The organism is Nitratireductor pacificus pht-3B, assembly GCF_000300335.1.
Classification (GTDB): domain Bacteria; phylum Pseudomonadota; class Alphaproteobacteria; order Rhizobiales; family Rhizobiaceae; genus Nitratireductor; species Nitratireductor pacificus.
The window spans coordinates 1-105643 of the sequence record NZ_AMRM01000019.1 but is presented as its reverse complement, the minus strand read 5'-3'; the positions used below and the strand labels follow the sequence as shown (position 1 = coordinate 105643).

The window sequence follows — 105643 nt, the reverse complement described above, 5'->3', positions numbered from 1 at the left end:
CCCCCCCCGGCCGGCAGCCGGCCGCTTGCCTCGCCCTCGGTGCGCGCCCGCGCCCGCGAGGAAGGCATCGATCTGAGGCGTGTCGCCGGCAGCGGCCCCGGCGGGCGGATCAGCCATGACGATCTCGAGAACTGGACGGATGCCGGCGACAGCGGCCCGTCGGGCGGGAGCCGCCGTGCCAATACCGGGATCGAGGAGGTGCGCGTCATCGGCATGCGCCGCAAGATCGCCGAGAAGATGGCGCAGGCAAAACGCCATATCCCGCACATCACCATCGTCGAGGAGGTGGAGATGGACGCGCTGGAGGATTTGCGCGCGGCCCTCAACCGCAAGCAGGCGGATGGCAGGCCGAAGCTGACGCTTCTGCCGTTCCTGATGCGCGCCATCGTCGAGGCCGTGCGCGAGCAGCCCGAGATGAACGCGATCTATGACGATGAGGCCGGGGTCATCCACCGCCATGGCGGGGTGCATGTGGGCATCGCCACCCAGACACCGCAGGGGCTGACCGTGCCGGTGGTGCGCCATGCGGAGGCGAGCGGCCTCTGGGACAATGCGGCCGAGGTGGCGCGGCTTGCCGATGCGGCGCGCGACGGCTCCATCAAGCTGGAGGAACTCGGTGGCGGGACGATCACGATCACCTCGCTGGGTCCGCTCGGCGCCATCGCGACCACGCCCATCATCAACTATCCGCAGGTGGCCATCGTCGGTGTCAACAAGATGCAGATCCGCCCCGCCTGGGACGGCCAGCAGTTCCGTCCGCGCCGGATGATGAACATTTCCTGCAGCTTCGATCACCGGGTGATCGACGGCTGGGATGCGGCCGTGTTCGTTCAGAAACTGAAAGCGCTCATGGAAACGCCGGCGCTGCTGTTCGTCGAGGGATAGATGTCCGACATCAAGTGCAAGCTTCTGATCATCGGCGCCGGGCCGGGCGGCTATGTCTGCGCCATCAGGGCCGGGCAACTGGGGGTCGACACGGTGATCGTCGATGCGGGCAAGCCGGGCGGCACGTGCCTGAATGTCGGGTGCATCCCGTCGAAGGCCATGATCCACGCCGCCGACGAGTTCCACAAGATCGCTCATGCTTCCGACGGGCCGCTCGGCATCTCTGCTGGCAAGCCGACCATCGACCTTGCCAAAACCGTGTCCTGGAAGGACGGCATCGTCAAACGCCTGAATGCCGGCGTGGCGGGGTTGATGAAAAAGGCCAAGGTGCGCTTCGTCAGCGGCCGGGCGCGTTTTCGCGACGGCAAATCCGTTACGGTTACGGATGGCGATGAGACATTCGTCGTCGAGGCCGAGCATATCGTCATCGCGACCGGCTCGGTGCCGGTGGAACTGCCTTTCCTGCCCTTCGGGGGAGCGATCCTTTCGTCTAGCGAAGCGCTCGCCCTGACGGACCTCCCCGAAAGCCTCGCCGTCGTGGGTGGCGGATATATCGGCCTGGAACTCGGAACCGTGTTCGCCAAGCTCGGCAGTAGGGTGACGGTGGTGGAGGCGGAAGAGCGCATCCTCCCCTCCTACGACAAGGCGCTGACCCGGCCCGTTGCGAAACGGCTGGAGGAACTGGGCGTCACCGTCCTGACCGGCGCGCGGGCGCAGGGCTGGAAGGGCGGAACCCTCACGACCGACCAGGGTGATGTGGAGGCCGAAAAGGTGCTGGTCACGGTCGGCCGGCGCCCGCTCACGCAGGGCTTCGGCATCGAGGAGCTTGCGCTGACGCTCGATGGCGCGTTCATCAAGACGGATGCGCTCTGCCGCACGTCAATGCGCGGTGTCTACGCCATCGGCGACGTGACCGGTGAACCCATGCTGGCGCATCGCGCCATGGCGCAGGGCGAGCTGGTCGCGGCCCATGTCGCAGGCCACAAGGTGGAGTGGGACAAGCGCGCCATACCCGCCGTCTGCTTCACCGATCCGGAGGTCGTGACCTGCGGCGCCCTGCCCGGCGAGATCGAGGGGACGAAGGCGACCGAGTTTCCGTTGCAGGCCAACAGCCGGGCGCTCACCACGGAGCGCGAGGACGGCTTCATCCGCGTGGTGTGGCGCGAGCGCGATCATGCCGTTCTGGGCGTTCAGGCCGTCGGAATGAGCGTCTCGGAACTCTCGGCGGCCTTCTCGCTGGCCATCGAAATGGGTGCTCGTCTCGAAGACATCGGCGCGACCATCCATGCGCATCCGACCCAGTCGGAGGGTTTCCAGGAAGCCTGCCTACGGGCGCTGGGCCACGCGCTGCACATATAACTGACTGCTCTAGATACAAGAACGCCGCGCATACATTCGGGTGCGCGGCGCTTTTCTTGTCGTCTTCCCTGCTACCCGCCGAAATCATCCAGCATGATGTCCTCGCGGTCCACGCCGAGGTCCAGCAGCATGTTGATGACCGACTGGTTCATGATGGGCGGACCGCACATGTAGTACTCGCAGTCCTCGGGCGCGGGGTGGCTCTTGAGATATTCCTCATAGAGCACGTTGTGGATGAAACCCGTATAGCCCTTCCAGTCGTCCTCCGGCAGGGCATCCGAAAGCGCCACATGCCATTCGAAGTTCGGGAATTCGGCGGCCAGTTCGTCGAAATCCTCGACGAAGAACATCTCGCGCTTCGAGCGGGCACCGTACCAGAACGTGATCTTGCGATCCTTGTTCTTCAGCCGCTTGAGCTGGTCGAAGATGTGGCTGCGCATGGGCGCCATGCCGGCGCCGCCGCCGATGAAGACCATTTCCTTCTCGGTCTCGCGGGCGAAGAACTCGCCGAACGGACCCGAGATGGTCACCTTGTCGCCAGGCTTCAGGTTGAAGATGTAGGACGACATCTTGCCCGGCGGCACGCCTTCAGTGCGGGGCGGCGGCGTGGCCACGCGGACGTTGAGCATGATGATGCCCTTTTCCTCGGGATAGTTCGCCATGGAATAGGCGCGCTCCACGGGTTCGTCCACGACGGATTCGAACTGCCACAGATTGAACTTGTCCCAGTCCTCGCGATACTCCTCGGCGACGTCGAAATCGCCGTAGCGGACATGGTGCTTCGGCGCCTCGATCTGGATGTAGCCGCCGGCGCGGAAATCCACGTTCTCGCCTTCGGGCAGTTCCAGAACCAGCGCCTTGATGAAGGTGGCGACATTGTCGTTGGAGCGCACGGTGCACTCCCACTTCTTGACGCCGAACACCTCTTCGGGGACTTCCACATGCATGTCCTGCTTCACCGCCACCTGGCAGGACAGACGGTCGCCGCAGGCGGCCTCGCGCTTGGTGATGTGCGATTCCTCGGTGGGCAGGATCGAGCCGCCGCCTTCGAGCACCCGGACCCGGCACTGGGCGCAGGTGCCGCCGCCGCCGCAGGCGGACGGGACGAAGAGTTTCTCGGCGGCCAGTGTCTGGAGAAGCTTGCCGCCGGCCGGGACCGAAACGGTCCTTTCGCCATTGATCGTGATGTTGACGTTGCCCGTGGAGACGAGCCGCGAGCGCGCGGCCATGATCAGGGCCACGAGCGCGAGCACGATGATGGTGAAGAGGAAAACGCCGAGGCTGAAGGTCTGCATCCTGGCTGTCCCTCAGAGTTTGACGCCGGAGAAGGACATGAAGGCCATCGCCATCAGTCCTGCGCTGATGAAGGTGATCCCGAGGCCCTGAAGCCCGTCGGGAATGTCGGAATATTTGAGCTTCTCTCGCACGCCGGCCATGGCGGTGATCGCCAGCGCCCAGCCCAGGCCGGAGGAGATGCCGTAGACGGTGGATTCGGCGAGGTCGTAGTCTCGTTCCACCATGAACAGCGATCCGCCGAGGATGGCGCAGTTCACCGTGATCAGCGGCAGGAAGACGCCCAGCGCGTTGTAGAGCGGCGGGAAATACTTATCGAGAATCATCTCGAGGATCTGAACCATGGCGGCGATGACGCCGATATAGGAGATCAGCCCGAGGAAGGTGAGGTCCACATCCGGGAACCCCGCCCAGGCAAGCGCTCCCGGCGACAGGAGATGGGTGAGGATCAGATTGTTGGCGGGCACGGTGATGGTCTGCACCAGCGTGACCGAGATGCCGAGGCCGATGGCCGTGGCGATCTTCTTCGACACGGCCAGGAACGTGCACATGCCGAGGAAGAAGGCGAGGGCCATATTCTCAACGAAGATGGCCTTAACGGCGAGCGAAAGAAGCGCTTCCATCAATGGGCCTCCACCGCCCGAATGCGGTACTCGCGGGCCTCGACCTGTCCCGGTTTCCAGGTGCGGAAGGCCCAGATCAGGAGGCCGATCACGAAGAAGGCCGAAGGCGGCAGCAGAAGCAGGCCGTTGGGGACGTACCAGCCGCCATTGTTGACCGTTTCGAGAATGGTGAAGCCGAACAAGCTGCCCGATCCGAACAGCTCGCGGATGAAGCCGACCAGCATCAGGATCAGGCCGTAGCCAAGGCCGTTGCCGACGCCGTCGATGAAGCTCTCGAATGGCGGGTTCTTCATGGCGAACGCTTCCGCCCGGCCCATCACGATGCAGTTGGTGATGATCAGGCCGACGAAGACGGAGAGCGTCTTGGATATCTCGTAGGCATAGGCCTTCAGCACCTGGTCGACCACGATCACCAGGCTGGCGATGATGATCATCTGGACGATGATGCGGATCGAGCCGGGGATCTGGCTGCGGATGACGGAGATGAACATCGACGAGAAGCCGGTCACGAGCGTGACCGCGATGGCCATCACGAACGCCACCTGGAGCGATGAGGTGACGGCCAGCGCCGAACAGATGCCGAGCACCTGAAGCGTGATCGGATTGTTGTCGACCATGGGGTCGACAAGCATGTTCCGGTAGGTCTGAGCCATCACAATTCTCCAGCTCTCACACGTTCCAGAAAGGGTTCGAAGCCGCGCTCGCTCATCCAGAAGCGGACGAGGTTGTCGACGCCGCGCGAGGTCAGCGTCGCGCCGGACAGCGCATCCACAAAATGGTCCCGGCCGGCGGGGGGCGGCGTCTTGGCGACGGTGATGGCGAGATTGCCTTCGCCGTCACGCAGCTTCTTGTCGCGCCACAGGGCCTTCCAGCGGGGGTTGTCCACCTCGGCGCCGAGGCCGGGCGTCTCGGCATGCTCGTAGAACTGCAGACCGTAGATGGTGTTGCCGTCTTCCTCCACGGCGATGAACCCGTAGAGCGTCGACCAGAGCCCGTAGCCGTAGACGGGCAGGATCACCTTGTCGAGCGCCCCGGATTCGTCGCGCAGCAGGTAGACGGTGACGTACTCCGCCTGGCGGCGAATGCCGGCGGGATCGTCATCCAGCGGAGCGGAAAGCGTCATGTCTTCCGCGGCGGCCCGGTCGTCGAACTGGTAGGGATCGAACCGGTCCGTGAACGCGCCGGTGGCCAGTTCCAGGACGTGCGGCTCGAAGGACCGGAAGACCTCCGCGACATCGACCCCGTCTTCGTAGAGGCCCGCGACCTGAACGATGTTGACCTGCTTGTCGAGTGCCGCGTTCTTCTCCTGAAGGGGGCGCAGCGAGACGGCGGCGGCGGAAACGACCATGGACGCCACGAGGCAAAGCAGCAGCGCCACCGTGACGGTCTTGGCGGTGTTGTCCGCCGGCGTGTCGAGAAAGCGGCGGATCGGCCCCTTGCGGATGGTTTCCGCCCTGCTCGGCGCTTCCTCGCGCACGGGCGGGTTCATCTCGGGGGTGAAGTCCGGCCCCTGGTTCTGTTCCTGGCCCTGTTCCTGCTTGTCGATGTCAGGCATTACGGCGCGCCCTCCGTCGGATGTTCGCCTGCACGACGAAGTAGTCGATCAGCGGTGCGAAGACATTGCCGAAGAGGATGGCGAGCATCATTCCTTCGGGAAATGCCGGGTTGAGGACACGGATCATCACGACCATGAAACCGATCAGCGCGCCATAGATGTAGCGGCCGAGATTGGTGTGCGATCCGGAGACGGGCTCGGTCACCATGAAGACCAGGCCGAAGGCGTAGCCGCCGATGACCAGGTGCCAGTACCAGGGCGTCGCGAATGCGGGATTGGTGTCCGAACCGATCATGTTCAGGAGCCAGGAGAAGCCGATCATTCCGGCGAGGCAACCGACCACCATGCGGTAATTGGCGATGCGCGTGGTCAGAAGGAAGGCCAGTCCGATGAGGCAGGCGACGGTGGAGGTTTCGCCCATGCTGCCCTGAATCGTGCCAATGAAGGCGTCCCACCAGGTGATGCCGTAGGAGGGCAGGGCGGCAACGCCTTCCGATGCGGTCACCGATAGCGCGGTGGCGCCGGAGAAGCCGTCGACGGGGGTCCAGATCGTGTCGCCGGACATCTGGGCGGGATAGGCGAAGTACAGGAATGCGCGGCCCACCAGCGCGGGATTGAGGAAGTTCTTGCCTGTGCCGCCGAAGACCTCCTTGCCGATGACCACGCCGAACGAGATGCCGAGCGCGACCTGCCATAGCGGCGTCGAGGCGGGCAGGATCAGTGTGTAGAGCATCGAGGTGACGAGGAAGCCCTCGTTCACCTCATGCCGGCGCACGGTGGCGAACAGCACTTCCCACGCGCCGCCGGCGGCCAGTGTCACGAGATAGATGGGCAGGAAGTAGAGCAGCCCGTGGAACATGTTGGCCAGCGGGTTGTCGGGGTTGAACCCGACCCCGAGGAATTCGACGATCGCCGCACGCCAGCCTTCGGCGCCATGCTGCTGGATCGCCATGTTTGTCTGCAGGCCGGTGTTGTACAGCCCGAACAGAATGCAGGGCACCGTCGCGATCACGACATAGGTCATGATCCGCTTCATATCGACATAGGACCGCGCATGCGGCGCCGCGGTGGTCACGGTCTTCGGTGTGAACAGAAAGCTCTCGACCATCTCGTAGATCGGGAAAAACCGTTCGTACTTGCCGCCCTTGACGAAGTCGGGCTCGATCCTGTCGAAGAAACTGCGCAGACCCATGCCTCAGCCCTCCCTTTCAATCTTGCTGAGGCAATCGCGCAAGGCCATGCCGTATTCGTATTTCGCCGGGCAGGAGAAACCCACGAGGCCCAGATCCTCCTCGTCGAGTTCCAGGGCTCCGAGCGCCTGGGCCTGATCCGTGTCCATGACCAGCAGGGCGCGCAGGAGCTGCGTCGGCAGGAAATCCTGCGGCATCAGCTGCTCGAAGGTGCCGATCGGGACCATCGCCCGCCGGCCGCCATTGAGATTTGTCGTCAGCGCATAGAGCTTCTTTGAGAACGCCGAGCCGAGCACCGGCTGGAAGGCGTATTTCGACGGCATCGGACGAATCCAGCCGAGGGGGATCTGCTTGCGGTCCTCCTCGATCAGCGTGCACTGGCGCGCATAGCGCCCGAGATAGGCGCTCGGGCCTTCGCCGGCACGGCCGCTGAGGATCGAGCCCGAGATCATGCGCACCGGCAGATCGGACAGCAGGTCGTCTCGCGCAAGGTCGGTCATGGAGGCGCCCGCGATGGTCCGGATGAGGCGCGGCCTGGCGCACAGCGGGCCGGTGAGGGCGATGACCCTCGAGGCGTCGTATGTTCCCGTCCGCAGCAGCCGTCCGATGGCGATGACGTCGTGGTAGCCGATCGTCCAGACGACCTTTGCGGCCGTTGGCGGCTCCAGGAAATGCATGTGCGTTCCCGCGAGGCCGGCGGGATGGGGGCCGGAGAACCGTGCCACCGTCACGCCGGGCGTTTCCGCTCCCGGAAGGTCCGCTCCGGCCGCGTGGCACAGATAGGTCGTTCCCTCGCTGAGCGGCGCGATCGCGGCCAGACCCGCGCTGAAGGCATCGGCCTCGCCAGCGATGATCACGGCCGGATCGGCAGCCAGCGGTTCGGTGTCCATGGCAGTGACATAGATCGCCGCAGGCCGTGTCTTCGGGTCCGGTATCTTCGAGAAGGGCCGGGTGCGGAACGATGTCCACAAGCCGGATGCGCAAAGGCGCTCAACCAGGCCTTCCAGGGTCGACGGATCGCCCACCTTCGAGAAGTCCAGCGGCAGCGCGGCCTTTTCGTCGACGTCGATCTCCACGCTGATCAGCCTGCGCCGCGCGCCGCGGTTGATCGCGCGCACGCGGCCGGCGGCCGGCGCGGTCATCAAAACGTCCGGCATGTCCTTGTCGAACAGGATCGGCGATCCGGCCGCAACCACGTCGCCTTCCTGCACGGCCAGTCGCGGCTTCAGGTCGACATAGTCCTCGCCCAGGACCGCAACGGTTGCAACAGCAGGGGCATCGCTGATGCCCTGATCGGGTGCGCCGTGCACTGGTAAGTCCAGACCTTTTTTCAGCGCGAACTGCAGCATGTCAGTGTCTACCCACCTTGATTTTTGCGCCCTTATGCTACGCTTGGGCGCAAGACGAAACCGCTTTTTGGTTCATCCAGAAAGAATATCGTTGAATCGAGCGCGGATGTCCCTCAAAAGGCCCCGGACGGGTGGTACACCGATTGCGGATTGATCAGGAGATGTTGGCCGTGCCCAAGAACAAGTTTGCGTTTTCACGCCGCGGTTTCATGCTTCTGCCGCTGGGGCTGATGGCCTGCAAACCCGGCCCGGCCGCGATCGAGATCTCCGGCGCGACCATGGGGACCACCTACAATGTGACGGCGGTGGACCAGGCTGGGAAGCTCGGCACGTCGGATCTGCGCCAGATGGTCGAGGCCGCGCTGGCCGAGGTCAATTCACAGATGTCGAACTGGGATTCGACCTCTGAGATTTCCCGCTTCAATGCCCGCAGGACAACCGATGCGGTGTCCGTGTCGCCGGAACTCGCCTATGTCATGAACGCCGCGCGCGACGTGCATGCCGCGAGCGGCGGTCAGTTCGACGTCACCGTTGGAACGCTGATCGACCTGTGGGGCTTCGGCGCGGGCAAGGGCGGCGAGCACATGCCGAGCGCAGCGGCGATCGAGACCGCCCTGGCCAGCGCGGGCCAGGAGAAGACGCTGCAGATCGGCGCGGAAACGCTGCGCAAGACCCGGCCTGCCGCGGAAGTCTATCTTTCCGCCATCGGCAAGGGATACGGCGTCGACCGGGTGGCGCGCGCGCTCCAGTCCGCCGGTCTCAAGGATTTCATGATCGAGATCGGCGGCGATCTCTACACGGCGGGCGTCAACGGCGACGGGATGCGCTGGCGGATCGGCATCGAGACGCCGGACGCCCTCGACCGCGGACTGCAGGCCGTGGTCGGCGTCTCCGATCTCGGGATGGCCACTTCGGGCGACTACCGCAACTATTTCGAAAAGGATGGTGCGCGCTATTCGCACATCATCGACCCCGGGACCGGCCGCCCGATCACCCATAACACGGCTTCCGCGACCGTATTGACGGGCAACGCCATGCTGGCCGATGCCTGGGCGACGGCGATGCTCATCATGGGCCGGGAGAAGGGCATGCAGGTCGCCGAGGCGCAAAATCTCGCCGTATTGTTCGTCGAGCGTGCCGAAGGGTCGCAGACCGGGTTCGTGACGACGAAGAATGCACGGTTCACCGAACTCATGGCCTAGTTTGCAGGGCCTGGTTTGCGGTGCGTCCCTCCGGACGCCTGACGGACGGTCTGAGTTACTGACGGAGCATACCCGCTATGTCAACGTTTCTGCTTGCATTCGGCCTTCTGCTGGTCGTCATGCTCGGTATGGCGATCGGCGTGATCCTCAAGGGCAGGACCATCAAGGGGAGCTGCGGCGGCCTCAACGCGATTCCCGGCGCCGATCACTGCCTGGTGTGCAAGAAGGAGATCGATCCCAATTCTCCGCTGCGCGACCGCCTGCAGTGCCCGCGGGCACGCAACATGCTCGAGCAGGGGATGAGCTGAAGGTTCACAAAGCGGCGTGGAAGCCGAACGTCGGCGCCCGGCGCTTCCTGCACAACCGAATGCGCCGGACACAGCCGCGCTCCAGGTGGTCCATCTGACCGCAGAGTTTTCTAAAGAGCTGCCGATAGCGGGATGAAGCTCACGGCAAGCAGGGCGCCGGCCGCCATCAGCCCGTATACCCACAGTTTCCAGGTGGGGCCGTCCGCCTTCCAGACGCGGCGGTACTGATAGCCCATCACGCATCCCAGCACGAAAAGGAGCGTCGCTGTCGTCGAATCGAATGCAAGTCCGGCCAAGAAAACGATGGCTCCTTCATGAACTCATACTATTCTAGATCGCGATGCGTCCTTTCGGGCGTACAAAGGACGATCTGAATCATTGACTGAGCATCGGGATAACCGAAAACAGGATTTCCCTTTTCGGTCCGATGCTCTGGGACGTTTCGCATATCAGCGAAATGGAATGCAAGGAGGAGTGACGCACATGCCCAGTTCGTATCAGCCGCCGCTGAGCAGGGACGAGAAGCGCGAAACGACGCATAGCCAGACTCCTGTGACCAACGTCGCCACGGAACGGGCGACGGTCCGGAACATCCTCGACCGCAAGGGGCGTGAGGTGATCTCCATCCGCCCGCAGGAAACGCTGTACAAGGCCGTCGAGATCCTGCGCGACAAGGGCATTGGCGCACTGATCGCCACGGATGCGAATGGCGGGCTGGTGGGCGTTCTCTCGGAGCGCGACATCGTGCGCAAGCTCGCCGATACGCCGGGCCACACCCTGCCGCAGCGCGTCGAGGACATCATGACGCGGCAGGTGGAAACCTGTACGCCCGATGAGCCACTGGTCTCAGTCCTGCGCCGCATGACGGAAGGGCGTTTCCGGCACATGCCCGTTGTCGATGAAACGGGCCTCTCGGGCATCGTCACGATAGGCGATGTCGTGCACTACCGGCTCAACGAACTCGAATACGAGGCGCTTCAGCTCAAGCAGCTGATCGTCGGGTAGAGCCGGGATCGGCCGGTCCGGAGCGCGGGAACCATCGTTCCCGCGCCGGCTTCCTCCGTTCCCCCTGAAACCGCAAAGACCTGTCGTACTGGTGCGATCGCACGGCTTCACTGCCTGTCGCGATAGAAGTGGTGCAGCGGACCATGCCCTTTTCCGACACTGAGCTCACGGCTCGAGACGAGGGCACCGTGCAGATAGGTCTTGGCTGAACGAACGCTCTCCTCGACGCTGCCCGCCGGCAGAAGCGCCGCTATGGCGGCGGAAAGCGTGCAGCCCGTTCCGTGGAGATTGCGCGTGTTCACGCGCGCCGCCGCCAGTTCGGTCGTGCCCGTCGCGCCGTGCAGGATGTCGATGCTCTGCGGCGATTCCGGCAGATGGCCGCCCTTTAGCACGACCCATTGCGGACCGAGCGTGTGCAGATCGACGACGCGACGACGCATCTCCTCCAGGCTCCAGCGGTTCTCCGCCTTCAGCAGCACGGCCGCCTCGGGCAGGTTCGGCGTGATGACCGTGGATCGCGGCACCAGCAGATCGCGAATGGCCGCGACCGCATCCGGCTTCAGGAGATGGTCTCCGCTCTTGGCGACCATGACCGGATCGAGCACGACATTGGCGGCGCGATGGCGGTCGAGGCGTTCGGCTATGACTTCCGCGATCGCCGCATTCGCCACCATGCCGATCTTGACCGCGTCGACGCGCACGTCCTCGAAGACGGCGTCGATCTGGTCGCCGACGAAGGCGGGATCGAGCGCCACGAAGGAACGCACGCCTTGCGTGTTCTGGGCGACGACGGCTGTGATGGCCGCCATCGCATAGGTGCCCAGGGCCGAGAACGTCTTGATGTCCGCGTGAATGCCGGCGCCGCCCGTCGGGTCGGTTCCGGCTATGCTCAGGACGTTGTGAATCATGATGCCGCGCCTCCGGGGGCGTCCAGCCCCATCTGCCAGAAATCCGCCTCGAGCCGGCTGGCCATCGCGAACGTCCGGGCCAGTTCCTGAAAGCGGATTTCGGTCATTCCCCTGGCCGCGAGCTGGTCGAGCTGCCTGCGCGCGCCGGTGGCGACACCCTGATAGGCTTCCCCCGCATATTCGCCGATCCATTCGCGATAGGGGTGGTCGCCGAGGGCATCGACGCCGTCAGGCGCCAGCCGGCTGCCGATCTCCGCATAGCCGATCACGCAGGGCGCCAGTGCGACCTGCAGGTCGAGCAGGTCTCCCGCGGCGCCGCAATCGAGAACGAAGCGCGTGTAGGCGACGGTCGCCTGATGTTCCGGCGTGGCTTCGAGGGCATCGCGCGAGATGCCCCACCGCCCGCACAGTTCCACATGCAACTCGGTTTCCTGGAGAATGCCGGCCAGCCCATCCTGCGCAGCGCGGATATCGGCGACGGTGCGGCTCTTGTACGCCGCCAGCGCCCAGGCGCGCGCAAACTGAATCAGGAACAGATAGTCCTGCACCAGATAGGCGCGGAAGGCCGGCTGCGGCAGCGTGCCGTCGCCCAGTTGCCGGACGAAGGCATGATCCACGTAGCTTTCCCAGTCGGAAGCGGCGGCGTGCCTGAGGCGATCGAAGATGTCCACGGGCCTACTCCCCGATCTCGAACGCGGAATCGAAGAAATCGCGTTCCAGCGTCACGGTTCGCAGGAAGAAATCCGTGCATGTCTTTTCCTCGGACGGCCCGACCCGGTCCAGTTCCTCGCGCAGGAAGGCAACGAAATCGCGGAAGAACGGATTGTCGTGCAGCGTGATCCATTCCGCATGGACGAAGTTCCCGGGGAGCGGCTGCGGCGCCCGGGCGGCCCAGTCGAGGTAGAGCCATTCGACCACGTTGAGGACGGCGAGCACGGCCGGGTAGGAGCGCGTTTCCGCGGCTTGGCGCATGATCGCCTTGAAGCCTTCGGTCGGCTTCGTGTCGGAGATCGCCGCCCTGGCTTCCTCCGTGACGCCCAGCGCATCGAAGGCGCGCAGGAAGTATGTGTTCTCCTCGCCGGAGACCATTCCCGCGAACCGGCCGAAGCGCAGCCGGGCCTCGAAGGTGTCGGCCGTCGCGATCGCGGCGCCGAGCAGGGTCAGGAAACTGTCGAGAAAACGATGGTCCTGGACCAGATAGGCGGCCATGACCCTGTCGGAAACGCTGCCTTCGTGAAGCTCGCGGACGAAGCGGTGTCCGACGGCGGCGCTCCACGTCGGCTCGCTGGCGTTCTTCAGTGTTTCGGTGAAACGTTCGGTCATGACGCTGCCCTTTCGTGGCTGGCTGCGAGACCGATGTCTTCTGTCATGGTACGGCCTCGCAAAGAGGCCGGCAAAAGGCAGGTTTCCGTTCCCATCCCTTCGCCGGCATGATCCGGATCAGGTTCGAAGGGTCACCGCGCGCGAAGTGCCAGCGGTATCTCAGCCCCTTGTCGGGACTCCCCTTGGTGCTGTCTTCAATAAACGCACCGGCCCGCCTTGTCACCAGAGCCAAGGCGTTCGGGTGCGGAAAGATCCAGGTCCGCTGCCCTACCGTCCCTCCGGTCACGCGGATCGGAAGGCAGGCGGAAGCTCCCCGCACGCTTCGGGACCGGCGCCCGGACTGTACGCATGCGGCTATCGGGCACTCGGCGCGGTGAGCGGATCCGGGGCGCCGGGAAGTCGTTTTCCTGACGAGATGCCGTCACGCTTGCCGGGCATCACCCGCCGGACTATCTATGATCCATGAGCGCATCCGACGAAACCCTCGCCAAGAAGATCGAAACCGCGCTGACCGGACGCATCGTGTCGGGTCGCCTGCAACCCGGAGCGCGCCTGCGGCAGGACCGCATTGCCGAGGAGTTCGGCGCGAGCCACGTGCCCGTCCGGGAGGCGTTCCGCCGGCTTGAGGCCAGGGGGCTGGCGTTCAGCGAGCCTCACAAGGGCGTCCGGGTGACGTCCTTCGACGTGGCGGAGCTTCGCGAGGTGGCCGAGATGCGGGCATCGCTGGAGGCGCTTGCGCTTAGGCATGCCGCGCCGCATGTCACCGCCACACTTCTCAGGGAGGCCGAGCGTGCCACCGAACGGGCCGAAAAAGCCCGGGACGTGGGCGAATGGGAAGAAGCGAACCGCGCCTTTCACCGGATGCTGCTCGAGCCGTGCGGCATGCCGCGCCTGCTGGCCGCCATAGACGATCTTCACCTTGCCAGCGCGCGGTTTCTCTTCGCGGCGTGGCGCTCCGACTGGGAGGCGCGCACGGACCATGACCATCGCGCCATCCTTGCCGCTCTACGGCGCGGGCAGGTGGATGCCGCGTGCGACGTGCTTGCCCGGCATGTGGGGTGGATGGGCCGTCGCGGCGGCGCGCGCCAGAGCGTCGAGATCGAGGTCGCGGAAAAGCTTCTCGATTGATTATCTATAATCTCTATTGCGTTGAATGATCTAGCCTTGCTGTTATAGATTAAATCCAACAGCAGGAGATTTTCCGATGCAAGAACTGGCGACCACCCATCGCTTTCCATCCAGCCTGGTCAGGAATTGCGGCCTCGTCGTCGGGGCCGCGGCCCTGATCGCCGCCAGCGCCAAGGTCCAGATTCCGTTCTGGCCCGTTCCCATGACGCTGCATACATTGGCGGTCCTGACGCTGTCGGTTGCGCTGGGGTCGCGGCTCGGCCTGGCAGCGATGGCGGCCTATCTCGGCGCAGGCCTTGCGGGCATGCCGGTCTTTGCCGGTTCGCCGGAGCGCGGCATCGGAATGGCCTACGCGCTCGGACCGACCGGCGGCTATCTGGCGGGCTATCTGGTGGCGAGCTGGCTGACCGGCTTCCTGGCCGCGGGCGGGGGAGCGCTGCGGATCGCGGCGGCGATGCTGGCGGGCCTGGCCGTCGTCTACGCAGCGGGGCTTGCATGGCTTGCGGGGTTCGTTCCGGCGGAGGCGCTGATCGCCACCGGCATGGCCCCCTTCGTGCCGGGCGATCTCCTCAAGATCGGGCTCGGCGTCGCCATGATCTGCGGCTGGCGCAGCCTGCGGAGCGGGGCCGCCCGATGATCCGCACCGACTGGACCGTTCAGGAGGCGCGCGCCATCCACGCGCTTCCCTTTCCCGACATCATCCACCGCGCGCAGGAGGTCCACCGCCGCAACTTCGACCCGACCGTCATCGAGACGGCGAGCCTGCTCTCCATCAAGACCGGTGGCTGCCCGGAGGATTGCGGCTACTGTTCGCAAAGCGTTCATCACGACACGGGGGTGAAGGCGACCAAGCTGATGGAGCTCGACGAGGTCCTGCAGGCGGCGCGGCGGGCCAAGGCGGCCGGCGCCCAGCGGTTCTGCATGGGGGCGGCCTGGCGAAGCCCGAAGGACCGCGACATGGACAAGCTCTGCGCCATGGTGAAGGGCGTCCGGGAAATGGGGCTGGAAACCTGCATGACGCTCGGCATGCTTTCCCCGGAACAGGTCGGCCGCCTCAAGGCGGCCGGTCTTGACTTCTACAACCACAACATCGACACGTCGCCCGAATACTACCGGGAAATCGCCACCACGCGGACGATGGATGATCGTCTCGAAACCGTCGAGCGCGTGCGCCAGGGCGGGATCAGGGTCTGCTGCGGCGGCATCCTCGGAATGGGCGAGGAGGTCGAAGACCGGATCTCCATGCTGGTGACGCTGGCGACGCTGCCCAGCCATCCCGACAGTGTGCCCATCAACATGTGGAACGAGATCGGCAACACGCCGGTCCAGAAGCGGGCGAAGCCCATCGACCCGTTCGCGCTCGCGAGGACGGTGGCGCTGGCGCGGATCCTGATGCCGCAAAGCGTCGTGCGCCTGTCGGCCGGCCGGACCGGCATGAGCGAGGAGCTTCAGGCGCTCTGCTTCCTTGCGGGAGCGAACTCCATATTCGTCGGAGACGTGCTGCTGACCACGGGCAATCCGGCCGCATGGCAGGATCAGTCCCTGGTCGAGCGACTGGGCATGCGCTTTGCGCCGGCGCGGGAGCAGGGGATGTCCCAGGCGGCCGAGTGACGAGGTGATCCTGGGCAGTACTGCCGCCTGGAACCGATGTGGCCCATCTTGGCTGCATCGAAGGGGCAGGGCACCCGGGGCGCCGAATCGACCTCGCGCCAGCGTCCCCGAGAGCGCTTGCGTTCTTCCGACGATCGATGATGAAGGGCGCGCAAGCAGAAAGCGCCCCGAAGGGCGCCTGCTGTGCATTCGACTTTTCAGTAAAACTGGAGCGGGCGATGAGATTCGAACTCACGACCCCAACCTTGGCAAGGTTGTGCTCTACCCCTGAGCTACGCCCGCTCGCGATGTCGTTTCCGACGGCGCGCTTATAGTCTCAACTCGGCGGCAATTGCAACAGGAAATCGCCTGCGGCAAAAATGCTTTTTCGGCAGAGGGTCTCGGCTGTGGGAAACGCCGCATTCGCGCCCTGCGGGATTGCCGTGGGACGCGACTGGCGCGTACAGCCTGTCGCGACCGGACAGAAGAAGGCTGAACGACCGTGCCCAAGTCACCGGAAGAACTGCTCGACCACCTCAAGGCCCTCGGCATCGAGACGGCAACCCATCGCCATGAGCCGCTGTTCACAGTTGCCGATTCGCAGTCCCTGCGCGGTGCGATCGATGGCGGGCACACCAAGAATCTTTTCCTGAAGGACAAGAAGGACAGGTTTTTCCTGGTGACCGTCGAGGAGGATGCCGTGGTCGACCTGAAGTCGATCCATCACAAGATCGGCGCCTCCGGCCGCGTGTCCTTCGGCAAGCCGGACAAGCTGATGGAACTGCTCGGCGTGGCTCCGGGCTCGGTCACCGCGTTCGGCGTGATCAACGATGTTGGCGGTCAGGTAACGGTGGTGCTCGACGCCGCTTTGCTGGAGAATGAGACGATCAACGCGCACCCGCTGACCAATGCGGCGACGACATCGATCCGGCGGGACGACCTGCTGCGTTTCCTGGAGAGTACGCGGCATGAGCCGCTCGTCTTGAAAGTCACCGAGTGATCGCCACATTGTGGGCAAATTATGCGAGGCTCGACGCCGCCCTTGAGGTGGTGAGCCCGGGATCGAAGAAGGGGCACAGATGACCAACCGCGACAATCCGTACGACAAGTCCGAGGCCTATGGCGGCGGCTCCCAGTACACGGCTAATGTCGAGTTCTCTGCGCCCGGCGCTGCCGCTTCGGCGGCGACACCGGCCTTCACGCTCGCGGACGCGCCGCCCGCTCCGGCCGGCGACCTCATCAAGGACACGACGACCGCGGCGTTCGCGAAGGATGTGATCGAGGAATCGCGTCGCCAGCCGGTTCTGGTCGATTTCTGGGCGCCCTGGTGCGGCCCCTGCAAGCAGCTGACGCCGATCATCGAAAAGGCGGTCCGCGAGGCGGGCGGCAAGGTGAAGCTCGTCAAGATGAACATCGACGAGCACCCGGCCATCGCCGGGCAGCTCGGCGTCCAGTCAATCCCCGCCGTGTTCGCGTTCAAGGACGGGCAGCCGGTGGACGGCTTCATGGGCGCGCTGCCCGAAAGCCAGGTCAAGGAGTTCATCGCCCGGCTCGGCGGCAAGGCCGGCCCTGGAGCCGAGATCGAGGAGGCGCTCGCCGCCGCCGCCGAAGCGCGGGAGGCCGGCGACCAGCAGCGGGCTGCGCAGATCTATTCAGCGGTCCTGCAGCGCGTGCCGGACAATGTCGAAGCGCTGGCCGGTTTCGCCGACCTGATGTTCGAGGCGGGCCAGGTGGAGCAGGCGAGCGCTTTGCTCGAGCAGGTGCCGCCCGAGAAGACCGATGCGGCTCCCGTGGCCGCCCTCCGGGCGAAGATGGCACTTGCTGAGCAGGTGGCCGGCCTCGGCGACAGTGCGGCTCTCGAAGGCCGTCTTGCGGCAGATCCGGCCGATCACCAGGCCCGGTTCGACCTGGCACTGTTGCAGAATGCGAAGGGCGACCGTGGCGCGGCGGCGGAAAGCCTGCTGTCGATCGTGCGCGCCGACCGCACGTGGCAGGAGGATGGCGCGCGCGCGCAGCTGTTGAAGTTCTTCGAGGCCTGGGGACCGGCCGATCCCGCCACGCTTGCGGCGCGGCGGCGCCTGTCTTCGCTGCTGTTCTCCTGAGGCAGGGCCGATTATTTGCCTATTCGCGGGGCTGCTCCGGATAACGGGAACATCCCGGGAGAAGTTGGGTGAAGGCAGGCAATCAATCCTATCGGCACGCGGGCGACATCGACAGCGTGATTCCGGTCCTTCCGATGGCGGCTACCCTGCTGCTCCCCGGCGGTCGGCTGTCCCTGACCGTCCTCGAGCCGCGCTATCTGGCGATGACCGACTACGTGCTCTCCGGCCGTCGCCTCATCGGCATGGTGCAGCCGCGGCTCGACGGCGGCAGGCGTGGCGACGGCGAGCCGGAGTTGTGCCAGGTGGGCTGCGTCGGCCGGCTCGCCTCGGTCTCTGAAACCGGAGACGGGCGATACCTGATCACGCTGAACGGCATCTGCAGGTTCAGGCTGGCCGAGGAGCTGACTGTCTCCACGCCGTTCCGGCAGTGCCGCGTCACCCCTTTCGAGCGGGATCTCCACGACGACGTGGACGAGGAGCGGGCCGACAGGCCGGCCCTGCTCAGGGCGTTTCGCGCCTATCACGAGGCCAACAACCTCGAAGCCGACTGGGACAGCGTCAACCAGACGGCGACGGCCAGCCTGGTCAACCGGCTTTCGATGATGGTGCCCTACGGGGCCGCCGAGAAGCAGGCCTTGCTGGAAGCGCCCGACCTTAAGACGCGGGCGGAAACGCTCATCGCTATCACCGAAATCACACTGGCGGCGCGGCGGCGGCTGTCATCGCTTTTGTTTTCCTGAGATGGGCAGAATATTGCCTATTCGCGGGGCTGCTCCAGATAACGGGAAGATACCGGGAGAAGTTGAGTGAAGGCAGGCAATCAATCCTATCGGCACGCGGACGACATCGACAGCGTGATACCGGTCTTTCCGCTGGCGGCCGCGTTGCTGCTTCCCGGCGGCAGGCTGCCCCTGAACATATTCGAGCCGCGCTATCTGGCGATGACGGATTATGCGCTTTCCGGCCACCGCCTGATCGGTATGGTGCAGCCGCGGCTCGACGGGGCGCGGCGCGGCGATGGCGAGCCGGAGCTGTGCCAGGTGGGTTGCGTCGGCCGGCTCGCCTCGGTCTCGGAAACCGGAGACGGGCGATATTTGATCACGCTGAACGGCATCTGCCGGTTCAGACTGGCGGAGGAACTGGCCGTCTCCACGCCGTTTCGTCAGTGCCGCATTACGCCGTTCGAGAGCGACCTGCACAGCGACACGGATGAGGAACGGATCGACAGGGCGGCGCTGCTCAAGGCGTTTCGCGCCTATCTGGACGCCAACAATCTGGAAGCCGACTGGGACAGCGTCAACCAGGCGGAGACCGCTAGCCTCGTCAACGCGCTGTCGATGATGGTGCCCTACGGCGCGGCCGAGAAGCAGGCCTTGCTGGAAGCCCCCGATCTGAAGACGCGGGCGGAAACGCTCATCGCCATTACCGAAATCACACTGGCGCAGGGCGACAACAACGCCGGCCTGCATCTGCAATAGGCGAGGGAGAGGCATGACGGACGGCCAACGAATAGACCGGAAGCTCCTCGAGCTGCTTGTCTGCCCGCTCACCAAGGGACCCCTGCGCTGGAACGGGGAGACCAGCGAGTTGATCTCGGCCAAGGCGCAGCTCGCCTATCCGGTGCGCGACGGAATCCCGATCATGCTGCCTTCGGAGGCGCGCGCCCTCGATGAAGCGCGCACCGGGCCGCGCTAGAGTATTTTGCAGTCAGGTGGGATCACCTGATGTCCGCATAAACGCTCCAGGGCGTGCCTATTCGCGGAAGCTCTCCCGCGCGGCGGCGGCCTGCCGTCCTCCCGCGCCGCGCAGGGTCGGCAGGGCCAGCATCAGCAGGACGAAGGCGCCGGTCGCCAGCTTCAGATCGGGCGGGGGCATGCCCGCCGCAAGGCACAGGGACACGAGCTGGTAGTAGACGATGGCGCCGGCGAAGGGCGCCAGAAGCTGTCGCCAGACCGTTTTCTTGCCGACGATGGCCTCGCCGATCATCAGCGCCGCCAGCCCGTTGATCAGGATGCCGAGCCCCATATTGACGTCGGCGAAGCCCTGCGACTGGACCATCAGGGCGCCGGAGAGCGCCGAGAATCCGCCGGCCAGCCCCACGCCGCCGATGGTCGCCGCCCAGACATTGATGCCCTGCGCCTCGGCCATCGCCGGATTGGCGCCGACCGCGCGCACGGCGGTCCCCTTCTCCGTGGTGAAGAAGAAGTTCAGCAGGAGGAAGACCAGCAGCGAGATCGCGCCGACGACGACGATCTTGGCGACGGGAAAGCCGGGCTGGGCGAAGGGCACCCAGTCGAAGATCGTCGTCGAGCCGAACACCGAGAGATTGGAGCGCCCCATGATGCGCAGGTTGACGCTGTAGAGCATGGTCATCACCAGGATGCCGGCCAGCAGCGTGTGGATGCGGAACCGCAGATGAATGAACGCCGTGCAGCAGCCGGCGATGAAGCCGAAGAGCAGCGCCAGCCCGATGGAGGTGACCGGCGACAGGCCGGCGGCCAGCGCCACGCCGCAGACGCAGCCGCCGAGCGGGAAGGCACCCTCACTGGTGAGGTCGGGAAAGCTCAGCATGCGGAAGGGGATCATGATGCCGGCGACGACGAAGCCGAGGATCAGGCTTTGCGCCAGCGTCACCGGGATGAGAGCGATGAAACTCGTCAGGGTTGTTTGCAGGAAATCCATGGGTCAGCTCGCCAGCAGCATGCGGTCGGTCTTCGTCGCGAAATGGCCGATCAGGTCGGAGACGGTGATGTCGGCCTTCTCGTCGCCGCCGATCTCCAGATGGACATGCCCGGAATCCAGCATCACCACCCGATGGCCGTAGTCGACGGCGTGCTGCATGTTGTGCGTCACCATCAGCGTGGTCAGCTTGAGCGCCTCGACGGCGCGCACCGTGGCGCTCATGACGATGTCCGCCGTGCGCGGATCGAGGGCCGCCGTGTGCTCGTCGAGCAAAAGCAGGTCCGGCGAGCCGCCGACCGCCATGATCAGCGACAGCGACTGCCGCTGGCCCCCCGACAGGAGCTCGACGCGCGTGTCGAGCCGGTCCTCCAGGCCGAGGCCGAGGATAGACAGGCGCTCGCGATAGGTCGAAAGGCGCTTCGCATTGAGGCCGGGGCGCAGGGTGCGCCGCCTGCTGCGCAGATCCGCCAGCAACATGTTCTCCGCGACCGTCATGCTGGCGGCGGTGCCCAGCATGGGGTCCTGGAAGACACGCGCGATGCGTGCCGCGCGCTTGTGGACGGGCATCGCGGTGATGTCGTCGCCATTGATGACGATGCTGCCCGAATCGAGCGCCAGCGAGCCCGAGACGGCATTGAGCATGCTGCTCTTGCCCGCCCCGTTCGAGCCGATGACGACGGCGAACTCGCCGGTCGCCAGTGTCAGGTCGAGGCCGTTGAGGGCAACCTTCTCGTCAGGCTGTCCACGGTAGAATGTCTTTCGCGCGGCACGGATTTCCAGCACCGGCACCTCCCTTGAATGGAACACGGCGCCCCGTCAGGGGCGCCGCGACCGTTCTTCCAACTGTTCAATCGACGACGCAGTCGCAGTTTGCGAACTCTTCCGGGATTTCGAGGCCGAAGGCGGCCATGGCCTTCTTCGAAATGCGCGGCGCGTGGTCTTCATAGGCGGGGTTGATCGGCGCGATCGTCTTCGGATCTGCGCCCTTGAGGATCTCCAGCGCGATCTTGCCGGCATTGACGCCGACCTGCTGGTAGTTGACCGCGAAGCTGGCCGGCACGACGCCGTCGGACACCGCGCCGTCATCGGAATTGATGATCGGGATGCCGGCCTGGCGGGCAGCGGCGGAAACCGCAGCGATCGCCGGCTGTAGCAGGTTCGAGGCGGGCGTGTAGATCACATCGGCCTTGCCGGCCAGCGACGCGATGCGCTGCTGGATGTCGTTGACGTTGTCGACGCCGACCTCGACCACCTCGAAGCCCGCGGCGGGCGCGGCTTCCTTGACCTTGTCGAGGATCGCCACGTCGTTCGCCTCGCCTGGATTGTAGGGCTGGCCGAAACGCTTGGCGTCCGGAACGAGCTTCTTGGCGAATTCCATCACGGCGGCCACGTCCTGCAGGTCGGTCGCGCCGGTCATGCCTTCGTCACCGGCCTCCCAGCCGGGAACGAGCTTGGCGGCGACCGGATCGGTGACGGCCGAGAAGACGATGGGGATGCCGGATCCGGCCAGCGCCTTCTTGGCGATCTGCGAAACCGGGGTGGTGACGGTGTACATCAGCTTCGGATTTTCGGCCTGCAGCTTGGCGATCATCTGCGGCACCAGCGAGGCGTCGAAATTGGTATGGCTTACCGAATAAACGACATCCTTGCCTTCCACATAGCCGCCGTCGGTCAGGGCCTGCTTGAAGCCCTCGATCGCCGTGTTCAGCTGCGGGTGCTCGCCGAAATTGGCGATGCCGATGCGGATCGGCTCGGCCATCGCCGATCCCAGGCCAAGGGCCAGAGCACCGGCAACGGCAATGCCGCACAGCGATAAGCTTGTCTTTCCAGTCATCTCATTCCTCCCAGGGGCTGGGCATGACACGCGGCTGGACGAGGGCCGGCCGCGCCTCCCATTCTACAATAACGATCGAAGGTTTGCGGGTAGCCCGTTCCTCCGCCGGATGGATGTTGCACACGGCAGCGTCTGCATCCTCCCCACCCAGTGCAGAGGGCATCATATCGCCGGGGTGCAGACTGTCAAATACTATATATAATTGTTGAATGGCGCAGAAATTATATATAATCATGCGTGGAGGAGGAGCGTTGCTTGCTGCATACCGCTATTGACGAAGAAGAGCCGCGCACCAAGACCGAGGCGGCCTATCTGAAGCTCAGGAAGGATATCCTGGCGACGCGGCTGATGCCCGGAGCGCCGTTGCGCATCGGGGCCCTGCGCGAAACCTACGGCCTCGGCTGGACACCGCTGCGCGAGGCGCTTTCGCGGCTCGAGGCCGAACGCCTCGTCACGGCGGTCAGCAATCGCGGCTTTGCCGTTGCGCCTGTCTCGCGTGGTGAACTGGAGGATCTGTCGAAAGCGCGCCTGGCGGTCGAGACGACCTTGCTCGAGGAGGCGATCCGCACGGGCGGCGGCGCCTGGGAAGAAGCCGTGGTGACCGCGCACTATCGCCTGTCGCGTTGCACCAATCCCGGCAGAACGCTTTCCGAGGCCGCCCTGCTCGACTGGGTTCAGAAGCACCAGGAGTTCCACGAGGCGCTGCTTTCGGCGGCGGATTCGGAGTGGCTGAAGCATTTCTATGCGCAGATCTGGGGGCAGCTCTGCCGGCATCACATCTTCCTGACGGTGCGGCCGACCCTGCGCGCCGCGGCTGGGCACGAGACCGGCCATGAAGCGGCGCTTGCCGCATTGCACGACGCGATGTCGCTTGACCAGCACACCCGCCTGATGGAGCTATCGCTCGACCGGGACCTGGAGGGAGCGATGGCGCTGATGAAGCAACATGTCGGGCTGACCGTCGATGTCTACACGCTGGCCGATGCGCCGGGCATGGAGGACGGTGGGGAGGACGGCGGGGCGGCCGCGTGACCGGCCGGATCGCGCGCTGCGGCGCTGCGGCATTCGCGGCATGCGCCCTGGCCGCTTCAGGCGGCCCGGCATGGGCGCACGCGTCCGACCGCGGGCATGTGCTTCTCCTGCCGACCCACTATTATCTCTTCGGTGGCATGCTTGCCGTCGCGCTCAGTTTCCTGATCCTCGTGTTCCTGCCCGGCGAAGGTCTGGGCAGGCTGGCGGGGCGCCGGATTCGACTGGTCCGGCTGCCCTTCGACGGCAGGGCAGGGGTGAGCTTCCTGTCCTTCCTCTGTCTTGCGGGCCTGGTGCTTGCCGGCTTGCTGGGCAGCCGCGATCCGCTGTCGAACCCGCTGCCGCTGGTGATCTGGACCCTGATGTGGGTCGGCCTGACGCTCGCGCAGGGCGTGCTGGGCAATCTCTGGGCATGGCTCAATCCCTGGTATGGCATCTGGCGGCTCCTTCTGCGCGCCGGCCTTCCCGAAAGCGGCTGGCTGCGCCTACCCGAGGGGCTGGGAATGGGGCCGGCCGTCGTCCTCCTCTTCGCCTTCGCGTGGTTCGAGCTGGTTTATCCCGCTCCCGACGATCCGGCGCGGCTGGCATTGGCAGTCGCCGCCTACTGGCTGTTCAGCATGATCGGCATGGCGCTGTTCGGCTACCCTGCGTGGAGCCGCCGGGTCGAGTTCCTGTCGGTGTTCTTCGGCATGGTCGCCCGCCTCTCGCCGTTCGAAGCGGTGCGCCGGGGGCAGGGAAGCGTGGTGCTCTACGCCGGCCTGCCGGGGCACAAGCTGCGCGGCAGCGCGGCTCTTCCGGTGTCGGGCGTCGCGTTCCTTCTGCTCGCGCTGAGCTCCGTCTCGTTCGACGGTTTCATGCGCACGTTCTTCTGGCTAGACCTGATCGGGGTGAACCCGCTGGAGTTCCCCGGCCGTTCGGCGCTGGTCGGGGCCAACACGGCAGGACTGTTCGGCATGTTCCTGCTCCTGTGCGGGGCGTTCCTCGGCTGCGTCCGGCTCGGCGAAGTCCTGGCCGGCGGCACGCCGGTGCGCAATGCTCCGGGGATGCTGGTCTGGTCGATCGTCCCGATCGCGCTCGCCTATCACTTCTCGCACTATCTGGTGGTCTTCCTCATCAACGGCCAGTATGCGCTCGCGGCACTCTCGGACCCGCTGGTGCGCGGCTGGGACCTCTTCGGCACGGCGGGTCTGTACGTTCAGGCCGGCGTCGCCCTCGGCGCCCAATCGGCCTGGATCATCTGGAACGCGCAGGCATTCGCCATCATCGGGGCGCATGTGCTGGCCGTCATCATCGCGCATCTGATCGCCCACCATCTGTTCGGCTCCGCCCGGAGGGCGAGCCTCAGCCAGGTGCCGCTGGCGATCCTGATGATCGCCTATACGGTTTTCGGCCTGTGGCTCCTTTCCGCGCCAACGGCAGGTTAGAAAGCGCCTGAAAAGAGAAACCAAATTCCGCGTAGTTGCCGATTTTTGTAACTCTTTGTTTCTTCGTGTTTTTGTTCGGGTTTGGTGATTTCGCTCGTGGGCAAAATACTCTAAAAGACAGGCGCGTTTCCCTTGGGGCATGTCCTGTTGCCAAGGGGTTGGATTGGTGATTTAGTTTGTACACAAGTGATTTTTCCAACGCTGGAAAAAGTCTCCAACCGTTGGAATTGCTCGGTCAAACGATCACAACAATGGGGAACCGGCATGAGTGAAAATCGCAAGCTTCAGATGAATTCAGCCAGCGGCGTCAGCCGCCGCACGACGCTCAAGGGGCTTGGCGCCGCCGCCGGGCTGATCGCCGCGCCGGGCTTCGTCCGCTACGGCCAGGCCCAGTCCTCCGAGCCGATCAGGATCGGCTTCCAGTGCCACCGCACCGGCATCGGCGCGGCCTACGGCCGCTGGTACGAACGCACGACCACGGCCGCCGCGAAGCGGATCAACGACGCCGGCGGCATCAACGGGCGGCCGCTCGAGATCGTCATCGAGGATGACGGCACCGATCCGAAGCGCGGCGCGGAAGTGGTCGAGAAGTTCGCCAACCAGCACAAGGTAGACCTCGTCTACGGGACCCTGTTCAGCCATGTGGTCGTCGGCTCGGCGCCCGCGGCGGGCGAACTGAAGATCCCCTACTACGTGGTCAGCGAGGGCTATCACGTCGCCTCGGGCAAGTTGAACCGCTACTGCGTTCAGCCGGGCATCACCGACGTGAAGGCGCAGGCGCGCTCGATGGCGCCGTGGATCGCCGACAATCTCGGCAAGAAGGTCACGCTGGTCTATCCCGACTACGCTTTCGGTCACGATCACCGGGATTTCTTCACGCCGGCGATCGAGGCGCAGGGTGGCCAGGTTGTCGCGAAGGTGCCGATCCCGCCGACCGAAACCTCCTTTACCCGCTACTTCCCGCAGATCCCCTCCGAGACCGAGGTCATCTACCACGTGATGGTCGGGCCGGCGGTGCTCACCTTCGTCAAGGAGATGGGCGAGTTCTTCGGCAATTCCGGACCAAAGCTGTTCGGCTTCATCGACTCGCTCGAGGCGGTCGACATCAAGAGCCCGGGCCTGGAGTTCCTCGAGGGCAGCCATTTCTGGGAGGGCATGCCGCGCTATGCGCAGCCCGACCAGGCGGATTACGTCACCGCCTATCGCGAGGCCGTCGGCATCGATGAAAACGGCGCCAGCACGCAGGACGCCAAGGACGTGTCGACCGCGGCCCACATGTTCGGCTGCTGGGAGACGCTCAACATCATCAAGGCCGCGATGGAAGCCTGCGACTACAAGGGCACGGACGACCGCGCCGCGATGATCGAGGCCACCGAGGCGATGACCGACATGGAGGCCGGCGCCGATCATCCGCAGGGCAAGAAGCGCTTCAACGGCAAGACCCATCAGGTCTTCGGCGAGCAGAGCATCAGCCAGGTGGTCGACGGCAAGCTGAAGGTCGTGCACCGGACCTCCATTGAGGACGGCGCCTACGAGCCGGAGGCCGACTATACGGCGATGTCGTTCTGATTCGTCGGCTCTATCGCCCCTCAGCCTTACCCTCTCCCCGCCAGCGGGGAGAGGGGCCATCAACGTCGCGGCCATCCTCCTTGTCCCCGTTCACGGGGAGAAGGATGCGAAGCACGCAGGCGGATGAGGGGCGGGCGCCGACAGATGATCAGGAAAAATCGTGGCATCCCTTCCGCCCCGTTCATGAAAGCGCATCCCTGAATGGCCTTCGGTCCCTATTTCCTCCTCGCCTCGCTTGAAGGGCTGGTGACGGCGGCCGTCCTGTCGCTGATGGCGCTCGGCCTGTCGCTCGTCTTCGGCGTCATGCGGGTGGTGAACGTCGCCCATGGCGAGTTCTACATGCTGGGCGCGGTACTCGCCTGGTGGTTCTCCACGCTGGTCGGCGGACACCCCGCCGTCGGCTTCCTTCTGGCGCTGGTGCTCAGCCCGCTGGTGGTGGCAGCCATCGCCTTCGTCGCCGAACGACTGGTGCTGAGCCGGCTCAAATACGAGCCGGAAGCGACCATCGTCGCGACGATCGGCCTGCTCTACATCGTCCAGCAACTGGCGCTCACCTTCTACGGGCCGGAGGCGCGGCCGGTGGAGGCGCCGTTCAACTATCGCATCAGCCTGCCTTGGTTCGGCTATTCCGCCTACAAGCTCGCGGTGATCGGCTTCTCGATCCTCATGATGATCGCCACCTGGTTCGTGCTGACGCGGACGAAGATCGGCCTCGTCATGCGCGCCACCCAGTTCGACCGCGAGACGGCACAGGCCTTCGGCATCCCGGTCGGGCGCGTCTATGCCGGCGTCTTCGCGCTGGGGGCGGGGCTGGCGGCGGTGGCTGCCGTGCTGATCGTGCCGATCCAGCAGGCGCACTACCTGATGGGGCACGATCCGCTGCTCCTGTCCTTCATCGTCGTCATCATCGGGGGCCTCGGCTCGCTGCGCGGCACGGTCGTCGCCGCCGTGCTGATCGGCCTGTCGGACGGCATCATCTCCATGTTCTTCTCGCCGACGCTCGCCAAGATGCTGGCGACGCTGGCGGTCGCCATGGTGCTGGTCTTCCGCCCGCAGGGCCTGTTCGGGACGGTGGCGCGATGAGCGGATTTCATGTTGCTACCCCCCTCTGCCCTGCCGGGCATCTCCCCCTCAAGGGGGGAGAATGTCTCGTCATCGAACTCTCGCAAGCACGTTCCGGGGTGGGCGCCTTCGGACATGACAGCCAATCTCCCCCCTTGAGGGGGAGATGCCCGGCAGGGCAGAGGGGGGTGTGACGCGCGCCATGGCCAATCGCATCAAACTCACACCTTCCGCAAAGAGCCTGGCGCTGCATGCCGGCGTCGTCCTCCTTCTCCTGGCGCTCAACTTCCTGCTGCCGGAGTACCATCGCGGCGTGTTCGCCCGCGTGCTGGTGCTCGCCGTGTTCGCGATGGGCTACAACCTCGCCTTCGGCTATACGGGGCTGCTCAGCCTCGGCCACGCCATGTTCTTCGCCGCCGGGCTCTACGGCGCGGGGCTGACCGTCTATCATCTGGAATGGAGCGTCTGGCCGGCATTCGCCGCAGGGTTAGCAGCGGGCACTGGACTGGCGCTGGTCGTCGGCTTCCTGGCGCTCAGGACCACGGGCGTCGCCTTCATGATCGTCACGCTGATGTTCGCGCAGGTCTTCTATCTGACGACGCTGTACTTCACGACCTATACGCGCGGCGAGGAGGGGCTGGTGCTGCCGCAGTCGAGCCGCGTTCTTGCCTTTCCGGGCGGCGCGCTCAACCTCTCCGATCCGTCGACGCGCTACCTGGTGGCGCTGACGCTGTTCACGCTCGTCCTGACGGTGATCCTGTTCCTGGTCCGTGCGCCGTTCGGGCGCTCTCTGGTCGCCATCCGGGAGAACGACGAGCGGATGCGCATGCTGGGTTACAATGTGTTCGCCAACAAGCTCGCTTCGGTGGTTCTGTCGGGCCTCTTCTGCGCCGCGTCGGGGGCTGCCTATGCGGTGCTGTTCGGCTATGTCGGCTCTGGCTTCGCGGCGATCCAGTACTCGATCCTGCCGCTGTTATGGGTGCTGGTCGGAGGGGCTGCCACCACGCTGGGGCCGCTGATCGGTACGCTGTTCATGTTCTACGTCATCGACACCGCGTCGAGCTACACGACGGCGCATCTCCTGGTGGTCGGTCTCGTCCTGATCGGCGTCATCCTGTTCTTTCCCAAGGGCATCGCCGGCACGGTGCGCGGAAGGTGGTTGCCATGGCTGCCGTGACCCCGCTGCTGGTGACCCGGGATCTCTGCCGCACCTTCGGGGGACTCAGGGCCGTCGACCAGGTGAGTTTCTCGCTGCCCGAGGGCGAGACGCACGCCATCATCGGACCCAACGGGGCGGGCAAGACGACCTTCGTGAGCCTGATCTGCGGCCGCGTCGCGCCCAGTTCGGGCAGCGTCGTCTTCGCCGGCGACGAGATCTCGCGCATGCCTGCCCACCGCAGGGTGCGCGCGGGCATCGCCTATACGTTCCAGATCACCAGCGTCTTCGCCAACCTGACGGCGTTCGACAATGTGGCGCTGGCCGTCCAGCGGCGGCTGATCGACGATCGCGCGCGCGGCCTTTCGGCCCGGGCGCTGACGGAGCAGGGCATGGATGCGCTGACCAGGGTCGGGCTGGCCGAGCATGCCGGCAAGGTCGCCGGCAATCTCTCCTACGGTCACCAGAGGCTGCTCGAGGTGGCGATGGGGCTGGCGCTGAAGCCGCGCCTTCTGATCCTCGACGAACCGACGCAGGGGCTTTCGGACGGCGAGATCGACAACTTCATCGCGCTCGTTCGGCAGATCGGCGCGGAGGCGACGGTGCTCCTGATCGAGCACAACATGGATGTGGTGATGGCGCTCGCCGAGCGCATCACGGTGATGGAGCAGGGCCGCATTCTCGCGCAGGGCACGCCGGACGAAATCCGTGCCGACAACGCCGTCCAGCAGGCCTATCTGGGAGGGTGAGATGACGGCAGCGCTGAAAATGGAAGGCGTCGACAGCTCCTACGGCCATGTGCAGGTGCTGCGCGGCTTCGATCTGGAACTGCAGGCCGGCGAGGTGCTCTGCCTGCTCGGCCGCAACGGGGCGGGCAAGACCACAGCGCTGAAGACCATCATGGGCCTGGTGCCGGCGACGGCCGGCCGCATCCTTCTCGGGGACACGGATCTGGCGAAGCTCGCCCCGCACGAGGTGCCGCGGGCGGGCGTCGCCTATGTGCCGCAGGGCCGCCGGCTGTTCTCCGAACTCACGGTCGGCGAGAACATCGAGATCGGCCTAATGACGCGCGGCAAGGGAGCGGCGACGCGCGACGGCGTGCTCGAGCTGTTCCCTGTCCTGCGCGAAAGGCTGAAGCAACGCTCCGGAACGCTTTCGGGCGGCGAGCAGCAGATGCTCGCCATGGCGCGGGCGCTCTGCCTGGAGCCGGATGTGCTTCTGCTGGACGAGCCGACGGAAGGGCTGATGCCGTCGATGATCGCCCGCATCCGCGAGACGGTGGCGGCGTTGCGGACGCGCGGCGTGTCGACCATCCTGGTCGAGCAGCGCGTCGATGCGGTCCTGCCCGTCGCCGACCGTGTCGCCTTCATCGAGAACGGGCGCAACCGCGAAACCGTGGATGTCGAGCGCCTGCGCGCCGATCCGGGCATGGTGCACCGCTATGTGGGTGTGGGGTGAGCGGGGCCTGGCGCCTGCTTGCCCGCCGGTCCACTCAAACCAGCGCCACCCCGGCGTCCTTCATCATCGCCGTCATCGCTGCGAGCGAGCCGCCAAGGTCGATCGCCCGGCTGCCTTCCAGAACCACACTCGCCTCAAAGCCCAGCCGGCGGGCGTCGAGCGCTGAATAGGCGACGCAGAAGTCCGTCGCCAGCCCGGCCAGCGTCACCTTCGAAACGCCCCGCTCACGCAGATAGCCGCCGAGCCCTGTCGGCGTCTCGTGGTCGTTCTCGAAAAAGGCCGAGTAGCTGTCGATTGCCTGGCGGAAGCCCTTGCGGATGACAAGCTCGGCACTCGTCCATTCAAGGCCGGGATGGAAGTCCGCCCCTTTCGTCCCCTGGACGCAATGGTCCGGCCACAGCGTCTGCTCGCCATAGGGCATCGTCACCGCCTGGAACGGCGCCTTTCCGGGGTGCGAGGACGCGAAGCTCGAATGGCCGGCCGGATGCCAGTCCTGCGTCAGCACAACGTGCTCGAAGCGTCGGATCAGCCCGTTCACCACCGGCACCACCCGGTCGCCATCGGCGACGGCCAGCGCCCCGCCCGGGCAAAAATCATTCTGCACATCGATGACGATCAGCGCCTCGTCCGCCATGTTCGTTCCCTCGCTTTCCCAAAGATCGGCGCGACGTTGGACCGAATGTTCCCCTTTGACAAGCGGGCCAACCGGCGTATCATTTGTATACGAATGAAATAACGTGCCGCCGCAAACCGGAAAGGCACGGGGAACGACATCGCCATCACGGCAGGCAGGCGCAGCATGGACTATGCCAGACCGACCGAACTGGAGGGGGCGCTCGAGCTCTTACGCTCGAAGCGCTGGACGATCCTTGCCGGCGGCACGGATTTCTATCCGGTGCTGGGTTCCGGGCCAGTGAGGGACGACGTGCTCGACATCAACGGACTGTCCGCGCTGGAGGGCCTCGCCGAGACGGAGACGCATCTCGTCATCGGCGCGCGCACCACCTGGAGCGCGCTTGTCCGCGCTCCGTTGCCGCCCGCCTTCGACATGCTGAAGCAGGCGGCTCGCGAGGTGGGCTCGGTGCAGATCCAGAACACCGGCACCGTCGCCGGCAATCTGTGCAATGCATCCCCGGCCGCCGACGGCGTGCCGCCATTGCTGGCCCTCGATGCCGAGGTCGAGCTGCGCTCCGCCGAAGGCGTCCGCCATCTTCCGCTCTCCGCCTTCATCCTCGGAAACCGGAAAACGGCACGTGCGGACCATGAACTCGTCACCGCGGTCCGCGTGCCGAAGGCATCCGCCACCGGGCGGTCTGGCTTCGTCAAGCTGGGCGCGCGGCGCTATCTGGTGATCTCCATCGCCATGGCCGCCGCCCGGCTGGTCCTCGACGGCAAGAAGATCGTGGACGCCGCCATCGCCGTCGGTTCCTGCTCTGCCGTGGCGCAGCGCCTCACGGGGCTGGAGACCCGGCTTCGCGGCAAGGATGCGGCAGCCTGTGCGGCGCTGATCGAAGCCTATGATTTTCCCGAACTCGCCCCGATCGACGATGTGCGCGGCAGTGCCGCCTACCGGCGGGACGCGGCGCGGGAGATCGTCGCCCGCGCGGTGGCGCTCGCAGGCGGGGAAGACACGCGCGGAGGGCTGGCGGCATGAGCGAAACGCGCGTCAGGCTTTCCTTCGAGGTCAACGGCCATCCCGTCGAGGCGAAGGTCGCGCCGCTGCAGCGGCTGTCTTCCGTGCTGCGCGACGAGCTCGGCCTGACGGGCACAAAGGTCGGCTGCGACGCGGGCGATTGCGGGGCCTGTTCCGTGCTGGTCGACGGCGAGGTCGTATGCGCGTGCCTGATGCCGGCAGCGAGTCTTTCGGGCCGCCGTGTGCGCACGGTGGAGGGGTTGTCGAACGGCAGCCTGTCGGCTCTGCAGGAATCCTTCCTGCGCCACGGCGCCGCGCAATGCGGCATCTGCACGCCCGGCGCGCTGGTCAGCGCCGCGGCCCTTCTAGAAACCAATCCCTCTCCCTCGGAGGAGGAGGTGAAGGACGCGCTGGGCGGCGTGCTCTGCCGCTGCACCGGCTACCGCAAGATCATCGACGCGGTGATCAACGCCAACCGCTCGGTCGCCGTCGATCCGGCGCTGGTCGGGCGGGGCGAAGCCGTTGGCGCCTCGCCGATCCGCCTCGACGGTCTGCGCAAGGTCATGGGCAGCGAGGTTTTCGGCGCCGACGAGCGTCCGGCCGATGCGCTTTCGGTGGCGGTGGTCCGTTCGCCGCACTGGCATGCGGCGTTCGAGATCGGCGATACGGATGCCTTCGTCGCCGCCCATCCCGGCATTGTCGCCGTCTTCACTGCAGCCGACATTCCGGGCGAAAACCGCTTCGGCGTCATTCCGCCCTTCGCCGACCAGCCGGCGCTGGCCGAAGGCCGGGCGCGCTTTCGCGGCGAGGCGGTGGCGCTTGTCGCCGGCGAGCGCGAAGCGATCGAGGCGCTGGATCTCGAAACCTTCCCCGTCACGTGGAGCGAGCTGCCCCATGCGCTGACGCCGGATGCGGCGCGGCAGGGCGGCTTCGCCGACCTGCATGCGGGGCGGGCCGGCAACCAGTTGACCCAGGGTTTCGTCGAGCGCGGCGATCCGGAAGCGGCGATCGCGGGCGCCTTCGCCGCCGTCAGCGGCACGATCGAGACCTCCTATGTGGAGCATGCCTATATCGAGCCCGAGGCCGGCTACGCCGTCATGGAGGGCGACACGCTGGTCATCAAGGCCTGCACCCAGGCGCCTTTCATGGACCGCGACGACACGGCCAGGGTGCTTGGCCTGCCGCCGGAAAAGGTGCGCGTCGTGCCGCTCGCCACCGGCGGCGGTTTCGGCTCGAAGCTCGACATCTCGCTACAGCCGCTGGTCGGCCTGGTCGCACTGAAGACCGGCCGCCCGGCGGCCATCGTCTTCTCGCGGGCGGAGTCCATGCGCTCGACCACCAAGCGCCACCCGGCCGCCATGCAGGCGACCATCGCCGCCGACGAGGCCGGCCGCGTCACCGGCATGGTCTTCGAGGGCGATTTCAACACCGGCGCCTATGCAAGCTGGGGGCCGACCGTCGCCAACCGCGTACCGGTCCATGCCTCCGGCCCCTACCGGACACCCAACTATCGCGCCACCGGGCGGGCGATCCATACCAATGGCCCGATCGCGGGCGCCTTCCGCGGTTTCGGCGTGCCGCAGGCGACCATCATGCAGGAAGTGCTCTATGACCGGCTGGCCGAAAAGCTCGGACGCGACCGGCTGGCGTTCCGCATCGACAATGCGCTGGTCGACGGCGACCGCACCACCTGCGGCCAGCAGCTTTCCGGCGTCGGCATCCGGGCCTGCCTCGAGGCCCTGCAGCCGCACTGGAGCCGCGCGCTCGCCGAGGCAGAGACCTTCAACGCGCGCGGCGGCAAGCTGCGGCGCGGGGTGGGGGTCGCCTCCTGCTGGTATGGCTGCGGCAACACGGCCCTGCCCAACCCGTCGACCATCCGCGTCGGCATCGCCGCGTCCGGTGCAGTGATGCTGCACCAGGGGGCGGTCGATATCGGCCAGGGGTCGAACACGGTCATCGCGCAGATCTGCGCCGATGCCGCCGGCCTGCCGCTTTCCGCCTTCACGCTGGTTTCGGGCGACACGGCGCTGACGCCCGACGCCGGCAAGACCTCTGCCTCGCGCCAAACCTACGTCACCGGCAAGGCGGCCGAGAAAGCCGGCCGGGCGCTGCGCGAGGCGATCTTGCGCTTCGCCAATGTTTCGGATGCGGCCGAGATCGGCATCGAGGACAGGGCGCTCGTCATCCGCGAGGGCGATGTGCGGCGGCGTCTGCCGCTGGCGGACATCGCGCCCGACGCGCGCGGCTATGCCTTCTCGGCGGAAGAGAGCTACGACCCGCCGACGACGGCGCTGGACGCGAAGGGGCAGGGAACGCCGTATGCCGTCTATGGCTACGGCGCGCAGCTGGTGGAGCTGGAGGTGGACACGACGCTCGGCACGGTGAAGCCGCTCGGCATCACCGCCGCCCACGATGTGGGCCGCGCCATCAATCCGCTGCTGGCCGAAGGGCAGATCGAGGGCGGCATCGCGCAGGGCATCGGCCTTGCGCTGATGGAGGAATATGTCCCGGGGCGCACGGAGAACCTGCACGACTACCTGATCCCCACCATCGGCGACGTGCCGCCGGTGACGACAATCTTGATCGAGGTGCCGGACCCGGAAGGGCCATTCGGCGCCAAGGGGCTGGGCGAGCATGTGCTGATCCCCACCGCGCCGGCCATCCTCAACGCGATCCGCCACGCCACCGGCGCCGAGATCGCCAAGGTTCCAGCAACGCCGAGCCGCGTTCTGGAGGCCATCCGGGCGCGGGGGGAGGCTGGGAGATGAGTAGGGTGATATTGCCTGCCTTTCTGGGGAGCGAAACGGAGCGCGCGTGTTGCCGCTTTTCCTTCTCCCCGCTCGCGGGGAGAAGGTGGCCCGAAGGGCCGGATGAGGGGCGGGCGCCAAACCTAAAATACTGGCTCTTCGTCGCACGCCCGCCGCGTCAATCCTTGAGGTCGCAATCGTCCCTCATCCGTCTGCCGGCACCTTCTCCCCGTTTTACGGGGAGAAGGAGGATGGCCGCCATGCTGACGCCTCTCTCCGTTGCCGTATCGCGGGAGCGGGTGAGATGAACGAGCTCACCGAGCGTTTCGAGGTAACGCCGCCGGACAAGCCGGCCGGCGAGAAGCTACGTTGCGATGCCTGTCCGGTGATGTGCTACATCGCCGAGGGCCGCACCGGCGCCTGCGACCGCTATGGCAATTTCGGGGGTCGCATCACCCGCTGCGATCCCGTGACGATCCTCGAACATGCGGCGGAGGAGGGGGACGCCATCGTTGCCTTCGAGGGCGAGGCGCCATGGGACGGTGAGCTCGTCAGCACGAAGCGCCGCTTCGTCAGCGCCGTCGGCGCCGGCACCACCTATCCCGATTACAAGCCGGCGCCCTTCATCGTCAGCCAGGAGGTGGAGGGTGTCGACCTGGTCACCGTGGTGACGGAAGGCATCTTTTCCTACTGTGGCGTCAAGGTGAAGATCGACACGGATCGCTTCCTCGGACCGGAAACGGCAGCCGTGCGCGCCGGGGGCGAGGCGGTCGGGCACGTGACCACCGCCGAATATGGCAGCCAGATGCTGTCGCTGGGCGGCGTGCATCACCTGACGGGCGGCTCCAAGGGCGAGGGCCGCGTCACCTGCCAGGCGCTGCTCGACCTGTGCAACAAGAAGCCGGTCGAGCTCGCCATAGACGGCGGCGCGACCGTCATCGTCCAGGCTGGCCAGCCGCCCATCATCGACGGCAAGCGCGAGGAGCGCATGCGCGTCGGCTGCGGCTCGGCGGCGATCGGCATGTTCGCCACCCAGTGGAAGGGGCTGGTGGACGAGGTGGTGGTGGTCGACGATCACATCACCGGCGTGGTCTCCGAGCATCAGGCCGGCAAGGTACTCGGTTGGGAGGAGACGGGCATCAAGATCGTCGGACGGCGCTCGACGCCGGGGCGCTATTTCCGCGTTTCCGAGCCGGGGCTCGGCTGGGGCGGAACGGTGATCGACGATCCGCTGGAGATCCTCGGCCCCTTCAACGACAAGAAGGGCGCCCGGCCCGGCCTGTCGCTGCTGATGGTCTCGACCACCGGCGAGCAGTTCGCCTATTACGAGCTCGACGCGGCGCTCGCGCCGGTCAGGAAGCCGTTCCCCGAGCGCCTGCTCAAATCCGTCGAACTCATCGAGGAGAATTGCGAGCCGGCATTGTGCACGGTGCTGTTCATGGGCGGTGCGGGCGGTTCGCTGCGCGCCGGCGTGACGGAGAACCCGGTCAACCTCACCCGCTCCGTGCAGGGACTGAGGACCTATGTCACGGTGGGCGGCGCGCCGGTCTATGTCTGGCCGGGCGGCGGCATCACCATCATGGTCGATGTGATGCGCACGCCCGAGAACGCCTTCGGCTACGTGCCGACGCCTGCGCTCGTCGCGCCCATCGAATTCACCCTGCGCCGCGACGACTATATCCGCCTCGGCGGTTATGCCGACGAGATCCGCGGCGTCGAGGACGTCCTGGAAAAGGGCGGTGAGTACTTCAACACGCGCCAGATGCAGGGCGCTGCACCGGAAAATCCCTGGCCGCCGCTCCAGCAACTGCGTCGCGAGCCGAAGCGATGACCGGTCCCGCCGTCTCCTGGCTGCCGGATGGCCGGCGCCTGCACCTGAACCATGGGCCGATCGACCTGATTGTCGAGGCGTTCGGCCCGGAAGCCGAGCGCCGTACCGCCTATCGCCAGGCGGTCGCCCGCTTCCGCGCGGTGCTCGACGAACTGGTGGCAGAGCTTGCCGCGCTGCGCAGCCCGGCCGCCACCACCCCGCGCGCGTTCTTGTCCTCCACCGCCCGGCGCATGGAACAGGCCGTCTTTCCGCACGCACCGCTCTTCGTCACGCCCATGGCGGCGGTGGCCGGCAGCGTGGCCGACGAGGTGCTGGGCAGCCTCGTCGCGGGCCGGTCGCTGGAGCGCGCCTATGTCAACAATGGCGGCGACATCGCCCTTCACCTCGCCCCCGGTCAGGCGTTCCACGCGGCGATCGCCGGCATAGGCCATGGCTTTGCCGACCGTCTCACCATCCGTGCGGACGATGCCGTGCGAGGCATCGCCACCAGCGGCTGGCGCGGGCGCAGCCATTCGCTCGGCATCGCCGATGCGGTCACCGTCCTGGCGCGGAGCGCTGCCGCCGCCGATGCTGCCGCGACGCTGATCGCCAATGCCGTCGACCTGCCCGGTCATCCGGCCATCGCACGCGTCGCCGCCTGTGCGCTCGATCCAGACAGCGATCTGGGCGACCGTCTTGTGACCCGGGAGGTCGGCATTCTTTCGCCCGACGACATCCGGGCTGCGCTCGAGAGCGGCCTCGCCACTGCCGAATCCATGCGGCGGCGCGGCCTCATCGAGGGTGCTGCCCTGTTCCTCGGAGGCAAAAGCCGCCTCTGCGGCGGCTCCCTGCTCCGGCAGGAGGTGACGACCGCGATCCCGCCTTTGCCTCCCGCAACACCCTCCTGTAAAGGTTTCGCCCATGCCTGAATTCGCGCTGCGCAAGATCGCCCTTCTGACCGAGGAAATCCGCCACGAAGGCGGCCCGGCGCCGGCCGTGCCGCGTCGTCGCGCCGCCGCCATGGCGCTGGTGAAGAACCCCTTCGCCGGCCGCTATGTGGACGAACTCGAGAGCGCGATGGACGATCTGAAGCCACTCGGGCTGGAGATGACCGACCGGCTGATCGCGGCACTCGGCGGCGACGCATCCGTCATCGACGGGTTCGGCAAGGGGGCGATCGTCGGCACGGCGGGCGAGTTGGAGCATGGTGCGCTGTGGCACGTGCCGGGCGGCTACGCCATGCGCGAGCGGCTGGGCGATTCGAAGGCCATCGTGCCGTCGGCGAAGAAGGTCGGCGCCTTCGGCGCGCGCATCGACATTCCGCTCGGCCACATCAACGCCGCCTATGTGCGCAGCCATTTCGATGCGATGGAGGTGGGGTTGTCGGACGGGCCGCGGCCCGACGAGATCCTGTTCGTGCTTGCGATGGCCTGCGGCCCGCGCGTGCACAACCGCATGGGCGGTCTCAGGGCCGGGGACGTGAAGGGCGAGGACGGCCTCCGATGAACGGCGCAGCCGACAAGAAGCTGAAGCTCATGCCGGCGGGCAGGTCGGCCGACGCCTACGACCTGCAGGAGCAGGTGGGCTTCATCCTGCGCAAGGCCAACCAGCGGCATCTCGCCATCTTCGCCGCGCGCATCAGCGACCTGACGACGCCGCAATTCGCCGCGCTCGCCAAGCTCAACGAAGTGGGCCCCACCTCGCAGAACCAGCTCGGCCAGATGGTGGCGATGGACGCGGCGACCATCAAGGGCGTCATCGACCGCCTGAAGGCGCGCGGGCTTGTCGTTGCCGAACCGCACGGGCGCGACCGGCGACGGCTGGTGGTGAGCTTGAGCGGCACGGGGCGGGAACTGGTCGAGGCGCTCCTGCCGGAGGCGCTGGAGGTTTCGGAGGAGACGCTTGCGCCGTTGACGCAGCGCGAGACGGCGACTTTCCTGCGGCTGCTTTCGAAGCTGGCGGAGGGATAGGGCGCGCTATTTTACCCCTCACTTGCGATTTCTAGCACTTAGCCTTCGGCTAAGATGTTGAAATCGCTTTCTCTCCCGCAAGGGGAGAGATACGCCGTCATCGACGAAGTCGCTCCTATCTCTCCCCTTGCGGGAGAGAAAGCAAATTCCCGGGCTTAGCGAAGCTAAGTCCTTGGAATTTGCAAGAGAGGGGTTCTCAACCTCCGCCTAACCCCGCCCCGCCACAGCCCCCGGCCTGAGCACGGAAAGCAGCGCGCCATAGGGCGCCAGCATCAGAAGCCCGATCAGCACCTTGACGGCGAAGTCGCCGAGCGCCAGCGACAGCCAGAGCGGCGCCTCGATGCCGGTGCCGAACAGCGACACGGGAAAGGCCAGCGAGCCGTCCTCGCGGCCGAGCGCCGTATCGAGGAAGGCGAAGACCTGCGCGAAGGCGATCGAGAAGAACAGCACCGTGTCGAGAACCGAGCCGATCAGCGTGGAGATCAGCGGCGCGCGCCACCAGGCGCTCGTCCGCAGCCGGTCGAAGACGGCCACGTCGAGAAGCTGGGCGAGGAGAAACGCCGTGCCGGACGCCACCGCCAGGCGCGGGCTGGCCAGCCAGATCGACAGGAGGACGGCGATGGCGAAACCGGACAGGACGACGCGCCGCGCCGCGGCGGGGCCGAAACGCCGGTTGGTCAGGTCGTTGACCAGAAACGCGACCGGATAGGTGAAGGCGCCCCAGGTGAGGAGTTCACCGAGACCCAGATGCCGGAAAGGATACTGAACGAGGATGTTCGAGGCGACGACGATTGCCGCCATGGCGGCCATGAAAGGCCAGATCGCAAATGTGCGCGTCATTTTTTTATCCTGGGTGATGGAACCAGAAGCCCGCCATGCGGCGGGCTGATAGGATGTGTTCAGGTGAGCGCCCGGAGAACCGGGGAAAGCCTCAGGCGGCCTGCTGCTCGGCCAGCTTCTTCTCGACCTGCCGCTTCAGCAGACGGGCGCGCTGGGAGAGCTCGTTGTCCTTCGCCTTGACGAGGAAAGCGTCGAGGCCGCCGCGGTGCTCGACCGAGCGCAGGGCGTTGGCCGAAACGCGCAGACGAACGTTCTGGTTCAGCGCCTCGGACTGCAGCGTCACATGGCACAGATTCGGCAGGAAGCGGCGGCGCGTCTTGTTGTTCGCGTGGCTCACATTGTTGCCGGTCAGGACGGCTTTGCCGGTCAGTTCGCAAGCGCGGGACATATCTCAAACCTTCATCGTGTTGGCTTTGCCATAATCCCGCTGCCGCACCTGAAACTGGCGGCGCGCGGTCGATCTTTGGCGGCCTAATGGAAAAGTTGCCGTTCCATAGAGATATTTGGCGCATCGGTCAAGCACCTGAGCGGCATTGCGCGGCTGCGTCGCCCGCGGCGCGTCATGTACATTCTCCAGCAAGGGCCCGCGCATCGGCGGCCTCCAAAGATTTGACGCAATATCGGGTGTAAAGATGCGCGAGGGACATGGCCGGCCACGCCGGCCCTTGCTGGAGAATGTACATGACGCGCCATGGCTGCGTTGGTTTCTGTCTCGCATCCCTGCTGTTCGCCGGCGTTTCGCCGGTCGAGGCCGAAACCGAGATCTACCGCTTGCGCTACGACGCATCGCTGCTCGGCCTGCACATCGGCCAGGCCGACTTCACGAGCCGCATCGACGACAGGGCGTTCGACGTTTCGGGCCGGTTTGCCAGCGCCGGGCTGGCCCGCCTGTTCGACCGGACGGACGGGATCGTCTCTTCCCAGGGCGCCTTGAACGGCGGGGCGGTGGTGCCGGCGCTTTATGCGCTCGAGTACAAGAGCGGCAGGAAGCGCGAAACGACCTCGATCCGCTTTGCCAGGGGGAAGATCGTCGAGACGGTGGTCCTGCCGAAGCCGAAGAAGCGCGGCAAGGACTGGGTCAGCGTGAGCGAAAGCGATCTCGTCGGCGCGATGGACCCGTTGTCGGCGCTTCTGTCACCGGCGCTCGACGCCGATCAGGTCTGCAAGCGCCGTTTCAAGGTCTTCGATGGCGAGATGCGCGCCGACATCCAGTTCAGCCCGGCGGGCGAGCGGGAGCAGATCAGCAAGGACACGATCACCTGCAAGGCCCGCTTCGTGCCCGTGTCGGGTTACCGCAAGGGCCGCTCCACCATCGACTTCCTGCGCGACCGGGCGCGCATACTGGTCGCATTCAGGCCGCTTGGCTCCAAGGGACACCACACGCCTGTCGCCGCCCGTATCGGCACCAAGATCGGCACCGTCCATATTCGCAGCCAGCCATTGAAATAGTGGCGCATGCATGGTTGAACCGTAGATCATCGACCGACGTAGGAACAACCGAAAATCGGCTTCCACTTTTCGCTCCGATGTTTTAGTTGCGCGTTCGAGGGCTTTCGGCGCTGCGCGCCAGGAGGGGTTATGGCGCGCGCCACACTGGTCGGTTTCTCCGCGGTCGTCATGTGGGCGCTGCTGGCGCTGCTCACCGCCGGGACCGGCGCCGTGCCGCCGTTTCTCCTGTCGGCCCTTTCATTCTCCATCGCCACGGCGATCGGCCTGGCGATGCGCGCGGTAATGCCTGTTCCCACCTCGCCACAACGGATTCCGCCGGTGGTCTGGCTGGTCGGCATCGCCGGCCTGTTCGGTTACCACTTCTTCTATTTCACCGCGCTGCGCAATGCGCCGGCGGTCGAGGCGAGCCTGATCGCCTATCTCTGGCCGCTGCTGATCGTGCTTGGCTCGGCGCTGATGCCGGGCGAGCGGCTCGGCTGGCATCACATTGCCGGCGCGCTTCTGGGGCTTGCCGGCACGGCGCTGATCATCACCAAGGGCAGCGGCTTCTCCTTCGAGAGCCGCTACGCGCTGGGCTATGCGATGGCCGGCGTCTGCGCGCTGTTCTGGTCGGGATATTCGCTGCTGTCGCGCCGCTTCCAGGCGGTGCCGACCAGCACGGTCACCTGGTTCTGCGCGGCGACGGCGGTGCTTTCCGCGCTTTGCCATCTGGCGCTGGAACGGACGGTCTGGCCCGCCTCCGCCGGCGAATGGCTGGCGGTCGCCGCGCTCGGCCTGATGCCGGTCGGCGCCGCATTCTACGCCTGGGACTACGGCGTCAAGCGCGGCAACATCCAGGTCCTGGGCGCTGCGAGCTATGCCGCGCCGCTGTTGTCGACGCTGATCCTGATCGCGGCGGGGGCAGCCGAGCCATCAGCCAACATCATCGCCGCCTGCCTGCTGATCACCTTCGGCGCGGCGCTGGCGGCAAAGAACATGATCCTCGGGACGAGGCGGCGATAGAAGCCCCTGGGGGCGTGCCTTCCCGCTCAGGAAAGATCCTTCCGCTTGCGGATCTCGGCGAACACAGCCTCGTCCGGGGCGTCCTCCATGCCGAGATTGCGGCGGATGACGGGGTCGTGCCAGCGGAGGAAGGGATTGGTCGCCATCTCCACGGCCAGCGTGGTCGGAAGGGTCGGCCTGCCTTCTGCCCGAAGACGGCCGATCTCGGCGGCGCGCTCCTTCAGCGCCGAGTTGGTCGGGTCGATGGAGAGGGCGAAGCGGGCGTTCGCTTCGGTGTATTCGTGCCCGCAATAGATCACAGTGTCGAGCGGCAGGGCGGCCAGCTTCTGGAGCGAGGCCAGCATCACCGGCGGCTTGCATTCGAACAGGCGGCCGCAGCCGAGCGCAAACAGCGTGTCGGCGGTGAAGGCGATTCCGGCTCCGGCGAAATGATAGGAGATGTGTCCTGCCGTGTGGCCCGGCGTCTCGATCACGATCGCCTCGTGTGCGCCGACGCGGACCGTGTCCCCCTCGCGCACCTGCCGGTCGATGCCGGGAATGCGTTCCGCCTCCGTGGCGGGGCCGGTGATGGTCAGCCCGAAACGCTCCTTCAGCGCCAGATTGGCCTCGACATGATCGGGATGATGATGGGTCGTCAGGATCATGTCCGGCCGCCAGCCGGTGCGTTCCACGGCTTTGAGGATCGCGCGTTCCTCGGGCGCATCGATCAGGGCGGTCTCGCCCGTCTCGCTGTCGTGGACGAGGATGCCGAAATTGTCGCTTCGGCACATGAACTGTTCGATCTCAAGCGGCATCGTCCGCGCCTCCATTTTTCGCGCGGACGATAGGGCCGGGGCGGCGGCTTGTCACGCCGGGTGCGACAATTCTTGCCGTCCTCCGCGCAGCCGGATACCGTTCGCCCATGATTTCGGACATCGTCGCTCTCAGGGCATTCTATTCCTCGCTGATCGGCCGCCTGGCCGAGCGGTCCATCGCCATGGCCCTGTCGTCCATCTGGTCGAAGGGCAGCAAGGAGAGGCTGGTGGGGCTGGGCTACACGCTGCCCTGGCTCGACCGTTTCGGGGCGGATGCCGAACGCAGCTTCGCCTTCATGCCGGCGGTTCAGGGGGCTGTCGCTTGGCCGGCCGGCGGCGCCTGCGCGACCGCCCTGGTGTTCGAGGAGGAGCTGCCATTGCCCGATTCCTCAATCGACCGCGTCCTGATGGTTCACTCGCTTGAACATGCGGAAAACCCGCAGCAGACCCTGCTGGAGATTTGGCGCGTGCTGGCACCGGGTGGGCGGCTGGTGATCGCCGTGCCGAACAGGCGCGGCATGTGGGCCCGCTTCGAGCACACCCCCTTCGGCACGGGCCGCCCGTTCTCGCGTGCGCAGCTCGCCGAGGCGTTGCGCGAGGTCAATTTCACGGCCACCGCGTGGGGCGATGCGCTGCATTTCCCGCCCTCGGAGCGGCGCTTCATGCTGCGCCTGCACCAACTCTTGGAACAGGCGGGACGCCGGTTCTGGCCGATTTTCGCCGGTGTGCTTGTGGTGGAAGCTGAGAAGCGGCTTTATCAGGGGCTTCCTGTTACGGCCCGCGCTTCGCGCCGCGTCTTCGTACCGGCGCTTTCGCCACAGGGCGCCACCCGCATCGGCGCGGTGCGCCGCATCGGAGAAGGAGGACAGTGAGCATGGCGATGGACACGGCCATAACGAGGCTTTTCGGCATCGAGCGTCCGATCCTTCTGGCGCCGATGGCCGGATCGGCCGGCTCCGAACTGGCGATCGCGGTCTGTGAGGCGGGCGGACTCGGCTCCCTGCCCTGCGCGATGCTGACGCCGGAGAAGATCCGCACCGAGATGGGGGTCATCCGGCAGCGCACCAATCGTCCGGTCAATCTCAATTTCTTCTGCCATGTACCGCCCGTGCCCGACGCGGCGCGCGAGGCGGGCTGGCGACAGAGGTTGCGGCCCTACTATTCGGAATTCGGCATCGACCCCGATGCGGCGCCACCCGGTGCCGGGCGCAACCCGTTCAGCGAGGAGAGCTGCGCCATCGTCGAGGAATTCCGCCCCGAGGTGGTGAGCTTTCATTTCGGCCTGCCCGAACCCGCGCTCGTGCGGCGGGTCAAGGAGACGGGCGCCAAGGTGATCGCCTCGGCGACGACCGTTGCCGAAGCGCGCTTCCTGGAGGAGCGTGGCTGCGACGCCATCATCGCCCAGGGGGCGGAAGCCGGCGGCCATCGCGGCGTGTTCCTGGAGGAGGGGATCGCCACCCAGCCCGGCACGCTGGCGCTGGTTCCGCAGGTGGTCGATGCGGTCTCGGTGCCGGTCATCGCCACGGGCGGCGTTTCGGACGGTCGCGGCGTGGCGGCCTGCTTCATGCTGGGCGCCTCGGCCGTCCAGGTGGGGACCGCCTATCTGCAATCGCCGGAGGCGCTCACCAGCGCCGGCCACCGGGCGGCGCTCGCCACGGCGCGCGACGACCGGACGGTGCTGACCAACGTCTTCACCGGTCGCCCGGCACGCGGGCTTCTGAACCGCTTTGTCGGCGAGGTGGGGCCGATGAGCGATGCGGCCCCCGAATTCCCGCTGGCGACCGCCGCCGTCGGGCCTTTGCGCGCCAAGGCGGAAGCCGCCGGCATCAGCGATTTTTCTCCGCTCTGGGCAGGGCAGGCCGCCGCGCTCGCCGCACCCATGCCGGCCGGGGAGCTGACGGTGAAGCTGATGCGCGACGCCGAGACGCTGTTGCACGGGCGAGGTGCCTCACAAGGGTGAACGATTACCTCTGATGTAATTGTTCCAATTCAGCAGGCGACGCATGGTCTTTGTATGGTTTATGCGAAGAGAGGAAAGACCATGAAAGCCTATGCCGTCGGCCATCTGCACAGCGTGACGATGGGGCCCGCGATCGTCGAGTATGTAGAGCGCATCGAAGCGACGCTCGCGCCTTTCGGCGGCCGCTATATCGTTCACGGTGCCCGTCCCGAGGTGAAGGAAGGTTCCTGGCACGGCGACCTGATCGTCATCGAGTTCCCCGACCGGACTGCCGCCGGCGCCTGGTACGCCTCGCCCGCCTACCAGGCGATCAAGCCGCTGCGCGCCGACAATTCCGAAGGCGAGATCCTGCTGATCGACGGCGTCGGGGCGGGCCACAAGGCGCTCGACGTGCTCGCCTGAGCGACGTCATCGCCCGCCTATATCCTCCAGCTCGTAGGGCGTCGTCTGGTAGACCTGGTTGATCCAGTTGCCGAAGAGCAAATGCGCGTGCGAGCGCCAGCGGTTGAGCGGCGGGCGGCTCGGGTCATCCCTGGGATAGTACTCATGCGGCACCGCCACCGGCGTTCCGGCGGCGACGTCGCGGTCGTACTCTTCCTTCAGCGAGGTGGAATCGTATTCGATATGGTTCAGCATGTAGAGCCGGTTGCCCTTCGCCTCGGTGAGCAGGCAGGGGCCTGTCTCGTCCGATTCCATCAGCACTTCCAGGCCCGAGCCGGACGGGATCTCCGCGCCCCGCACCTCGGTCCAGCGCGAGACGGGGATGGCGAAATCGTCCGAGAAACCCGCCAGATAGGGCGAGGCGGGATTGTTGTTGCGGTGCCGGTAGACGCCGAAGGCCTTCTTTTCCAGCGTGTGCTTGGGAACGCCATGGAAATGCCATGCGGCGGCCATGGCGCCCCAGCAGATGAAGTGCGAGGAGTGGACGTTGGTGGTGGTCCAGTCAAGGATCTGCCGGAGCTCGTCCCAGTAGGTGACCTCCTCGAAGGGCAGGAGTTCCACCGGCGCGCCGGTGATGATGAAGCCGTCGAACTTGCGCGCGCTGACCTCTTCCCACGTCTGGTAGAAGGCGATGAGATGATCCTCGGGCGTGTTCTTGGCCTTGTGATTGCCGATGCGCACGAGCGTCAGCTCGACCTGCAGGGGCGTCGCACCCATCAGGCGGGCGAACTGAGTTTCCGTGCGGATCTTGTTTGGCATGAGGTTCAGAAGCCCGATCTGCAGCGGGCGAACGTCCTGGCGCAGCGCCGTCTGTTCGTCCATGACGGAAACACCCTCACGCACGAGAACTTCGCGGGCGGGAAGCTGATCGGGGATCTTGATCGGCATCGGCAGGCTCCAAATAAAAAGACCGGCGGCGAAATCGCGGCCGGTCTCAGCAAATCTGCTTCGTTCGGCCTTTTTAGCGAGTTGTTTTACGTGGCTGCAAGCCGACCGGCCAAATCACCACGGATCGAAGGTGGTTTTTACGGCGGGGTTCTCTTTGCGTCAATCGCCGTCTTGGTCTAAAGCAACCGACGGCCTGTCGCTCCCCGATCGGGAAGACAAGGCGTAACTGGAAATCCGTTCGTCGTTTCTCCCAACACAGGACCATTCAATGAGCGCGTCTGTCCGTCCCGAACCGAAGCCCGGCGTCATGGATATCGCCGCCTATGTGCCCGGCCGCGAAGGCGCGCCCGGCGTGGCGAAGGTGTGGAAGCTCTCCTCCAATGAATCGCCGCTCGGCCCTTCGCCGAAGGCACTGGAGGCCATTTCCAGGGCGGCGGAACATCTGGAACTCTATCCCGACGGCTCGGCGACGAGGCTGCGCAACGCCATTGCCGATGCGCATGGGCTGAACCCGGCCAACATTCTCTGCTCGAACGGTTCCGACGAACTGCTCGGCCTCCTGGCGCAGACCTATATCAAGCCGGGCGACGAAGCCGTCTTCACCGAGCACGGGTTCCTGGTCTACCGCATCCAGACGCTGGCGGCGGGCGGCAAGCCGGTGGTTGTGAAGGAGAACAACGAGCGCGCCGAGGTCGATGCGATCCTCGCCGCCGTCACGCCCAAAACGCGCCTCGTCTTCCTCGCCAATCCGAACAATCCGACGGGCACCTACATCCCCGTCGACGAGGTGCGCCGCCTGCAGGCGGGCCTGCCCGGCAACGTGCTTCTGGTGCTCGATGCGGCGTATGCGGAGTATGTGCGCCGGAACGACTACGAGTCGGGGATTGAGCTGGTGTCCTCGAGCGAGAACGTGGTGATGACGCGCACCTTCTCGAAGATCCACGGCATGGCCGCCCTGCGCATCGGCTGGATGTATGCACCGGCGCATGTGGTCGACGCGGTCAACCGGGTGCGCGGGCCGTTCAACGTCAACGCGCTTGCCATCGAGGCCGGCGCGGCGGCGATCCGCGACAAGGCGCATGTGCAGCAGGCGGTGGAGCACAACGAGAAGTGGCTCGCCTGGCTGACGCATGAACTGTCGAAGCTCGGCCTGCGCGTGACCCCCAGCGTCGGCAATTTCCTGCTCATCCACTTCCCCGACAATGGCGGCAAGTCGGCGGAGGATGCCGATACGTTCTTGAGCGCGCGGGGCTTCGTCCTGCGGCGCGTGGTGCCCTACGGCTTCCCCAACGCCCTGCGCCTCAGCGTCGGGCTCGAGGAAGCCAATCGCGGCGTCGTTGCGGCGCTTGCCGAGTTCATGGAAGCCTGATCGTGCCTGAACCGCTTTTCGACAAGGTCGCGCTGATCGGCATCGGCCTGATCGGCTCGTCCCTGGCGCATGCCATCCGCAGGGCAGGGCTGGCCGGCTCAGTGACGGTCTCCACCCGCAGCGGCGAGACACTGGAACGCGCTCGCGTTCTCGGCCTCGGCGACCGCTATGAGAGCGATGCGTCGGAAGCGGTGCGCGACGCGGACCTCGTGATCGTCTCGGTGCCGGTCGGCGCCTCCGGCGCGGTGGCGTCGGCGATCGCCCCTGCGCTGAAGCCGGGCGCCATCGTCACCGATGTGGGCTCGACCAAGGCGTCGGTCATCGCGCAGATGCAGCCGCATCTGCCGGAGAGCGTCCAGTTTATCCCGGGACACCCGATCGCCGGCACGGAGAACTCGGGTCCGGATGCGGGGTTTGCCGAGCTGTTCGACGGCCGCTGGTGCATCCTGACGCCGCTCGAGGGCACTGATCCCGCCGCGCTTTCCCGCCTGACGGCGTTCTGGGAACGCTGCGGGGCGATGGTCGACACGATGGACCCGGGCCATCACGACATGGTGCTCGCCATCGTCTCGCACCTGCCGCACATCATCGCCTACAACATCGTCGGCACCGCCGATGACCTGGAGGCGGTCACCAAATCCGAAGTGATCAAGTATTCGGCCTCCGGCTTCCGCGACTTCACGCGCCTCGCCGCCTCCGACCCGACCATGTGGCGGGACGTGTGCCTGCACAACAGCGAGGCGATCCTCGAGATGCTGGCGCGGTTCTCGGAAGACCTGTCGGCGTTGCAGCGGGCGATCCGCTGGGGCGACGGCGACAAGCTATTCGACATGTTCACCCGCACACGGGCCATTCGCCGCTCGATCATCGAGGCCGGCCAGGACATCGACGTGCCGGACTTCGGCCGCCACGCCCTGGCGCATCCCGAGAAGCAGTAGGCGTCAATCGACGGGAGGAATGTCGCCGAGCGGCAGGAAACCCACCGATACCCGGCCATTGCGGATCGTCACCGGCAGGGTCGGGTTGGAGCCAAGGCTGGACAGGGCGGCCGTGACCGAACGGATCCGGTCGGTCTGTTCGGGGAAAGCCTCGGTTGCAAGCCGGGCGATCGCCTGCGGCTGGGTCAGCGTGACCTTCAGCTCGGCGCTGATCAGGCCGTCTTCGCCGATCTCCACGGGGCCGCGCACCGTTATCCCCGCAGCGCCGTCGGTTGCCCTCAGCTGCATATTCTGGATCGTTCCAGAGCGTCCACGCAGCCGCAGGCTCCCTTCGTCGAGCATCGCGACGCCATCATCGACGGTGAACACGACGTCGCCCGTCAGCGGCGGAACGGCGACATTGTCCGTGACTTCCGGTGCCAGCGAGAGCGCGTCAACCACGAGCGCCACGTCGAGCTCCGCCGCGTTGCGGCGCATATGCGCCTGCAGCGTTTCGGCCCGGGCGAAGGGCTGCGCCGAGGCTTCGTCGGAAACGATGACCAGCTCCCGCGCTTCGCCGGAGATGCGCTGCGGCAGCTTCTCCGTCAGGCGGGCGCTGAGGCGCATGTTCTGCCATTCGGCCCTGAGGGCGGGGAGGAAGGGCAGGGCGATGCGCGCCGGGCTGTCGAGCTCGCCGACCGTGCGCATGGGCTGGTAGACCTGCGCGGCGGTGCGGAACGCGCCGGCGCTGAGCGAGACGCCGTTCCCGGCGTCCTCGTAGAAGACGCTGCGGCAGAAGAGGCCGATGCGGAACGGATAGCCGCGCGCCGTGGGTTCCTCGCAGCTCACCCGGCGCTGGTTGCCGTTCAACCCGCCGATCAGGGTGGCAGTGCGGGTTTCAAGCAGGTTGGCGGCATAGAACCACGCGCCGGTGTAGGCGAGGATCGCCAGGACGATCGACATGAGGAGCCAGAAGAAGCGGCGGCTGTAGCTGCGCCTGGCGGGCTTTCTTGACGGCATGCGGTTCCTCCGGCTAACCCGGTCGTTGAGGCGACGGGCCGATCCCGACACGATAAGCGAGCATTTCCGTTATTCCCAACTCAGGGAAATCCCGGATTGCTCTGACAAGCATTGGGCAGGCGATATGGACGATTTTTGGGTCTTTGGCTACGGATCGCTGATGTGGCGGCCGGGTTTCGCCCATGTGGAGACGCGGAAGGCACGCCTTCACGGCTACCGGCGCGCCCTGTGCGTCTATTCTCACGTGCACCGGGGCACGCCGGACCGGCCGGGCCTGGTGCTGGGGCTGGACCGCGGCGGCTCCTGCCTCGGGATGGCTTTCCGCGTGCCGGGCGAGCTGCGCGAGGAGGCGGTGGCCTATCTGCGCGAGCGGGAACTGGTCACCAATGTCTATCTCGAACGCCATCTTCCGGTGCGCCTGGAGGACGGGCGACCGGTCGCGGCGCTCGCCTATGTGGTGGACAGGACGCATCAGCAATATGCAGGCGGCATCGACGTCGCCCATGCGGCGGAGCGCGTCAACGGTTCGGTCGGGCAGTCGGGGCGCAACGAGGACTATGTGCTCAACACGATCGAGCACCTGAAGGCACTCGGCATCCGCGACCATTGGCTCGAGGCGGTGGCGGCGCGGATCGGGCGGAGCGTCGATGAGACCGGTTCAACGTCTCGATGAGGCGCTGAACCGGCCATCTTCTCGCTTCTCCGCATTAATGCGGATGTGGGGTGTTTCCACCTGACTGATGAACGCTAGCGCTTCCCGACGCCGAGTTCGGACAGCCGCTTGCGCGCCGTTTCGGGCATGGGCGGCGGGTTTTCTGTGTTGGCGACTTCCACAAGCATGGCATCGCACGCCGCTTCGGTCTCGCGCACCAGCCTTTCCTGAAACACCTCGCGGGGCAGGCCTGGCTCGATGGGCGGCAGGAAGCGGGCGTGGATGACGCCCGGATAACGCATGAACTTGCGGCGGGGCCAGAACAGCCCCGCGACATGGGCGACCGGCACGACCGGAACGCCGAGCTGCGCGTAGAGTTCGACGATGCCGTATTTGTAGGACGGCTCGGCGCCGGGCGGGCGGCGCGTGCCCTCCGGATAGATGATCAGCTGGCGATTGTCCCGCATCAGGACATGGGCGACGCGGACGGCCTTCTTCAGCGCCTTGGTGCGGCTGCCGCGATCGATGGGGATCATGCGCATCTTGGCGACGTACCAGCCGAAGAACGGAATCCACATCAGCTCGCGCTTGAGAATGTAGAGCGCGTCCGGAATGTGCGGCAGGAAGGCGATCGTGTCCCAGAACGACTGGTGTTTCGGGGCGATGATGCAGGGGCCGTCGGGCAGGTTCTCCAGGCCAGAGATCTCGCTCTGCCCGCCCGTGATCACCCGCTGCAGCCAGAGGCTGGACGCGGCCCAGAATTTCGGAACGATCCAGGCTTTCTTGCGCGGCGCCAGGAAGAAGTAGGGCGTCCAAAGCAGCATCTGGACGATCAGGTTCAGGTAGAAGACCACATTGAACAGGGTGGAACGAAGAAAGAGCATCAAGCGGGTCCGTTGCTTTCGGCACAGGCAGGAAGGCTCTTACAGCATGCCCGCGCGAAGACAAAGCGTCGCTTCAGGACGCACCGGCGGCGGCGGCCTTCGGCTGCTGCGTCTCGCCGTGCGCCACGCGCCGGCGTAGCGGCACCACCTCGCGGACCAGCGCGCCGATGTACTTGGCGTATTCGGTTGCCAGCACGCGCAGCGCGTCCGGCTTGGCAAGCCAGGCGCCGTTGTCGAGCGGGGTGTTCACCACCGGATAGGGCTGCACGCGCGCCTTCGGCAGGATGCGGCGTATTTCCAGCAGGCTGCGCGGCATGTGGTAGTTGTTGGTCACCAGGATGATGCTGCCATAGGTGTTCGCGTGCACCCATTTGGCGCTTTCCTCGGCATTGCCGATGGTGTCGAGCGCGGCGTGGTCGATGTCGACGCAGCATTCGAACAGCGCCTTGTCGCCGCCCGTGGCGGCCCGCAGATCGTCGGCGCGGGCGATGGGGTTGACCCCGCTGATCAGCAGCCGCTTGCCCTTGCCCGCCTTGAGGAGCCCGATGGCGGCGTCGATGCGCGACTGGCCGCCCGTCAGCACGATGATGCCGTCGGCGTCCTCGACGTCGCGCGGCGCGGCCAGATGGCCGATGTGGTCCGCGAACAGGCCGAAACCGGCAAGAAAGGCGATCGCCGTGAGGAGGGCCGCCAGTGCGGCGATGCGGAGTGCGAGACGCGCGCCGGACCGGTTCCGGCGGCGACGCAACGGCTTTCCCTGGCCATTTCGACCGTGCTGGGTTTCCTGCATCATGCGTCGATGGTTAGCCGCAAATTGCGGCGATGGATAGTCGGCTGAAGCCCCTATGACAAAAAGCCTGTGGCCATCCTCAACGCTAGATTCCGTCGGGATGGCTGGCGTCGACTTTCTTCAGGTAGGACAGCACCGTGAAGTGCGATGTCGCGGCCGTCAGGGCGGCGATGAGGACGACCACCACCCCGACCCCGAGATAACCCGATGGGCCGATCGCGAAATTGCCGAACAACGCCGTGGCCTGGTCGGCTTCCGGCGTCGCCATGTTGCGCGACGACCACCAGTAGAAGCCGATGAAGACGATGATCGCGCCCAGGCCACCGGCTGCCGCGCCCTTCATGCCGGCGAGCAGGAAGTGACGGCGGAACTGCGAGGCGATGAAGGACGCCTCCGCACCGACGAAATGCAGCACCTCGATGATGTGTCCGTTGCCGGACATCGCGCCCCGCGTGGCGAAGATCACCGTCAGCGCCGTGGCGGACAGCATCAGGCCGAGGACGGTCACGCCGATGGTGACGGTGGTGCGCGCCATGGCGACCAGCCGGTCCACCCATGTGCGGTGGTCGTCGAGCGTGGCGCTCGGCACCGCCTCCTGCAGCGCGGCGCGCATGGCCGTGAAATCAGGCCGTGATGCCGGGTCCAGTGTCACGATGACCAGTCGCGGAACGGGCAGGCTCTCGATGTCGAGGCCGGTTCCGAGCCATGGCTCCAGCAGCCGGGCGGTGGCCTGGGCGTCGACGATGTTCGCGCCGCTGACGCCCGTGAAACCGCTGGCGATGTCGCGGGCCGTGGCAAGGGCCTCCGCCATGTCGAGGCCGTCCTCCGGCTTGATCTGAATGGTCGCCTCGCGGGAGATCTGGGTCTGCCAGGTGGCCGCGGTGTCGCGCACCAGGGTCACCGCGCCCAGCGTCAGGCAGGACAGGAAGGTCATGATCGCGATGACCAGCACCATGGCGCGTCCGGCGACATTGTCCGACGGCACGATGGGCATCTGCTTCCTGGCGGTCGCGCCACGGGCGCCGGAACCGAGCCGCGCACCGAGATTCCTGAGCAGGCGGCTGGTGTCAGTCATAGATTTCGAGCCTTCCGGCAGACAGGACCATGCGGCGTGCGTCCACCTGGTCCATCAGGCCGAGATCGTGGGTAGCGATCATCACTGCCGTGCCCAGCCGGTTGAGCTCGATCAGCAGGCGCAGCAGCCGGCGGGCGAGCTGCGGATCGACGTTGCCGGTCGGCTCGTCGGCCAGCAGGATGCGCGGTTGCTCGATCAGGGCGCGGGCGATGGCGGCGCGCTGCTTCTCGCCGCCCGAGAGGATCGGCGGCAGCACATGCATGCGCTCGCCCAGCCCGACCCATTTCAGCAGCTCGATCACGTCGGCCCGGTAGCTCGCCTCCTCGCGGCCACGCACCCGCAGCGGAAGCGCGACATTCTCGTAGGTGGTCAGGTGGTCGAGCAGGCGGAAATCCTGAAATACGACGCCGATGTTGCGGCGCATGAGCGGCAGCTCGGCGCGCGTGATCTTCGACCGGTCCTTGCCGAAAATGGTGATCAGTCCGCGCGTTGGCTTGAGCGACATGAACAGGAGGCGCAGCAATGTCGTCTTGCCCGCGCCGGACGGGCCGCTGAGAAACTGAAACGAACGTTCCGGCAGGGAGAACGACACGTCACGGAGGATCTCCGGACCCATCCCGTATCTATGGCCGACATTCTCAAACCGAATCACGAAAAACCTGCGTTCTCTCAGTGGCGGGCGCCGCTCCGGGCGCGCCGGGCCAGACCATCGGCGCGCATGGTTAATTGCAAGTTAACGCCCGCTATTGGCGCGGTGATGGCGAAAGCATTAACCATTTCCATTTACCCCGGAACGGCGGGGCGCGAAAGGACGGCTTGGCCGCATGATTCGATTGGAAGGCGAACGCCCGGTCTCGGGCGAAATCATGCTACCCGGCGCGCCGCAGGCGCGGCCGCAGGCGGTTGGGCGCACGGGCGATGCGGTCGAGGCGGAATACGAGACGGTTCCGCGTGGCGGTGGTCGCGATCCGGCGCGGGACAATGCGCCTTCAGACAAATCTGTGACGAACAATGTCGGCGGGCTGGAAATGCTGCGGCCGGGAAGCCGCGCGCATGACGGGCCGGGCCGAGGCGGGCCGCTGTTCTGGCTGTGCGGCGCCCTTCTTGTCTCCGGCGCCTTCTGGATCGCGGGCGGACACAGCCTCGTCCATGGGATGACCCTTTTCTCTTCGAGCGCGCCGGCGCAGGCGCTGCGCCTCGTGGACGTGAACAGCCGCGTCGAGATGCGCGGCGAGCGGGCGCTGCTTCTGGTGGACGGCGCGGCGCTGAACGAGAGCGATCGGGTGGTCGTCGTTCCCGGCCTGTCCATCGAGGTGCTGGCGCGCGACGGCTCGACGACGCGTTATTTTCTGGGGACAAACGATCAACAGCTCGAACCCGGCACACGCTTTCCCTTCTCCAGCCGCCTTGTCGCGCCTAGTGAAGGGGTCAAATCCGTATCCGTGACATTCAGACCGTCATAAGTGGCAGGCCGTCATGACCGGCGGACCGTCATAACTGGGAGCGTAGCGCGATGCCCGTGGTTCGCGGCAAGGAAATCGAGGTGCTGTTCTCCGCCTCGACCATCGCCAGGAGAAATCTCGAACTGGCCAAAGAGATCGCGGATCGCAAGTACGAGGATCTGCTGGTCATCTCCGTCCTGAAGGGCTCATTCATCTTCGCCGCGGATCTCATCCGCGCGATGCACGATGTGGGCATCACGCCGGAAGTCGAGTTCATCATGATCTCGAGCTACGGCGCGGGAACGGAAAGCGGTTCGGTCAAGGTGTTGCGCGACATCGACAATGATGTCGCCGGGCGCGATGTCCTGCTGATCGACGATATCCTCGAATCGGGCAAGACGCTGAAGCACACGCGCGAACTGATGCTGTCGCGCGGTGCCAGGTCGGTCTCGATCGCCGTCCTTCTCGACAAGCACTCGCGCCGGCAGATCACGGTCGATGCGGATTTCGTCGGCTTCGAGTGTCCCGACTATTTCGTGGTCGGCTATGGCATGGACGTGGCGCACGCCTTTCGGGAACTGCCTTTCGTCGGCGTGGTCAAGGGCGATGCCTGACGTATCGACAGGCAGACCGTGATCATGGGCAGGGCGTTTACCGAAGCGTAATCTGATCGGGTGAAAACAGGCCATGGCTAAGCTTCTGATCGTCGAGGACGACGAATCCGTCCGAACTTTTACGGCACGCGCACTGAGTGCGGCGGGGCACAGCGTGGAAACGGCGGGCGACGGGCTGGAGGGGCTTGAGCGGATCACTGCCATGTCCGGCGGCTACGATCTCGTCCTTTCCGATATCCGCATGCCGGCCATGGACGGCATCGAGATGGCGCGCGCCGCGGCGCTCGCCTTTCCCCAACTGCGTCTTCTCCTGATGACGGGCTATGCCGACCAGCGCGAGCGCGCCGCCGAACTGGACGGGACGGTGTCGGGCGTCGTCAACAAGCCCTTTACGCTGAGCGAGCTGCGCAAGCGGGTCGGCGAGGTGCTGGCCGCCTGATTTCCGGATTGCCGTGCGTCCGAACGGGCGCGCAAAGGACATTCCAGACCGACGTCCCCGGTTGCGGTCAGCGCATGTCCAGAAGCCGCTCCAGATATTCCTTCTCGAGGGCAGGGCTCAGGGCATCGCCCAGCCGCTTGCGGATGGCGTCGAGAATCTGGCGCGCCCGCTGGGTATCGATCTCGTCAGGCACCTGAACTGAATCGCCGAAATCCGGCCCGGTGGTCGCCTGCGGCCGGCCGAGCGGGTCGCGGCCGTTATTGCTCTCGCGGAAGCCCTGTTCGCCGCCGCCCTGCTCGCCACGCATGGCCTGCTGCATCTGGTTCATCATATCCTGGGCGCCACGGCGCAGCGCTTCCAGCGCCCGGCCCTGTTCGCCGACGGCCTGTTCGCCCTGGCCCTCGCCGAGCGAACCCTCGGCCTGCCCCATGGCTTCGCCGGCTTCCCCGAAACCCTCGCCGGGCTTGATGCCCAGGCCCTCAAGGCCTTTCAGCAGGCTTTCGAGATCGCCGCGCAGACCGCCCTGACCCTGCTGCAACCCACGCATGGCTTCGGCGAACTCCTCCGAGGTCATTCCCTGCTGACCTTGCCCGGGTTCCTGCCCTTGCTGACCCTGGCCTTGTTGGCCCTGCTGGCCTTCACCCTGCTGCCCTCGCTGGCCGCGCTGCATCTGGTCCATGCGGAAGGTCTCGTTCATCAGCTCCTGCTGGCGGCGCATCAGATTGCCCAGTTCGTCCATCTGGCGGCGCATTTCGGATTGCTGGCCGCCCTGCTGGCCCTGCTGCGAGCGGCCCGCCTGGAGGTTGTTCATCATGTTCTCGAGCTGGGACAGGAGGTCGCGTGCCTGCTCGTGCGCACCGGATTTCGCCAGATCCTCGATCTGGTCGAGCATGCGCTCCAGATCGTTCTGGCTCAGCATCTGGCCGTTCTGCGGCATCTGTTCTGCAAGATCGGGATTCTGCTGGGCGCGCTCGGCGAACTCGCGCAGGAACTCCTGCATGGCGCTGCGCAACTCATCCATCAGCCTGGCGATCTCTTCCTCGCTCGCGCCGTTCTCGAGCGCCTGCTTGAGCGCTTCCTGGGCCTGGCGCAGGCGCCGTTCGGCGGCGGTGAGATCGCCGTCCTCGATGACCAGCGCGATCTCCCAGAGATAATCGACCACGCCGCGCAACTGGTCGTCCGTCTCGGCCATATCGAGCCTGGTGCGCGCACCGGAGACGCCCAGGAAATGCGACAGGTTCTGCAGCGTTTCCTCGGGCCAGGTGAGGACGGCATCCATCAGCGCCAGGACGCGGGGCTTCCTGTTGGCATCGAGCGCGAGGATGCGGCGCTGTTCGACGAGCGCCTTGGCGAGCGGGTTCGTGAAGATGCGCTCCGGCATCACGAGGTCCTTGACCTCGCTTCGGGCTTCCTGGCCCGCGGCGTCGGTCGCCTTCAATGTCAGCGCGACGGCGCTGCCGGCCCACGGGTGCTCCGTCAGATCGCGTGACGTCTTGGCGGCGATGGACCTGCCGTCGCGGCGGGGCAGCGACAACGGCAGATCGGGCGCCTCGTAGAGCGGTCGGGCATCCGGCGCGGCAATCTTCTGCTCGAACAGGGCTTCGGCGGAGGCGGCGCCGTAGTCGTCCTCGATCTCGTAGGCAAGTTCCAGCGTGCCGTTGACGGCCCGCTTGGGATCCTCGCTGAAGCGGATTTGAGGGGGTGCATCGGGCGTGATCGCAAACAGCCAGCCCTCGATCTCCGTATCGCCGCGCTTCAGGGTCAGTTCGCCGTCGCTGTCGAGGGTCCGCGAGAAGCGCCGCGCCGCATTCGCCGTGGAGGCCGCTTCGGCCTGCGACGCGCCTTCCGGTTCGATCAAGGTTTCGCCACCCGTCGCATCGGTGAGCGAGAGGGTCTCCGTTCCCGTGCCGCCGGTGATCCGCAGGGCGAGGATGCTGCCCTGGGGCACGGTGAAGTGCTCCGTCTGCCGATTGGCCTCCGCCGTCAGGTAGATCGGCGCGCGGCCCGTATAGGCCGGCGGTGTCACCCAGGCGTCGATGCGCGGCGGGACGATCTCGGCGCCGCCATGGGTGCGAAAAGCGTCCAGAAGGGTGCCGCCATAGGGGCCGGTGGAGAACGCCGCCGCAGTCACCAGGAACAAGGCCGCCGCTGCGCGCAGACCCCACGGATCGCGTTCGGGAACGCGCGTCTGCGGCAGATCGCCGTGCAGATTGTCGAGCCTGTCGGCCATGCGCTTCTGGTGTTCGCGCCAAAGAGCTGTTGCGAAGCCGTCGGCCTGGCCGGCGGGCCGGTCGGTCTGGGTCGCGACCGGTTCATGCTCCAGCCGGTTCGTGCGCTCGATGCGCCGGTCGATCTCGACGGAGGTGGGGCGGCGGAACCGGCGCAGGGGCCAGAGAGCGGCAAGGCCGGCGACGCCGAGGCCAGCCAGAACGCCGAGCCGCAGCCCGTCCGGCATCAGGCGGAACAGGCCGAACCACGAAAGGGAGAGAAACACGCTGGCAACGACCAGAACGGGCAGGACCAACGGCCAGAGGCGCTCGACCAGCATCACCACGCGCGTCGCAAGGCGCGTCCGCGCAAGCCTGGCGAACCGCCTGCCGGGGAGTGTCTGCCGTTCGGGTGTTTCAGCCATCGGCACTCTCAGCACCTCGCTGTGGCCGGCGCTGAATCACGCCAACCCCAGTCGCAAGGATAGCAGCAAACGCGGCGAAGGCGAGGCAGCGCGCGAAATTGTTACCGCGAGACGCTTTCAGTCGGCCAGCCAGTCGGGCAGCGAATCGAGCGCCAGGAGCTGTTCATAGGTCGGTCGGGCCCGCACCACATGGAAGCGGTCGCCGCTGACCAGGACTTCCGGCACCAGGGGGCGCGAATTGTAGGTGCTGGCCTGCACCGCGCCATAGGCGCCCGCCGTGCCGATGGCGATGAGATCGCCCGGGCGCAGCTCGGGCAGGGTGCGATCGAGCGCCAGATAGTCGCCGGTCTCGCAAACGGGGCCGACCACGTCCGCTGTCATGCGCGGCGCATCGGCCGCCGCCTGCCGGACCGGGCGGATCGTATGAAAAGCCTCGTACAGGGTCGGGCGGATCAGATCGTTCATTGCCGCATCGACGATGACGAAGTTCTTCGCCTCGCCGTCCTTGCGGAACAGCACCTCGGAAACGAGAATGCCGGCATTCGCCGCGATCAGGCGGCCCGGCTCGAGCATCACCTTCAGTCCGAGCTTGGTGACGTGCTTGCGGACGACCGCCGCATAGGCTTCCGGCAGGGGCGGCTGGTCGCCGTCCTCCGCGTAGGGCACGCCCAGCCCGCCGCCGAGATCGACATGCTCGATGGCATGGCCATCGGCGCGCAGCGTCTCCGTCAGCTCGGTCAGCAGCGCGAAGGCGTCGTCAAAGGGCTGAAGCTCGGTGATCTGGCTGCCGATATGCATGTCGATCCCGCTGACCTTGAGGCCGGGCAGTTCCGCGGCCCGCGCATAGGCCGCGCGGGCCTCCTTCCAGGCGATGCCGAACTTGTTTTCCGCCTTGCCGGTGGAAATCTTGCGATGGGTCCGGGCGTCGACATCAGGATTGATGCGCAGCGAGACATTGGCGGTCAGGCCGAGCGCGGTGGCGCGGGCCGACAGCAGTTCCAGCTCCGGCTTCGATTCGACGTTGAAGCAGAGAATGCCCGCCCGCAGGGCGAAGTCCATCTCGGAAGCGGTCTTGCCGACGCCGGAGAACAGGATCCTGTCCGCGGGAACGCCGGCGGCCAGCGCACGGCGCAGCTCGCCCTCCGAGACCACGTCCATGCCGGCGCCGAGCCGGGCCAGGGTCTTCAGGACGGCCTGGTTGGAATTGGCCTTCATGGCGTAGCAGACAAGAGCGTCAAGCCCGGAGAACGCCTCCGAGAAGATGCGGTAATGGCGGGTTAGGGTCGCGGTGGAATAGCAGTAGAACGGCGTCCCGACCGCGGCCGCAATGGCCTGCACCGATACATCCTCGGCGTGCAGGACGCCGTCGCGATACTCGAAATGGTTCACGGAAACGTGCTTTCGAAAGAAGGTTAGAGCAGGCGGTCCAGAACGAACGGACGGTCGGCGACCGGCTTCTTCGGCTCTGGCGGCACGGGTTCGTCGTTCTGCTCAGCCTGTTTTCGCGCATCGACGGCGGCCTCGTAGGGCGAATCGAGCGCGGCCTTGCGGCCGCAGGCGGCGAGGCCGACGAGCAGGCCGAGCATGAGGAGGGTGAGCGTTCTGCGGGCCGTCATGAGGCGTTCCGTTCCTTGAAAGTGCGTGCGCTGCGTTTTAGCGGTTTTTTGACGGCGTTGCATCCCGTTTCAGCCGCTTCTTCCATGCGCGAATCTGTCGCCGCACCTCGGAAGGGGCCGTGCCGCCATAGGAGGTGCGGCTCCTGACCGAATTGGCGACGGACAGGACCGAGTAGACGCCTTCGGTGATGGAGGGGTTGATGGCCTGAAGTTCCTCCAGCGGCAGTTTCTCCAGGCCGCACTTCTTCTCCTCGGCAAGGGCAACGGCGCGACCGGTGGCGTGATGCGCTTCACGGAAGGGCAGGCCGGCCTCGCGCACCAGCCAGTCGGCGAGGTCCGTGGCCGTCGAGAAGCCGGCGCCCGCGGCCTTCTTCATCGCATCCCTGTTGACCTCGAGGTCGCCGATCATGCCGGTCATGGCCGCCAGCATCAGATCGAGCGTCTCGGCAGCGTCGAAGACGGCTTCCTTGTCCTCCTGCATGTCCTTCGAATAGGCAAGCGGCAGGCCCTTCATCACCGTGAGAAGGGCGATGAGGTCGCCATTGATACGGCCCGTCTTGGCGCGGATCAGCTCCGCCGCATCGGGGTTCTTCTTCTGCGGCATGATGGAGGAGCCGGTGGAGAAGGAATCGGACAGGCGCACGAAGCCGAATTGCGGCGTCGACCAGATGACGATCTCCTCGGCCAGACGCGACAGGTGGATGGCGCAGATGGCGGAGACGGACAGGAACTCGAGCGCGAAATCGCGATCCGAAACGGTGTCGATGGAGTTGCGCGTCGGCTCGCGGAAGCCGAGCGCCTTCGCCGTCATGTGGCGGTCGATGGGGAACCCGGTGCCGGCGAGCGCGGCGGCGCCGATCGGGCTTTCATCCAGCCGCTCGATGGCGTCGCGCACGCGCGAGCGGTCGCGGCCGAACATTTCCACATAGGCCATGAGGTGATGGCCGAAGGTGACGGGCTGCGCCGACTGCAGATGCGTGAAGCCCGGCATGACGCTTGCCGCGTGCTCCTCGGCCCGGGCGACGAAGGCTTCGAGAAGGCCGCCGAGCGCATTGTCGACGCGCTGCAGTTCCTCCTTGACCCAGAGGCGGAAGTCGAGCGCGACCTGATCGTTGCGCGAGCGCGCCGTGTGCAGGCGGCCGGCGGCCGGGCCGATCAGCTCGGCCAGCCGCGCTTCCACATTCATGTGGATGTCCTCGAGCCGGGTGGAGAAGGTGAATGTACCGGCCTCGATCTCTGACAGGATCGTGTTCAATCCGTGAGCGATCTTTTTCTGGTCGTCCGTCGAAATTATGCCAGTCTTTGCCAGCATCTCGGCATGCGCCAGGCTGCCGCGAATGTCCTGGGCGTAGAGTTTCCTGTCGAAGCCGATGGAGGCGTTGATCGCTTCCATGACGGCATCGGGTCCTGAGGCAAAACGTCCGCCCCACATACGGTTGCTGGCTTGGTCTTCGCTCATCATGATAACCGGGTGGTTCGTGTGGAAAGAAAAATGTCGAAGCAGAAACGGAAATTCCCGGCACTCCGCCTGATCGTCCTTGCCGTCGCCGCAGGCGCCGTCGGAGGTGCGATTGCGGTATACGTGAAGGGCGCCCCGGATGGCAACATCGCCGCCCTGTCGGAGAAGGCGGGTGCGGCGGATGCGCAATGCGCCGCCAACGACGCGCTGGCCCGCGCCACCGGGCAGGCGGCGACCGGAGAGGTTGCCGCGATGCTCGCGGCGCATCCGCCGCGGTCGATGAACGGCCTGTCGTTCAACGGACCGGACGGTCAGGCGATGTCCATCGCCGATTTTGGCGGCAAGGTCGTGCTGCTGAACCTCTGGGCAACCTGGTGCGCGCCCTGCCGCGAGGAGATGCCGGCGCTCGACACGCTGCAGGAGGAGAAGGGTTCCGACCGGTTCGAAGTCGTTGCCGTCAACGTCGATCGCGGCGATGACACGAAGCCGAAAGCCTTTCTCGAGGAAACGGGAATAGAATCCCTCGGCTACTATCGCGACAGCTCGATGAAGATATTCAATGACTTGAAGGGCCAGAGCCTGGCGCTGGGGCTGCCGGCGACCCTCCTGATCGGGACCGATGGCTGCCTGCTCGCGCATATGAACGGACCCGCCGAATGGGCAAGCCCTGATGCCTTCCGGCTGATCGACTCGGCCTTGCTGGCAGGAAACTAGGTTTTTTCAGCCGGACCGACGCCCTGCGCGACCTGAACGTCATTGCGCAGGGCTGCCTTGCCTGTGCGGTCCTCAAGCCGCTTCGCGGCGGCGATAGATGCAGCCTTCGGCCTGGCCTTCCGCGCCCCGCTTCAGCTCGACCCGGTCGAGCGCCGGGGATTTTTCCGCCAGCTTGTCGAAGATCCACTTTGCCAGGTTTTCCAGCGACGGAACCGAAAGCCCCTCGATATCGTTAAGATATGTATGGTCCAGAATGCCGTGGATGGCATCGATCTGCTTTTCGACCTCGTACAGGTTGGCAGCCCAGCCGAAGACGGGGTCCGGCTCGCCTACAAGATGCACGGAGACTTTGAAGGAATGGCCATGCAGCCCGGAATAAGGTTCCAGCTTGTGCGCCGCTTCGAACGTGAATTCCTTGTATGTTTCCATTGCATTCACTCCCAGAACGAAGGTCCGCGGCCTCGTTTCAGGCCGCAAATGCCAGGTGGGTATGTGTTTCCACCGGAAACCGGACCCGCTGAATCAGCAGTACCACCGTTGATGCGGTTCGATGTATGATCGCTGCGGGATGGAGGTTTGGCACCACGGTTTATACCTGTCAATGCGCCGTCCCGGCCAAGCCCGTTTCTTTCGGAACGGGCATGTGACATTAACTTCTTGTTGGTTAGCCGGCGATTACGATGCGGGCATTCTCCAGTAAATCCAGCAGAGAGGCTTCACGATGTCGACAACACAGAAGTTCATACGAGGCTGGACGGCGGCTCTGGCCGCGTTGATGCTGCTCGCCGCCCCGGTGCTGGCGCAGGATGCAACGCTGCCCAATCCCGAAGGCGACGTCATTCTCACCATCGACGGGAAAGTGGGCGCCACCAACGGGGAAGGGGTGGCGGATTTCGACCTGGCGATGCTCGAAAATCTGAAGTCCGGAAAGATCACGACGACCACGCCTTGGTTCAACGGTCCCGTCGAGTTCGAAGGGGTCCTTCTCGCCGACCTGATGGAGAGCGTGAAGGCGGACGGGCAGGAAGTGGTCGTGACGGCGCTCAACGATTACCAGGCGCCCGTGCCGATCGCCGATTTTGCGCAGTATGGCGCCATTCTCGCCTACAAGCGCGATGGGAACTACATGCCCGTCAGCGACAAGGGACCGTTGTTCATCATCTATCCCTACGATTCCGACGTCGAGCTGAGCACGCAGAAATTCTACTCGCGCTCGGTATGGCAAGTCCGACGACTGACGGTGCGATAGGCTTGGGGCAGGCCTGAACCATGTCTGCCTCCGCCGCGGAGACCTCGGGGCGCCGCACAGCCTCGCGCGTGGTTCAGACGGTGCTGACCATCTGCATCGTCGCGCTCGCCGTTTCGGCGCTCTACATCTCCGTCCTGGCCTTCAAGCGCCAGGAGGCACTAAGCCAGATCTTCCGCTACAACATCGCCTTCAGTGCCAGTCAGGGGATGAACGAGCTCCTGCGGTTCAGGCAAAGGCTTGCCGGGATGCTCGTGGATCCCCCGCAGGCCACCAAGCAGGACGTCAGTCTGCGCTACCAGATCCTGGTGAGCCGTATGGACCTGTTCCAGAGCGGCGAATTCCTGGGATTCGTTACGGAAGTCCCTGACAGCCGGGAAGCCGTCGAGGAGATGGCATCCGTGGTGCGCCGCATCGGCACGTTCATCGACGACATCGACAAACCCGAGAACGCGCAGCTGGCGCTCGAACTGACCGAGCCTCTCGAGCGCAAGATGATCGCGCTGGCGTCGCAGTCCAACGAATACGGCGCCACAGCGCAGGCGCGCGACCAGCGCGAGCTGCTGAGGCTGCACTGGATCTTTTCCATTCTTGCGCTCGGTCTGGTGCTGAGCGGCTTCATCTTCGTCGCCATGCTGCGCTGGCAGCACCGGCTTCAGATCAGCGTGCAGCGGCGCCTGAAGGCGACGAACGAGGACCTGTTGCGCACCAGAGCGGAGCTGGCCGAGAGCGCGGCAGCAGCGCGGCGCGCCAATGAGGAACTGATCACCCAGAACCTGTTGTTCAACACGGCCCTGAACAACATGTCGCACGGCCTCTGCATGTTCGACGCGCATCAGAAGCTGATCGTCAGCAATCAGAAGATGGAGAGCATCTACGGCCTTTCCAGCGACCAGCTGAAGCCCGGGCTGTCCTTCCCGGACCTGCTCGACAGCATGGTCGCGGCGGGCGCGCATGACCGGGACGAGGCCGAGCGGATATCGGCACTCCAGTCCGCCCTGATACGGCAGAACCGTTCGAACACGCTCATCCAGGAGCTGGACGACGGGCGGACGATCCTCATCTCGCACCAGCCGATGAAGGGCGGCGGCTGGGTTGCGACCTACGAGGACATCACCGAGCGCCACAAGGCACAGGCCCAGGTGGCCTACATGGCGCGCCACGATACCCTGACGGACCTTCCGAACCGGCTGATGATGCGCGAGCGCCTGGAGGAGATCCTGCGGCTCAGCAGCGAACGCGCGCTCTCGACCGCGGTGATGTGCATCGATCTGGACAATTTCAAGGGCATCAACGACACGCTCGGCCATCCGGCCGGGGATGCGCTTCTGCGCGAAGTCGCCCGCCGCATCAAGGCCACCGTGCGCGAGACGGATGTCGTCGCGCGGCTCGGCGGCGACGAGTTCGTCGTCGTTCAGGGCAATCTCGACGGCTCCGATCAGGCGGTCAATCTCGTCAAGCGGCTGATCGCGGTGATAGACGAGCCCTATCTGATCGACGGACACCAGGTGCTGACTGGTGCCAGCATCGGCATCGTGGCGACCACCGGCGGCGAGGAGGCGGACGACCTCCTGATGCAGGCCGATGTCGCCCTCTACCAGGCAAAGGCCGACGGGCGCGGCGTCTACCGCTTCTACGAGCCGGACATGAACAAGCGCCTGCAGCGGCGCAGGACGCTGGAAACGGAGCTTCGGGCCGCCAATCTCGACGAGCAGTTCTATCTGGTGTTCCAGCCGATCATCGACCTCGACGCCAACAAGGTGACGACGTTCGAGGCCTTGCTGCGCTGGAGGCATCCCGTTCACGGGGAGGTTTCGCCGGACGAGTTCATTCCGATCGCCGAGGATACGGGCGCCATCGTGCCGCTGGGCGAATGGGTCTTGCGGCAGGTCTGCCTGGAACTGAAGTCATTGCCGGAAAGCATCTGCATCGCCGCGAACCTCTCTCCGATGCAGTTCAAGCGTGACGACATCGTCGAGACGGTGGCCCGGGTTCTCGTCGAGACGGACACGCCCGCCCATCGGCTGGAGCTGGAGATCACCGAAACGCTGCTGCTGGAAGACAATCGCAAGCTGCATGTCGACCTAAAGCGCCTGCGCAAGCTGGGGTCGCGCATCTCCCTCGACGATTTCGGCACCGGCTATTCGTCGCTCAGCTATCTGCAGAGATTCGCATTCGACAAGGTGAAGATCGACCGGCTCTTCATCAAGGACATCGCAAAGAGCGCCGACCAGGCCGCGATCGTGCAGACCATCGTCAACCTGGCCTTCACGCTCGGCATGACGACGGTGGTCGAGGGCGTCGAAACCGAGGAACAGCTGCGCATCATCCGCGCCATGGGATGTGACGAGGCGCAGGGCCACCTGTTCAGCAAACCGATCCCGTCGGATGCCATCGTCGGCTATCTGGCCGAGCACGAGCGCAAGCGCACGGCGGCCTGAACCCGGGGCCGCCGGAACCGAAAGCGCGCCGCGGCCGTTCGCCCTGCAACACCATGCCTGCTATAGTGCACGCAACAATGGAGGCCGGCCATGAGCTTCAGGACATTCCGTCGCGACCGTATTTCCAAGCCGGTCTTCAACTGGGCGCGCAAGATCATGCCGCCCATTTCCGACACCGAGCGCGAAGCCATCGATGCCGGCACGGTCTGGTGGGACGGCGAGCTGTTCACCGGCAACCCGGACTGGGACGCCTTCCTTTCCATGGCGCCGGCCCGCCTGTCGGGCGAGGAGCAGGCGTTCATGGAGGGGCCGGTGCGCGAGTTGTGCGGCATGCTCGAGGACTGGACGCTCAACTGGCGCGACCGGGACCTGTCGCCGGCGGTGTGGGAGTTCATGCGCCGGAAGAAATTCTTCGGCATGATCATTCCCAAACGCTACGGCGGGCTGGGTTTTTCCAACACCGCCCATTCGGAAGTCGTCCGCATGGTTTCGTCCGCCAGCATCGTCGCCGGGGTCACGGTGATGGTGCCGAACTCGCTCGGACCGGGCGAGCTGCTGATGCATTTCGGCACGGACGAGCAGCGGGATTACTGGCTGCCAAGGCTCGCCGACGGGCGGGAGATTCCGTGTTTCGGGCTGACCTCGGCGCATGCGGGCTCCGACGCGGCGGCGATGACCGATACGGGCGTTGTGGAGTACGGAACCTGGAAAGGGCGGAAGGTCCTCGGCCTGCGGCTCAATTTCTCCAAGCGCTACATCACGCTCGGCCCCGTCGCGACGGTGATGGGCCTGGCGTTCAAGATGCGCGATCCGGAAAACCATCTGGGGCGCGGCGAGGAGCTGGGTATCACGGTGGCGCTGCTGCCGACCGACACGAAGGGTGTTCGCCACGGCGACCGGCACATCCCGCAGTTCACCTTCTTCCAGAACGGGCCGCTCCATGGCGAGGACGTGTTCGTGCCGCTCGATCATATTCTCGGCGGCGAGGCGCAGATCGGCCAGGGCTGGACCATGCTGATGACGGCATTGGCGGCGGGACGCAGCATATCGCTGCCGTCGCAATCGGCGGCATCCGCCGCGATGTGCGCGCGCGCCACGGGCGCCTATGCGCGGGTGCGCACGCAGTTCAACGTGCCGATCGGCCTGTTCGAGGGCATCCAGGAGCCGCTCGCCGAACTGTGCGGCAACGCCTATCTGATCGACGCGGCGCGACGGGTGACGCTGGCGGCGCTCGACGAAGGGCACAAGCCCTCGGTTCTCTCGGCGATCATGAAATACCATGCCACGGAACGGATGCGCCGCTCGGTCGAGCATGCGATGGATATTCACGGCGGCAAGGCGATCATCGACGGGCCGAAGAACTATATGGGGGCAGCCTACCGGGCCGTGCCTGTCGGCATAACCGTCGAGGGCGCCAACATCCTGACGCGCAATCTGATGATCTTCGGCCAGGGGGCAATCCGCTCGCATCCCTATATGCTCGACGAGCTGCTCGCCCTGTCGGACGAGGACCGCGAGGCGGGGCTCGACCGTTTCGACGAGACCTTCTGGAAGCATGTCGGGCATGCGTTCAAGACGGCCGGGCGCGCCTTTCTGCGCGGCTGGACCGGCGGGCTTCTCAGTCCCGCGCCCAGGAAGGCGGCGATGCCCGGCCATTGGCGGCGTCTGTCGCGCCATGCGGCGGCGTTCGCTCTCCTTTCCGATTTCGCGCTGCTGACGCTCGGCGGAGCGCTGAAGCGGAAGGAGATGATCTCGGCGCGCCTCGGCGACATCCTGGCCGAACTCTATTTGCTCGGGGCTGTGCTCAAGCGTTACGAAACCGAGGGCCGCCAGGCCGCGGACAAGCCGATCGTGGATTACCTGATGCTGGCCGGGGAAGCGCGGATCGGCACGGCGTTTCGCGGCGTCCTCGACAATCTGCCGAGCCGGCCGGCTGCCTGGCTGGTGCGCTTGATCGCATTTCCGCTCGGCGTGCCCAACCCCGCCCCGTCCGACCGCCTGAGCAGCAAGGTGGCGGAGATCCTGCTCAAGCCCTCGGCCCAGCGCGACCGGCTGACGCCCGATCTCTATCTGGGCGGCGGGCATGACGAACACCCGCTGAAGGATCTGGAAAAGGCTTTCCGGCTGGTGGTCGACGCCGCGCCGATCGAGAAGAAGATGCGCGCCAAGGACGTTCGTGACGCACGGGAAGCGCTGGATATGGGGCTGATCACCGAAGGTGAGTATGCAGAGCTCGCGGAAGTTCAGGCGGCGGTCGAGCGGGTGATCGCGGTGGATGCGTTCAGCATGGAGGACATTTCGGCAACGGCGTCGCAGCACAAACCCGCGAGGCCGGCCACGCGGAGGAAATCCGCGCGGCAGGAAGCCGCCGAATAGGGGACATAAGACCCGTTCAACGTTTCACAGAAACGCCGAGCGGGTCCATCTCTTCTTTTTTGCGTTTATGCGGACGTCAGGTGATTCCACCTGACTGCAAAACGCTAGCGCGTCGGAACGGGGGTCTCGCCGCGATAGTCGTAGAAGCCGCGTCCGGCCTTGCGGCCGAGCCAGCCGGCCTCGACATATTTCACCAGCAGCGGGCAGGGCCTGTACTTGGAGTCGGCTAAACCCTCGTAGAGCACCTGCATGATCGACAGGCAGGTGTCGAGGCCGATGAAGTCGGCGAGCTGCAGCGGGCCCATCGGATGGTTGGCGCCGAGCTTCATGGCCGTGTCGATGGCCTCGACCGATCCGACGCCCTCATACAGGGTGTAGATCGCCTCGTTGATCATCGGCAGGAGGATGCGGTTGACGATGAAGGCGGGAAAATCTTCCGCGACGGTCGTCGTCTTGTCGAGGCTCTGGACGAAGGCGCGGGCTTTCTCGAACGTGTCGTCCTCGGTGGCGATGCCGCGCACCAGCTCGACCAGCTTCATCACCGGAACCGGGTTCATGAAATGGATGCCGATGAAGCGTTCGGGACGATCTGTCTGCGCCGCCAGCCGCGTGATGGAGATCGACGAGGTGTTCGTGGCGACCAGCGCTTCCGGGTTGAGCACCGGGCAGAGCTGGGCGAAGATCTTGCGCTTGACGGTCTCGTCTTCCGTGGCCGCCTCGATCACAAGATCCATGTTGGCGAGCGCTTCCATGGTGGTCGCCGGAGAAATGCGGTCCAACGCCTCCTGGCGCACCTTGTCTTCCAGCTTTCCCGACGAGACCTGACGCGCCATATTGCCGGAAATCGTCGCGATGCCGGCCTCGATCCGTTCGGCCGAAAGGTCGTAGAGCTTGACCTCATAGCCCGAGAGCGCCGCCACATGTGCGATGCCGCTGCCCATCTGGCCGGCGCCGATCACACCCACTTTCTCAATCTTGCCTGTCATGTCGAAAATCCCGTGGGGTGCTACCGGCACCCTTCGTCACTCGTGTTGCAGTGCAACCTAGTTTGGCCGGCGGGTGACGTCCAGTCCGAACAGCAAGATTTTGCGCAGTCCTGGGGCTGGCGCCTTGGAGACGAAAAAGCCCCGCTTCGCGGACGAAGGCGGGGCTTTTGAACGTGCTTTCCTGCCGGACGCGCGTCAGAGCGCCTTTTCGAGTTCCGGGAGGACGTCGAAGAGGTCGGCGACGAGGCCATAGTCCGCGACCTGGAAGATCGGCGCTTCCTCGTCCTTGTTGATGGCGACGATGACCTTGGAGTCCTTCATGCCGGCGAGGTGCTGGATGGCGCCGGAGATGCCGCAGGCGATGTAGAGCTCGGGCGCGACCACCTTGCCGGTCTGGCCGACCTGCCAGTCGTTCGGAGCATAGCCGGCATCGACCGCGGCGCGCGAGGCACCGACGGCGGCGCCCAGCTTGTCGGCGACCGGAAGGATCACCTCCTCGAACTTCTCCGCCGAGCCGAGCGCCCGGCCGCCGGAGATGATCACCCGTGCCGAGGTCAGCTCGGGACGGTCGCTTTCGGCGATGCGGTTCTCGACGAAGCGCGACAGGCCGGCATCGGCCGGCGCGGCGGTGTTCTCGACAGGGACGGAGCCACCTTCGCCGGCCGCCTGGAACGTGGCCGTGCGGATGGTCAGCACGCGCTTCGCGTCGGTCGCCTCGACCGTCTGGATGGCGTTGCCGGCATAGATCGGGCGCTTGAAGGTCTTGGCGTCCACCACCTCGATCACGTCAGAAACCTGCATCACGTCGAGCAGGGCGGCGACGCGCGGCATCACGTTCTTGCCGGTGGTGGTGGCGGGGGCGACGAAGGTGTCGTAGCCGTCGGCGAGTGCCACGACGAGGTCGGCCAGCGGCTCGGCCAGCTGTTCGGCAAGCGCGTCGTTCTCGGCGAGCAGCACCTTGCGCACGTCGGCAAGCTTCGCCGCCGCGTCGGCAGCGGCTTTCGCGCCCTTGCCGGCGACCAGCACGTCGATGTCGGAGCCGATCTTGCCGGCAGCGGAAAGCGCCTTGGCGGTCTGGTCGGAAAGGCTCTTGTTGTCGTGTTCGGCAATCAGGAGAATGGCCATGATCTCTATCCCTTCCGCTTAAAGCACGCCGGCTTCGTTCTTGAGCTTGTCGACCAGTTCGGCGACCGAACCCACCTTGACACCCGCCTTGCGGCCCGCCGGCTCCTCCGTCTTCAGCACCTTCAGGCGCGGCTTGACGGTGACGCCGTAGTCGCCGGGCGCCTTCGCGTCGAGCGGCTTCTTCTTCGCCTTCATGATGTTGGGCAGCGACGCATAGCGCGGCTCGTTGAGGCGCAGATCGGTGGTGACGATGGCCGGCAGCTTCAGTTCGACCACCTGCAGGCCGCCATCCACCTCGCGCGTCACCTTGGCCTTGCCGCCATCGATCTCCACCTTCGAGGCGAAGGTGCCTTGGCTCCAGCCGAGCAGGGCGGCGAGCATCTGGCCGGTCTGGTTGCTGTCGTCGTCGATCGCCTGCTTGCCGAGGATGACGATCTCCGGCTTTTCCTCGTCGACAACGCCCTTCAGGATCTTCGCCACGTCGAGCGGCTCCACCAGATCGTCGGTCTTGACGAGGATCGCCCGGTCGGCCCCCATGGCAAGCCCCGTGCGCAGGGTCTCCTGCGCCTTGTCCGGGCCGATCGAGACAACCACGATCTCTTCCACCTTGCCCGCTTCCTTCAGACGGATCGCTTCTTCAACCGCAATCTCGCAGAACGGGTTCATCGCCATCTTGACGTTGGCAAGCTCAACGCCCGAGCCGTCAGCCTTGACGCGCGGCTTCACGTTGGCGTCGATGACCCGCTTGACCGGAACAAGGACTTTCATGCGCATTCACCTTCCGTGATGGGAACTTCGGTTCGATTGCTGGCGACCAGCAAATGCACCGGTCGGTAGGCCTGGTGCCGACATGAGCGGGGCGTTGCCAGCCCCCTCTCTCGACGCGGCTTGCCGCCGGAGTTGGCGGGACCGTAGAGAGGCCCAACGTTCAGGTCAATATGTGGATGCCTATTGCCTGCCCCAGCGGGGCTGGCTGCCTTCCATGGGCTTCGCCATGTTGGGCTTTTCGAGCTCGACAGCCTCCGGGGTCTGGAGGCGGCGGTCGAGCAGCGGCACGTCGCGCCGCCGCAGGATGAGGACCAGAACGGCGCCGGCGAGGATGCCTCCCGCATGGGCCGCCCAGGAGACCTGATTTTCGGTATCGACGAAGAGCATCAGGAACTGGAAACCGATCCAGAAGGCCAGAGCCACGAAGGCGGGAATGCGCAGCGGGATGCGGGCGAAGGCCAGAACCCAGACTTTGACGCGGGGATGCAGGATCAGATAGGCGGCGACGATGCCGGCGATCGCGCCCGAGGCGCCGATCAGGGGAGAGCTGGAAGCCGGCTCGATGAAACCGTGCAGATAGGCGCCGGCAACGGCGCAGGCGAGATAGAAGACCAGATAGCGGAAGTGGCCGAGCGCGTCCTCGACATTGTCGCCGAACACCCAGAGGAACAGCATGTTGCCGCCGAGATGGAGCAGGTCGCCATGCAGGAAGGAATAGGTGATGTAGGTGAAGGGCTCGGGCACCCAGTCCAGTTCCGGGGGGAGCACCGCCAGATCGTGCGAAACGGACGGGATATAGCCAAGCCCCAGGGCCGCGGCGAAGGCGAGGTCCTCGCCGGCAACGACGGTCGCCAGATACATGATCACGTTGAGCGCGATCAGCGCCAGTGTCACATATTGCCGCTTGATGTGCCGCAGGCTGTTGGCGTCGTGCAGCGGTATGAACATCGGAGCCCTCGTTTCGGACCCCGATAGCGGTCCGCGAATCCTATCGGTTCTGTCCGGGAACCCATAGCACGTCCCGCGCGCCATTGTCATTGACGGCGCGGGAGGCGACGAAGAGGAAGTCCGAGACGCGGTTGATGTAGCGAAGCGCCTCGCCGCCGACCACTTCGCCCGGCTTCTCCTTCAGTTCCACCATCAGCCGCTCGGCGCGGCGCGCAACGGTTCGGGCGAGATGCAGCGCGGCGGCGGCCGGCGTCCCGCCCGGAAGCACGAAAGAGCGCAGGGGCGCGAGGTGTTCGTTCAGGGCATCGATGTCGCGTTCGAGCCGGTCGACCTGGCTCTGGACGATGCGCAGCGGCTCGTATTCGGGCTTCTCGTCCGTTTCCAGCGTCGCCAGGTCGGCGCCCAGATCGAACAGGTCGTTCTGGATCGCTGCCAGCATCGCGTCGATCCCGGGATTGTCGCGGGCGGTGTGGAGGCGTGCCATGCCGATGCAGGCATTGGCTTCGTCGACGGTCCCGAAGGCGGCGATGCGCAGGTCGCTCTTCAGGCGCCGCTCCCGCGTGCCGAGGCCGGTGGTGCCCCTGTCGCCGGTGCGGGTGTAGATCTTGTTGAGCTTGACCATGGAACCCTCAGCCGCCGCGCGACTTGGCATAGTACATGGCGAGGACGATGAAGACGATCGCGACCGCCTGCAGGATGACGCGCGCCTGCATCAACTTGTTGGACGTGTTGGCGGAGCCGCCGCGCATCATGTTGATGAGGCCGCGGATCAGCACGATGACGACCGCCATCATGACCAGGATCGCGAGGATGTTGAAGAGTGTTTCCATGACGGTTTTCTTTGGCGGCTTTCTTTGTTCGGGTCAGCCCTTGTCGGACAGGAAGCGGTACAGCATGCGCGCCGGCAGGAGGCGTTTCAATGCGACACCGATGCGCGCCGGCGTGGTCACCACATAGTGCGGGCGCGGCGCAGGCGAAACAAGCGCGTGGCGCAGCCTGGCGTATACGGCTTCCGGGCCGAGCTTGAAACGCGACTTCACGCCGCCCTGCCGCAGCCGTGCGAGCTGCGCCCGGTAGGCTTCGCGATGCACCGAATTCTCGTGGTCGATGTAGCGCTCGAACCAGGGCAGGCCGTTGCTGGCGATCTTCGAGGCGATCGGACCGGGTTCGATCAGCGAGACATGGATGCCGGAGCCCTGCAGTTCGGCGCGCTGGCACAGCATCAGGCCCTCGATGGCGTGTTTCGAAGCGGCATAGGCGCCGCGAAACCGGATCGGCACGAGGCCGAGAATGGAGGAGCAATGGACGATCCGGCCGTGTCCCTGCGCCCGCATGGCGGGAACGATGCGCCGGGTCAGATCGTGCCAGCCGAAGACGTTGACCTCGAACTGATGACGCAGGGCCTCGACCGGCAGATCCTCGACCGCCCCCGCCTGGGCGTAGGCACCGTTGTTGAACAAGGCGTCGAGCGTGCCGCCGGTGCGCTGCAGGACCTCGTCGGCGAGGGCGGCGATGGAGGCGGGCTCGGCATAATCGAGGTAGAGCGCCTCGATGCCATCCGCTTCCAGAGAGGCGAGATCCCGTTCGGTGCGCGCCGTTGCGAAGACGCGCCAGCCGTCGCGGCGCAGGGCGCGGGCGCAATGGGCGCCGATGCCCGAGGACGCTCCGGTCAGGAGAATGGTGCGGTCGTGGGTCTGTCGCTCGGCCAAGAAAACAATCGCTCCCCTTGTGTATAAGCGGAACGGTTTCACATATTGGCGGGGACGAGACAATAAGAAGGCGTGTGAGGAATGAAGCAGGAGGTGACGCCGTGCACGGATTGAGGGCCGCGAGACGCGTCCTGGGCGACGCGTTCGGCCATTTCAACACGGATGACGGCTGGGCGATGTCCAGCCATGTGGCGATCTCCGCGCTGATGGCGCTGTTTCCCTTCCTCATCTTCGCAACCGCTCTGGCGAGCTTCCTGGGTGCCGATGCCTTCTCGCAGCAGGCGATCGACCTGATCTTCGACACCTGGCCGAAGGAGGTGGCTGAGCCGATCGCCAACGAGGTGCACAATGTCCTCGGGGTCCGGCGGGGCGGTCTGCTCACCTTCGGCGTGGTGCTGGCCGGCGTGTTCGCCTCGAACGGCGTCGAGGCGCTGCGCCTGTCGCTCAACCGCGCCTACCGGGTCACCGAACAACGCTCGATTTTCCGGCTCAGAGCGCAGAGCCTGGTGTTCGTTCTCGTGGCGACGATGGGGTTCCTGGCGATCAGCCTGCTGCTCGTGGTGGCGCCGATCGCGCTCAGCATCGCGGCCAACAATCTGGAGTGGATCGCGCCCTATGTCGGCACGATCACCTTCTGGCGCTATGTCATCGCCCTGACCGTGCTGGTGCTGGCGCTGATCGCGGTGCATCTGTGGCTGCCGGCCGGAAGGCGCAGCCTCTGGGACGTGCTGCCCGGCGTTGCGTTCACCCTGTTCGGGTCGTTTGCCGGGTCGAGCCTCTTCGCGGCCTATCTGGGGCGCTTCAGCAACTATGCCAGCACCTATGCGGGACTGGCCTCGATCATGATCGCGGTGGTGTTCCTGTACATCCTGTCGGCGGTGTTCATCCTCGGCGGCGAGATGAACGCCTCGATCAAGCGCTACCGGGAGGCTGACGCGGTCGCCGAAGCCTGATCCGGCGGCTTTCTGGTCGCCAGCGCGACGCCGAAGGTGGTGATCGCCATGCCGGCGAGCTGCACGAGGTTCAGGGTCTCGCCAAAGAGAAGCCAGGCCAGCAGCGCGGTCACGGCGGGCACGAGATAGAACAGCGAGGCAACCTTGGCGACCTCGCCCTCCCGGATGAGAATCATCAGCAGGAAGATGGCGCCCAGCGACAGGACGAGCACCAGCCAGGCCATGGCGAAGACCAGCTCGCCGTTGATGGTGAACTCCTGGTTTTCGAACGCCAGGGAGGCGCAGAAGGCGACGAGCCAGCCGCCGGCATACTGGTAAAGCGTGACTGTCACGAGGTCGGCGCGCGAGACGAAATGCTTCTGCCAGACGGTGCCGGCGCTCATGGCGATGACGGCGAAGGTCGCCGCGCCGACGGTCGCCATGGTCACGCCGCCGCTGATCTGGTTGAACTTCGGGGAGAGCACGATGGCGACGCCGACCAGGCCGACGACCAGGCCGAACCAGTGCTTGCGGGTGACCGTCTCGCCGATGAACGCGCCGGCCATGACCGCCGTCAGCATGGGTTGCAACCCGACGATGAGGCCGGCGAAGCCTGCCGGCAGGCCGTGCTTCACCGCCCAGAAGACGCCGCCGAGATACAGCGTATGCATCAGGACGCCGGCAATGCTCGCATGCATGGCGTTGCGCCGGCCGATCGGCTTCGCGCCGAGGATCGGCACCAGGACGAGGAGCAGCGCGAAGGACAGCGCGAAACGCACCCACAGGAAGGTGAAGGGTTCAGCCCAGGGCATCGCATAGCGCGCGCCGATGAAGCCGGTCGCCCAGAGGACGACGAAAAGGGCAGGGATGACCCGGGTGGAGTTCAGCATCGGACTGGCCGTCGGAATTCTTGGAAAGAGGGGATACGGTGAGCGCTGTACCCGCTCTGCAACGGCAAGAAAAGCGAAACATTTCCACGCTATCATCAATTGCCCTGAACTTTGGTGCCGCCAGGCGCAAGTCATCGCCTGAACCGGCCGGGAGTGCGCGCATGCTGATGAAACTGGACACGAGCTGGCTTCTGTTCGCCGTCGCGGCGGTGACGATCCTGTCCTATCTGCTGTCGCTGGCGCTGGATTCCGTCATGCGCGAGGACGGTTTCGGTGCAATGGGCAATGCGGGCATCATCACCATTGCGTTCTTCGCGACGATCTATCTGGCGAACGGCCAGGGCATCCGCTTCGCAAGCCTCACGGAGGGCGCGTTCGCCGGTCTCGGCGGGGCCTTTGCGACGCTGCTGGTGATGACCTTCGTCAAGGCCATTCTGAGGCGCGTCATCTAGCCAGCCCGATCAGGCGGGTTATGTCGGCCGGCGTCATGCCGCCGGCGCGCAGGGCCGCCAGACTGGTGTCGCCGCGGCTCTTGGAAAGCTTGTGGCCGTCGGCATCGACGATCAGCTCGTGATGATGGTAGCAGGGCGCCGCGAGGCCCAGCAGCTCCTGCAGCAGGCGGTGAACGGCGGTGGCGTAGAACAGGTCGCGTCCGCGCACCACATGGGTCACGCCCTGAAGCGCATCGTCCACCGTGACCGACAGGTGATAGCTCGCCGGCATCTCCTTGCGGGCAATCACCACGTCTCCCCAGGCTTCCGGTGCGGCCGCGACCACACCGGTTTCTTCCTTCGGTCCCAGACCCGTTTCGTCCCAGCGCGGAGGGGCGCCCGCATGCGCCATGGCGCGCCGCATGTCGAGCCGCCAGGCGAACGGCGCTCCTCCGGCGATGCGGCTTCGCCGTTCCGCTTCCGTCAGATGCCTGTCGTCGCCGGGATAGTGCGGCGTGCCGTCCGGGTCGCGGGGCCAGGAGCGACCCGCCGCCTCTTCGTCCGCAATCCGCGCCCGTACCTCGCCACGGCTCATGAAGGCGGGATAGACCAGATCCGCATCAATGAGGCGCTCGAGCGCGTCGCGGTAGTCGTCAAAATGGTCGGACTGGCGGCGCACGGGCTCTTCCCATTCCAGTCCCAGCCAGGCGAGATCGCGGTAGATGCTCCGTTCCAGCTCCGGCGTGCAGCGCGTGGTGTCGATGTCCTCAATGCGCAGCAGGAAGCGGCCGCCGGCGGCGTTCGCCATGCCCCAGTTGACCAGCGCCGAATAGGCATGGCCGAGATGCAGCTCGCCATTCGGGCTCGGAGCGAAGCGAAAGACCGGCTTTGTCATGAGTGTTCGGCGAATCGGGTTGCGGTCGGCATGGGACGATTGCTACGGATTTCCCCCGCCGACAGCAAGAATGGGACGCGTTCTTCCATGCAGCGCATCGACACCGACGACCACATCACGGCAGGCCTGGACGCCCTTGTCGCGGCTGATCCGCGGCTGGTGGCGGTCAGGGCGTTTGCCGGCGACGTGCCGTTGCGGCGGACGCAGCCGGGCTTTGCCAGCCTTGCTTCGGTGATCGTCTCGCAGCAGGTCTCGCGGGCCAGCGCCGACGCGATCTTCGGCCGGCTGACGGCCTCCCTGACACCCCTGACGCCGGAGACGGTGCTCTCGGCTGGGGAAGCGCCGCTGATCGCCGCCGGCCTGTCGCGGGCGAAGCAGCGGGCGCTGACGGCAGTGGCCGAGGCCGCCGGCGCCGGCATCCTCGATCTGGAGGCGCTGTGCATGCTGGAGGCCGATGACGCCGTCAGCCGCATGACGGTGATCCCGGGCATCGGCCCTTGGACCGCGGAGGTGTATCTGCTGGTTTCCGCCGGGCACCCGGACGTGTTTCCCGCGCGCGACGTGGCGCTGCAGGCCGCCGTCGCCCACGCCTTCGCGCTCGACGCGCGTCCCGACGCGCGGGCGCTTGCCGCGATGGCCGAATCATGGACGCCGTTCCGGGCGGTCGCGGCGCGGCTGTTCTGGGCCTATTATCGCGAGATGAAGGGGCGGGAGGCCGCTCCGCTGGCCTGACGGGGCGAAAAAGCTGCGAAAATCCCGGTGTTTAGCCCGTCACAAAGCAAAATATCCGCTTCACATTCCTGTCACCGCGGGCTTACAGTATCCGCATCGAACGACTTGAGCATCTGGCAGGCAAGCGGAACGATCTGCCCCTGCGCGGTGTGGAGAACAACGGAATAGCGTGTGCACGGCCTTCGGGCACTGCCTGCGCTGGGCCAGTGAAGGAGCTCCTGGGACGTGACGATCGCTGCTTCGCCGGACGGCATGCCCGCTCTGGTGCTGAATGCGGACTACCGGCCGCTGAGTTATTACCCGCTGTCGTTGTGGTCGTGGCAGGACGCCATCAAGGCGGTCTTCCTCGACCGGGTGAATATTGTCGCCGAGTACGAACACCAGGTCTCCTCGCCCTCGTTCTCGATGCGGCTGCCGAGCGTCATCTGCCTGAAAACCTATGTGAAGCCGTCGCGCTATCCCGCCTTCACGCGATTCAATGTCTTCCTGCGCGACAGGTTCCAATGCCAGTATTGCGGTACGCGCGAGGACCTGACATTCGACCATGTGATCCCCCGCCGCTCCGGCGGGGTTACTTCCTGGGAGAATGTCGTGGCCGCCTGCTCGCCCTGCAATCTCAAGAAGGGCGGACTGATGCCGGCGCGCGCAAAGATGTGGCCGCAGCAGAAGCCGTTTCGGCCGACCGTGCACGATCTGCACAATAACGGCAGGCTTTTCCCGCCCAACCATCTCCATGAGAGCTGGATGGACTATCTCTACTGGGACGTCGAATTGGAACCCTAGACCCCTTCAACGTTTCACTGAAACGCGGAATGGATCAATTCTCCTGTTTTTACGCGTTTCTGCGGACGTCAGGTGATTCCACCTGATTGCAAAAGGCTTCAGCGCCGGAACGCGGCGCGCAGGGCGATGGCCGCCCACAACGCGCTTGCCAGCACGTTCCAGCCGGCGAAGGAGAGGCCAAGGAAGCGTCCGGCCGCCTGGCTGCAGGACGGCGGTATCACGGCGTTGAGCTGATCGAGCAGGTTGCCGCCGGCCCTGCTGCTGGGCATGACGGCGACGCCGCAATCGGCCGGGCCCTCCCACCAGCCCCATTCGACGCCGGCATGATAGGCGCCGAGCCCCATCCCGTAGAGCATCAGTGCGCCGCCGACGGCCAGCAGCCCGCGCGTGACGACCGGGGGCGCCTTCAGCCAGGAGGCGAGGAAGGCCAGCAGCATCAGCGGTGCGCCGATGTAATAGGGCGTGCGCTGCTCGATGCACAGCAGGCAGGGCAGGTAGCCGCCGATATGCTCGAAGCCGAGCGCGGTGCCGACGGTCGCCGCCATGCCGAGGGCAAGGAGTGCTGCGCCAAAAGTCTGGGTCTTGCCGGTCGGCGCGCTCAGGGACATGAAAAACCTCTAGAAAACAAAGCGAATGGCGACGAAGCCGCCGATCAGCAAAACCATGAAAAGGGTGAAAAGAAGGCCGAGATTCTTCTCGATGAAGATGCGGATCGGCGGTCCGAAATGGTAGAGGAGCCAGGAGACCAGGAAAAAGCGCAGGCCGCGGCCGATGATCGACACGACGACGAAGGTCATGAGGTTCAGCCCGGTGGCGCCGGAGAAGATCGTCAGCACCTTGTAGGGGAATGGCGTCACCGCGGCGAACAGCACGCCCCAGCCGCCCCAGGTGTTGTACCAGCCGGCCACCTGCTCGAAGGCGTTCTCCTTGCCGTAGAACGCAAGGATCGGCTGGCCGATGGTTTCGTAGAGAAAAGCGCCGATGACATAGCCGAGCAGCGCCCCCAGCACGGAGCTGAGGGTGCAGATGAGCGCGTAGCGCAGCCATTTCGCCCGTTGGGACAGCACCATCGGGATGAGCAGCACGTCCGGCGGGATCGGAAAGAACGAGCTTTCGATGAAGGAGACCGAGGCAAGCGCCTTCTCCGCGTGTCGCGTCGCGGCGAGCGACATGGTCCAGTCGTACAGTCTTCGAAGCATGGGGTGCCCTCGGTGAGGGCTTTTGTCTAGCGGCAGTCGCCGGTCTGCGCAACGGCGCTTGTAAATCAGGAGGCCACCGTGAGAATTGCGGCGGCGACGTGTTGACGGGAACAGGCTTCACCGTATAGTCCGCTGCCTGTCCGGCCGTTCGGCGGGGCCCCTGTGGCGGAATTGGTAGACGCGCTCGACTCAAAATCGAGTTCCGCAAGGAGTGCTGGTTCGATCCCGGCCAGGGGCACCATTTCTCTTCTTCGTGGATGACAGACATGCCGATGAACGGCGATGCCGGTTTGTGGTTGCGCCCTTTTGGCGCAGACGACCTTTCGATTCTGCGGGAATGGTTTCGCGACAGGGAGTTGTCCCGCCGCCTTTCCTATCCGACCGACGCCTGGTTCGCCCATATACAGGGACCTAAGTCGCAATGCTGGATCGTGTGCCAGGAAGACGGGCAGGCGATTGCAGCGATTCAGGTCGATCGCGAGGATGACGGGGTGGGGTTCATAGATTTGGCTGTGAAACCAGATCTGCGCGGCAAGGGCATTGGGACGGCCAGTCTGCGGCACTTCCTGCAAACCGAAGCGCCGGCATTCCGTGTTCTGAGTGGGAGCATCGAACCGGATAATCGGGCCAGCATCGGTTGCGCACAGAAAGCCGGCTTTGTGGTTGCTGACGCGCTTGACGATGACGGGCTGCTTCCGGTTATCTGGACGCGAGACTGACCAGACGCTCCGGCGGCCCATTGCCGCCGAAAGCCGCGTACCACCGATATAGCGCCAGCTTCAATCCGCAAGCGTGTATGTTACAACGATTTGCGATCATGCTGACCGGTGCCGGGAGGAGGGCCTGTATTCATGCTTGAGCGGCGTGAGACTTATCAGGCGCTCTATGAGGGATTCCGCTGGGACATCCCGCGGCGCTTCAACATCGGGACGGCCATTTCTGACGCCTGGGCGGCGCAGGCGCCGGAGCGGATAGCGCTCTACGAGTATCGTGCGGACGGAGCCGCAGCAACGCTGACCTATGGCGCGCTCGCGGCGCAGTCGGACGCGCTGGCCGGCAGCCTGAGACGGAGCGGCGTTGCGCGCGGCGACCGGGTGGCGCTGCTGCTGCCGCAGTCCTTCGAAACCGCGATCGCCCATGCGGCGATCTACAAGCTCGGCGCGATCGCGGTGCCGCTGGCGCTGCTGTTCGGCATGGAGGCGCTGGAATACCGGCTGTTCACCGCCGGCGCGAAGGCCGTCATCACCAATGAGGCGGGGCTGGCGAAGCTGACGCCGATCCGCGGGCGTCTTCCCGCCCTGGAGCTTGCCGTGTCCGTGGACGGCGCGGATCGGGGCGCGGTCGATTTCCGGCGCCTCGTCGCCGATCATACGGGGCAGTTCGCGGCGGAGGATACCGGCCCCGACGATCCGGCGATGATGATCTTCACATCCGGCACCACCGGCCCTCCGAAGGGCGCCCTGCACGGCCATCGCGTGCTGCTCGGTCATCTGCCGGGGGTTCAGTTCCACCACGAATTCCTGCCGCAGGACAGGGATCTGCTTTGGACACCCGCCGACTGGGCCTGGGCCGGCGGACTGCTGAACGTGCTGCTGCCGGGTCTCTATCTCGGCGTGCCGGTGGTTGCCGGCCGGTTCGAAAAGTTCGATCCCGAGACGGCGCTCGGACTGATGGAGAAGATGAAGGTGCGGAATGCCTTCATCCCGCCAACGGCGCTTCGCATGCTGAAGGCGGTGCCCGACATTCCCCGCCGCTTCGCCCTTTCGCTGCGCACGGTCGGCTCGGGCGGCGAGGCGCTCGGCCGGGAGACGTTCGAATGGGCGCGCGCGGAACTCGGGCTGGCGATCAACGAGTTCTACGGCCAGACCGAGTGCAATCTGGTCCTGTCGTCCTGCCATGCGCTCGGCGTGGGCCGGCCGGGCGCGATCGGACTGCCGGTGCCGGGGCATCGGGTGGCGGTGATCGACGGCGAGGGACGACCCGCAAGGACGGGCGAGGCGGGCGACATCGCCGTCCGGCGTCCGGACCCGGTGATGTTCCTGCAATACTGGCAGAACGAGAAGGCGACGCGCGAGAAATTCGTCGGTGACTGGATGACGACCGGCGACCAGGGCGTCCGCGACGACGACGGATATGTGCACTTCGTCGGGCGCGACGACGACGTGATCACCTCGTCGGGCTACCGCATCGGCCCGACCGAGATCGAGGATTGCCTGACGGGCCATCCGCAGGTGGCGCTCGCCGCCGCCGTCGGCAAGCCGGATCCGATGCGCACGGAGATCGTCAAGGCCTACATCGTCCTGCGCGCCGGGGTGGAACCCAGCGACGCGCTGGCGGAGGAGATCCGCCTGTGGGTCCGCGACCGGCTTTCCGCGCATGAGTATCCGCGCGAGGTGGCATTCGTCGAATCGATGCCCCTGACGACGACCGGCAAGGTCATCCGCCGCATCTTCCGCGATCAGGCACGGCGTGAGGCCGATGCGGAGTAGCGGGCTGCGATCCATCCGGGTCGGAAGCGACCGCGCGGGAAGATGGGCCGCGCCGTCGCGACCGGCGCGGCATGCCTTCCCGGTGCTCCCGACCGCCTGGAATCCGTCCCGAAGTGACTGCAATCGCTTATGATTCTCTGATCATCGCGTTGCCTGCGGCGCTGGCCGCACTTCTTCAGTTCAAGGACTGAGACATTGCATACATCCATTCGCCTCCGGCTCGCCGCCGGGGTTTTCGCGCTGTGCGTCAGCTGGGACATTCCCGCGCCATTGGCCGACCCCCTCCAGCCGTTGCCGAGCGATTTCGTCGCCGGCGTGCTCGACCTGTTCGGGATGGGAGACGTTCCGGGGCCATCGGACAATCCCCTCGACTTCCTCACGGACGAGTATCACAGCAGCTGGTTCCTCGAGCACATCGATGCCGCCGAAGCCTATGCGCGCGGCTATACCGGCAAGGACATAGTGGTCGGGGTCCTCGACACCGGGCTGGATGTCACGCATCCCGAGTTTCAGGGCCGGGTGTCGCCGTTCTCCTATTCCTTTGCCGATTTCAGCCGGGATGTGAGCGACCGCAATCATCACGGCACGCACGTCGCCGGGATCATCGGCGCTGCACGCAACGGCCGAGGCATGATGGGGGTGGCATATGACGCGACGATCATGGCGTTGAAGAACGACAAGGAACTGACCACGATGAACGCGCTTTTGAGCTACGCCGGGATGCACGGTGTCGATGTGGTCAATGTCAGCGCCAGCATCGGCTTCAACGCGCCGAAACCCTACGGTTCCAACAACGTGATTCTGGACACGGCCGTCGTCCCCCTGCAACTCGCGCCGCTTGCCTATGCGGCGATGGAGCAGGCGGCCGACAAGGATATCGTGATGGTCTTCTCGGCTGGCAACGATTACCAGGACCAGCCTCTTCTGGCGGCCCATCCCTCGGGGCATGGCCTGTTGCCTCTGGTGACGCCCGAGAACACGCGGAAGAACATCTATGCCTTCCTGGACGTGGATGCCACCAAGGACATCGCGAACCCCAACACGTATGTCTACGTCTCGCGCGCGGACCCGCGGGTCGCCAGGCTGGACTGGTCGGATCTGGAGGGCAGCCTGATCTCGGTCGTGGCGACGGACCGGAATGGGGATCTGGCGAGCTACAGCAATGGCTGCGGCCTGGCCTGGCGGTGGTGCCTCGCAGCGCCGGGAGGCGATGCGCCGACATCGCAGCAGACCGCCGAGGACGCCGCCATCCTCTCCACGGAGCCGGGCGGCGGGTACAAGGTTCGCCGCGGGACGTCGCAGGCGGCGCCGGTCGTTGCCGGGGGTATCGCGGTTCTGCGCCAGGCCTTTCCCTACATGACCGCGCGGCAGGTGATCGAACTGGCGCTGACAACGACGCAGAAATCCGGCCGGCAGCGCGATTTCGGCCGCGGAAAGTTCGATCTCGGGCGCGCCATTCAAGGTCCCCAGACTTTCGGCGCCAAGGGGTTCCCCATGGACTTTGACGTCGATACGCGCGGGTACGATTCGCTCTGGGAAGGCGACATCGGGGGACCGGGAGGGTTGGTCAAGCGTGGCGCGGGCAACCTGACCCTGACGGGTAACAGCTACTACAAGGGCGACACGAGGGTTTTTGGCGGGACGGTGAGCATCGACGGCACCATCACCTCCCCCGTGGCCGTCAGCCATGGCGCCACGCTGCGCGGCACCGGCGCCGTGTTCGGCACCGTCACGCTCGCCGGCACCCTCGACCCAGGCCCCTCAACCGGCAATGCGGTCGGTGAATTCTTTGTGACCAAGACCCTCTTGGCCCTGCCGAACGCCAGTTTTGTGATCGACGTGGCGGGTGGTGAGCATGACAAGATCAATGTCCTGCAGAATGCGGTGATCCTCGGCGGGGTCCTGCATGTGCGGATCCAGGAGGGGACCGTGCCGGCAAAAGCGCCGATGACGATCATCACGGCCAACAGCAGCTATGGAAAGTTCGACAGGATCGAGACCAGCGGGCTCCCGGATTCTCTCGAACCCGTCGTGACCTACGGGAAAGGACTGGTTCTCGCCTTCAAGAGCAAGGACGACGGTTCTCCCGGCACGGTCGAAGGCGGAGATAAGCCCGCTGTTCTTCAAGACATGGTCGAAGGCGGGTCCGATGGCGTGGTCCAGCAGTCGTCCTCCACGGCATCGCAGTCGGTCCACAGTGCGGGCGGCGAGATACATGCCGATGTGACGAGCGGGATGATCGAGGAAGGCCGACATCTGCGCAGCGCGACGATGATGCGCCTGAACGCGGCATTCGACGGCGTTGGAGACCCTGAGACCGCCTTCATGGCCTATGGCCCGGGCGGGATCGAACCGGTGGCGGCGTCGAGCGAGAAACTGGTCTTCTGGGGCGACGCCTTCGGGGCCATGGGGCGCTCGACCGGTGGCGCGGACGATGGCGTCCTGAAACACGCGACGGCCGGTTTTGCCATGGGTGCCGACGCGCCGGTGTCGGACCAATGGCGCTTCGGCGTCCTGGCCGGTTTCAGCCGATCAACCTACCGGGACAAGGTCCGTGGTTCCAGGGCTGAGAGCTGGAACTACCATGCGGGCGCCTATGCTGGCGCGCGGTGGGGAGCATTGTTGCTGCGGGGCGGGCTTGTCGCCAGCCTGCACGACGTCGTCACCCATCGACGGGCAGCGCCCGGCACTGGCTTCACAGCCGGCGCTACGGCGCGCTATGCGGGGCGCGGGCTGCAGGGTTTTGGTGAACTGGGCTACCGGTTCGATGCGCAGAATGTCTCGGTGGAGCCGTTCGCGGGTCTCGCCCATTCCAGACTATGGACCGACGACTATCGGGAAGCCGGCGATGCCGCCTTGTCCGGCCGCGCTTCGCGGTTCGAGACGACGTTTGCCTCGCTGGGCGTGAAAGCCGCGATCGAGACGGTGGTCGTCGACCGGCCGGCGCGTTTCAGTGCGATGGCCGGCTGGCGCTCGGCTTTCGGGGAGGCACGCCCCGGCGTACCCGACCCTGCGGGAGGTCCGGCATTCTCGGTGCCCGGCGCGCGGGTCACCGATAACGCCCTCCTGCTCGGACTGGGTGCCGATCTCGATTTCGGCGAGCGCGCCAGCCTGCGGCTGACCTATAACGGCGTTGTCGCCGCCCGGATGCGCGAGCACAGCCTGTCCGCCCGACTGGGCGTGCAGTTCTAGATCTGCCGGAACGCGGTCAGCCGGGTTTGCGCCGTAGGCGGTTGCGCAGGATCCGAAGCGTGTTGCGGGTGCGACGGTAAAGGCTCAGTTGCGCCGTCGCCTTGCGCACCTGACGGTCCGCGTCCGGCGTTAGCCCGACGACGATCGTGCCGAGCGGGCGGCGCTCGCTCCACAGGCGGCTCATGACGGGGTGGTCGGGAACCGCACAGGAATCGGTCACCACGATGTTCGGGTCCTCGAGATGGTTCCTGGTCACCTCGATCATCAGCAGCGTCCCCGGCGAGAACGCCGACAGGGTCTCGTCATAGGCAGTCTTCCAGGTGTAGGCCGTGCCGTTCTCGATGAAGACGATGAGGCAGGCGATCACGGTTCCGTCGAGGGTCAGCATGTGGACGCGGCACAGGTCGCGTTCGGCGAGACGATGGACGGCCTCACGGGCAAAGGCCGCGCGGTAGCGGTCGATGGCCATGGCGGTGCGTTCGCGCCCCTTCCAGCCGGCGGCCTCCAGGGTGAGGAAAGCCTCGACCCCCTCGCGGATCTCGTCCGGATGGCGGGCGATGCTGTATTCCAGCCTGCCCTTTTCGCCGAGGCGGCGCTTGAGGCGGCGGAACTCGCGATAGTGATGGGCGCGCAGGGACGCCTTGAGATAGGTGTCGCCGTCGTCCTGGCTCTGCAGAATCGGTCGTTCGATCCGGTTGGTGATCTGGAACGGCAGGTTGCGCGCCTCGGCGACGGCGCGCAGCATCGCGGTGAAGGGGCCGTCCAGCCGAACATCCGGCAGGACGAAGACCTTCGGCAGGTTCAGGTGCGGCCGGGCGAGCATTGCGAAGAAATCCTCGATCACGCCGCTCGGGTCGTCGAAATCGACCAGGGGGGTGCCGAGCGGGCCGAAAGGATTGGCCCAGGTGCGCAGCACCGGCGTGCTGAAAGGAAGCGTCGAGCGCTCAATGGAGAACGGCACGAGAAGCCGCAGGCGGCTCTTGATCTCGGTGCCGTCCCGGATGACGGCCAGCCGCACTTCGCGATCTTCAAGGCGCGGCATCGCCGGTGCGAGAAAGCGCGGGTTGAAGAAGATGTTCGCTTCGATGGAGCGCGCCGCCAGATAGTCGAGTTCCTCTACCAGGTCGAAACCGGCCGCAGCGGGGTAGATGGCGAGCTTGCGCTCCGGCCGCTGGCTTGCCAGCAGCTCAAGCTGTGCCCGGTCGGCGTTCTCCGCCAGACCGGCGAACTCGTCGATCATCGCGCCGGACGCGCTGCCGCTCAGTTCTTCCAGCAGGGGAGGTATGCTCATGACCCGGTCCCGGTTTTCTTGAAGGGAAGGAAGATCAGCATGACGATGCCGAGCTTGCGCCATACGGTGACGAACAGGATCGCCGCCTCGAACAGCATGGCGACGCCGGTCGCCAGCGCTGCCCCCCACAGGCCGTATTGGGGGATCAGGACCATGTTGAGTCCGACATTGATCGCCAGCGTCGCCGCGTAGACGGCGGCACAGATCTTCTGGTGGCCGCTCATGGTCAGGAGGCTCTCGGCAGGGCCGACCGCGGAGCGCGCGACGATGCACGTCACCAGCAGGAAGAGAAGCGGATAGCCCTCGGTGAAGGCCGGGCCGAACAGCATCAGCATCGGCTTGCCGGCGAGAAGCACGACAACGCCCATGGCCAGCGAAGGCCAGAAGGTCCAGCTCACGGTCTCGCGGGCGAAGGTTTCCAGCCCGGCATGGTCACCGCCGTGCATGAAGGACGCATAGCGCTGGGCGACCGCGGCCTTGACCGCGAAATAGACGAAATGGACGAGGGCGAGCGTCTTCACGGTGGCGAAGTAGACGGCGACGTCGGTCGGCGCCATGTAGCGCCCGACCATCAGGACATCCGCGTTGGTGAGCAGGAAGAAGAAGCTCTCGACGAGGAAGATGGGCAGCGACACCGCCGTCCACTCCCGCATGCGGAAGCTCGGCTTGCCGGCCGGCATCTTGCGGTCCACCCGTGTCGTGACGCTGACGAACTGCAGCAGCGTCGTCAGGTAGGTGGCGAGGATCGCGGCAATGATCGCCGTCTTCGCGTCGGCCGGATAGCCGGCGAAAAGCGCGATCGCCATGAACAGAAGGATCAGCAGCGGCCGCACGAAATAGGTGGGCAGCAGCGCCCAGATGACCCAGGCATTGGCCCGCGAGACGCCCTGCATCAGGTCGCTCAGTGCCGCCATCGGCAGGCAGATCAGGCCGAGATAGAACGGGACGACATAGTAGGTCTCGACGGAGGGAGCGAAGTACCACAGGCCCGCGATGCCGACGGCCGCGAACAGCGTCGAGGAGCCGAGCACGAAGAGCCGACTTGCAAGGTTGATGCCGCGCAGGGCATCGAACTCGCCCTTGGCGCGGTATTCGGGAATGAAGCGGATGACCGAGGTGTGAAAGCCGAGGCAGGAAATGTTGCCCAGAATGATCATCGTCACCCAGACGAGGACGAAGATCCCGTATTCGAACTCACCCATCCATCGGGCGAGCAGGACCTGGCTGAAGAAGGCGATCGCGGCGTTGAGGATGCGGATGGCGAAGGCGATCAGTGCGTTGCGTCCGGCTTCGCCGCGTGCGTCGCGCGCGGAAATCAGCGAGTCTATGCGTGCCAGAACCGGTTGCGCACGCGCCGAAAGCCGCTCCGGAAGGAGGCGTTCACCAGCCGTTGTAACCGAAAAGCGCACGCAACCACACTCCGCCGTGACCCTGGCCGCGAAGCGTCCGCGTGTGCGCGGAACTCCGGCGCCCCTACATGGCGAGCGCCCGCGCCGGGAACGCTGTGCTCCCGCGCGGACGCCGCTTGATGCTGCGGGACGCTAGCCCAAAGTCTTTAAGAAACGGTTGGACGCCGTGGTTGCCGCCGGCGCGCAAGGCGTCGGCGCCGTCAGGCAAAAGCCCCGTGGCAGTGCTTGTACTTCTTGCCGGAGCCGCAGGGGCAGGCCTCGTTGCGCCCGACCTTGCCCCAGGTGGCGGGATCGTCGGGATTGCGGTCCTCGGCGGCGACGATCCGGTTTTCGGCGCGGGCGAGGGTCATCGTGTCGGCGCCGAACTCGTCCTCGCCGGTGAAGCCGTCCACATGATGGGCTTCCATCTGCGGGGCCTCGGGCGGCGGGGCGTCGGCCGCCTCGCGGACCAGCTCGACGCGCATCAGCTGCGACGTGACCACCTGGCGTAGATTGCCGAGCATGGCCTGGAACATCTCGAAGGCTTCGGACTTGTACTCGTTCAGCGGATCGCGCTGGGCGTAGCCCCGAAAGCCGACCACGGAGCGCAGGTGGTCGAGATTGACCAGGTGCTCGCGCCACAGGTGATCGAGCGTCTGCAGGAGGATCGATTTCTCGACATAGTTCATGATGTCCGGTCCGAAACGCTCGGCCCGATCTTTGGCTGCGGCCTCCGTCGCCTCGGTGATCCGCTCGCGGATATCGTCCTCAGCGATGCCTTCCTCGCGCGCCCATTCCTCAATCGGCAGATCGAGATTGAGCGAGGTCTGCACGCCTTCCTTCAGCTCGGCGATCTTCCACTGTTCGGCATAGGCCCGTTCGGGGATGCTGCGCTCGACCAGATCGTCGATCACGTCGCGGCGCATCTCGGCAACCGTTTCCGACAGGTTCTCGCCGTCCATCAGCTCAAGGCGCTGGTCGAAGACCACCTTGCGCTGGTCGTTCATCACGTCGTCGAACTTCAAGAGGTTTTTGCGGATGTCGAAGTTGCGCGCCTCGACCTTCTTCTGCGCCTTCTCGAGCGCCTTGTTGATCCAGGGATGGACGATCGCCTCGTCTTCCTTGAGGCCGAGCTTCTGCAGCATGCCGTCCATGCGGTCGGAGCCGAAAATGCGCATCAGGTCGTCCTGCAACGACAGGAAGAACTTCGAGCGCCCCGGATCGCCCTGTCGGCCCGAGCGGCCGCGCAGCTGGTTGTCGATGCGGCGGCTTTCGTGGCGTTCGGTCGCCAGCACGTAGAGACCGCCGGCGGCGATCGCCTGTTCCTTCAGGCGCTGCACGTCCTCGCGGATCGCCTTTTCCTTCGCCTCGCGCTCGGCGCCCGGCTCCATGCCGCCCAGTTCGTCGGCGATGCGCATTTCGGGGTTGCCGCCGAGCTGGATGTCGGTGCCGCGGCCGGCCATGTTAGTGGCGATGGTGATGGCACCCGGCTTGCCGGCCTGTGCGACGATGGACGCCTCGCGCTCGTGATGGCGTGCGTTCAGCACCTCGAATGTCTTGATGCCTTCCTTGCGCAGGTGCTCGGCCAGGAACTCGGATTTCTCGATCGAGGTGGTTCCGACCAGGATCGGCTGGTTCTTGGCGTTGGCTTCCTTGATCTCGCGAACGATGGCGCGGAACTTTTCCTCGACGGTGCGATAGACCTCGTCGTCCTCGTCGAGACGCTGGATCGGCAGGTTGGTCGGAACCTCGACGACATCCAGATTGTAGATGTTGCCGAATTCCTCGGCTTCGGTCGAAGCCGTGCCGGTCATGCCCGCCAGCTTGCCGTACATGCGGAAATAGTTCTGGAAGGTGATCGAGGCCAGCGTCTGGTTTTCCGGCTGGATCGACACACGTTCCTTGGCTTCGAGGGACTGGTGCAGCCCCTCGGAGAAGCGGCGGCCGGGCATCATGCGGCCGGTGAACTCGTCGATGATGACGATCTCGTCATTGCGGACGATGTAATCCTTGTCGCGCTGGAAGAGCCGGTGCGCTTTCAGAGCGTTGTTCAGGTGGTGCACGATGGCGACGTTCTCGATGTCGTAGAGCGAATCCCCCTTGAAGAGGTTCGCCTCGCGCAGCATGTTTTCGATCTTCTCGGTGCCTTCCTCGGTGAAGGTGGCGGTGCGCTGCTTCTCGTCGACTTCGTAATCGGCCTCTTCCAGCTTCGGGATGAAGGAATCGATGGTGGTGTAGAGCTCCGAGCGGTCGTCGAGCGGGCCGGAAATGATCAGCGGCGTGCGGGCCTCGTCGATCAGGATCGAATCCACCTCGTCGACGATGGCGTAGGCATGATCGCGCTGCACCATCTGGTCGCGCTCATACTTCATGTTGTCGCGCAGATAGTCGAAGCCGAGCTCGTTGTTGGTGCCGTAGGTCACGTCGCAGGCATAGGCCGCGCGGCGCTCCTCGTCGGACATGCCGTGAACGATGACGCCGGTGGTGAGGCCGAGGAAGCCGTAGAGGCGCGCCATCCAGGCGGAGTCGCGCTGCGCCAGGTAGTCGTTGACAGTGACGACGTGGACGCCCCGGCCGGTCAGCGCGTTCAGATAGACGGGGAGGGTGGCGACCAGCGTCTTGCCTTCGCCGGTCTTCATCTCCGCGATGGAGCCTTCATGCAGGACCATGCCGCCGATGAGCTGCACGTCGAAGGGACGCATGCCCAGCGCCCGGCGGGAAGCCTCACGCACGGTCGCGAAGGCCGGGATCAGCAGGTCGTCGAGGGACGCACCGTGGGCAAGCTGCTTGCGGAACTCCTCGGTGCGTCCGCGCAAGGCGTCGTCGGAGAGCGCCTTGATCTCCTCCTCGAGCGCGTTGATGGCGGCCACGCGCGGGCGCATGCCCTTGACGCGGCGATCGTTGGAGGAGCCGAAAACCTTGCGGGCGAGACCGCCGAGACTGACCATCGAGTGGTCCTTTCACTTCCTGACAAGCGGCACTTCAAGAGCCGGGATGATTCCGCTCATGCTAAGCTGAGGCGGTGATACGACAATAACGCCCGGAAATGGGTTCTGGACGCAAGACCACTGGACAGATAAGAGGGGCCAAGAGTGATGTCAACGCCGCGTTAAACATGGGTCGGCGCGCAAAATTCCGCCATATTCCTAGGTGGTTTGAACAAATTCTGAATCTTGATCGGAGAGTTCAATGCTGAAATCGTTTCGCCGTTTCCTCGCAGTTCAGGTCGGCGCAGGCCTGACATTGGCTGCGGTGGGCGTCATGTCTGCGCCCGCGGCGGACACCGACGTTCTCGCCACCGTTAACGGCCTGGAAATCACCGAAGGTGACCTGAACATCGCCGCCGGCGAGTATGGCGCGCAGTTCGGCAATCTGCAGGGCGACCAGCGCCGCGCCGCGCTGCTGTCGGCGCTGATCGAGATCCGCCTGCTTTCCTCCGAGGCGGAGAAGGCGAAACTCGACCAGGGCGAGGCGTTCGAGCGGCGTCTGGCTTTCCTGCGTCAGCAGGCGTTGCACACGGCCTTCATCGACAAGGTGGTCAACGAGGCGGTGACCGACGAGCAGGTGCGCGCGAGCTACGACAAGCAGGTCGCCGACGCGCCCGCCGTCAACGAGATCCGCGCGCGGCACATCCTGGTCAAGACCAAGGAAGAGGCCGAGGCGATCATCAAGCAGCTCGGCGAAGGCGGCGATTTCGAAGTCATCGCCAAGGAAAAGTCGACCGACGGCGCTGCCGCCAATGGCGGCGATCTCGGTTATTTCAGCGCGGGCCAGATGGTGCCCGAGTTTGAGACCGCGGCCTTCGCGCTGACCCCCGGCGACTATTCGAAGGAGCCCGTAGAGACCCAGTTCGGTTTCCACGTCATCAAGGTCGAGGACAAGCGCGTCCAGCAGCCGCCGGCCTTCGATGCGGTCAAGGACCGCGTGCGCTCGGTGCTGATCCGCGACAAGTATGTCGAGGAGGTCACCGCGCTGCGCGATTCCGCCGAGATCGAAGTGAAGGAACCGGCGCTGAAGGAAATCATCGACGGTATCGAGAAACAGCGCGCAGGCGCTGCCGAGGAAAAGACCGAGGAGCCGGCAGCGGCCCAATAGCGGGATCACGCTCGATCCGATGAAAGGCGGGTGCATCGCACCCGCCTTTTTTGTTGTCTGCAAGAGATGCCTCGCCGGTCTCTGGCTGGTATACGATCCCGTGCTCCCCTCGGCCCGAAACCGCATGGCTCATCGCGGTTTCGACTTGCGTCACTGGCAATTCTCGGGCAGATCGGCGGCAATCTCGCTTTCGTTCATGAATGTTGTTGGCCATGTCCGTCGCAATTTCTCCCCTTGCTCCGAAGAAACAACCGAAGATGCCCGCTCTCGACGGCGTGCGCATCGCAACGGCCCAGGCTGGCGTCAAATACAAGGGGCGCACCGACGTCCTCGCGATGGTGTTCGACGAAGGCACCACGGCAGCCGGCGTCTTCACACGCTCCAAATGTCCCTCGGCACCGGTCGAGTTCTGCCGAAACAATCTCGCCGGCGGTGCGGCGCGCATCCTGGTGGTCAACTCCGGGAATGCCAATGCCTTCACGGGCAGGAAAGGGCGGGAAACGACGACCAAGGTCGGAGAGGCCGCCTCAAAGGCGGTCGGGGCCAGCGTCGGCGAGGTCTTCATGGCTTCCACCGGGGTCATTGGCGAGCCGCTGCCGGCCGAGCGCATCACGGCGTCGCTCGACGGCATGGTGAAGGCCGCGCGCCCGGAAGGCTGGCTCGAGGCGGCGCAGGCCATCATGACGACGGACACCTATCCGAAGGTCGCCACCGCGATGGTGAAACTGGGCGAGGTCGACGTGACGATCAACGGCATCGCCAAGGGCGCCGGGATGATCGCGCCGGACATGGCCACCATGCTGTCTTTCGTCGTGACCGATGCGCCGATCGCGGCGCCGGTCCTGCAGGAACTCCTGTCGAAGGGAACGGGCAAGACCTTCAATGCCGTGACCGTGGACAGCGACACCTCGACAAGCGACACGCTGATGATGTTTGCCACCGGTGCCGCGGCCAGGCGCGGCGCGCCGGTCATCGAAGATGCCAGGGATGCGCGGCTTTCCGGCCTGCGTCGCGCCCTGAATCGCGTGCTGAAGAATCTTGCCCTGCAGGTGGTGCGCGACGGCGAGGGCGCTCGCAAGCAGGTGGAGATCACGGTGACCGGCGCCAAGTCGGCCCGCTCGGCCAAGAAGATCGCCCTGTCGATCGCGAACTCGCCGCTGGTCAAGACGGCCGTCGCCGGCGAGGACGCCAATTGGGGCCGCGTGGTGATGGCGGTCGGCAAGGCGGGCGAGCCCGCGGACCGCGACCTGATCTCCATCTGGTTCGGCGACATCCGGGTCGCCCATGAGGGCGAGCGCGACGCCGCCTATTCCGAAGAGGCCGCCTCGGCCTATATGAAGCGGGACGAGATCGTCCTGCGCGTCGACCTCGGCATCGGTCGGGGCAAGGCCACGGTCTGGACCTGCGACCTGACGAAGGAGTATGTCGCCATCAATGGCGATTACAGGAGCTAGGGTGCCGGGGCGCGTGGGGCAGGACCAGGGCAGGGATCTCGCCACCATCCGCCGTTTCGAGGCGGCGGGGCTGCGTGCGTGGCCGGCCGAAACCGTAGCCTATGACGGCACCTGGGTGGTTCGCCTGACCGCGGGGCACCCGGCCAAGCGGCTCAACTCCATCAATCCGCTCGATCCGGGCGACGACCGCGATCTGGAGCAGCGGATCGGCAAGGCTGCCGGCCAGTTCGAGGCCTATGGCCGGGTGCCGACCTTCCGCATCTCTCCCCTTTCGGCCCCCGCGATATCGCGACACCTCGACCAGGCGGGCTGGAGCACGTTCGGCCAGTCCCTGGTGATGGCGCTGGATCTGGAGGCTGCGAGCCTGGCCGAGGCGATGGACCAGATCCCGCTGAAGGACCGCAGGCGGTTCGTCAACGCGACGCTTCAGGTGCACGGCTACGAGGACAAGCTGCGCGCCGGCCTTTCGCGCGTGATCGGAGCGATCAGACCCGACACCGGGCTTTTCGTGCTCGAGGACGGCGACGAGCCGGTGGCGACCGCCATCTGCGTGCGGGACGGCACGCTCGCGGGTCTGTTCGAGATCGCGACGAGACCGGACTGGCGGGGCAGGGGCTTCGGCCGGCGGGTACTGCTTTCAGCGCTGAAATGGGCGCGCTCGCACGGCGCGGAGAGGGCCTGGCTCCAGGTCGAGGCAGACAATGAGGCGGCCGTCGGTCTCTACAAGGCGCTCGGGTTCCGCGAGATCTACCGCTATCACTACCGCCAGCCACCCGGCGCGGGCGCGCACACGAAAGGTGAATGACGATGGCTCCAAAACCGGTCCTGTTCGTCGCAGCCTGCGCTCTGGTCGATGCGGATGGCCGCGTGCTGATCGCCCAGCGGCCGGAGGGGAAGGCGCTTGCGGGCCTTTGGGAGTTTCCGGGCGGCAAGGTCGAACCCGGTGAAACGCCCGAGGAGACGGTCATTCGCGAGCTGCAGGAGGAGCTCGGCATCGAGACCAAGACTGCCTGCCTCGCGCCCCTGACCTTCGCCAGCCACAGCTATGAGGCCTTCCATCTGCTGATGCCGCTGTTCGTCTGCCGCCGTTTCTGGGGAACGCCGCAGCCGCGCGAGGGGCAGGGGCTGAAATGGGTCCGGCCGCGCGACATGCGCGATTATCCCATGCCGCCGGCCGATGCGCCGTTGATTCCGTTCCTCATCGACCTCTTGTAGCCGCCGATCGGGCGGTCATCGTTAAGCATTCCTTTACGCAACAATGAAAATTTGAATCGGGGCAGGATCGCCCGGTTCATCGGCGATCCACAATACGGACAGGGGATCGGTCATGGTTTCTGAAGCGGATTGGGAAACGGGGCGCAGCGCGTGGTCCACGCGCGTGAACAATGCCGGGATCGGCGCACTGCGCGTGGCCCTGCTGTTCGGCTCCGCGGCGGTCGCCCTGGCGCTGGTGCTGACGCCCATCGCGGAGAAACGCAGCAGGCCGACGGTCGCCCAGTTCGGCGCGCCATTCGGCATCGATCCCATCACCACATCGTCGACCAAGCGCAGCGGCGGCACCTATACGCTTCGGCGCAGTGTCCTGCAGCCGGGGCGCGACGCGGTCTGCATCATCCGTGAGAACGGCCAGCGCAGCGGCGCCTGCTAGCCCGCTTGCGGCGGTTCGGTGACCAGGCCGTTTCGTGCTGCCCGCGAACTGCCGGCGCCGATCTTAAGGAATCTTAACGGTTTCCCGTTACCGTCAAACGAAGCAACAGGGACGCGCAGGCCGATGTTCAAGCAGTTTCTCGCCAACAGATCGGGCGCCACGGCAATCGAGTATGCGCTGCTGGCAGGGCTGATCGCCCTGGTCATCATCGGGGGGATCCGGGGGATGGGTACCTCGTTGCAGGGTACCATGGAGGACGTGGCCAGCCAGACCAGCGAAGTCATGAAGCAGTGAAGCGTTAGACCTAACTCTTCTTCTGCAGCACGTCCTTCAGGGATATCTTCGCACTGCCGGGCACCAGCGGTTTCTGCTGCGATTCATGCGGCGCCCAGCCGGACATCCACACGAGGTTGAACGTTGCCCTGATGCGTCCGTCGGGATCGGCGAAGCGCTCCGCGTAGATTTCGGCGGCACGCAGGAAGAGGGCACGGGTCGCGGGCCGCCGGCTGCGCGCCGCGAGCGCGCTGGTCGCGCCCATGGCGCGGAGGTCGCGCATCAGATCGAACATGGTGTCGTAGCGGACCGTAACGCTCTCGAGGTCCGTCACCGGCAGGGCAAAGCCGGCACGCTGGAGAAGCGCGCCCACGTCCCGCACATCGGCGAACGGGCTGACGCGGGGGGCGGCGCCCTCGGTGAGTTCGGTCTCGGCCTCCAGCAGGGACTGGCGCAGTTCGTGCAGCGTGCCGGCGCCGGCCATGGCCCCGAGGAACAGGCCGTCCGGCCTGAGCGCCCGGCGAATCTGGGCAAGGAGGCCCGGCGTGTCGTTGGTTTCGTGCAGGGTCAGCAGCGAGACGGCGAGGTCGAGGCTCGCGGCTTCGAGGGGTACGGTTTCCGGGGATGCGAGGACGTCGCCATCCTCGATAAGTCCGGGATGCGTTTCGACGCGGACGACTGTGCCGACCTTGTCGCTTGCGCGCAGCACCGCCGCCGCGTCGTCGGTCAGGCAGAACAGCGTGGCGGCGCTGTCGAAACGGCGCTCGACGGTCGCCAGCCGTTCTCCGAGATCGGCGGCGGCGCGCTTCATCAGGAAGCGGGCGCCGGCGTCGCCCTGGCGCAGCGCCCGCAGCTTGTGGGCCATCAGTAGCTCGATATCGAATAGCGGTTCCATGCATCATCCATGATTGTCAGGTGCGCAATCGCACAAAACCGATATGCTGGCAAAGAGGCAAAGGGCGAATGCTGGGGGCAGCAGCGATGTTCAGCGTTGCGCAGGGGATGAGCGCGGCGGTGCGGTGGACGGCGGGCGTGCTGTTCCCGCCCGTGTGCCTGGGCTGTGCCAACCATGTCACCCAGCCCGGCACGCTGTGCGCCTCCTGCTGGCCGCGCCTGCATTTCCTGGAACGCCCCTGGTGCGCCGTGATGGGAACGCCCTTTTCGATCGAGATGGGAGAAGAGATCGTCTCGGCGGATGCCATCGCCAACCCGCCGCCATTCGCGCGAGCACGCTCGGCGGTTCTCTACCAGGGCATCGCCCGGCAGATGGTGCAGGGGCTGAAGTTTCGAGACCGCACCGACCTCGCGCCCTGGATGGCGCGCTGGATGCTGCGCGCGGGCGCGGAGCTGACGGCGGATGCGGATGCGGTGATCCCGGTTCCGCTGCACCGTGCCCGCCTCCTGACGAGGCGGTTCAACCAGTCCGCCGAGCTTGCGCGCGCCGTGGCCCGGCAGGGCGGGCTCGACTATGCGCCGGAGGCCCTGCTGCGGGTCAAGAAGACACGACAGCAAGTCGGGCTCGGCGCGCGCGAGCGGGAAGCGAATGTGCGGGGTGCGTTTCGCGTGCCGGAAGAGCGCCTGTCCGCCGTCAGCGGGCGGCGCATCATCCTGATCGACGACGTCTACACGACCGGCGCCACTGTTTCGGCGGCAGCACGCGTCCTGAAGCGGGCCGGCGCGCGGCGCGTGGATGTCCTGACGTTTGCCCGCGTGCTGCCGGGGGACTTCCGGCCCGATGAAGGAGACCCTATATAGGCTGGAAGAGTTTTTGGGACAGACGAATGGCTGATGTCACGATCTACACCCGCATGATGTGCGGATACTGCGCGGCGGCGAAACGCCTGCTGGAGCGTAAGGGCGTTTCTTTCACGGAGCACGATGCGAGCTTCTCGCCGGAGCTGCGGCAGGAGATGATCCAGCGCGCCAACGGGCGCTCCACCTTCCCGCAGATTTTCATCGGTTCGGTGCATGTGGGCGGTTCCGACGAGTTGCACGCGCTCGAGCGCGAGGGCCGGCTGGACACCCTTTTGGCGGGAGCGAACGCATGAGCACGCTGCGCGTCGCCGCCCTGCAGATGCGTTCGGGCACCGAGCCCGAGGCCAATGCGGACGCGCTCGAGGCGCTGGTGCGCGAAGCCGCCGCGCAGGGTGCGGCCTACGTGCAAAGTCCCGAAATGACCGGCGTGCTCGTGCGTGGAAGCGACGCGTTGCGGGAACGGATCGCCGGCGAGCGCGGCGCCGTCGTGGTCGAGCGCGCCCGGGCGCTGGCGCGCGAGCTGTCGATCCACGTGCATCTGGGATCCACGGCCGTGGCGCTGGAAGGCGGGAAGGTCGCAAACCGGGCATTCCTGTTCGGACCCGATGGCGACCTGATCGCCAATTACGACAAGCTGCACATGTTCGACGTGGATCTGGACCATGGCGAAAGTTGGCGCGAATCGGCGACCTATGCGCCGGGCGACCGGGCGGTCGTGGCGGACCTGCCCTTCGGCCGGCTCGGCTTTGCCATCTGCTATGATCTGCGCTTCCCGCAACTGTTCCGGGCGCTGGCTCTGGACGGTGCAGCGGTCCTGACGGCGCCGGCCGCCTTCACTCGCCAGACGGGCGAAGCGCACTGGCATGTGCTGGTTCGGGCGCGCGCCATCGAGAACGGCGCCTTCATGATCGCCGCGGCGCAGGGCGGCCTGCATGAAGACGGCCGCGAGACCTACGGTCATTCGCTGATCGTCGATCCGTGGGGCAGGGTGCTGGCGGAGGCGGCGCATGACGAACCGGGCGTGATCGTGGCCGATCTCGATCTGGCGCAGGTTTCGGCCGCGCGCGCCAAGATCCCCAACCTCAAGAACGCCCGCGATTTCGCAGTCGTCCGCGCGGGCGCGGCAGGGCAAGCGGCAAGGCGGGCTTCATGATCAGCTACAATCTGATCTGCGAAGAAGCGCATTCCTTCGAAGCCTGGTTCCGCAACAGCAGCGATTTCGACAGGCAGAAGGAACGGCAGCTCATCGCCTGCCCGCAATGCGGGTCGCAGCACGTGGACAAGGCGCTGATGGCGCCGGCCGTGTCGACCAGCCGCCGGAAGGCGCAGGTGGCGCTGGCGCTCGGCGAGGAGCAGAAGAAGGTTCTGGCCCAGCTCAAGGAAATGTCGAAGGCGGTGCGCGAGAACGCCGACTATGTCGGCGACCGGTTCGCCGAGGAGGCGCGCAAGATCCATTTCGGCGAGACCGAAGCGCGCGGCATCTACGGCGAGGCCTCCGCCGATGACGCCAAGGCGCTGATCGAGGAGGGCGTGGAGTTCATGCCCCTGCCGATGCTTCCCGAGGATCAGAACTGAGACCAGTAGGTCAGGGCGGCTTTCAGGGCGCCTTCGAGCCAACCACCATGTAGTTGACGTCCATGTCGCGCGAGCGCTGCCAGCGGTCGGCGAGCGGGTTGTAGACCACGCCGGTGCGGTCGGTGATGGCGACCTGCGCAGCAGAGAGGGCGCGCTCCAGCTCCTGCGGGCGCACCAGCTTGTCGTACTGATGCGTTCCGCGTGGCAGCCATCCCAGAACATATTCTGCGCCGATGATGGCCAGGCCCCAGGCCTTCAGCGTCCGGTTGATGGTGGCGACGAAGATCAGGCCGCCGGGTTTCAGCATGGCGCCGCATTTGGCGATGAAGAGATCGACATCCGAGACATGCTCGACCACCTCCATGTTGAGGATGACGTCAAATTTCTCGCCGTCGTCGGCGAGGGATTCCGCCGTCGTCGCCCGGTAGTCGATCGCCAGTCCGCCCTCGGCGGCGTGCAGTTTTGCGACCTCGATATTGGTTTCGGATGCATCGGCCCCGACCACATCCGCGCCGAGGCGGGCCATCGGCTCGCAGAGCAGTCCGCCCCCACAGCCGATGTCGAGCAGACGCAGGCCGGCGAACGGTTTCACCGCGTGGGGATCGCGCCCGAAATGGGCGGCGACATGGTCGCGGATATAGGCGAGCCGTACCGGATTGAACTTGTGGAGGGTGCCGAACTTGCCTGCCGGGTTCCACCACTCGGCGGCCAACGCCGAGAAATGCTCGATCTCGCGCACGTCGATCGTCGTTTGGCGTGCTTCCTGCATGGGCTGGCCTGTGGTCATTGTTACAGCTCCGTCTGGGCTGACATGAAGTCGGGTCGCGGCGGCCAATTGTCAAGGAAGGAATTGTCTCAGCGCGTCAGGCGGCGCGACCCGCGGCGAGGTTGTCCGGTCGCTTAAGCCTGGGGGCTGAGCGAGCCAACGCATACGGCGGACCGACGGGTATCGCGCTTCCCGCCGCTTTTCACATTGCTTGCAGATGCGTGGCGTTTTGGGTAATGAAGCCGCGATGCACGGCCTTGTGCGGCTGATGTGTCGGTTGGTTTCCGCCCTCCCGGGGCGGTTGGAATTTCCCAGAAAAGGCACTCCGTTCCCATGGCGCGCATCGTGATGAAGTTCGGCGGAACCTCCGTCGCCGATTTGGATCGCATCCACAATGTGGCGCGTCACGTCAAACGGGAAACGGATGCGGGTCACGAGGTGGCCGTCGTGGTCTCGGCGATGGCCGGCAAGACCAACGAACTCGTCGCCTGGGTGCAGAACATGCCGAAGGTGGCCGGCTCCAACGCACCCGTCTACGATGCCCGCGAATATGATGCTATCGTCGCTTCCGGCGAGCAGGTGACGAGCGGCCTTCTTGCCATCGCCCTTCAGTCGATGGGGGTCGATGCGCGCTCCTGGCATGGCTGGCAGATCCCGATCCGCACCGACAACGCGCATGGCGCGGCGCGCATCCTCGACATCGACGGCGCCGAGATCGTGCGCCGCATGGGCATGGGCCAGGTGGCCGTGGTGGCCGGTTTCCAGGGGATCGGCCCGGACAACCGCATCGCGACGCTCGGGCGCGGCGGCTCCGACACCAGCGCCGTCGCCGTTGCGGCGGCGGTCAAGGCCGACCGCTGCGACATCTATACGGACGTCGACGGCGTCTACACGACCGACCCGCGCATCGAGCCGAAGGCGCGCCGCCTGCCCAAGATCTCCTTCGAGGAAATGCTGGAAATGGCGTCGCTCGGCGCCAAGGTGCTGCAGGTGCGCTCGGTCGAGCTCGCCATGGTGCACAAGGTCAGAACCTTTGTAAGATCGTCGTTCGAGGATCCGGACGCGCCGGGCATGGGGGATTTCGACAACCCGCCCGGAACTCTCATTTGCGATGAGGATGAAATCGTGGAACAGCAAGTCGTCACCGGCATCGCCTACGCCAAGGACGAGGCTCAGATATCGCTGCGCCGCGTCGCTGACCGGCCGGGCGTCTCCGCCGGCATCTTTGGTCCCCTGGCCGAGGCCAACATCAATGTCGACATGATCGTGCAGAACATCTCGGAAGACGGTTCGCGCACCGATATGACGTTCACGGTTCCCTCCGGCGACCTCGACAAGGCGCGGGCCGTGCTCGACCGGGTCCGTGACACGGTCGGCTTCGATGCCATCCAGTCGGAGGCGGGGCTGGTCAAGGTTTCCGTCATCGGCATCGGCATGCGCAGCCATGCAGGCGTCGCCGCCACCGCCTTCAAGGCGCTGGCCGAGAAGGGCATCAACATCCGGGCCATCACGACGTCGGAGATCAAGATCTCGATCCTGATCGACGGTCCCTACGCCGAACTGGCGGTGCGTACTTTGCATTCCGTCTACGGTCTCGATAAGCAGTAGTCTAAGAAAAACCCGAATCTGGCTTTTGCTCCGTATCTCCGTGCGGGTAGCATGGTGCCAATGGAGAGGGGTTCGATGCGAGATACCGCCGGTGGTCCACGTGTGCTGTTGAGGCGTCTGCGCGAGCTGATGGCCGAAGCGCTGGATCCGCAGGCGCGTCTGGACCGCATCGTGCGCGAGATCGCCCAGAACATGGTCGCCGAGGTGTGCTCGCTCTACGTGCTGCGCGCCGACTCGGTTCTCGAGCTCTACGCCACCGAGGGTCTCAATCCCGGAGCCGTGCATCTGGCGCAACTGCGCCTCGGCCAGGGCCTGGTCGGCACCATCGCCGCCAGCGCGCGGCCGCTGAACCTCTCCGACGCGCAGAAGCACCCGGCCTTCGCCTATCTGCCGGAGACGGGGGAGGAAGTGTACCACTCCTTCCTCGGCGTGCCGGTGCTGAGGGCGGGGCGGACGCTCGGCGTCCTGGTCGTCCAGAACCGCACCATGCGGCATTACCGCGACGACGAGCTGGAAGCGCTCGAGACGGTCGCGATGGTGATCGCCGAGATGATCGCCACGGGCGATCTGGCGCGGCTCACGCGGCCCGGCATCGAACTCGACCTCAGCCGCCCGGTCAGCCTGACGGGCCTGCCGTTCAACGACGGCGTCGGACTCGGACACGTGGTGCTGCACGAGCCGCGCATCGTCGTCACCGCGCTGTTCAACGAAGACAGCGACCAGGAACTGGTCCGGCTGGAGACGGCGCTCGATTCGCTCCGGCTGTCGATCGACGACATGCTCTCGCGCCGCGAGGTGGCGTTCGAGGGCGAGCACCGCGCCGTGCTCGAAGCCTATCGCATGTTCGCCAACGACCGCGGCTGGGTGCGCCGCCTGCAGGAGGCGGTCAACAACGGGCTGACGGCGGAAGCGGCGGTCGAGAAGGTGCAGAGCGACATGCGCGCGCGCATGATGCACATGACCGACCCCTATCTGCGCGAGCGGATGAGCGATTTCGACGATCTGGCGAATCGCCTGCTGCGCCAGCTCATGGGACGTGGGCCGGAAGCGCTTGCGGAAATCCTGCCGAAGGACGCCATCGTCGTCGCGCGCTCGATGGGAGCAGCCGAACTCCTCGACTATCCGCGCCAGAAGCTGCGCGGACTGGTGCTGGAGGAGGGCGCGCCGACGAGCCATATCGTCATTGTCGCCCGCGCCATCGGCCTGCCGACCGTCGGCCAGGTCAAGGGCGCGGTGTCCATGTCGGAGAACGGCGATGCGATCATCGTCGATGGCGAGGACGGCCAGGTGCATCTGCGTCCGCAGGCGGACGTGGAAGCGGCCTATGCGGAGAAGGTGCGCTTCCGCGCCCGGCGCCAGAAACACTATCAGGAACTGCGCGAGCGGCCGGCCGAAACCCGGGACGGCACGCCCGTCGACCTGATGATGAATGCCGGCCTCGCGGTCGATCTGCCGCAGCTTGCACAGTCGGGCGCCGCGGGCATCGGGCTTTTCCGCACCGAGTTGCAGTTCATGGTGGCGGCGGCGTTTCCGCGCGTCGAGGCGCAGGAGCGGCTCTACCGCGAGGTGCTGGATGCGGCGGACGGCAAGCCGGTCACGTTCCGCACCATCGATATCGGCGGCGACAAGGTGCTTCCCTATTTCAAGGGCGCGCAGCAGGAGGAGAACCCGGCGCTCGGCTGGCGCGCGATCCGCCTGACGCTCGACCGGCCGGGGCTGTTGCGGACGCAGATCAGGGCGCTGCTGAAGGCGGCAGGCGGGCGGGAACTGCGCCTGATGCTGCCGATGGTCACCGAGGTGGCCGAAGTGCGCCAGGCGCGCGAGATCATCGACCGCGAGGTGCGCCACCTGTCGCGCTTCGCCCACCACCTGCCGACGCGGCTGAAGCTCGGCGCGATGGTGGAGGTGCCCGCGCTGCTGTGGCAGCTCGACGAATTGATGCAGGCCGTGGACTTCGTCTCTGTCGGATCGAACGACCTGTTCCAGTTCGTCACGGCGACCGACCGGGGCAATACGCGCATTTCCGAGCGTTTCGACCCGCTGAGCGTGCCGTTCCTGCGGCTGCTGCGCCAGATCGTGCGCGCGGGCGATGCGGCAAGGACACCGGTGACGCTGTGCGGCGAACTGGCCGGACGACCGATCTCGGCAATGGCGCTTCTCGGCATTGGCTATCGCTCGATCTCGATGGCGCCGGCGGCGATCGGCCCGGTCAAGTCGATGCTCTGCGACCTGCCCCTCGCCGACCTGACGGCGCTGATGGACGAGGCCCTTGCCAATCACAGCGCGTCCACCGATATTCGCGCGCTGCTTCGGCAATTCGCCGAAACCCATGACGTTCCCCTCTGACCTGACAGGCTTTCCTTCCCGATGACCGAACTGCCGCGCGATCGCATGGATCAGGTGCTCAAGCGTTTCGAGCTGATCGAAACGCAGATGGCGGCCGGGCCGGAGCCTGATGTCTATGTGAAGCTTGCCTCGGAATATGCCGAGCTGCAGGAGGTTGCGGCCAAGATCCGCGAGTTGCGCCAGGCCGAGGCGGAGCTGTCCGACCTGGAGACGATGCTCGCAGACCCGTCGACCGACCGCGAGATGCGCGAGCTGGCCGAAGCCGATCTCGGCGACGTCGAGGAACGGATCGATGCCCTGCAGGCGGAAATGCAGATCCTGCTCCTGCCGAAAGACGAGGCCGACGAGAAAAATGCGATTCTCGAAATCCGCGCCGGCACGGGCGGCGACGAAGCGGCGCTTTTCGCCGGCGACCTCTTCCGCATGTATGAGCGCTACGCTTCCGAAAAGAGCTGGCGGGTGGAGGTGGTCTCGGCGAGCGAGGGCGAGGCCGGCGGCTACAAGGAAATCATCGCGACGGTTTCCGGCCGCGGCGTGTTCTCGCGCCTGAAGTTCGAGTCCGGCGTGCACCGGGTGCAGCGCGTTCCGGCGACGGAAGCGCAGGGGCGCATCCATACCTCGGCGGCGACGGTGGCGGTGCTGCCGGAGGCGGAAGAGATCGACGTCGAGATCAGGAACGAGGATATCCGCATCGACACGATGCGTGCCTCTGGCGCGGGCGGCCAGCACGTCAACACCACGGATTCGGCCGTGCGCATCACCCACATCCCGTCCGGCATCGTGGTGGTTCAGGCGGAAAAATCCCAGCACCAGAACCGCGCCCGGGCGATGCAGATCCTGCGCGCCCGGCTGTTCGACGCGCAGCGCTCGAAGGCGGCGGACGAACGGTCGGAGGCGCGGCGCCTGCAGGTCGGCTCGGGCGACCGCTCGGAGCGCATCCGCACCTACAATTTCCCGCAGGGCCGCCTGACGGATCACCGGATCAATCTCACCCTGTACAAGCTCGACCGGATCATCGAGGGCGATCTGGACGAGGTGGTCGACGCCCTGATCTCCGATCATCAGGCGAAGCTCCTTGCGGAAACCGGAGCGGATGGCTGATCAGGCGATCACGCTCGGCGCCCTGCTGGCGGCGGCGCGGGAACGTCTGAAGCAGGCGCGGATTCCCGACGCGGCGCTCGACGCGCGGCTTCTGGTGGAGCATTTCACGGAAACGACGCAGGCGGACGCGATCGCGCGTCCCGAGCAACTCATCGAAGCGGGGCGGCGCGACGCCGTCGAAAAGGCTCTGGAGCAGCGGCTCGAGGGCAAACCGGTTCACCGGATCATCGGCCGGCGCGCCTTCTACGGCCTCGAACTCACGCTCTCGCCGGAGACGCTGGAGCCGCGTCCCGACACGGAGGCGCTGGTCGATCTCGTTCTCGAATATGCACGCCGGGACAATGGGGACGACCGGCCCTGGCGCCTTCTCGATCTCGGGACAGGAACGGGCGCGGTGGCGCTGGCGCTGCTGAGCGTCCTGCCGAATGCGCAGGCCGTCGGCGTGGATGTTTCTGCCGACGCCCTTGCAACGGCCGCTTCGAATGCCGATATCAACGGATATGGAAGCCGGTTCACGGCCTGTCGGTCCGACTGGTTCGCCGGGGTCGAGGGGCGCTTCGATTTCATCGTGTCGAACCCGCCCTATATCCGCGACGGCGACTGGCCGGGCCTGTCGCGCGAGGTTCGCGCATTCGATCCGCGGATTGCGCTGGTCGCCGGGCCTGACGGGCTCGATGCCTACAGGGCAATCGCCGCTGGCGTCGCGCTGCATCTCGCCTCCGGCGGTATGGTTGCCGTCGAGATCGGATTCGACCAGAAGGATATGGTCTCCGAAGTGTTCGCGGCGAACGGATTCGATCTGGCCGATGCCGTGCGCGATCTGGCCGGACATGACAGAGCGTTGATTTTCAGGACTAAAACGGCACGGTAAGCCGGTTGAAAAAAAACTTGGCATCGCGCCGGAATGCGGATAGTTTCCGGCTACCGGATGGGACGAAGCAGACAGCACCGTTATCGATTCGGTTCCCGAGGACTGGCTGTCATGAAGGGCGTTCAGACGCCTCTGCTTCATTACGGGGATTGTCCGGCAACTGACATGAAGCGGAACAGGATGGCATTCGCGCCCGCGTCTCGCGGCGCAGCAAATGGCTAAGGGGATATCAGAGACTGCTGGCTTCCCGCCATTCTCCGCCGGCTAGTGGGTATTGTTTCAACGAACCGTATCAACCGAGCAGTCTCAAGCAAGCAGTCTCGAAACCAAGAGAGTCGAATGAGGCCACAACAGCAGAACAGGCGCATGCGCGGGCGCGGCAACAATAATAACAACAACAATAACAACAACCGCAAAGGGCCCAACCCGCTTACGCGCAGCTATGAGAGCAACGGCCCGGATGTGAAGATCCGCGGGACCGCGCAGCAGGTCGCAGAGAAATACGCCGCGCTGGCGCGTGATTCGCAAAGCTCCGGCGACCGCGTGATGGCTGAAAACTATTTACAGCACGCCGAACACTACAACCGCATCATCGCCGCCGCGCAGGCCCAGCAGCAACAGCAGCAGCAGAGCGCCCGCGAGAGCCGCGACGATGACGACGATGCCGACGAGCGGGACGCCGCCGAGAGCCATGCCGGCAATGGCAGCGGCAACGGAAACGGCGCCCAGGAACGCAAGCAGCGCCAGTCGCGTGTCGAGGACGGGTCCGGCCCGCAGCCCGAGATCGAGGGCATTCCGGCCGAACTGGCGCTGAAGGGCGGTCATCACAACCAGCCGAACGGCAACGTAAACGGCCATGCGGCGGAGGAAGGCTCCGCGCGCGAGGATGGCGAAGCCTCCGCCAAGCCGGCGGCTGCCAGGCGCACGCGCCGCGCCTCCGTGGCGAAGACCGCCGACGAAGCGGCACCGTCCGCCGAGGCTCCGGCGGAGGAGAAGGCGCCGCGGCGTCCCCGCCGCCCTCGCGTCCGCAAGGCCGATGAGGCCGAAGCGGCGGCGCCCGCCGACGACGCCGTACTGCCCGGCTGACGGCGCCAGCTTCTCAGATCGAATATCGACAATGGCGGCGGGTTCCACCCGCC

General features: G+C 65.8%; 107 protein-coding genes, 2 tRNA genes and 2 riboswitches. Of the genes, 64 read left to right on the top strand and 45 right to left on the bottom strand.

The annotated features are described in order from the left end of the window. Both NA2_RS16515 and lpdA read left to right on the top strand, forming a co-directional pair. Window positions 1–885: dihydrolipoamide acetyltransferase family protein (locus tag NA2_RS16515; protein WP_008598174.1), on the top strand; the 885-nt coding region annotated here is incomplete at its 5' end. Then, window positions 886–2244, top strand: a complete 1359-nt coding sequence (lpdA, locus tag NA2_RS16510) for a dihydrolipoyl dehydrogenase (protein ID WP_008598173.1) — start codon at window positions 886–888, stop codon at window positions 2242–2244. 71 nt (window positions 2245–2315) lie between these two features. Here the strand turns inward: lpdA and nqrF are convergent, their stop codons facing one another. From nqrF to NA2_RS16480, 6 genes are read right to left on the bottom strand one after another with little or no spacing between them, the layout of a single operon-like run. After that, window positions 2316–3539, bottom strand: a complete 1224-nt coding sequence (nqrF, locus tag NA2_RS16505; RefSeq protein ID WP_008598172.1) for an NADH:ubiquinone reductase (Na(+)-transporting) subunit F — start codon at window positions 3537–3539, stop codon at window positions 2316–2318. A 12-nt stretch (window positions 3540–3551) separates the two neighbouring features. Continuing rightward, window positions 3552–4160: an NADH:ubiquinone reductase (Na(+)-transporting) subunit E gene (gene nqrE, locus NA2_RS16500; RefSeq protein WP_008598171.1), complete on the bottom strand. Its 609-nt coding sequence runs from the start codon at window positions 4158–4160 to the stop codon at window positions 3552–3554. Beyond that, window positions 4160–4813, bottom strand: coding sequence for an NADH:ubiquinone reductase (Na(+)-transporting) subunit D (locus NA2_RS16495; RefSeq protein ID WP_008598170.1), 654 nt, complete (start codon window positions 4811–4813; stop codon window positions 4160–4162). The genes nqrE and NA2_RS16495 overlap by 1 nt, the downstream gene beginning before the upstream one ends. Next, window positions 4813–5715 (bottom strand): Na(+)-translocating NADH-quinone reductase subunit C, encoded by a 903-nt coding sequence (locus NA2_RS16490; RefSeq protein WP_008598168.1) that lies wholly within the window; start codon window positions 5713–5715, stop codon window positions 4813–4815. Before NA2_RS16490 ends, NA2_RS16495 begins: the two co-directional genes overlap by 1 nt. Further along, window positions 5708–6907, bottom strand: a complete 1200-nt coding sequence (locus NA2_RS16485; RefSeq protein WP_008598167.1) for an NADH:ubiquinone reductase (Na(+)-transporting) subunit B — start codon at window positions 6905–6907, stop codon at window positions 5708–5710. The genes NA2_RS16490 and NA2_RS16485 overlap by 8 nt, the downstream gene beginning before the upstream one ends. A gap of 3 nt (window positions 6908–6910) precedes the next feature. Then, window positions 6911–8254 carry a Na(+)-translocating NADH-quinone reductase subunit A gene (locus tag NA2_RS16480; RefSeq protein WP_008598166.1) on the bottom strand — a complete coding sequence of 448 codons (1344 nt, stop codon included), beginning with the start codon at window positions 8252–8254 and terminating at the stop codon, window positions 6911–6913. Between the two features lie 161 nt (window positions 8255–8415). On the opposite strand from NA2_RS16480, the gene NA2_RS16475 reads away from it, so the two are divergent. After that, window positions 8416–9456 (top strand): FAD:protein FMN transferase, encoded by a 1041-nt coding sequence (locus tag NA2_RS16475; RefSeq protein ID WP_040678226.1) that lies wholly within the window; start codon window positions 8416–8418, stop codon window positions 9454–9456. Between the two features lie 77 nt (window positions 9457–9533). After that, the gene (gene nqrM / locus NA2_RS16470; protein ID WP_008598164.1) at window positions 9534–9764 is read left to right on the top strand and encodes a (Na+)-NQR maturation NqrM; all 231 of its coding nucleotides are present in this window, start codon (window positions 9534–9536) and stop codon (window positions 9762–9764) included. 110 nt (window positions 9765–9874) lie between these two features. Here the strand turns inward: nqrM and NA2_RS16465 are convergent, their stop codons facing one another. Further along, window positions 9875–10060 (bottom strand): hypothetical protein, encoded by a 186-nt coding sequence (locus tag NA2_RS16465; RefSeq protein WP_008598163.1) that lies wholly within the window; start codon window positions 10058–10060, stop codon window positions 9875–9877. A gap of 187 nt (window positions 10061–10247) precedes the next feature. On the opposite strand from NA2_RS16465, the gene NA2_RS16460 reads away from it, so the two are divergent. After that, a complete protein-coding gene (locus tag NA2_RS16460; protein WP_008598162.1) occupies window positions 10248–10769 on the top strand; it encodes a CBS domain-containing protein in 522 nt (173 codons plus the stop codon). Between the two features lie 107 nt (window positions 10770–10876). On the opposite strand, the gene thiD is transcribed toward NA2_RS16460, so the two are convergent. Genes thiD through NA2_RS16445 form a run of 3 tightly spaced genes read right to left on the bottom strand, consistent with a single transcriptional unit; the run spans window position 10877 to window position 13000 of the window. Then, on the bottom strand, window positions 10877–11677 hold the full coding sequence (gene thiD, locus NA2_RS16455) for a bifunctional hydroxymethylpyrimidine kinase/phosphomethylpyrimidine kinase (RefSeq protein WP_008598160.1): 801 nt from the start codon (window positions 11675–11677) through the stop codon (window positions 10877–10879). After that, complete coding sequence (locus NA2_RS16450; protein WP_008598159.1) at window positions 11674–12348, bottom strand: TenA family protein; 675 nt, start codon at window positions 12346–12348, stop codon at window positions 11674–11676. Before NA2_RS16450 ends, thiD begins: the two co-directional genes overlap by 4 nt. Window positions 12349–12352: 4 nt before the next feature. Then, window positions 12353–13000, bottom strand: coding sequence for a TenA family protein (locus tag NA2_RS16445; protein WP_008598158.1), 648 nt, complete (start codon window positions 12998–13000; stop codon window positions 12353–12355). Window positions 13001–13077: 77 nt separating this feature from the next. Continuing rightward, window positions 13078–13193, bottom strand: a riboswitch (TPP riboswitch). A 269-nt stretch (window positions 13194–13462) separates the two neighbouring features. Between NA2_RS16445 and NA2_RS16440 the strand changes: the two genes are divergently transcribed. The 3 genes from NA2_RS16440 to bioB all read left to right on the top strand — a co-directional run bounded on the left by NA2_RS16440 (window position 13463) and on the right by bioB (window position 15739). After that, the gene (locus NA2_RS16440) at window positions 13463–14128 is read left to right on the top strand and encodes a GntR family transcriptional regulator (protein WP_008598157.1); all 666 of its coding nucleotides are present in this window, start codon (window positions 13463–13465) and stop codon (window positions 14126–14128) included. A gap of 76 nt (window positions 14129–14204) precedes the next feature. Continuing rightward, the gene (locus NA2_RS16435) at window positions 14205–14765 is read left to right on the top strand and encodes a biotin transporter BioY (RefSeq protein WP_008598156.1); all 561 of its coding nucleotides are present in this window, start codon (window positions 14205–14207) and stop codon (window positions 14763–14765) included. Continuing rightward, window positions 14762–15739: a biotin synthase BioB gene (gene bioB / locus NA2_RS16430; protein WP_008598154.1), complete on the top strand. Its 978-nt coding sequence runs from the start codon at window positions 14762–14764 to the stop codon at window positions 15737–15739. Before NA2_RS16435 ends, bioB begins: the two co-directional genes overlap by 4 nt. Window positions 15740–15946: 207 nt before the next feature. On the opposite strand, the gene NA2_RS16425 is transcribed toward bioB, so the two are convergent. Further along, window positions 15947–16021: transfer RNA gene (locus NA2_RS16425), tRNA-Gly, on the bottom strand. A gap of 199 nt (window positions 16022–16220) precedes the next feature. Between NA2_RS16425 and NA2_RS16420 the strand changes: the two genes are divergently transcribed. From NA2_RS16420 to NA2_RS16400, 5 genes are all read left to right on the top strand, one after another. Continuing rightward, window positions 16221–16718: a prolyl-tRNA synthetase associated domain-containing protein gene (locus tag NA2_RS16420; RefSeq protein WP_008598153.1), complete on the top strand. Its 498-nt coding sequence runs from the start codon at window positions 16221–16223 to the stop codon at window positions 16716–16718. A gap of 79 nt (window positions 16719–16797) precedes the next feature. Then, window positions 16798–17820 carry a thioredoxin gene (trxA, locus tag NA2_RS16415; protein ID WP_008598152.1) on the top strand — a complete coding sequence of 341 codons (1023 nt, stop codon included), beginning with the start codon at window positions 16798–16800 and terminating at the stop codon, window positions 17818–17820. A 68-nt stretch (window positions 17821–17888) separates the two neighbouring features. Then, a complete protein-coding gene (locus NA2_RS16410) occupies window positions 17889–18560 on the top strand; it encodes an LON peptidase substrate-binding domain-containing protein (RefSeq protein ID WP_008598151.1) in 672 nt (223 codons plus the stop codon). Window positions 18561–18626: 66 nt separating this feature from the next. Further along, window positions 18627–19298: an LON peptidase substrate-binding domain-containing protein gene (locus NA2_RS16405; protein WP_008598150.1), complete on the top strand. Its 672-nt coding sequence runs from the start codon at window positions 18627–18629 to the stop codon at window positions 19296–19298. A gap of 13 nt (window positions 19299–19311) precedes the next feature. Next, on the top strand, window positions 19312–19515 hold the full coding sequence (locus tag NA2_RS16400; RefSeq protein WP_008598149.1) for a Trm112 family protein: 204 nt from the start codon (window positions 19312–19314) through the stop codon (window positions 19513–19515). 57 nt (window positions 19516–19572) lie between these two features. Here the strand turns inward: NA2_RS16400 and NA2_RS16395 are convergent, their stop codons facing one another. The 3 genes from NA2_RS16395 to NA2_RS16385 all read right to left on the bottom strand — a co-directional run bounded on the left by NA2_RS16395 (window position 19573) and on the right by NA2_RS16385 (window position 22336). Further along, the gene (locus NA2_RS16395; protein WP_008598148.1) at window positions 19573–20502 is read right to left on the bottom strand and encodes an ABC transporter permease; all 930 of its coding nucleotides are present in this window, start codon (window positions 20500–20502) and stop codon (window positions 19573–19575) included. 3 nt (window positions 20503–20505) lie between these two features. Continuing rightward, window positions 20506–21285 carry an ABC transporter ATP-binding protein gene (locus tag NA2_RS16390; protein ID WP_008598147.1) on the bottom strand — a complete coding sequence of 260 codons (780 nt, stop codon included), beginning with the start codon at window positions 21283–21285 and terminating at the stop codon, window positions 20506–20508. 64 nt (window positions 21286–21349) lie between these two features. Further along, window positions 21350–22336, bottom strand: a complete 987-nt coding sequence (locus NA2_RS16385; protein WP_008598146.1) for an ABC transporter substrate-binding protein — start codon at window positions 22334–22336, stop codon at window positions 21350–21352. 255 nt (window positions 22337–22591) lie between these two features. Between NA2_RS16385 and NA2_RS16375 the strand changes: the two genes are divergently transcribed. From NA2_RS16375 to NA2_RS16345, 7 genes are all read left to right on the top strand, one after another. Then, a complete protein-coding gene (locus NA2_RS16375; RefSeq protein WP_008598144.1) occupies window positions 22592–23368 on the top strand; it encodes a GntR family transcriptional regulator in 777 nt (258 codons plus the stop codon). After that, window positions 23365–24789 carry a hypothetical protein gene (locus NA2_RS16370; RefSeq protein ID WP_008598143.1) on the top strand — a complete coding sequence of 475 codons (1425 nt, stop codon included), beginning with the start codon at window positions 23365–23367 and terminating at the stop codon, window positions 24787–24789. The genes NA2_RS16375 and NA2_RS16370 overlap by 4 nt, the downstream gene beginning before the upstream one ends. Before the next feature lie 264 nt (window positions 24790–25053). Beyond that, the gene (locus NA2_RS16365) at window positions 25054–26358 is read left to right on the top strand and encodes an ABC transporter substrate-binding protein (RefSeq protein WP_008598142.1); all 1305 of its coding nucleotides are present in this window, start codon (window positions 25054–25056) and stop codon (window positions 26356–26358) included. Between the two features lie 201 nt (window positions 26359–26559). Then, window positions 26560–27441: a branched-chain amino acid ABC transporter permease gene (locus NA2_RS16360; protein ID WP_008598141.1), complete on the top strand. Its 882-nt coding sequence runs from the start codon at window positions 26560–26562 to the stop codon at window positions 27439–27441. Between the two features lie 181 nt (window positions 27442–27622). Next, window positions 27623–28597, top strand: coding sequence for a branched-chain amino acid ABC transporter permease (locus tag NA2_RS16355; RefSeq protein ID WP_040678221.1), 975 nt, complete (start codon window positions 27623–27625; stop codon window positions 28595–28597). After that, on the top strand, window positions 28585–29325 hold the full coding sequence (locus tag NA2_RS16350; RefSeq protein WP_008598139.1) for an ABC transporter ATP-binding protein: 741 nt from the start codon (window positions 28585–28587) through the stop codon (window positions 29323–29325). The genes NA2_RS16355 and NA2_RS16350 overlap by 13 nt, the downstream gene beginning before the upstream one ends. A gap of 1 nt (window position 29326) precedes the next feature. Continuing rightward, window positions 29327–30034 carry an ABC transporter ATP-binding protein gene (locus NA2_RS16345; protein WP_008598138.1) on the top strand — a complete coding sequence of 236 codons (708 nt, stop codon included), beginning with the start codon at window positions 29327–29329 and terminating at the stop codon, window positions 30032–30034. Between the two features lie 34 nt (window positions 30035–30068). Here NA2_RS16345 and pncA read toward each other — a convergent pair whose 3' ends face one another. Next, a complete protein-coding gene (pncA, locus tag NA2_RS16340; protein WP_008598137.1) occupies window positions 30069–30668 on the bottom strand; it encodes a bifunctional nicotinamidase/pyrazinamidase in 600 nt (199 codons plus the stop codon). A 165-nt stretch (window positions 30669–30833) separates the two neighbouring features. Here pncA and NA2_RS16335 point away from each other — a divergent pair, with 165 nt between their 5' ends. The 6 genes from NA2_RS16335 (at window position 30834) to NA2_RS16310 (ending at window position 38194) form a co-directional block, all read left to right on the top strand. Then, window positions 30834–31688, top strand: a complete 855-nt coding sequence (locus tag NA2_RS16335) for an FAD binding domain-containing protein (RefSeq protein WP_008598136.1) — start codon at window positions 30834–30836, stop codon at window positions 31686–31688. Next, a complete protein-coding gene (locus NA2_RS16330) occupies window positions 31685–34435 on the top strand; it encodes a molybdopterin-dependent oxidoreductase (protein WP_008598135.1) in 2751 nt (916 codons plus the stop codon). The genes NA2_RS16335 and NA2_RS16330 overlap by 4 nt, the downstream gene beginning before the upstream one ends. 283 nt (window positions 34436–34718) lie before the next feature. Then, the gene (locus NA2_RS16325; protein ID WP_008598134.1) at window positions 34719–36245 is read left to right on the top strand and encodes a hypothetical protein; all 1527 of its coding nucleotides are present in this window, start codon (window positions 34719–34721) and stop codon (window positions 36243–36245) included. Next, window positions 36242–37153, top strand: a complete 912-nt coding sequence (locus NA2_RS16320; protein WP_008598133.1) for a UPF0280 family protein — start codon at window positions 36242–36244, stop codon at window positions 37151–37153. Before NA2_RS16325 ends, NA2_RS16320 begins: the two co-directional genes overlap by 4 nt. Next, window positions 37146–37730 carry an amino acid synthesis family protein gene (locus NA2_RS16315; protein WP_008598132.1) on the top strand — a complete coding sequence of 195 codons (585 nt, stop codon included), beginning with the start codon at window positions 37146–37148 and terminating at the stop codon, window positions 37728–37730. Before NA2_RS16320 ends, NA2_RS16315 begins: the two co-directional genes overlap by 8 nt. Continuing rightward, window positions 37727–38194 (top strand): MarR family winged helix-turn-helix transcriptional regulator, encoded by a 468-nt coding sequence (locus NA2_RS16310; RefSeq protein WP_008598131.1) that lies wholly within the window; start codon window positions 37727–37729, stop codon window positions 38192–38194. The genes NA2_RS16315 and NA2_RS16310 overlap by 4 nt, the downstream gene beginning before the upstream one ends. Window positions 38195–38401: 207 nt before the next feature. Here the strand turns inward: NA2_RS16310 and NA2_RS16305 are convergent, their stop codons facing one another. Then, window positions 38402–39034 carry a queuosine precursor transporter gene (locus NA2_RS16305; RefSeq protein ID WP_008598130.1) on the bottom strand — a complete coding sequence of 211 codons (633 nt, stop codon included), beginning with the start codon at window positions 39032–39034 and terminating at the stop codon, window positions 38402–38404. A gap of 91 nt (window positions 39035–39125) precedes the next feature. Further along, window positions 39126–39422: a 50S ribosomal protein L28 gene (gene rpmB / locus NA2_RS16300; protein WP_008598129.1), complete on the bottom strand. Its 297-nt coding sequence runs from the start codon at window positions 39420–39422 to the stop codon at window positions 39126–39128. A 293-nt stretch (window positions 39423–39715) separates the two neighbouring features. On the opposite strand from rpmB, the gene NA2_RS16295 reads away from it, so the two are divergent. Beyond that, complete coding sequence (locus tag NA2_RS16295) at window positions 39716–40483, top strand: DUF3108 domain-containing protein (RefSeq protein ID WP_008598128.1); 768 nt, start codon at window positions 39716–39718, stop codon at window positions 40481–40483. 129 nt (window positions 40484–40612) lie between these two features. Continuing rightward, window positions 40613–41485, top strand: coding sequence for an aromatic amino acid exporter YddG (yddG, locus tag NA2_RS16290; RefSeq protein ID WP_008598127.1), 873 nt, complete (start codon window positions 40613–40615; stop codon window positions 41483–41485). Between the two features lie 26 nt (window positions 41486–41511). Here yddG and gloB read toward each other — a convergent pair whose 3' ends face one another. Continuing rightward, complete coding sequence (gene gloB / locus NA2_RS16285; protein WP_008598126.1) at window positions 41512–42279, bottom strand: hydroxyacylglutathione hydrolase; 768 nt, start codon at window positions 42277–42279, stop codon at window positions 41512–41514. Window positions 42280–42386: 107 nt separating this feature from the next. On the opposite strand from gloB, the gene NA2_RS16280 reads away from it, so the two are divergent. The 3 genes from NA2_RS16280 (at window position 42387) to NA2_RS16270 (ending at window position 44641) form a co-directional block, all read left to right on the top strand. Further along, window positions 42387–43151: a class I SAM-dependent methyltransferase gene (locus NA2_RS16280; protein WP_008598125.1), complete on the top strand. Its 765-nt coding sequence runs from the start codon at window positions 42387–42389 to the stop codon at window positions 43149–43151. A 2-nt stretch (window positions 43152–43153) separates the two neighbouring features. Beyond that, window positions 43154–44239 (top strand): NAD(P)H-dependent flavin oxidoreductase, encoded by a 1086-nt coding sequence (locus NA2_RS16275; RefSeq protein WP_008598124.1) that lies wholly within the window; start codon window positions 43154–43156, stop codon window positions 44237–44239. Between the two features lie 81 nt (window positions 44240–44320). Continuing rightward, window positions 44321–44641, top strand: a complete 321-nt coding sequence (locus tag NA2_RS16270; RefSeq protein WP_008598123.1) for a DUF1330 domain-containing protein — start codon at window positions 44321–44323, stop codon at window positions 44639–44641. 6 nt (window positions 44642–44647) lie between these two features. Here the strand turns inward: NA2_RS16270 and metA are convergent, their stop codons facing one another. After that, the gene (gene metA / locus NA2_RS16265; RefSeq protein ID WP_008598122.1) at window positions 44648–45568 is read right to left on the bottom strand and encodes a homoserine O-acetyltransferase MetA; all 921 of its coding nucleotides are present in this window, start codon (window positions 45566–45568) and stop codon (window positions 44648–44650) included. Window positions 45569–45620: 52 nt separating this feature from the next. Further along, window positions 45621–45699: riboswitch (SAM riboswitch) on the bottom strand. Window positions 45700–45836: 137 nt separating this feature from the next. Here metA and hisC point away from each other — a divergent pair. Continuing rightward, window positions 45837–46937 (top strand): histidinol-phosphate transaminase, encoded by a 1101-nt coding sequence (gene hisC, locus NA2_RS16260; RefSeq protein ID WP_008598121.1) that lies wholly within the window; start codon window positions 45837–45839, stop codon window positions 46935–46937. A 2-nt stretch (window positions 46938–46939) separates the two neighbouring features. After that, complete coding sequence (locus NA2_RS16255; RefSeq protein ID WP_008598120.1) at window positions 46940–47875, top strand: prephenate/arogenate dehydrogenase family protein; 936 nt, start codon at window positions 46940–46942, stop codon at window positions 47873–47875. Between the two features lie 3 nt (window positions 47876–47878). Here NA2_RS16255 and NA2_RS16250 read toward each other — a convergent pair whose 3' ends face one another. Next, window positions 47879–48874 carry a DUF2125 domain-containing protein gene (locus NA2_RS16250; RefSeq protein WP_008598119.1) on the bottom strand — a complete coding sequence of 332 codons (996 nt, stop codon included), beginning with the start codon at window positions 48872–48874 and terminating at the stop codon, window positions 47879–47881. A gap of 124 nt (window positions 48875–48998) precedes the next feature. On the opposite strand from NA2_RS16250, the gene NA2_RS16245 reads away from it, so the two are divergent. Beyond that, window positions 48999–49547 carry a gamma-glutamylcyclotransferase gene (locus NA2_RS16245; protein WP_008598118.1) on the top strand — a complete coding sequence of 183 codons (549 nt, stop codon included), beginning with the start codon at window positions 48999–49001 and terminating at the stop codon, window positions 49545–49547. Window positions 49548–49621: 74 nt separating this feature from the next. Here NA2_RS16245 and NA2_RS16240 read toward each other — a convergent pair whose 3' ends face one another. The 4 genes from NA2_RS16240 to ftsE all read right to left on the bottom strand — a co-directional run bounded on the left by NA2_RS16240 (window position 49622) and on the right by ftsE (window position 52927). Continuing rightward, window positions 49622–50410 (bottom strand): lysophospholipid acyltransferase family protein, encoded by a 789-nt coding sequence (locus tag NA2_RS16240; RefSeq protein WP_008598117.1) that lies wholly within the window; start codon window positions 50408–50410, stop codon window positions 49622–49624. Between the two features lie 73 nt (window positions 50411–50483). After that, window positions 50484–51203, bottom strand: coding sequence for a YdcF family protein (locus NA2_RS16235; RefSeq protein WP_040678209.1), 720 nt, complete (start codon window positions 51201–51203; stop codon window positions 50484–50486). 82 nt (window positions 51204–51285) lie between these two features. Next, a complete protein-coding gene (locus tag NA2_RS16230; protein ID WP_008598115.1) occupies window positions 51286–52275 on the bottom strand; it encodes a cell division protein FtsX in 990 nt (329 codons plus the stop codon). After that, window positions 52268–52927 carry a cell division ATP-binding protein FtsE gene (gene ftsE / locus NA2_RS16225; protein WP_008598114.1) on the bottom strand — a complete coding sequence of 220 codons (660 nt, stop codon included), beginning with the start codon at window positions 52925–52927 and terminating at the stop codon, window positions 52268–52270. The genes NA2_RS16230 and ftsE overlap by 8 nt, the downstream gene beginning before the upstream one ends. Window positions 52928–53099: 172 nt before the next feature. On the opposite strand from ftsE, the gene NA2_RS16220 reads away from it, so the two are divergent. From NA2_RS16220 to NA2_RS16210, 3 genes are all read left to right on the top strand, one after another. Beyond that, window positions 53100–53738, top strand: a complete 639-nt coding sequence (locus tag NA2_RS16220; RefSeq protein ID WP_040678207.1) for a hypothetical protein — start codon at window positions 53100–53102, stop codon at window positions 53736–53738. Window positions 53739–53788: 50 nt separating this feature from the next. After that, window positions 53789–54331, top strand: a complete 543-nt coding sequence (hpt, locus tag NA2_RS16215) for a hypoxanthine phosphoribosyltransferase (protein WP_008598112.1) — start codon at window positions 53789–53791, stop codon at window positions 54329–54331. Between the two features lie 73 nt (window positions 54332–54404). Beyond that, window positions 54405–54770 carry a response regulator gene (locus tag NA2_RS16210; protein WP_008598111.1) on the top strand — a complete coding sequence of 122 codons (366 nt, stop codon included), beginning with the start codon at window positions 54405–54407 and terminating at the stop codon, window positions 54768–54770. Between the two features lie 67 nt (window positions 54771–54837). On the opposite strand, the gene NA2_RS16205 is transcribed toward NA2_RS16210, so the two are convergent. The 4 genes from NA2_RS16205 to argH form a co-directional block, all read right to left on the bottom strand. After that, on the bottom strand, window positions 54838–57402 hold the full coding sequence (locus tag NA2_RS16205) for a TIGR02302 family protein (RefSeq protein WP_008598110.1): 2565 nt from the start codon (window positions 57400–57402) through the stop codon (window positions 54838–54840). A 117-nt stretch (window positions 57403–57519) separates the two neighbouring features. After that, a complete protein-coding gene (lysA, locus tag NA2_RS16200) occupies window positions 57520–58791 on the bottom strand; it encodes a diaminopimelate decarboxylase (protein WP_008598109.1) in 1272 nt (423 codons plus the stop codon). Window positions 58792–58814: 23 nt separating this feature from the next. Next, complete coding sequence (locus NA2_RS16195) at window positions 58815–59018, bottom strand: lipoprotein (RefSeq protein WP_008598108.1); 204 nt, start codon at window positions 59016–59018, stop codon at window positions 58815–58817. Between the two features lie 37 nt (window positions 59019–59055). Then, window positions 59056–60477 (bottom strand): argininosuccinate lyase, encoded by a 1422-nt coding sequence (gene argH, locus NA2_RS16190; protein ID WP_040678230.1) that lies wholly within the window; start codon window positions 60475–60477, stop codon window positions 59056–59058. 33 nt (window positions 60478–60510) lie between these two features. On the opposite strand from argH, the gene tlpA reads away from it, so the two are divergent. Then, window positions 60511–61191 carry a thiol:disulfide interchange protein TlpA gene (tlpA, locus tag NA2_RS16185; protein WP_008598106.1) on the top strand — a complete coding sequence of 227 codons (681 nt, stop codon included), beginning with the start codon at window positions 60511–60513 and terminating at the stop codon, window positions 61189–61191. Window positions 61192–61263: 72 nt separating this feature from the next. Here tlpA and NA2_RS16180 read toward each other — a convergent pair whose 3' ends face one another. After that, a complete protein-coding gene (locus NA2_RS16180; RefSeq protein ID WP_008598105.1) occupies window positions 61264–61620 on the bottom strand; it encodes a 6-pyruvoyl trahydropterin synthase family protein in 357 nt (118 codons plus the stop codon). A 292-nt stretch (window positions 61621–61912) separates the two neighbouring features. Here NA2_RS16180 and NA2_RS16175 point away from each other — a divergent pair, with 292 nt between their 5' ends. The 3 genes from NA2_RS16175 to NA2_RS16165 all read left to right on the top strand — a co-directional run bounded on the left by NA2_RS16175 (window position 61913) and on the right by NA2_RS16165 (window position 67254). After that, window positions 61913–62440, top strand: a complete 528-nt coding sequence (locus NA2_RS16175) for a putative pterin-binding protein (RefSeq protein WP_244423661.1) — start codon at window positions 61913–61915, stop codon at window positions 62438–62440. A 20-nt stretch (window positions 62441–62460) separates the two neighbouring features. After that, on the top strand, window positions 62461–64878 hold the full coding sequence (locus tag NA2_RS16170) for a putative bifunctional diguanylate cyclase/phosphodiesterase (RefSeq protein ID WP_008598103.1): 2418 nt from the start codon (window positions 62461–62463) through the stop codon (window positions 64876–64878). A 90-nt stretch (window positions 64879–64968) separates the two neighbouring features. Continuing rightward, window positions 64969–67254: an acyl-CoA dehydrogenase gene (locus NA2_RS16165; protein WP_008598102.1), complete on the top strand. Its 2286-nt coding sequence runs from the start codon at window positions 64969–64971 to the stop codon at window positions 67252–67254. Between the two features lie 104 nt (window positions 67255–67358). Here NA2_RS16165 and NA2_RS16160 read toward each other — a convergent pair whose 3' ends face one another. From NA2_RS16160 to NA2_RS16130, 7 genes are all read right to left on the bottom strand, one after another. Beyond that, window positions 67359–68240 (bottom strand): 3-hydroxybutyryl-CoA dehydrogenase, encoded by an 882-nt coding sequence (locus tag NA2_RS16160; RefSeq protein ID WP_008598101.1) that lies wholly within the window; start codon window positions 68238–68240, stop codon window positions 67359–67361. 195 nt (window positions 68241–68435) lie between these two features. Beyond that, window positions 68436–69365: an electron transfer flavoprotein subunit alpha/FixB family protein gene (locus NA2_RS16155; protein WP_008598100.1), complete on the bottom strand. Its 930-nt coding sequence runs from the start codon at window positions 69363–69365 to the stop codon at window positions 68436–68438. 18 nt (window positions 69366–69383) lie between these two features. Continuing rightward, complete coding sequence (locus NA2_RS16150; RefSeq protein WP_008598099.1) at window positions 69384–70133, bottom strand: electron transfer flavoprotein subunit beta/FixA family protein; 750 nt, start codon at window positions 70131–70133, stop codon at window positions 69384–69386. A gap of 180 nt (window positions 70134–70313) precedes the next feature. Next, complete coding sequence (locus tag NA2_RS16145; protein ID WP_008598098.1) at window positions 70314–71081, bottom strand: rhomboid family intramembrane serine protease; 768 nt, start codon at window positions 71079–71081, stop codon at window positions 70314–70316. A gap of 40 nt (window positions 71082–71121) precedes the next feature. After that, window positions 71122–71703, bottom strand: coding sequence for a cob(I)yrinic acid a,c-diamide adenosyltransferase (locus NA2_RS16140; RefSeq protein WP_008598097.1), 582 nt, complete (start codon window positions 71701–71703; stop codon window positions 71122–71124). 7 nt (window positions 71704–71710) lie between these two features. Further along, window positions 71711–71911, bottom strand: coding sequence for a twin transmembrane helix small protein (locus tag NA2_RS16135; protein ID WP_008598096.1), 201 nt, complete (start codon window positions 71909–71911; stop codon window positions 71711–71713). A gap of 33 nt (window positions 71912–71944) precedes the next feature. Then, on the bottom strand, window positions 71945–72790 hold the full coding sequence (locus tag NA2_RS16130) for an SDR family oxidoreductase (protein ID WP_008598095.1): 846 nt from the start codon (window positions 72788–72790) through the stop codon (window positions 71945–71947). Window positions 72791–72900: 110 nt separating this feature from the next. Between NA2_RS16130 and NA2_RS16125 the strand changes: the two genes are divergently transcribed. Beyond that, the gene (locus NA2_RS16125) at window positions 72901–73743 is read left to right on the top strand and encodes a YihY/virulence factor BrkB family protein (protein WP_008598094.1); all 843 of its coding nucleotides are present in this window, start codon (window positions 72901–72903) and stop codon (window positions 73741–73743) included. Here the strand turns inward: NA2_RS16125 and NA2_RS16120 are convergent. Next, a complete protein-coding gene (locus NA2_RS16120) occupies window positions 73710–74612 on the bottom strand; it encodes a DMT family transporter (RefSeq protein WP_008598093.1) in 903 nt (300 codons plus the stop codon). The two genes, NA2_RS16125 and NA2_RS16120, sit on opposite strands and share 34 nt — an antisense overlap. 161 nt (window positions 74613–74773) lie before the next feature. Between NA2_RS16120 and NA2_RS16115 the strand changes: the two genes are divergently transcribed. Further along, window positions 74774–75064, top strand: a complete 291-nt coding sequence (locus NA2_RS16115; protein ID WP_008598092.1) for a hypothetical protein — start codon at window positions 74774–74776, stop codon at window positions 75062–75064. Here NA2_RS16115 and gluQRS read toward each other — a convergent pair. After that, entirely contained in the window at window positions 75057–75938 is an 882-nt protein-coding gene (gene gluQRS, locus NA2_RS16110) for a tRNA glutamyl-Q(34) synthetase GluQRS (protein WP_008598091.1), read from the bottom strand. The two genes, NA2_RS16115 and gluQRS, sit on opposite strands and share 8 nt — an antisense overlap. 87 nt (window positions 75939–76025) lie before the next feature. Here gluQRS and NA2_RS16105 point away from each other — a divergent pair, with 87 nt between their 5' ends. Both NA2_RS16105 and NA2_RS16100 read left to right on the top strand, forming a co-directional pair. After that, window positions 76026–76670: a DNA-3-methyladenine glycosylase family protein gene (locus tag NA2_RS16105; RefSeq protein ID WP_008598090.1), complete on the top strand. Its 645-nt coding sequence runs from the start codon at window positions 76026–76028 to the stop codon at window positions 76668–76670. A 225-nt stretch (window positions 76671–76895) separates the two neighbouring features. Then, window positions 76896–77453, top strand: coding sequence for an HNH endonuclease (locus tag NA2_RS16100; RefSeq protein ID WP_008598089.1), 558 nt, complete (start codon window positions 76896–76898; stop codon window positions 77451–77453). A gap of 98 nt (window positions 77454–77551) precedes the next feature. Here the strand turns inward: NA2_RS16100 and NA2_RS16095 are convergent, their stop codons facing one another. Beyond that, on the bottom strand, window positions 77552–78061 hold the full coding sequence (locus NA2_RS16095; RefSeq protein WP_008598088.1) for a disulfide bond formation protein B: 510 nt from the start codon (window positions 78059–78061) through the stop codon (window positions 77552–77554). A 9-nt stretch (window positions 78062–78070) separates the two neighbouring features. Continuing rightward, window positions 78071–78652: a YqaA family protein gene (locus NA2_RS16090; RefSeq protein ID WP_040678201.1), complete on the bottom strand. Its 582-nt coding sequence runs from the start codon at window positions 78650–78652 to the stop codon at window positions 78071–78073. 156 nt (window positions 78653–78808) lie between these two features. On the opposite strand from NA2_RS16090, the gene NA2_RS16085 reads away from it, so the two are divergent. The 4 genes from NA2_RS16085 to NA2_RS16070 all read left to right on the top strand — a co-directional run bounded on the left by NA2_RS16085 (window position 78809) and on the right by NA2_RS16070 (window position 84333). Then, window positions 78809–78893, top strand: a tRNA-Leu gene (locus NA2_RS16085). Window positions 78894–78918: 25 nt separating this feature from the next. Further along, the gene (locus NA2_RS16080; RefSeq protein ID WP_008598086.1) at window positions 78919–79371 is read left to right on the top strand and encodes a GNAT family N-acetyltransferase; all 453 of its coding nucleotides are present in this window, start codon (window positions 78919–78921) and stop codon (window positions 79369–79371) included. A gap of 132 nt (window positions 79372–79503) precedes the next feature. Further along, entirely contained in the window at window positions 79504–81141 is a 1638-nt protein-coding gene (locus tag NA2_RS16075) for an AMP-binding protein (RefSeq protein ID WP_008598085.1), read from the top strand. Between the two features lie 195 nt (window positions 81142–81336). After that, window positions 81337–84333 (top strand): autotransporter domain-containing protein, encoded by a 2997-nt coding sequence (locus tag NA2_RS16070; protein ID WP_008598084.1) that lies wholly within the window; start codon window positions 81337–81339, stop codon window positions 84331–84333. Between the two features lie 16 nt (window positions 84334–84349). Here NA2_RS16070 and NA2_RS16065 read toward each other — a convergent pair whose 3' ends face one another. The 3 genes from NA2_RS16065 to secA all read right to left on the bottom strand — a co-directional run bounded on the left by NA2_RS16065 (window position 84350) and on the right by secA (window position 89960). Then, on the bottom strand, window positions 84350–85624 hold the full coding sequence (locus NA2_RS16065; protein WP_008598083.1) for a GNAT family N-acetyltransferase: 1275 nt from the start codon (window positions 85622–85624) through the stop codon (window positions 84350–84352). Further along, window positions 85621–87033, bottom strand: a complete 1413-nt coding sequence (locus tag NA2_RS16060) for a lipopolysaccharide biosynthesis protein (protein WP_008598082.1) — start codon at window positions 87031–87033, stop codon at window positions 85621–85623. The genes NA2_RS16065 and NA2_RS16060 overlap by 4 nt, the downstream gene beginning before the upstream one ends. Before the next feature lie 200 nt (window positions 87034–87233). Continuing rightward, window positions 87234–89960: a preprotein translocase subunit SecA gene (gene secA / locus NA2_RS16055; protein WP_008598081.1), complete on the bottom strand. Its 2727-nt coding sequence runs from the start codon at window positions 89958–89960 to the stop codon at window positions 87234–87236. A gap of 241 nt (window positions 89961–90201) precedes the next feature. Here secA and NA2_RS16050 point away from each other — a divergent pair, with 241 nt between their 5' ends. The 6 genes from NA2_RS16050 (at window position 90202) to NA2_RS16025 (ending at window position 94503) form a co-directional block, all read left to right on the top strand. Continuing rightward, on the top strand, window positions 90202–91107 hold the full coding sequence (locus NA2_RS16050) for a peptidylprolyl isomerase (RefSeq protein ID WP_008598080.1): 906 nt from the start codon (window positions 90202–90204) through the stop codon (window positions 91105–91107). 212 nt (window positions 91108–91319) lie between these two features. After that, complete coding sequence (gene argJ / locus NA2_RS16045) at window positions 91320–92561, top strand: bifunctional glutamate N-acetyltransferase/amino-acid acetyltransferase ArgJ (RefSeq protein ID WP_008598079.1); 1242 nt, start codon at window positions 91320–91322, stop codon at window positions 92559–92561. Then, on the top strand, window positions 92542–93366 hold the full coding sequence (locus tag NA2_RS16040; protein WP_051011668.1) for a GNAT family N-acetyltransferase: 825 nt from the start codon (window positions 92542–92544) through the stop codon (window positions 93364–93366). The genes argJ and NA2_RS16040 overlap by 20 nt, the downstream gene beginning before the upstream one ends. Further along, window positions 93363–93776, top strand: coding sequence for an 8-oxo-dGTP diphosphatase MutT (gene mutT, locus NA2_RS16035; protein ID WP_008598075.1), 414 nt, complete (start codon window positions 93363–93365; stop codon window positions 93774–93776). The genes NA2_RS16040 and mutT overlap by 4 nt, the downstream gene beginning before the upstream one ends. A gap of 112 nt (window positions 93777–93888) precedes the next feature. After that, a complete protein-coding gene (locus NA2_RS16030; protein WP_008598074.1) occupies window positions 93889–94209 on the top strand; it encodes a hypothetical protein in 321 nt (106 codons plus the stop codon). 123 nt (window positions 94210–94332) lie between these two features. Next, a complete protein-coding gene (locus NA2_RS16025; protein ID WP_008598073.1) occupies window positions 94333–94503 on the top strand; it encodes a Flp family type IVb pilin in 171 nt (56 codons plus the stop codon). A 10-nt stretch (window positions 94504–94513) separates the two neighbouring features. On the opposite strand, the gene NA2_RS16020 is transcribed toward NA2_RS16025, so the two are convergent. After that, window positions 94514–95377 carry a methyltransferase domain-containing protein gene (locus tag NA2_RS16020; protein ID WP_008598072.1) on the bottom strand — a complete coding sequence of 288 codons (864 nt, stop codon included), beginning with the start codon at window positions 95375–95377 and terminating at the stop codon, window positions 94514–94516. A 68-nt stretch (window positions 95378–95445) separates the two neighbouring features. On the opposite strand from NA2_RS16020, the gene NA2_RS16015 reads away from it, so the two are divergent. The 4 genes from NA2_RS16015 to NA2_RS16000 are packed head-to-tail and all read left to right on the top strand — an operon-like array spanning window position 95446 to window position 97812. Continuing rightward, the gene (locus NA2_RS16015; protein ID WP_008598071.1) at window positions 95446–96237 is read left to right on the top strand and encodes a ComF family protein; all 792 of its coding nucleotides are present in this window, start codon (window positions 95446–95448) and stop codon (window positions 96235–96237) included. Between the two features lie 26 nt (window positions 96238–96263). After that, window positions 96264–96530, top strand: a complete 267-nt coding sequence (gene grxC / locus NA2_RS16010) for a glutaredoxin 3 (protein ID WP_008598069.1) — start codon at window positions 96264–96266, stop codon at window positions 96528–96530. Beyond that, entirely contained in the window at window positions 96527–97390 is an 864-nt protein-coding gene (locus NA2_RS16005; RefSeq protein ID WP_008598068.1) for a carbon-nitrogen hydrolase family protein, read from the top strand. The genes grxC and NA2_RS16005 overlap by 4 nt, the downstream gene beginning before the upstream one ends. Beyond that, window positions 97387–97812 (top strand): DUF1178 family protein, encoded by a 426-nt coding sequence (locus NA2_RS16000; RefSeq protein WP_008598067.1) that lies wholly within the window; start codon window positions 97387–97389, stop codon window positions 97810–97812. The genes NA2_RS16005 and NA2_RS16000 overlap by 4 nt, the downstream gene beginning before the upstream one ends. Before the next feature lie 22 nt (window positions 97813–97834). Here the strand turns inward: NA2_RS16000 and ubiG are convergent, their stop codons facing one another. Beyond that, window positions 97835–98581, bottom strand: a complete 747-nt coding sequence (ubiG, locus tag NA2_RS15995; RefSeq protein WP_008598065.1) for a bifunctional 2-polyprenyl-6-hydroxyphenol methylase/3-demethylubiquinol 3-O-methyltransferase UbiG — start codon at window positions 98579–98581, stop codon at window positions 97835–97837. Between the two features lie 330 nt (window positions 98582–98911). Between ubiG and NA2_RS15990 the strand changes: the two genes are divergently transcribed. From NA2_RS15990 to NA2_RS15970, 5 genes are all read left to right on the top strand, one after another. Next, window positions 98912–100186: an aspartate kinase gene (locus NA2_RS15990; protein WP_008598064.1), complete on the top strand. Its 1275-nt coding sequence runs from the start codon at window positions 98912–98914 to the stop codon at window positions 100184–100186. A gap of 75 nt (window positions 100187–100261) precedes the next feature. Beyond that, entirely contained in the window at window positions 100262–102532 is a 2271-nt protein-coding gene (gene ptsP, locus NA2_RS15985) for a phosphoenolpyruvate--protein phosphotransferase (RefSeq protein WP_008598063.1), read from the top strand. 21 nt (window positions 102533–102553) lie between these two features. Beyond that, window positions 102554–103633: a peptide chain release factor 1 gene (gene prfA, locus NA2_RS15980; protein ID WP_008598061.1), complete on the top strand. Its 1080-nt coding sequence runs from the start codon at window positions 102554–102556 to the stop codon at window positions 103631–103633. Further along, on the top strand, window positions 103626–104504 hold the full coding sequence (gene prmC, locus NA2_RS15975) for a peptide chain release factor N(5)-glutamine methyltransferase (RefSeq protein WP_008598060.1): 879 nt from the start codon (window positions 103626–103628) through the stop codon (window positions 104502–104504). Before prfA ends, prmC begins: the two co-directional genes overlap by 8 nt. A gap of 366 nt (window positions 104505–104870) precedes the next feature. Then, entirely contained in the window at window positions 104871–105590 is a 720-nt protein-coding gene (locus NA2_RS15970) for a DUF4167 domain-containing protein (RefSeq protein ID WP_008598059.1), read from the top strand. Window positions 105591–105643 lie beyond the last annotated feature (53 nt).

What these genes read in the sequence shown, in the direction of transcription:
- NA2_RS16145 (WP_008598098.1), bottom strand. Translation starts at nt 71,081, where the DNA reads ATGTTCATACCGCTGCACGACGCCAACAGCCTGCGGCACATCAAGCGG.
- NA2_RS16115 (WP_008598092.1), top strand. Translation starts at nt 74,774, where the DNA reads ATGCTGATGAAACTGGACACGAGCTGGCTTCTGTTCGCCGTCGCGGCG.
- NA2_RS16335 (WP_008598136.1), top strand. Translation starts at nt 30,834, where the DNA reads ATGGACTATGCCAGACCGACCGAACTGGAGGGGGCGCTCGAGCTCTTA.
- NA2_RS16330 (WP_008598135.1), top strand. Translation starts at nt 31,685, where the DNA reads ATGAGCGAAACGCGCGTCAGGCTTTCCTTCGAGGTCAACGGCCATCCC.
- tlpA (WP_008598106.1), top strand. Translation starts at nt 60,511, where the DNA reads ATGTCGAAGCAGAAACGGAAATTCCCGGCACTCCGCCTGATCGTCCTT.
- NA2_RS16075 (WP_008598085.1), top strand. Translation starts at nt 79,504, where the DNA reads ATGCTTGAGCGGCGTGAGACTTATCAGGCGCTCTATGAGGGATTCCGC.
- NA2_RS16395 (WP_008598148.1), bottom strand. Translation starts at nt 20,502, where the DNA reads ATGGATTTCCTGCAAACAACCCTGACGAGTTTCATCGCTCTCATCCCG.
- lpdA (WP_008598173.1), top strand. Translation starts at nt 886, where the DNA reads ATGTCCGACATCAAGTGCAAGCTTCTGATCATCGGCGCCGGGCCGGGC.
- NA2_RS16015 (WP_008598071.1), top strand. Translation starts at nt 95,446, where the DNA reads ATGCTGGGGGCAGCAGCGATGTTCAGCGTTGCGCAGGGGATGAGCGCG.
- NA2_RS16485 (WP_008598167.1), bottom strand. Translation starts at nt 6,907, where the DNA reads ATGGGTCTGCGCAGTTTCTTCGACAGGATCGAGCCCGACTTCGTCAAG.
- trxA (WP_008598152.1), top strand. Translation starts at nt 16,798, where the DNA reads ATGACCAACCGCGACAATCCGTACGACAAGTCCGAGGCCTATGGCGGC.
- NA2_RS16295 (WP_008598128.1), top strand. Translation starts at nt 39,716, where the DNA reads ATGACGCGCCATGGCTGCGTTGGTTTCTGTCTCGCATCCCTGCTGTTC.
- argH (WP_040678230.1), bottom strand. Translation starts at nt 60,477, where the DNA reads ATGAGCGAAGACCAAGCCAGCAACCGTATGTGGGGCGGACGTTTTGCC.
- NA2_RS16365 (WP_008598142.1), top strand. Translation starts at nt 25,054, where the DNA reads ATGAGTGAAAATCGCAAGCTTCAGATGAATTCAGCCAGCGGCGTCAGC.
- NA2_RS16000 (WP_008598067.1), top strand. Translation starts at nt 97,387, where the DNA reads ATGATCAGCTACAATCTGATCTGCGAAGAAGCGCATTCCTTCGAAGCC.
- NA2_RS16140 (WP_008598097.1), bottom strand. Translation starts at nt 71,703, where the DNA reads ATGGTCAAGCTCAACAAGATCTACACCCGCACCGGCGACAGGGGCACC.
- NA2_RS16165 (WP_008598102.1), top strand. Translation starts at nt 64,969, where the DNA reads ATGAGCTTCAGGACATTCCGTCGCGACCGTATTTCCAAGCCGGTCTTC.
- NA2_RS15970 (WP_008598059.1), top strand. Translation starts at nt 104,871, where the DNA reads ATGCGCGGGCGCGGCAACAATAATAACAACAACAATAACAACAACCGC.
- grxC (WP_008598069.1), top strand. Translation starts at nt 96,264, where the DNA reads ATGGCTGATGTCACGATCTACACCCGCATGATGTGCGGATACTGCGCG.
- NA2_RS16220 (WP_040678207.1), top strand. Translation starts at nt 53,100, where the DNA reads ATGATTCGATTGGAAGGCGAACGCCCGGTCTCGGGCGAAATCATGCTA.
- NA2_RS16170 (WP_008598103.1), top strand. Translation starts at nt 62,461, where the DNA reads ATGTCTGCCTCCGCCGCGGAGACCTCGGGGCGCCGCACAGCCTCGCGC.
- NA2_RS16175 (WP_244423661.1), top strand. Translation starts at nt 61,913, where the DNA reads ATGTCGACAACACAGAAGTTCATACGAGGCTGGACGGCGGCTCTGGCC.
- hpt (WP_008598112.1), top strand. Translation starts at nt 53,789, where the DNA reads ATGCCCGTGGTTCGCGGCAAGGAAATCGAGGTGCTGTTCTCCGCCTCG.
- NA2_RS16445 (WP_008598158.1), bottom strand. Translation starts at nt 13,000, where the DNA reads ATGACCGAACGTTTCACCGAAACACTGAAGAACGCCAGCGAGCCGACG.
- gluQRS (WP_008598091.1), bottom strand. Translation starts at nt 75,938, where the DNA reads ATGACAAAGCCGGTCTTTCGCTTCGCTCCGAGCCCGAATGGCGAGCTG.
- NA2_RS16350 (WP_008598139.1), top strand. Translation starts at nt 28,585, where the DNA reads ATGGCTGCCGTGACCCCGCTGCTGGTGACCCGGGATCTCTGCCGCACC.
- secA (WP_008598081.1), bottom strand. Translation starts at nt 89,960, where the DNA reads ATGGTCAGTCTCGGCGGTCTCGCCCGCAAGGTTTTCGGCTCCTCCAAC.
- mutT (WP_008598075.1), top strand. Translation starts at nt 93,363, where the DNA reads ATGACGATGGCTCCAAAACCGGTCCTGTTCGTCGCAGCCTGCGCTCTG.
- ubiG (WP_008598065.1), bottom strand. Translation starts at nt 98,581, where the DNA reads ATGCAGGAAGCACGCCAAACGACGATCGACGTGCGCGAGATCGAGCAT.
- NA2_RS16030 (WP_008598074.1), top strand. Translation starts at nt 93,889, where the DNA reads ATGGTTTCTGAAGCGGATTGGGAAACGGGGCGCAGCGCGTGGTCCACG.
- NA2_RS16385 (WP_008598146.1), bottom strand. Translation starts at nt 22,336, where the DNA reads ATGACTGGAAAGACAAGCTTATCGCTGTGCGGCATTGCCGTTGCCGGT.
- NA2_RS16305 (WP_008598130.1), bottom strand. Translation starts at nt 39,034, where the DNA reads ATGACGCGCACATTTGCGATCTGGCCTTTCATGGCCGCCATGGCGGCA.
- thiD (WP_008598160.1), bottom strand. Translation starts at nt 11,677, where the DNA reads ATGATTCACAACGTCCTGAGCATAGCCGGAACCGACCCGACGGGCGGC.
- metA (WP_008598122.1), bottom strand. Translation starts at nt 45,568, where the DNA reads ATGCCGATCAAGATCCCCGATCAGCTTCCCGCCCGCGAAGTTCTCGTG.
- nqrF (WP_008598172.1), bottom strand. Translation starts at nt 3,539, where the DNA reads ATGCAGACCTTCAGCCTCGGCGTTTTCCTCTTCACCATCATCGTGCTC.
- NA2_RS16480 (WP_008598166.1), bottom strand. Translation starts at nt 8,254, where the DNA reads ATGCTGCAGTTCGCGCTGAAAAAAGGTCTGGACTTACCAGTGCACGGC.
- NA2_RS16150 (WP_008598099.1), bottom strand. Translation starts at nt 70,133, where the DNA reads ATGAAAGTCCTTGTTCCGGTCAAGCGGGTCATCGACGCCAACGTGAAG.
- NA2_RS16155 (WP_008598100.1), bottom strand. Translation starts at nt 69,365, where the DNA reads ATGGCCATTCTCCTGATTGCCGAACACGACAACAAGAGCCTTTCCGAC.
- NA2_RS16240 (WP_008598117.1), bottom strand. Translation starts at nt 50,410, where the DNA reads ATGCTCTTTCTTCGTTCCACCCTGTTCAATGTGGTCTTCTACCTGAAC.
- NA2_RS16065 (WP_008598083.1), bottom strand. Translation starts at nt 85,624, where the DNA reads ATGAGCATACCTCCCCTGCTGGAAGAACTGAGCGGCAGCGCGTCCGGC.
- NA2_RS16250 (WP_008598119.1), bottom strand. Translation starts at nt 48,874, where the DNA reads ATGCCGTCAAGAAAGCCCGCCAGGCGCAGCTACAGCCGCCGCTTCTTC.
- NA2_RS16360 (WP_008598141.1), top strand. Translation starts at nt 26,560, where the DNA reads ATGGCCTTCGGTCCCTATTTCCTCCTCGCCTCGCTTGAAGGGCTGGTG.
- hisC (WP_008598121.1), top strand. Translation starts at nt 45,837, where the DNA reads ATGAGCGCGTCTGTCCGTCCCGAACCGAAGCCCGGCGTCATGGATATC.
- NA2_RS16195 (WP_008598108.1), bottom strand. Translation starts at nt 59,018, where the DNA reads ATGACGGCCCGCAGAACGCTCACCCTCCTCATGCTCGGCCTGCTCGTC.
- NA2_RS16180 (WP_008598105.1), bottom strand. Translation starts at nt 61,620, where the DNA reads ATGGAAACATACAAGGAATTCACGTTCGAAGCGGCGCACAAGCTGGAA.
- NA2_RS16440 (WP_008598157.1), top strand. Translation starts at nt 13,463, where the DNA reads ATGAGCGCATCCGACGAAACCCTCGCCAAGAAGATCGAAACCGCGCTG.
- NA2_RS16105 (WP_008598090.1), top strand. Translation starts at nt 76,026, where the DNA reads ATGCAGCGCATCGACACCGACGACCACATCACGGCAGGCCTGGACGCC.
- NA2_RS16495 (WP_008598170.1), bottom strand. Translation starts at nt 4,813, where the DNA reads ATGGCTCAGACCTACCGGAACATGCTTGTCGACCCCATGGTCGACAAC.
- NA2_RS16235 (WP_040678209.1), bottom strand. Translation starts at nt 51,203, where the DNA reads ATGATGCAGGAAACCCAGCACGGTCGAAATGGCCAGGGAAAGCCGTTG.
- NA2_RS16230 (WP_008598115.1), bottom strand. Translation starts at nt 52,275, where the DNA reads ATGACTGACACCAGCCGCCTGCTCAGGAATCTCGGTGCGCGGCTCGGT.
- pncA (WP_008598137.1), bottom strand. Translation starts at nt 30,668, where the DNA reads ATGGCGGACGAGGCGCTGATCGTCATCGATGTGCAGAATGATTTTTGC.
- NA2_RS16080 (WP_008598086.1), top strand. Translation starts at nt 78,919, where the DNA reads ATGCCGATGAACGGCGATGCCGGTTTGTGGTTGCGCCCTTTTGGCGCA.
- NA2_RS16210 (WP_008598111.1), top strand. Translation starts at nt 54,405, where the DNA reads ATGGCTAAGCTTCTGATCGTCGAGGACGACGAATCCGTCCGAACTTTT.
- NA2_RS16280 (WP_008598125.1), top strand. Translation starts at nt 42,387, where the DNA reads ATGATTTCGGACATCGTCGCTCTCAGGGCATTCTATTCCTCGCTGATC.
- NA2_RS16355 (WP_040678221.1), top strand. Translation starts at nt 27,623, where the DNA reads ATGGCCAATCGCATCAAACTCACACCTTCCGCAAAGAGCCTGGCGCTG.
- NA2_RS16160 (WP_008598101.1), bottom strand. Translation starts at nt 68,240, where the DNA reads ATGACAGGCAAGATTGAGAAAGTGGGTGTGATCGGCGCCGGCCAGATG.
- NA2_RS16490 (WP_008598168.1), bottom strand. Translation starts at nt 5,715, where the DNA reads ATGCCTGACATCGACAAGCAGGAACAGGGCCAGGAACAGAACCAGGGG.
- bioB (WP_008598154.1), top strand. Translation starts at nt 14,762, where the DNA reads ATGATCCGCACCGACTGGACCGTTCAGGAGGCGCGCGCCATCCACGCG.
- NA2_RS16275 (WP_008598124.1), top strand. Translation starts at nt 43,154, where the DNA reads ATGGCGATGGACACGGCCATAACGAGGCTTTTCGGCATCGAGCGTCCG.
- NA2_RS16120 (WP_008598093.1), bottom strand. Translation starts at nt 74,612, where the DNA reads ATGCTGAACTCCACCCGGGTCATCCCTGCCCTTTTCGTCGTCCTCTGG.
- rpmB (WP_008598129.1), bottom strand. Translation starts at nt 39,422, where the DNA reads ATGTCCCGCGCTTGCGAACTGACCGGCAAAGCCGTCCTGACCGGCAAC.
- NA2_RS16435 (WP_008598156.1), top strand. Translation starts at nt 14,205, where the DNA reads ATGCAAGAACTGGCGACCACCCATCGCTTTCCATCCAGCCTGGTCAGG.
- NA2_RS16005 (WP_008598068.1), top strand. Translation starts at nt 96,527, where the DNA reads ATGAGCACGCTGCGCGTCGCCGCCCTGCAGATGCGTTCGGGCACCGAG.
- NA2_RS16315 (WP_008598132.1), top strand. Translation starts at nt 37,146, where the DNA reads ATGCCTGAATTCGCGCTGCGCAAGATCGCCCTTCTGACCGAGGAAATC.
- NA2_RS16245 (WP_008598118.1), top strand. Translation starts at nt 48,999, where the DNA reads ATGGACGATTTTTGGGTCTTTGGCTACGGATCGCTGATGTGGCGGCCG.
- NA2_RS16020 (WP_008598072.1), bottom strand. Translation starts at nt 95,377, where the DNA reads ATGGAACCGCTATTCGATATCGAGCTACTGATGGCCCACAAGCTGCGG.
- NA2_RS16310 (WP_008598131.1), top strand. Translation starts at nt 37,727, where the DNA reads ATGAACGGCGCAGCCGACAAGAAGCTGAAGCTCATGCCGGCGGGCAGG.
- NA2_RS16320 (WP_008598133.1), top strand. Translation starts at nt 36,242, where the DNA reads ATGACCGGTCCCGCCGTCTCCTGGCTGCCGGATGGCCGGCGCCTGCAC.
- gloB (WP_008598126.1), bottom strand. Translation starts at nt 42,279, where the DNA reads ATGCCGCTTGAGATCGAACAGTTCATGTGCCGAAGCGACAATTTCGGC.
- argJ (WP_008598079.1), top strand. Translation starts at nt 91,320, where the DNA reads ATGTCCGTCGCAATTTCTCCCCTTGCTCCGAAGAAACAACCGAAGATG.
- NA2_RS16345 (WP_008598138.1), top strand. Translation starts at nt 29,327, where the DNA reads ATGACGGCAGCGCTGAAAATGGAAGGCGTCGACAGCTCCTACGGCCAT.
- NA2_RS16325 (WP_008598134.1), top strand. Translation starts at nt 34,719, where the DNA reads ATGAACGAGCTCACCGAGCGTTTCGAGGTAACGCCGCCGGACAAGCCG.
- NA2_RS16090 (WP_040678201.1), bottom strand. Translation starts at nt 78,652, where the DNA reads ATGCTTCGAAGACTGTACGACTGGACCATGTCGCTCGCCGCGACGCGA.
- NA2_RS16050 (WP_008598080.1), top strand. Translation starts at nt 90,202, where the DNA reads ATGCTGAAATCGTTTCGCCGTTTCCTCGCAGTTCAGGTCGGCGCAGGC.
- NA2_RS16270 (WP_008598123.1), top strand. Translation starts at nt 44,321, where the DNA reads ATGAAAGCCTATGCCGTCGGCCATCTGCACAGCGTGACGATGGGGCCC.
- prfA (WP_008598061.1), top strand. Translation starts at nt 102,554, where the DNA reads ATGACCGAACTGCCGCGCGATCGCATGGATCAGGTGCTCAAGCGTTTC.
- NA2_RS16095 (WP_008598088.1), bottom strand. Translation starts at nt 78,061, where the DNA reads ATGTCCCTGAGCGCGCCGACCGGCAAGACCCAGACTTTTGGCGCAGCA.
- nqrM (WP_008598164.1), top strand. Translation starts at nt 9,534, where the DNA reads ATGTCAACGTTTCTGCTTGCATTCGGCCTTCTGCTGGTCGTCATGCTC.
- NA2_RS16135 (WP_008598096.1), bottom strand. Translation starts at nt 71,911, where the DNA reads ATGGAAACACTCTTCAACATCCTCGCGATCCTGGTCATGATGGCGGTC.
- NA2_RS16205 (WP_008598110.1), bottom strand. Translation starts at nt 57,402, where the DNA reads ATGGCTGAAACACCCGAACGGCAGACACTCCCCGGCAGGCGGTTCGCC.
- ptsP (WP_008598063.1), top strand. Translation starts at nt 100,262, where the DNA reads ATGCGAGATACCGCCGGTGGTCCACGTGTGCTGTTGAGGCGTCTGCGC.
- NA2_RS16040 (WP_051011668.1), top strand. Translation starts at nt 92,542, where the DNA reads ATGGCGATTACAGGAGCTAGGGTGCCGGGGCGCGTGGGGCAGGACCAG.
- NA2_RS16025 (WP_008598073.1), top strand. Translation starts at nt 94,333, where the DNA reads ATGTTCAAGCAGTTTCTCGCCAACAGATCGGGCGCCACGGCAATCGAG.
- NA2_RS16475 (WP_040678226.1), top strand. Translation starts at nt 8,416, where the DNA reads ATGTTGGCCGTGCCCAAGAACAAGTTTGCGTTTTCACGCCGCGGTTTC.
- yddG (WP_008598127.1), top strand. Translation starts at nt 40,613, where the DNA reads ATGGCGCGCGCCACACTGGTCGGTTTCTCCGCGGTCGTCATGTGGGCG.
- prmC (WP_008598060.1), top strand. Translation starts at nt 103,626, where the DNA reads ATGGCTGATCAGGCGATCACGCTCGGCGCCCTGCTGGCGGCGGCGCGG.
- NA2_RS15990 (WP_008598064.1), top strand. Translation starts at nt 98,912, where the DNA reads ATGGCGCGCATCGTGATGAAGTTCGGCGGAACCTCCGTCGCCGATTTG.
- NA2_RS16400 (WP_008598149.1), top strand. Translation starts at nt 19,312, where the DNA reads ATGACGGACGGCCAACGAATAGACCGGAAGCTCCTCGAGCTGCTTGTC.
- NA2_RS16460 (WP_008598162.1), top strand. Translation starts at nt 10,248, where the DNA reads ATGCCCAGTTCGTATCAGCCGCCGCTGAGCAGGGACGAGAAGCGCGAA.
- nqrE (WP_008598171.1), bottom strand. Translation starts at nt 4,160, where the DNA reads ATGGAAGCGCTTCTTTCGCTCGCCGTTAAGGCCATCTTCGTTGAGAAT.